This window comes from Sorangium sp. So ce426, assembly GCF_051475585.1.
In the GTDB taxonomy this organism is placed as follows: domain Bacteria; phylum Myxococcota_A; class Polyangia; order Polyangiales; family Polyangiaceae; genus Sorangium; species Sorangium cellulosum_B.
The window spans coordinates 1,499,458-1,614,800 of the sequence record NZ_CP150341.1 but is presented as its reverse complement, the minus strand read 5'-3'; the positions used below and the strand labels follow the sequence as shown (position 1 = coordinate 1,614,800).

General features: G+C 72.1%; 87 protein-coding genes and 1 pseudogene (2 of these 88 only partly in view). 32 read left to right on the top strand and 56 right to left on the bottom strand.

What is annotated here, in order from left to right:
• Together WMF44_RS05980 and WMF44_RS05975 are read left to right on the top strand one after the other, a co-directional pair.
• On the top strand, window positions 1-763 hold the 3' portion of the coding sequence (locus WMF44_RS05980; protein ID WP_437298153.1) for a hypothetical protein. It extends 119 nt beyond the left edge of the window; the window shows 763 of its 882 coding nt (coding positions 120-882); its start codon lies off the left edge, out of view; the stop codon is at window positions 761-763.
• A 142-nt stretch (window positions 764-905) separates the two neighbouring features.
• Window positions 906-1,169, top strand: coding sequence for a NifU family protein (locus tag WMF44_RS05975; protein WP_012233706.1), 264 nt, complete (start codon window positions 906-908; stop codon window positions 1,167-1,169).
• 166 nt (window positions 1,170-1,335) lie between these two features.
• Here the strand turns inward: WMF44_RS05975 and WMF44_RS05970 are convergent, their stop codons facing one another.
• On the bottom strand, window positions 1,336-2,175 hold the full coding sequence (locus WMF44_RS05970; protein ID WP_437298152.1) for a hypothetical protein: 840 nt from the start codon (window positions 2,173-2,175) through the stop codon (window positions 1,336-1,338).
• A gap of 319 nt (window positions 2,176-2,494) precedes the next feature.
• Between WMF44_RS05970 and WMF44_RS05965 the strand changes: the two genes are divergently transcribed.
• From WMF44_RS05965 to WMF44_RS05955, 3 genes are all read left to right on the top strand, one after another.
• Window positions 2,495-3,061, top strand: a complete 567-nt coding sequence (locus tag WMF44_RS05965) for a cobalamin ABC transporter substrate-binding protein (protein ID WP_437298151.1) — start codon at window positions 2,495-2,497, stop codon at window positions 3,059-3,061.
• Window positions 3,058-3,876: a type I methionyl aminopeptidase gene (map, locus tag WMF44_RS05960; RefSeq protein WP_437298150.1), complete on the top strand. Its 819-nt coding sequence runs from the start codon at window positions 3,058-3,060 to the stop codon at window positions 3,874-3,876. Before WMF44_RS05965 ends, map begins: the two co-directional genes overlap by 4 nt.
• A 305-nt stretch (window positions 3,877-4,181) precedes the next feature.
• Entirely contained in the window at window positions 4,182-5,714 is a 1,533-nt protein-coding gene (locus WMF44_RS05955) for an FAD-dependent thymidylate synthase (RefSeq protein ID WP_437298149.1), read from the top strand.
• A 160-nt stretch (window positions 5,715-5,874) separates the two neighbouring features.
• On the opposite strand, the gene recN is transcribed toward WMF44_RS05955, so the two are convergent.
• The 3 genes from recN to WMF44_RS05940 all read right to left on the bottom strand — a co-directional run bounded on the left by recN (window position 5,875) and on the right by WMF44_RS05940 (window position 11,080).
• On the bottom strand, window positions 5,875-7,572 hold the full coding sequence (gene recN, locus WMF44_RS05950) for a DNA repair protein RecN (protein WP_437298148.1): 1,698 nt from the start codon (window positions 7,570-7,572) through the stop codon (window positions 5,875-5,877).
• Window positions 7,573-7,606: 34 nt separating this feature from the next.
• Window positions 7,607-10,039, bottom strand: coding sequence for a hypothetical protein (locus tag WMF44_RS05945; protein WP_437298147.1), 2,433 nt, complete (start codon window positions 10,037-10,039; stop codon window positions 7,607-7,609).
• Between the two features lie 228 nt (window positions 10,040-10,267).
• Window positions 10,268-11,080 (bottom strand): hypothetical protein, encoded by an 813-nt coding sequence (locus WMF44_RS05940; protein ID WP_437298146.1) that lies wholly within the window; start codon window positions 11,078-11,080, stop codon window positions 10,268-10,270.
• A 223-nt stretch (window positions 11,081-11,303) separates the two neighbouring features.
• On the opposite strand from WMF44_RS05940, the gene WMF44_RS05935 reads away from it, so the two are divergent.
• Window positions 11,304-12,518, top strand: coding sequence for a DUF3829 domain-containing protein (locus WMF44_RS05935; RefSeq protein WP_437298145.1), 1,215 nt, complete (start codon window positions 11,304-11,306; stop codon window positions 12,516-12,518).
• Window positions 12,519-12,614: 96 nt separating this feature from the next.
• Here WMF44_RS05935 and WMF44_RS05930 read toward each other — a convergent pair whose 3' ends face one another.
• Both WMF44_RS05930 and WMF44_RS05925 read right to left on the bottom strand, forming a co-directional pair.
• A complete protein-coding gene (locus WMF44_RS05930) occupies window positions 12,615-14,273 on the bottom strand; it encodes a glycogen synthase (protein WP_437301533.1) in 1,659 nt (552 codons plus the stop codon).
• Window positions 14,274-14,307: 34 nt separating this feature from the next.
• Window positions 14,308-15,207, bottom strand: a complete 900-nt coding sequence (locus WMF44_RS05925; protein WP_437298144.1) for a shikimate kinase — start codon at window positions 15,205-15,207, stop codon at window positions 14,308-14,310.
• Window positions 15,208-15,296: 89 nt separating this feature from the next.
• On the opposite strand from WMF44_RS05925, the gene boxC reads away from it, so the two are divergent.
• On the top strand, window positions 15,297-17,102 hold the full coding sequence (gene boxC, locus WMF44_RS05920; RefSeq protein ID WP_437298143.1) for a 2,3-epoxybenzoyl-CoA dihydrolase: 1,806 nt from the start codon (window positions 15,297-15,299) through the stop codon (window positions 17,100-17,102).
• Entirely contained in the window at window positions 17,099-18,550 is a 1,452-nt protein-coding gene (gene boxB / locus WMF44_RS05915; protein WP_437298142.1) for a benzoyl-CoA 2,3-epoxidase subunit BoxB, read from the top strand. The genes boxC and boxB overlap by 4 nt, the downstream gene beginning before the upstream one ends.
• Here boxB and WMF44_RS05910 read toward each other — a convergent pair.
• The gene (locus tag WMF44_RS05910) at window positions 18,547-18,981 is read right to left on the bottom strand and encodes a hypothetical protein (RefSeq protein WP_437298141.1); all 435 of its coding nucleotides are present in this window, start codon (window positions 18,979-18,981) and stop codon (window positions 18,547-18,549) included. The two genes, boxB and WMF44_RS05910, sit on opposite strands and share 4 nt — an antisense overlap.
• Before the next feature lie 79 nt (window positions 18,982-19,060).
• On the opposite strand from WMF44_RS05910, the gene WMF44_RS05905 reads away from it, so the two are divergent.
• Both WMF44_RS05905 and WMF44_RS05900 read left to right on the top strand, forming a co-directional pair.
• Window positions 19,061-20,134 (top strand): AAA family ATPase, encoded by a 1,074-nt coding sequence (locus tag WMF44_RS05905; RefSeq protein WP_437298140.1) that lies wholly within the window; start codon window positions 19,061-19,063, stop codon window positions 20,132-20,134.
• A complete protein-coding gene (locus WMF44_RS05900; RefSeq protein WP_437298139.1) occupies window positions 20,134-20,766 on the top strand; it encodes a hypothetical protein in 633 nt (210 codons plus the stop codon). Before WMF44_RS05905 ends, WMF44_RS05900 begins: the two co-directional genes overlap by 1 nt.
• Before the next feature lie 42 nt (window positions 20,767-20,808).
• Here the strand turns inward: WMF44_RS05900 and WMF44_RS05895 are convergent, their stop codons facing one another.
• The 4 genes from WMF44_RS05895 to WMF44_RS05880 form a co-directional block, all read right to left on the bottom strand.
• Complete coding sequence (locus WMF44_RS05895) at window positions 20,809-21,705, bottom strand: hypothetical protein (RefSeq protein ID WP_437298138.1); 897 nt, start codon at window positions 21,703-21,705, stop codon at window positions 20,809-20,811.
• Between the two features lie 130 nt (window positions 21,706-21,835).
• Window positions 21,836-22,405, bottom strand: coding sequence for a Uma2 family endonuclease (locus WMF44_RS05890; RefSeq protein WP_437298137.1), 570 nt, complete (start codon window positions 22,403-22,405; stop codon window positions 21,836-21,838).
• Window positions 22,406-22,454: 49 nt separating this feature from the next.
• Window positions 22,455-25,124, bottom strand: a complete 2,670-nt coding sequence (locus WMF44_RS05885; RefSeq protein WP_437298136.1) for a HEAT repeat domain-containing protein — start codon at window positions 25,122-25,124, stop codon at window positions 22,455-22,457.
• 150 nt (window positions 25,125-25,274) lie between these two features.
• Window positions 25,275-26,375, bottom strand: coding sequence for a hypothetical protein (locus WMF44_RS05880; RefSeq protein WP_437298135.1), 1,101 nt, complete (start codon window positions 26,373-26,375; stop codon window positions 25,275-25,277).
• 307 nt (window positions 26,376-26,682) lie between these two features.
• Here WMF44_RS05880 and WMF44_RS05875 point away from each other — a divergent pair, with 307 nt between their 5' ends.
• Together WMF44_RS05875 and WMF44_RS05870 are read left to right on the top strand one after the other, a co-directional pair.
• Window positions 26,683-27,597: a hypothetical protein gene (locus tag WMF44_RS05875; protein ID WP_437298134.1), complete on the top strand. Its 915-nt coding sequence runs from the start codon at window positions 26,683-26,685 to the stop codon at window positions 27,595-27,597.
• A 139-nt stretch (window positions 27,598-27,736) separates the two neighbouring features.
• Complete coding sequence (locus WMF44_RS05870) at window positions 27,737-28,660, top strand: hypothetical protein (protein WP_437298133.1); 924 nt, start codon at window positions 27,737-27,739, stop codon at window positions 28,658-28,660.
• A gap of 50 nt (window positions 28,661-28,710) precedes the next feature.
• On the opposite strand, the gene WMF44_RS05865 is transcribed toward WMF44_RS05870, so the two are convergent.
• Window positions 28,711-29,673 (bottom strand): phosphoribosylaminoimidazolesuccinocarboxamide synthase, encoded by a 963-nt coding sequence (locus WMF44_RS05865; protein WP_437298132.1) that lies wholly within the window; start codon window positions 29,671-29,673, stop codon window positions 28,711-28,713.
• Between the two features lie 127 nt (window positions 29,674-29,800).
• Between WMF44_RS05865 and mdh the strand changes: the two genes are divergently transcribed.
• Entirely contained in the window at window positions 29,801-30,742 is a 942-nt protein-coding gene (gene mdh / locus WMF44_RS05860) for a malate dehydrogenase (RefSeq protein ID WP_012233684.1), read from the top strand.
• A 114-nt stretch (window positions 30,743-30,856) separates the two neighbouring features.
• Here the strand turns inward: mdh and WMF44_RS05855 are convergent, their stop codons facing one another.
• On the bottom strand, window positions 30,857-32,032 hold the full coding sequence (locus WMF44_RS05855; RefSeq protein WP_437298131.1) for a hypothetical protein: 1,176 nt from the start codon (window positions 32,030-32,032) through the stop codon (window positions 30,857-30,859).
• 294 nt (window positions 32,033-32,326) lie between these two features.
• Here WMF44_RS05855 and WMF44_RS05850 point away from each other — a divergent pair, with 294 nt between their 5' ends.
• A complete protein-coding gene (locus WMF44_RS05850) occupies window positions 32,327-32,800 on the top strand; it encodes an N-acetyltransferase family protein (RefSeq protein ID WP_437298130.1) in 474 nt (157 codons plus the stop codon).
• 52 nt (window positions 32,801-32,852) lie between these two features.
• Here WMF44_RS05850 and WMF44_RS05845 read toward each other — a convergent pair whose 3' ends face one another.
• From WMF44_RS05845 to WMF44_RS05830, 4 genes are all read right to left on the bottom strand, one after another.
• Window positions 32,853-33,323, bottom strand: coding sequence for an NUDIX domain-containing protein (locus WMF44_RS05845; RefSeq protein ID WP_437298129.1), 471 nt, complete (start codon window positions 33,321-33,323; stop codon window positions 32,853-32,855).
• Between the two features lie 59 nt (window positions 33,324-33,382).
• Window positions 33,383-34,345 (bottom strand): HTTM domain-containing protein, encoded by a 963-nt coding sequence (locus WMF44_RS05840; protein WP_437298128.1) that lies wholly within the window; start codon window positions 34,343-34,345, stop codon window positions 33,383-33,385.
• Entirely contained in the window at window positions 34,342-34,890 is a 549-nt protein-coding gene (locus WMF44_RS05835) for a hypothetical protein (protein ID WP_437298127.1), read from the bottom strand. Before WMF44_RS05835 ends, WMF44_RS05840 begins: the two co-directional genes overlap by 4 nt.
• Window positions 34,891-35,638: 748 nt before the next feature.
• On the bottom strand, window positions 35,639-36,205 hold the full coding sequence (locus tag WMF44_RS05830) for a Uma2 family endonuclease (protein ID WP_437298126.1): 567 nt from the start codon (window positions 36,203-36,205) through the stop codon (window positions 35,639-35,641).
• Window positions 36,206-36,307: 102 nt separating this feature from the next.
• Here WMF44_RS05830 and gpmI point away from each other — a divergent pair, with 102 nt between their 5' ends.
• Complete coding sequence (gene gpmI, locus WMF44_RS05825; protein WP_437298125.1) at window positions 36,308-37,939, top strand: 2,3-bisphosphoglycerate-independent phosphoglycerate mutase; 1,632 nt, start codon at window positions 36,308-36,310, stop codon at window positions 37,937-37,939.
• The gene (locus WMF44_RS05820) at window positions 37,940-39,421 is read left to right on the top strand and encodes a serine/threonine protein kinase (RefSeq protein ID WP_437298124.1); all 1,482 of its coding nucleotides are present in this window, start codon (window positions 37,940-37,942) and stop codon (window positions 39,419-39,421) included. It begins immediately after the preceding gene.
• Between the two features lie 18 nt (window positions 39,422-39,439).
• On the opposite strand, the gene WMF44_RS05815 is transcribed toward WMF44_RS05820, so the two are convergent.
• The 8 genes from WMF44_RS05815 to WMF44_RS05780 form a co-directional block, all read right to left on the bottom strand.
• On the bottom strand, window positions 39,440-39,964 hold the full coding sequence (locus WMF44_RS05815) for a YkgJ family cysteine cluster protein (protein ID WP_437298123.1): 525 nt from the start codon (window positions 39,962-39,964) through the stop codon (window positions 39,440-39,442).
• A complete protein-coding gene (locus WMF44_RS05810; RefSeq protein ID WP_437298122.1) occupies window positions 39,916-40,932 on the bottom strand; it encodes a peptidylprolyl isomerase in 1,017 nt (338 codons plus the stop codon). The genes WMF44_RS05815 and WMF44_RS05810 overlap by 49 nt, the downstream gene beginning before the upstream one ends.
• Window positions 40,933-41,005: 73 nt before the next feature.
• Entirely contained in the window at window positions 41,006-41,761 is a 756-nt protein-coding gene (locus tag WMF44_RS05805; protein ID WP_437298121.1) for a ribonuclease HI, read from the bottom strand.
• A gap of 169 nt (window positions 41,762-41,930) precedes the next feature.
• Entirely contained in the window at window positions 41,931-44,051 is a 2,121-nt protein-coding gene (locus WMF44_RS05800; protein ID WP_437298120.1) for a DUF4215 domain-containing protein, read from the bottom strand.
• A 179-nt stretch (window positions 44,052-44,230) separates the two neighbouring features.
• The gene (locus WMF44_RS05795; RefSeq protein ID WP_437298119.1) at window positions 44,231-45,391 is read right to left on the bottom strand and encodes a glycosyltransferase family 4 protein; all 1,161 of its coding nucleotides are present in this window, start codon (window positions 45,389-45,391) and stop codon (window positions 44,231-44,233) included.
• Between the two features lie 4 nt (window positions 45,392-45,395).
• Window positions 45,396-46,391 carry an NAD-dependent epimerase/dehydratase family protein gene (locus tag WMF44_RS05790; RefSeq protein ID WP_437301532.1) on the bottom strand — a complete coding sequence of 332 codons (996 nt, stop codon included), beginning with the start codon at window positions 46,389-46,391 and terminating at the stop codon, window positions 45,396-45,398.
• Window positions 46,392-46,524: 133 nt separating this feature from the next.
• Window positions 46,525-47,754, bottom strand: a complete 1,230-nt coding sequence (locus WMF44_RS05785) for a glycosyltransferase family 4 protein (RefSeq protein ID WP_437298118.1) — start codon at window positions 47,752-47,754, stop codon at window positions 46,525-46,527.
• A gap of 263 nt (window positions 47,755-48,017) precedes the next feature.
• A complete protein-coding gene (locus WMF44_RS05780; protein ID WP_157906465.1) occupies window positions 48,018-48,452 on the bottom strand; it encodes a hypothetical protein in 435 nt (144 codons plus the stop codon).
• Window positions 48,453-48,852: 400 nt separating this feature from the next.
• Between WMF44_RS05780 and WMF44_RS05775 the strand changes: the two genes are divergently transcribed.
• Complete coding sequence (locus WMF44_RS05775) at window positions 48,853-49,227, top strand: hypothetical protein (RefSeq protein WP_437298117.1); 375 nt, start codon at window positions 48,853-48,855, stop codon at window positions 49,225-49,227.
• A gap of 51 nt (window positions 49,228-49,278) precedes the next feature.
• Here the strand turns inward: WMF44_RS05775 and WMF44_RS05770 are convergent, their stop codons facing one another.
• The 8 genes from WMF44_RS05770 to WMF44_RS05735 form a co-directional block, all read right to left on the bottom strand.
• Window positions 49,279-49,917, bottom strand: a complete 639-nt coding sequence (locus WMF44_RS05770) for a lysophospholipid acyltransferase family protein (RefSeq protein WP_437298116.1) — start codon at window positions 49,915-49,917, stop codon at window positions 49,279-49,281.
• A gap of 196 nt (window positions 49,918-50,113) precedes the next feature.
• A complete protein-coding gene (locus WMF44_RS05765; RefSeq protein WP_437298115.1) occupies window positions 50,114-51,562 on the bottom strand; it encodes a GuaB1 family IMP dehydrogenase-related protein in 1,449 nt (482 codons plus the stop codon).
• Between the two features lie 126 nt (window positions 51,563-51,688).
• The gene (locus tag WMF44_RS05760; RefSeq protein WP_437298114.1) at window positions 51,689-53,005 is read right to left on the bottom strand and encodes a glycosyltransferase; all 1,317 of its coding nucleotides are present in this window, start codon (window positions 53,003-53,005) and stop codon (window positions 51,689-51,691) included.
• A 46-nt stretch (window positions 53,006-53,051) separates the two neighbouring features.
• Complete coding sequence (locus WMF44_RS05755; protein WP_437298113.1) at window positions 53,052-54,230, bottom strand: glycosyltransferase family 4 protein; 1,179 nt, start codon at window positions 54,228-54,230, stop codon at window positions 53,052-53,054.
• Window positions 54,227-56,851, bottom strand: a complete 2,625-nt coding sequence (locus WMF44_RS05750) for an MMPL family transporter (RefSeq protein ID WP_437298112.1) — start codon at window positions 56,849-56,851, stop codon at window positions 54,227-54,229. Before WMF44_RS05750 ends, WMF44_RS05755 begins: the two co-directional genes overlap by 4 nt.
• A gap of 90 nt (window positions 56,852-56,941) precedes the next feature.
• The gene (locus tag WMF44_RS05745; RefSeq protein WP_437298111.1) at window positions 56,942-58,531 is read right to left on the bottom strand and encodes a glycosyltransferase family 4 protein; all 1,590 of its coding nucleotides are present in this window, start codon (window positions 58,529-58,531) and stop codon (window positions 56,942-56,944) included.
• A 259-nt stretch (window positions 58,532-58,790) separates the two neighbouring features.
• Entirely contained in the window at window positions 58,791-59,786 is a 996-nt protein-coding gene (locus WMF44_RS05740; protein WP_437298110.1) for a glycosyltransferase family protein, read from the bottom strand.
• A 6-nt stretch (window positions 59,787-59,792) separates the two neighbouring features.
• Window positions 59,793-60,335 (bottom strand): cysteine hydrolase family protein, encoded by a 543-nt coding sequence (locus WMF44_RS05735; RefSeq protein WP_437298109.1) that lies wholly within the window; start codon window positions 60,333-60,335, stop codon window positions 59,793-59,795.
• 396 nt (window positions 60,336-60,731) lie between these two features.
• Here WMF44_RS05735 and WMF44_RS05730 point away from each other — a divergent pair, with 396 nt between their 5' ends.
• Window positions 60,732-62,240, top strand: coding sequence for a serine/threonine-protein kinase (locus WMF44_RS05730; protein WP_012233660.1), 1,509 nt, complete (start codon window positions 60,732-60,734; stop codon window positions 62,238-62,240).
• Window positions 62,241-62,268: 28 nt separating this feature from the next.
• Here WMF44_RS05730 and WMF44_RS05725 read toward each other — a convergent pair whose 3' ends face one another.
• The 3 genes from WMF44_RS05725 to WMF44_RS05715 form a co-directional block, all read right to left on the bottom strand.
• Window positions 62,269-63,585, bottom strand: coding sequence for a glycosyltransferase family 4 protein (locus WMF44_RS05725; protein WP_437298108.1), 1,317 nt, complete (start codon window positions 63,583-63,585; stop codon window positions 62,269-62,271).
• 280 nt (window positions 63,586-63,865) lie between these two features.
• On the bottom strand, window positions 63,866-65,890 hold the full coding sequence (locus WMF44_RS05720) for an SBBP repeat-containing protein (RefSeq protein ID WP_437298107.1): 2,025 nt from the start codon (window positions 65,888-65,890) through the stop codon (window positions 63,866-63,868).
• Between the two features lies 1 nt (window position 65,891).
• On the bottom strand, window positions 65,892-66,827 hold the full coding sequence (locus tag WMF44_RS05715) for a hypothetical protein (RefSeq protein WP_437298106.1): 936 nt from the start codon (window positions 66,825-66,827) through the stop codon (window positions 65,892-65,894).
• 280 nt (window positions 66,828-67,107) lie between these two features.
• On the opposite strand from WMF44_RS05715, the gene WMF44_RS05710 reads away from it, so the two are divergent.
• Together WMF44_RS05710 and WMF44_RS05705 are read left to right on the top strand one after the other, a co-directional pair.
• Entirely contained in the window at window positions 67,108-68,847 is a 1,740-nt protein-coding gene (locus WMF44_RS05710; protein WP_437298105.1) for a DUF1592 domain-containing protein, read from the top strand.
• A complete protein-coding gene (locus WMF44_RS05705) occupies window positions 68,847-70,226 on the top strand; it encodes a DUF1552 domain-containing protein (protein WP_437298104.1) in 1,380 nt (459 codons plus the stop codon). The genes WMF44_RS05710 and WMF44_RS05705 overlap by 1 nt, the downstream gene beginning before the upstream one ends.
• 144 nt (window positions 70,227-70,370) lie before the next feature.
• On the opposite strand, the gene WMF44_RS05700 is transcribed toward WMF44_RS05705, so the two are convergent.
• From WMF44_RS05700 to WMF44_RS05690, 3 genes are all read right to left on the bottom strand, one after another.
• Complete coding sequence (locus WMF44_RS05700) at window positions 70,371-71,018, bottom strand: hypothetical protein (protein ID WP_437298103.1); 648 nt, start codon at window positions 71,016-71,018, stop codon at window positions 70,371-70,373.
• 480 nt (window positions 71,019-71,498) lie between these two features.
• On the bottom strand, window positions 71,499-72,725 hold the full coding sequence (locus WMF44_RS05695; protein ID WP_437298102.1) for a PEGA domain-containing protein: 1,227 nt from the start codon (window positions 72,723-72,725) through the stop codon (window positions 71,499-71,501).
• Window positions 72,726-72,790: 65 nt separating this feature from the next.
• Window positions 72,791-74,245 (bottom strand): protein kinase domain-containing protein, encoded by a 1,455-nt coding sequence (locus WMF44_RS05690; RefSeq protein WP_437298101.1) that lies wholly within the window; start codon window positions 74,243-74,245, stop codon window positions 72,791-72,793.
• 176 nt (window positions 74,246-74,421) lie between these two features.
• On the opposite strand from WMF44_RS05690, the gene WMF44_RS05685 reads away from it, so the two are divergent.
• Window positions 74,422-75,018, top strand: a complete 597-nt coding sequence (locus WMF44_RS05685; protein ID WP_437298100.1) for a hypothetical protein — start codon at window positions 74,422-74,424, stop codon at window positions 75,016-75,018.
• 657 nt (window positions 75,019-75,675) lie between these two features.
• Here WMF44_RS05685 and WMF44_RS05680 read toward each other — a convergent pair.
• Window positions 75,676-76,209, bottom strand: a complete 534-nt coding sequence (locus tag WMF44_RS05680; protein WP_437298099.1) for a hypothetical protein — start codon at window positions 76,207-76,209, stop codon at window positions 75,676-75,678.
• Window positions 76,210-76,446: 237 nt separating this feature from the next.
• Between WMF44_RS05680 and WMF44_RS05675 the strand changes: the two genes are divergently transcribed.
• Window positions 76,447-78,243: a hypothetical protein gene (locus tag WMF44_RS05675; protein WP_437298098.1), complete on the top strand. Its 1,797-nt coding sequence runs from the start codon at window positions 76,447-76,449 to the stop codon at window positions 78,241-78,243.
• A gap of 11 nt (window positions 78,244-78,254) precedes the next feature.
• Window positions 78,255-79,826, top strand: a complete 1,572-nt coding sequence (locus WMF44_RS05670; RefSeq protein ID WP_437298097.1) for a hypothetical protein — start codon at window positions 78,255-78,257, stop codon at window positions 79,824-79,826.
• Window positions 79,827-79,880: 54 nt separating this feature from the next.
• Here the strand turns inward: WMF44_RS05670 and WMF44_RS05665 are convergent, their stop codons facing one another.
• Window positions 79,881-80,639, bottom strand: a complete 759-nt coding sequence (locus tag WMF44_RS05665) for a type IV pili methyl-accepting chemotaxis transducer N-terminal domain-containing protein (protein ID WP_437298096.1) — start codon at window positions 80,637-80,639, stop codon at window positions 79,881-79,883.
• Between the two features lie 243 nt (window positions 80,640-80,882).
• Between WMF44_RS05665 and WMF44_RS05660 the strand changes: the two genes are divergently transcribed.
• Window positions 80,883-82,682, top strand: a complete 1,800-nt coding sequence (locus WMF44_RS05660; protein ID WP_437298095.1) for a protein kinase domain-containing protein — start codon at window positions 80,883-80,885, stop codon at window positions 82,680-82,682.
• Between the two features lie 25 nt (window positions 82,683-82,707).
• On the opposite strand, the gene WMF44_RS05655 is transcribed toward WMF44_RS05660, so the two are convergent.
• Both WMF44_RS05655 and WMF44_RS05650 read right to left on the bottom strand, forming a co-directional pair.
• Window positions 82,708-83,502 carry an alpha/beta fold hydrolase gene (locus tag WMF44_RS05655; protein WP_437298094.1) on the bottom strand — a complete coding sequence of 265 codons (795 nt, stop codon included), beginning with the start codon at window positions 83,500-83,502 and terminating at the stop codon, window positions 82,708-82,710.
• 212 nt (window positions 83,503-83,714) lie between these two features.
• Window positions 83,715-85,112 carry a DUF2169 domain-containing protein gene (locus WMF44_RS05650; RefSeq protein WP_437298093.1) on the bottom strand — a complete coding sequence of 466 codons (1,398 nt, stop codon included), beginning with the start codon at window positions 85,110-85,112 and terminating at the stop codon, window positions 83,715-83,717.
• Window positions 85,113-85,168: 56 nt separating this feature from the next.
• Here WMF44_RS05650 and WMF44_RS05645 point away from each other — a divergent pair, with 56 nt between their 5' ends.
• Window positions 85,169-85,339 (top strand): hypothetical protein, encoded by a 171-nt coding sequence (locus WMF44_RS05645; protein ID WP_437298092.1) that lies wholly within the window; start codon window positions 85,169-85,171, stop codon window positions 85,337-85,339.
• 524 nt (window positions 85,340-85,863) lie between these two features.
• Here WMF44_RS05645 and WMF44_RS05640 read toward each other — a convergent pair.
• On the bottom strand, window positions 85,864-87,795 hold the full coding sequence (locus WMF44_RS05640) for a hypothetical protein (protein ID WP_437298091.1): 1,932 nt from the start codon (window positions 87,793-87,795) through the stop codon (window positions 85,864-85,866).
• 23 nt (window positions 87,796-87,818) lie between these two features.
• On the bottom strand, window positions 87,819-90,302 hold the full coding sequence (locus WMF44_RS05635; RefSeq protein WP_437298090.1) for a type VI secretion system Vgr family protein: 2,484 nt from the start codon (window positions 90,300-90,302) through the stop codon (window positions 87,819-87,821).
• Window positions 90,303-90,431: 129 nt separating this feature from the next.
• On the opposite strand from WMF44_RS05635, the gene WMF44_RS05630 reads away from it, so the two are divergent.
• Window positions 90,432-91,694 carry a PH domain-containing protein gene (locus tag WMF44_RS05630; RefSeq protein ID WP_437298089.1) on the top strand — a complete coding sequence of 421 codons (1,263 nt, stop codon included), beginning with the start codon at window positions 90,432-90,434 and terminating at the stop codon, window positions 91,692-91,694.
• An 87-nt stretch (window positions 91,695-91,781) separates the two neighbouring features.
• On the top strand, window positions 91,782-92,168 hold the full coding sequence (locus tag WMF44_RS05625; protein WP_437298088.1) for a DUF4280 domain-containing protein: 387 nt from the start codon (window positions 91,782-91,784) through the stop codon (window positions 92,166-92,168).
• 136 nt (window positions 92,169-92,304) lie between these two features.
• On the opposite strand, the gene WMF44_RS05620 is transcribed toward WMF44_RS05625, so the two are convergent.
• On the bottom strand, window positions 92,305-92,994 hold the full coding sequence (locus tag WMF44_RS05620) for a YqiA/YcfP family alpha/beta fold hydrolase (protein ID WP_437298087.1): 690 nt from the start codon (window positions 92,992-92,994) through the stop codon (window positions 92,305-92,307).
• Window positions 92,995-93,060: 66 nt separating this feature from the next.
• Between WMF44_RS05620 and WMF44_RS05615 the strand changes: the two genes are divergently transcribed.
• On the top strand, window positions 93,061-93,531 hold the full coding sequence (locus WMF44_RS05615; protein ID WP_437298086.1) for an N-acetyltransferase family protein: 471 nt from the start codon (window positions 93,061-93,063) through the stop codon (window positions 93,529-93,531).
• A gap of 331 nt (window positions 93,532-93,862) precedes the next feature.
• Window positions 93,863-95,149 carry an MFS transporter gene (locus tag WMF44_RS05610; RefSeq protein WP_437298085.1) on the top strand — a complete coding sequence of 429 codons (1,287 nt, stop codon included), beginning with the start codon at window positions 93,863-93,865 and terminating at the stop codon, window positions 95,147-95,149.
• Between the two features lie 26 nt (window positions 95,150-95,175).
• Here WMF44_RS05610 and WMF44_RS05605 read toward each other — a convergent pair whose 3' ends face one another.
• The 6 genes from WMF44_RS05605 to WMF44_RS05580 all read right to left on the bottom strand — a co-directional run bounded on the left by WMF44_RS05605 (window position 95,176) and on the right by WMF44_RS05580 (window position 103,291).
• Window positions 95,176-96,423: an ABC transporter permease gene (locus WMF44_RS05605; protein ID WP_437298084.1), complete on the bottom strand. Its 1,248-nt coding sequence runs from the start codon at window positions 96,421-96,423 to the stop codon at window positions 95,176-95,178.
• The gene (locus WMF44_RS05600; RefSeq protein ID WP_437298083.1) at window positions 96,420-97,646 is read right to left on the bottom strand and encodes an ABC transporter permease; all 1,227 of its coding nucleotides are present in this window, start codon (window positions 97,644-97,646) and stop codon (window positions 96,420-96,422) included. Before WMF44_RS05600 ends, WMF44_RS05605 begins: the two co-directional genes overlap by 4 nt.
• Window positions 97,643-98,764: an efflux RND transporter periplasmic adaptor subunit gene (locus WMF44_RS05595; protein WP_437298082.1), complete on the bottom strand. Its 1,122-nt coding sequence runs from the start codon at window positions 98,762-98,764 to the stop codon at window positions 97,643-97,645. The genes WMF44_RS05600 and WMF44_RS05595 overlap by 4 nt, the downstream gene beginning before the upstream one ends.
• On the bottom strand, window positions 98,761-99,576 hold the full coding sequence (locus WMF44_RS05590; RefSeq protein ID WP_437298081.1) for an ABC transporter ATP-binding protein: 816 nt from the start codon (window positions 99,574-99,576) through the stop codon (window positions 98,761-98,763). Before WMF44_RS05590 ends, WMF44_RS05595 begins: the two co-directional genes overlap by 4 nt.
• A gap of 237 nt (window positions 99,577-99,813) precedes the next feature.
• A complete protein-coding gene (locus tag WMF44_RS05585) occupies window positions 99,814-101,013 on the bottom strand; it encodes a glycoside hydrolase family 88/105 protein (protein WP_437298080.1) in 1,200 nt (399 codons plus the stop codon).
• Between the two features lie 25 nt (window positions 101,014-101,038).
• Window positions 101,039-103,291, bottom strand: coding sequence for a heparinase II/III domain-containing protein (locus WMF44_RS05580; protein ID WP_437298079.1), 2,253 nt, complete (start codon window positions 103,289-103,291; stop codon window positions 101,039-101,041).
• Window positions 103,292-103,825: 534 nt separating this feature from the next.
• Here WMF44_RS05580 and WMF44_RS05575 point away from each other — a divergent pair.
• Complete coding sequence (locus WMF44_RS05575; RefSeq protein WP_437298078.1) at window positions 103,826-104,143, top strand: hypothetical protein; 318 nt, start codon at window positions 103,826-103,828, stop codon at window positions 104,141-104,143.
• 34 nt (window positions 104,144-104,177) lie between these two features.
• On the opposite strand, the gene WMF44_RS05570 is transcribed toward WMF44_RS05575, so the two are convergent.
• From WMF44_RS05570 to WMF44_RS05555, 4 genes and pseudogenes are all read right to left on the bottom strand, one after another.
• Entirely contained in the window at window positions 104,178-106,853 is a 2,676-nt protein-coding gene (locus tag WMF44_RS05570) for a hypothetical protein (protein WP_437298077.1), read from the bottom strand.
• Between the two features lie 274 nt (window positions 106,854-107,127).
• The gene (locus WMF44_RS05565) at window positions 107,128-108,219 is read right to left on the bottom strand and encodes a glucuronyl esterase domain-containing protein (protein WP_437301531.1); all 1,092 of its coding nucleotides are present in this window, start codon (window positions 108,217-108,219) and stop codon (window positions 107,128-107,130) included.
• 345 nt (window positions 108,220-108,564) lie between these two features.
• Window positions 108,565-108,789 (bottom strand): annotated as a pseudogene (locus WMF44_RS05560) (cellulose binding domain-containing protein); the annotation flags it as partial.
• A 517-nt stretch (window positions 108,790-109,306) separates the two neighbouring features.
• Window positions 109,307-109,435 carry a hypothetical protein gene (locus WMF44_RS05555; RefSeq protein ID WP_437298076.1) on the bottom strand — a complete coding sequence of 43 codons (129 nt, stop codon included), beginning with the start codon at window positions 109,433-109,435 and terminating at the stop codon, window positions 109,307-109,309.
• A 330-nt stretch (window positions 109,436-109,765) separates the two neighbouring features.
• Between WMF44_RS05555 and WMF44_RS05550 the strand changes: the two genes are divergently transcribed.
• Both WMF44_RS05550 and WMF44_RS05545 read left to right on the top strand, forming a co-directional pair.
• On the top strand, window positions 109,766-112,219 hold the full coding sequence (locus tag WMF44_RS05550) for an alpha-glucuronidase family glycosyl hydrolase (protein WP_437298075.1): 2,454 nt from the start codon (window positions 109,766-109,768) through the stop codon (window positions 112,217-112,219).
• Window positions 112,220-112,663: 444 nt separating this feature from the next.
• Window positions 112,664-115,343: the 5' portion of a hypothetical protein gene (locus WMF44_RS05545; protein WP_437298074.1), read on the top strand. It continues 635 nt past the right edge of the window; 2,680 of the gene's 3,315 nt are visible here — the first part of the coding sequence; its start codon is at window positions 112,664-112,666; its stop codon lies off the right edge, out of view.

Here is a 115,343-nt window from a genome sequence, read left to right as displayed (position 1 = left end):
CGCGGAGCTCTGCGCCAAGCTCGCGCCGGTCGTCGCGGAGGACGTCGGCCAGGTGCGGACGGGCCTCCCCGCGGGCTCGCAGAAGCTCGCGGCGCTGGTGGACACCGACCCGGGCGCGAACCTACTCGGGCTCCAGAAGGCGATCGCCGGAGCGCGCGCCTCGGTCAAGGAGCTCGAGTTCGCGAAGAGCACCTTCTTCTCTTTCGCCGATCCGAGCGGCACGGTGCTGCGCAGCGAGGCCGATCCGGACATGCTCGCCAACAGGTCCGTCCTGGCCTCGTTCCCCGAGCTCAGGAAGGTGCTGGCCCCGGGCAGCGGCGTCGTCGAGGCGTTCGGGGAGATGCAGGAGATGCGCGGGGTCAGGAACGGCCCCGACCTCCAGTGGGTCGCCGTGCACCCGGTCACGGGGAGCGGCGGCGAGCTCCAGGGCCTCTTCGTCACGGGCTGGTCGTTCCGCGCCTACGCGTACCGGCTGCAGGAGGCGGCCAAGCGCGACATCGCCCAGCTCGCCAAGCGCGACGGGCTGAAGTCGACGCCGCTGCTCTACGTCTTCGCGTGGAAGGGCGCGAAGGCGTACGGCGGACCGGTGACGCCCGACGTCAACACCGAGGCGCTCGAGAAGCTGGACCTGCCGGCGAAGACGGCCTCGGGCCCCTGGAGCGGCACGGTGGAGATCGCCGGCCGCACTTTCGGCGCCGCGGCGCAGCGCGCTCCGGAGCTCGCCGCGGACGCCGGCGTCGCCGCGCTCGTCTCGACGCTCTGAGCGTGAGCGCGCCCTCCAGGGCGGTCCCCCTGGCGACGACCCGGGCGCTGTGACGGCCGGCGGCGGGCCTGGGGGAGATCTCCTTATCGAGCGCTACCGTGCTAGGCTGTGGCGACTGGCTCGCGCTGCCGAGCTCACCCCCATGCCGGCTTCCATCGATCAGCTTCTCAAGGTTTGCCGCGAGGTGATCGCGCCGCTCGTCCGAGCCGACGGCGGTGAGCTCTACATCGTGGCCGTCGAGCCCGATCACCTGACGCTCCACCTGGCCGGTGCGTGCTCGGGCTGCCCCGGGGCCATGCTCACCGCGCGCGCGGTGATCGAGCCAGCGGTGCTCGCCGTCGCGCCGTCCGCGCGGGTCATCGTGACCAACGGCATGCGCGTCCCCGACGGCGCCTCCCTTGCCTGAGGCAGGCACCCGCTGCGGAGACGGGCCCATCTCGACGTTTTCGGTGCTCAGCGTACAGGAGTACGCTTCCGCGCCGAAAACGCCGATCTGGACCCGTCTCCTGTGCGGGTGACCGCCTCAGGCGGGCTAGCGGAACCGGGGGTTGAGAGAGAGGGAAGAGCGGGGGCTACTTCTTCTTGCCGGACTTGTCGGCGGAGGGGGGCGGGCCGGGAGGGGGCTCTTCCTTGCGGACGGCGGAGGCTACGGCGGGGTCGATGGCGTTCGCGTCGACCGGCTTGTTGGGGCGGAGCGAATCGAGGCTGCCCAGCGTGACAAGGTCCTCGTAGGCGAACGCGATCTCGGAGTCGTTCCGCTCGATCGCACGGAAGCGCGTGGCCGCGTCCTTCCAGTCGACCTCGTTGACGTAGCGGCCCTTGTCCGGAGCAGGCGGCGTCACGCGGCCAGGCACCCCGAACACCGTCGCGAGCTTGACCACGGCGGACGCATAGTCCTTCCCGCGGGCAGCCTTCTCGCCCAGCGGGTGCTCGTCGATGATCTTCCAGAGCTTGTCCTGGATGAAGAAGAAGTACCGCTTCCCGCTCTCGCGGGTCAGCGTCATCATCGACTCCTTGTTGAGGTAGGTGTACTCGCCCTTGAGCGGCGTCGCGTCGATGCCCGTCGGCAACCCGCCGAAGTCGATGCGGCTGCGGCGGAACGCGCTCTTCTCCTCGGCGAGCTCCGCGTCGAGCGCCCTCATCTTCACGCCGGGCGAGACGGCCTTGTAACGCGGCACGTACACCTCATCGAGCATCTTGTCGATGACCGCCGCCACCTGCTTGGTGGTCATCCCCCAGGCGATGCCCGGAGGCGTCAGCGCGATCGTCTTCTTCGTCACCGGCGTATCGGCAGGAGCCGCGGCGGACGCCCCCCCCCGCTTCTGCTGGGCAGCCGCCACGGTCGCACTCGTGATCGCCGCAAGGCCCAGCCCCAGAGCCAGCGCCGCTCCCAGGAGCCTCTTCGCTTTCATGTTCCTCCTCCAAGCCGGCGCAGGCCCTGTCCCTGCGCTCTGTGCAATCGCAAAAGCCAGGAAACCCAGCCCGGCAAGCCGGAGAACGCTAGCACCTGCGGTAGGACAGGAGAATAGGTTCTCCGCACCGAGCGGGGTCGACCGCCGTTGGACGATCGCTCGGCCGGATCGATGGAGAGCGAGCGCGAGGCGGATCGCGACGAGGGCAAAACAGCCTCGACAGCGCATGTAGCCAGTGTGTGCCGGGTCCTGACAGGGACCGGCCGACGTGCTACGAGCTCTGGCCCCAAGGATGATCCCTGCCGCCGGTGCTGCACCTTTGCGCCTTGCGCTCGCCGCGCTGGCGACCGTTGGCCCCGCCGGCGGCTGCGTCGCCGATCACGAGCGCCCCGCGGCGTCCGTCGATTCACAGGCTGGCCTGCTCCCATGGGAGGGGCGCGCGCGCGAGGTCTTCGACGACAACATCGAGCCCGCCGCCGTGGGCTTCTCGCTGGACGGCCCCTCGCCCAGATCCGACCCGTTCCTCCGCGAGAGGGCGCAGACGGGAGACGTGGTCGCGCGGGTGCGCGTCAACACGGTGACCGTCGACTCGATCGGCGAACAGCGCACCTACCACCTCGGGATCCAGGTCGGCTACCCTCCGCTGGCCACACCCCGGGCGCCGGACCGGGCGTTCGAGCTCCACATCCGGCCGCAGAGCCGCGCGTTCGGCGTCGCGAAGGCGATCGACGCGCGGCTCCGCGGGCTCACCTTCGTCGCCTTCATCCGGCGCTTCGCCGGCGAGGCCGGCGAGCCGGAGATCCACTGGCACCTTTCACCTGATACAGCGGAGGTCGCCGCGGCCGTCAAAGAGGCCGTCGTCCTCGGGGAGCTGTCTGCGCCGTGAGCAACGTGAGCATCAAGACGGTCAAGGAAGTCGACGCCCTCCGCACGGCCTCACAGATGGCTGCGGAGACGCTCCTCGGCGTCGGCGAGATGATCCGCGCCGGCATCACCACCGAGGACATCAACACCTTCGTCCACGAGGACACGATCCGCCGCGGCGGCTACCCCGCGCCGCTCAACTACCACGGGTTCCCGAAGAGCGTCTGCACGTCGATCAACGAGGTGGTCTGCCACGGCATCCCGTGCGATCGCGTCCTCGTTCCGGGCGACATCATCAACGTGGACGTCACCACGATCTACAACGGCTTCTACGGCGACACGTCCGCGACCTTCTACATCGGCAAGCCCTCGGCCGAGGCGAAGCACGTGACCGAGGTGTCCCGGCGCAGCCTGCAGCTCGGCATCGCCCAGGTCCGGGACGGGGCGCGCCTCGGCGACATCGGCGCCGCCATCCAGGAGTTCGCCGAGGGCGAGGGCTGCTCGGTGGTGCGGGCCTTCGTCGGGCACGGCATCGGACGGCGCTTCCACGAGGCGCCGCAGGTCTCGCACGTGGGCAAGTACGGCAGCGGCGCCCGCCTCCGCGCCGGCATGTGCTTCACGATCGAGCCGATGATCAACCTCGGCACCTACGAGGTCGAGATCCAGGAAGACAAGTGGACCGCGCTGACGGCCGATCGCTCGCTGTCGGCGCAGTTCGAGCACACCATCGTCGTGACGAGGAACGGCTGCGAGGTGCTGACCCGCCGCAGCCGGCCGCTCGCGAACAGCGAGATCTTCCCCGATCCCTTCGTCGTCTCCGCGGCGCGAGCGCTCTGACGCAGAGCGCGCTCGACGACGCGCACGACGCCGAACACGCGCACGACGCCGAACACGCGCACGACGCCGAACACGCGCACGACGCCGAACACGCGCACGACGCCGAACACGCGCACGACGCCGAACACGCGCACGACGCCGAACACGCGCACGACGCCGAACACGCGCCGCGCCCGGACCGCGCGCGCCGGCCAGCCCCGGCCGCGAGGGCCGGCGCGGCGGTGCGCCGACGTGGCCCGGATCTGTCGATCGGAAACCGAGTTTTGTCGACCGTCCGGCCTGCGATTGGGAGTAGAAGCAGGGGCATGGCCTTGGACGAAGCGTCGCGTGCGCGAATCGCGCCGTATGTGTCGAGCCTGACGGCCGACGTCTTCTCGCTGTCGGGTCTGCCGGAAGAAGTCATCGCCGTCCTGTTCGCGTACTACTCGCGCAGCCGGGACGATCTGCGCACCAACCTGGCGCGCCTGCTCGGCGACGAGGAGCTCGACGTCGCCCCGGAGGCCGACGGCCGGCCGCGCCGGGGCCTCGCGTTCGCGTCGGACAAGGCGCGGAGCTTCCACGAGAAATGGGTCGTGGGCTACGGCCACGCGTCGGTCGCCGAGCACGCCGTGGTGCACCTCGCGATCGAGAACGTCAGCATCGTCGCGTCCAAGGTGATCGAGGACCTGCGGCTCGGCTCGTACACGGAGAAGAGCACGCGCTACGTGGTCTTCGATCAGCACTCGTTCGTCGACCTGCCGGAGCTCGACGCCGAGCACGCCGCGAAATACAAGGCCTCGAGCGAGCGGCTCTTCGCGACCTACCTCGACCTCGTCCCCAGGGTGACCGAGCGGCTCGGCGCGCGCTCGCCGAAGCCCGAGAAGATGTCGGACGCCGCCTACAAGGGGGCGCTGCGCGCGCAGGCGTGCGATCTCCTGCGCGGCCTCCTGCCGGCGGGGACGCGGACGAACATCGGCCTCACCGCGAACGCGAGGGCGCTCGAGGTCCTGCTCACGAAGATGCTGTCGCACCCGCTCGAGGAGGTGCGCAGGGTCGCCCGCGACATGCACACGGCGGCGCTGGCCGTGACCCCGACGCTCGTGAAGTACGCCGCGCCGAACGAGCTCCGGCAGACGCTGCAGGCCAGCGTCGCCGCGGCGATGAAGCGGGTCTACACGCCGCCGGACGAGGGAGTGAGCGCGACGATGGTGATAAACCAGCCTGTCCGGCTGGTGCGCTACGACAAGGACGCGCTGGAGCGCGTCGCGCTCGCGCTCGCGTATGACGGGAGCGATCCGGGCGTGCACGCCTACAACCTGGGCGACGCGCTCCACCGCGCGACGCTGCCGGAGCTCATCGGGATCGCGAAGGCCGCGTGCGAGAAGCGCGGCCCGTACGACGCGCCGCCGCGCGCGTTCGAGGCGTCGACGATGACCTTCGAGCTGATGCTCGACTACGGCGCGTACCGCGACCTGCAGCGCCACCGGATGCTGACGCCGGCGACGCAGCGGCTCACCTGTCGGCTCGGCTTCGAGACGCCGCAGGCCCTCTCGGATCTCGGCCACGCCGAGGCCTACCAGGACGCGATGCTCGCCGCGCGCGACGCGTGGAACGCGATGGAGGAGCGCTACCCCCTCGAGTCGCAGTACGCGGTGCCGCTCGGCTTCCGCGTGAGGACCCTCTGGACGCTGAACCTGCGCGAGCTCTTCCACGTCATCGAGCTCCGCTCGGCGAAGCAGGGGCACACGAGCTACCGGCGCATGGCCCAGGGGCTCTACCGCACCGCGATCACGGTGCACCCCTGGCTCAAGGACCTGATCCGCGTCGATCTGAACGACTACGCGCTCGCGCGGAGCTGATCCGCCCCACGCGCCCCGCCTCGGCTACGCCGTCGCAGAGCGGCGGTCACCCGCACAGGAGACGGGTCCAGATCGGCGTTTTCGGCGCGCAAGCGCACTCCCGTGCGCTGAGCACCGAAAACGTCGAGATGGGCCCGTATCCGAAGCGGGTGACCGCCGCTCAGAGGCGCGCGGCTTCGATGAGCTCCGTCGCGGCCCTGAGCGACGCGCCGGTGACCTTCGCCCCCGACAGCATCCGCGCCACCTCGGCGATGCGGTCCTTCTTGTCGACGCGCGTGACCGAGCTCTTGGCGATGCCGCCCGCGTTCTCCTTGGCGACGACGAAGTGAGCGCCGGCGAACGCCGCGATGGGCGCGAGGTGGGTGATGCAGAGCACCTGGTGGTGGCGCGCCACGTCGCCGATCGCGCGCCCGATCTTGTCGGCGACGGCGCCGCCGACGCCGCTGTCGACCTCGTCGAAGACGTAGAGCCCGGCGGGCCCGCACTCCGCGAGCACCCGCTTCAGGGCGAGCAGGGCGCGCGAGAGCTCGCCGCCCGAGGCGATGCGGCGCAGAGGGCGAGGCTCGATCCCCTTGTTGGGCGAGATGAGGAACTCGACGCGGTCGATCCCGTCCTGGCCGAGGCGGGCGCCGTCGACGACCAGCTCGGCGCGGTCGCCGCCGTGCGGCTCGATGTCCACGACGACCCGCGCCCCGCCCATGCCGAGATCGGCGAGCTCCGAGGAGATCGCGGCGCCGAGCTTCTCGCCGGCCTTCCGCCGCTTCGCCGAGAGCTTGCGGGCGCGCTCCGCGGCGACGGCGAGCAAGGCGTCGCGCCGCCGCTCGAGCTCCGCGACGTGGCTCTCGACCCCCGAGAGGCGCTCCAGCTCGGCCGCGAGGCGCGCCCGCGCGGCGAGCACGTCGTCGAGCGTGGGGCCGTGCTGCCGCAGCAGGCCCTCGAGGCGGTACATGCGATCCTCGATCTCGGAGAGGCGATCCGGGTCGGCCTCCGCGCGCTCGGCGTAACGGGCGATCTGGCGGGCCGCCTCGCTGAGCTCCGTCCAGCAGCCGTCGACCGCGCGGGCGACATCGTCGAGCGCGGGATCGATCTCCGCCGCCGCCCGGAGCTCCGAGGCGAGGCGCGCGAGCTCGTCGCACATCGCGTCGTCCCCTTGATCGAGGCGGGACGCGGCGCGCCGCGTGATGTCGTGCAGGCGGCCCGCGTGGCGGAGCCGGTTGCGCTCGGCCGCGAGATCGGCGAGCTCGCCGGGGCGCGGCGACAGCGCGTCGATGGCCTGGAGCTGGAAGGAGACGAACGCCTCGCGCTCGCCGCGGCCGCGCTCGAGCTCGCGGGCGGCCCTGAGCTCGGCGGTGAGCGCCTCGAGCGCGCTGACGTCCGCCGCGAGCTCGCTGCGCGCAGGCACGAGGCGGCCGAAGCGATCGAGGTAGCCGAGGTGCGTCGACGGATCGGTCAGCGCGACGCTCTCGTGCTGCGAGGCGACGTCGGCGAGCTCCGGGGCGAGCGCCTGGAGCTCGCCCGCGGTGCAGAGGCGGCCGTTCAGGTAGGCGCGCGAGCGGCCGGTCGCCTGGACCACGCGGCGGACCACGAGCTCGCCCTCGCTCGCGATGCCGGCGGCGTCGAGCATCGCCATGGCGCGATCGGAGCCGCGCACGTCGAAGAGCGCCTCGATCTCGGCCTCGTCCGCGCCGGGGCGGACCTGCTCGGCGCTCGCGCGGCCGCCGAGGACCAGCGAGAGCGCGCCCACGACGATGGACTTGCCCGCGCCCGTCTCGCCGGTGAGCACGTTGAACCCAGGCTCGAGCCGGAGCTCGAGGGCGTCCATCAGGATGAAGTTCTTGACCCGAAGCGCGACCAGCACAGCGGCGGGAGGATAGAAAGCTTTCGACCCGTCGTCAGCGGATCTTCACCTGCTTCATGACGGTGACCGGAATTCCTTCGAAAGGCGGCACCGCGACGTCGCGGAACGCAGCGGCGATGCACCCGGCGGTGGCGGTCCCGACCAGGTCGCCCCCCTCCACGCGCGCCGACATGGCCTTCCCCGTGGGCGCGAAGGTGACGGCCACGCGGGCCGTGCCGGTGAGGCCCTCGCCGGTGCACCCGGCGGCGGCCGCCGCCGCGGACGCGAGGACGCTGGACGCCGCGCTCTGATCGAAGCGCGCTGGCTCGTCCTTCGCCGGAAGGAGCGGCGCCGGCGGCGGCTGCTTGCCCGCCGGCTTGGCGCGCTCGGGCTCGCTCGGCGCCGCGGCCCGTGCAGGACGCTCGGGGACATCCGGCTTCTCGCTGGCCTGCGGCGCGGCGGTCGACACCGGCGCGGCGGTCGCCGCCGGCGCGGCGGTCGCCGCTGGTGCAGCGGTCGCCGCTGACGCGGCGGTCGCTGCTGGCGCGGCGCTCGCCGCCGGCGCGGCGGTCGGCTCGGGTGCCGCCCCTGCCTGCACGGGCTGCGGCGGTGCCGCTGGCTCGCCGGCAGGGCCGGCGGAGGCGGCCAGCGCCTGCTCCGCAGGGCCAGGAGCGGCGGCCGGCGGCTCCGCGACCGGCTCGTCATCCAGGGACGGCTCCCGGTCGGCGGTCTGGCCAGCGGGATCCGTCGCGGCAGACGACGGAGGCGGCGCCTCGGGCGGCGCCTCAACGAGCGCGCCGCTGCCCGCGGGCGCGCTCTGGGTCGCCGCGGCGCTGGACGAGCGGCCGTGAGCTTGCGCGAGGTAGAGCGCAGCGCCGAACACGATGAAGACGACGGTCACCCAGCCGGCGAGCGCCATGTTCTGCCGCGATGCCGGCGTCGAGAGGGCGCGCAGCTTCTCGGACACGAGGGAGCCGGCCGTGATCGAGGTGCGCACCGGCGTCTCTTCCCCGGAGGACGTGTGTCCCTCGACGGCCAGGAGCTCGGGCTCGACGGGCTGCGAGGGGAACGAGGAGTCCGAGCTCCGCCCGGCGGCGGCGTCATCGAACAGCCCGCTGTTGATGCTCAGGATCTCGTGATCGGCCCGGTCCTCGTTGCGGCGCGCCTCGCCCTCCTCGCCGGGCGGCGGCGCCATGCTGCGCAGGTCGATCAGGCCCGAGGTCTCCTTGCGCTCGGCGCGCCCGCGAGGCTCGGTCTGGCCGGGCCAGTCGCCCGCCGCGCGGGCGGCCGACCGCGGAGAGAGGTTCGTGAGCGCGAGCGGCTCGTGCGACGGCCGCTCGTCGCTCCCCTGATCCCGCGGCCCTCCCGCGGCGCCCGGCGCCTCGGACCTGGCGCGGCCTCGCCGCTGCTCCTCGGCGGCGCGCGGCGCGCCCGCGGCCGGCGACGGGACGAGCGAACCCAGCAAGGCGAGGTCCGCCGGAGAGGCGTCGGCGGGCTGCGCGGCGCTCGGGCCGGAACGGGCGCGCCGCGCGGACGGCATGGGCTGCGGGGCGAGCGCCGCCATCGCCTGCACGTCCTGGAGCCGGAGCTCGGGCGACGAGCGGTGCGACGACGGCCGGCCCTCGTCGATGGACAGCGGCGCCGACGGTATCTCGGAGAGCGGCGCCGGCGGCATCTCCGACGGCGGCGCGACGGGCCGCGAGGTGCCGCCGGCGCGCGGGACGGCAGCGGTCCGCGGCCGCGCCACCGGCGCCGTGGTGCGCTGCTCGCGCCGCGCCGGCGGTCGCGCCGGGACCGGCGTGCGCGGGGCCGCGCGGGGCACCGCGGCGGGTTCGGGCGCGGGCGCGGGCTGGCTCGCGCGCTCCTCCTCGAGGGCGTGCGAGCCGAACGAGAGCGACGGCGGCTCGACGCCCGGGGAGAGCATCTGCGCGAGGTCCTGGATCGAGACGGGATCCGAGTCGGCGGGAGGGAGCGCGGACGGGCTCCTGCCGGTCGGCGCCGCGCCGCCGCGGGGCGTGTCGTCCCAGGAGAGGCCGGCGAACGTGCGATGCCGCGCCGGGACCTCGCGCCGCCCCAGCCCGCCGTCCGGCGTCACGACGGCGTGCTCGAGCGAGGCCTCGGCCGCCGCGTCGAACGCATCCAGCGCCCTCGGGCTGGACTCGGGCGCGGCGTCCAGCTCCTGCTGCGCGATCCGCTCCGCGAGCGTGAGCCCTCGCCTGCGCACGGCCGCCGGCGCCGCGCGCCGCTCCGCCTCGCCCGCGGGCTCCACCAGCCGGCGCTGGATGCCAGCGCCCGGGAGCGTCGTCTCGGCGTCCAGCACGTCGCTCGACAGCCCGGCCCCCCTCTCCGAGCGGCGCCCGGAGGAAGGCTTCGCGCGCTCCGGCTCGCTCGGCGGCTCCCGCCGGTCGCGCCCGCTCGCGGAGCTCGGAACGCCCGAGGGGGAAGACCGTGGCTCACCCCTCTCGGACGCGGCCTGCTTGCTCTTCATGCGACACGTCTTGCAGACAAACGGCAAGGACGGACGCATCTCGCGTCCTACACCGATCTCCACGTAGGTCCTGCAGAGAGAGCAGGCGAGTTGCACCTTGAGAAGAGAATCGCGCAGCTCGCCAGCACGCGCAATCTTCTTCACAGGTGACCGGGGCGGTCGCCCTCGGGCTCGCCCGCTCCGCCCGGCTCCGCGCCGCGGGATCCCGCCGGATCCCGCTGGATTCGCCTAGGCGGAGGGCTCACCGGCGGGCGCCGGCAGGGGCGCGGGCGGGCGCACCCAGCGTTGCTCCAACCAGTCCAGCGACACCGGCGCGCTCCGCAGCGCCGCGTCGACGGCGCGCGCGACCGGATCGGGGGCGGGGGCCGACCCGGAAGCGCGGGTCGACAGGATCCAGTTCGACAGCTCGTAGTGGTGGAGGAGCGGCGCGAACCGGTGGGCGTCGAAGCCGGCGAGGATCTCCGCGGCGCGGCTCAGGCGATCGCAGCGCACGAGCGCCGTCGCGACGTCGAAGAGCAGGGCGCGGAGGTCCTCGAAGGCGCGCTCCGGGTTCCCGGCCACGCTCTCCAGGAGCGCCTCGAACCCGGCGTCGGAGAGGCCAGCCGCGTCGGCCGCCTCGGCCATCGCGGGCACCTGCGTGGCCAGGAAGTCGGAGCCGGGGGCGTGCCCAAGGAGGCGCCCGACGAGGTACAGATCGAACGCGCTGGCGATGGCCTCGGCGAGCAGGAGCGCCTCTGCGCTGGGCGGGGCGCCGGCGCCCGCCGCCGTGAGCGCGCGGTGGGCGAGGTGGTGCCACGCGACGTGCGCGACGACGTCGGCGGCGAGGTGGTCGCCGGCGATCAGGTCGCCTTGCTCGCTCTGGCTCCAGAACGTCAGGTTCAAGAAGACGACGCGATCCCAGCTCGCCTCGCCCTCGGGCACGCGAAAGCGGTACCCGTCGCGCCGGAGCGCCTGCTTCAGATCGTCGTAGAGCGCGACGTGCCGGAAGGAGCGCTCGTCGTCGATGGTCAGCTCGTCCAGGGTCAAGGTTCGCAGCTTCACGCGGCGGACATTAGACCCGGAACGTTTCGTCAGCCACAGCGGAGGCCGGGGAGGGACAGCCCCGGCGGAGGCCTGGAAGAACCGCGCGGCGTCGCGTGTTTTGGGCCGAGGGCGGGGTTTTCCCGACCAGGGCCGCAAGTTCTCGCCCCTGGCCGGGTGTTGCAAGCGCCGCCGGCTTAGGCATGATGCGCCCGTTCCTGCGCCAGCCGAGGAGGCACACCGAATGATTTCCGTCAGGTCTCTCTGTTCTATCGCGCTCGTGCTCGTCGCCAGCGGTGCCGCCGGCTGCAAGGAGGACCCGCCCCCTCCCCAGCCGGAGCCTGCAAGCTCCGCGGCGGCGAACACGAACAAGGGAAAGGCGAGCCTGCGGACGCCCGTGTCGCCGATGGCGAAGGTCGACCCGCAGTCGATGAAGGAGTACCGCGTCGACGTCTGCTACTTCGGGACGCTCTCGCTGAAGCAGGCCCGCGACGCGTACCTCGCGAGCCTCGGCAAGGATGAGCCCAGCGAGAAGAAGATCCCGAGCTTCGGCAACGACGATCAGGCGAAGGGCGCGCTCCCCGCGAAGTCGCCCGCGCCCGGCGCCGCCGCGCCGAAGACGACCGGCCTGCCCGGCGCCGTCGCCGCGCCGGGCGGCACCAGCGCCCCCGCCGCCAAGGGCGCGCCGACCCCGCCTGGCAAGCCGGACGAGCGCCGGCCGATCAACTTCAGCGCGCGCGCGCCGCACGAGCGCAACGCGCGCGCCTGCACCGTCGCCCTCAGCCTCAAGGAGCCGGCCATGGCGGACGTCGACGCCGCGCTCGCCGAGTACGCGCCGTTCGCGACCGAGCTGGCGAAGAACATCGCCGCGGCGGCCAACTACTACCAGCGCGAGGAGTACAAGAAGGACAGCTTCGCGAAGGGCAAGGAGCTCCACGCGAAGCTCCTCGCCGAGTTCCAGAAGCTCGACGCGCACTCCGAGAAGCTCGGCCTCGCGGTCTCCGCGTGGCACGCGTCGCACCTGCCCGACCTCGCGAAGGCGGAAGAGGGCCAGAAGGAGGCGATCACGGCCCTCGAGGACGCGCGCGCGCTCATGCTGATCCTCACCAGCAAGAACGTCGATCCGGCGGCGGAGAAGGCCGCGCTCCAGAAGCTGGAGACGTCCGCGGCCGCGCTCAAGACGTACGGCTCGACCCACCAGACCGACCCGTGGGCCAAGATCATGGAGCCCGCGCTCGCCGGCTTCATCCGTGACGTGAAGGCGGCCGAGCCCAAGCTGACGGACAAGGGGATCACCTCCCCTGCCCTGTTCCTGCCGGTCGTCACGAGCTTCGTGTCGGTGATCGAGGGCAAGCACCGCGCGCTCTCCCGCTCGCTCATGGCGAAGAGCCAGGCGGCGACGCGCGAGGCCGCCGGGACCGCGCGGCCCGCCGCGCCGGCCGCCCCCGAGAAGGAGTGACGCTCCCGGGCGCGCTCCCCGCAAGGGAGGCACGCGCTCCCCGCAAGGGAGGCACGCGCCGATCGCGCCGCGCCTCCGCCGGGGGCGCGGGCGCGATCAGAACGGGCGGCCGGTGCGGCGGGCGATCGCGAGGCGGTAGAGCGCCTCGTACTGCCGCGCGGCTTGCGCCCAGCCGAAGTTCTTCTTCATCGCCCGCAGCTGCATCGACCGGAAGTAGGCCGGGTCGGCGCGGTAGAGGTGCACCGCCCACGCGACGGTGTTCCCGAGCGCGCTCGACGACATCTCCTCGAACTTGAAGCCCGTGACGTTGTTCTCGACCGTGTCGTCGAGGCCGCCGACGGCGCGCACGACCGGCAGCGTCCCGTAGCGCTGGCTATACATCTGGTTCAGCCCGCAGGGCTCGTAGCGCGACGGCATCAGGAAGAGGTCGGCGCCCGCCTCGATGCGGTGGGCGAGCCCCTCGTTCATGCCGACGTAGACGCGGAAGCGGTCGCTCGCGCCGGAGATCCGCGAGAAGAGGTCCTCGGCCCAGCGCTCGCCGGAGCCCAGGACGATGAGCTGGACGTCGAGCGAGAGGATGTGGTCGAGCGCGCCCGCGAGGATGTCGATCCCCTTCTGGGTCGCCAGGCGGCTGATGAGCCCGAGGAGCGGGACGTCGGGGCGCTCCTCGAGCCCCATCTCTCGCTGGAGCGCCGCCTTGCAGAGGCGCTTGCCGCCGAGATCCTCGGCGGAGAACGGCGCCGCGATGTGGGGATCGGTCGCGGGGTTCCAGATGGAATCGTCGATGCCGTTGAGGATCCCGATCACGTCGGTGCCGCGATCCCGCAGCACGCCGTCGAGCCCCTCGCCGCCCTCCCACGTCTGGATCTCCTGCGCGTACCTGGGGGAGACCGTGGAGACGAGCGTGGCGTTGTAGATGCCGCCCTTGAGCAGGTTGATGCTGTCGTACGCCTCCAGGCAGAACCTGTGGAACTGATCCCACCCGAGCCCGGTCGTGTGGAGCTGCCCCTTGTTGAACCAGCCCTGGTAGCCGAGGTTGTGGATCGTCAGCACGGACGCGGCGCGGGCGAGCGGCGACCGGTGCTCGAGGACGTTGAGGTAGAGCGGGACGAGCGCCGACTGCCAGTCGTGGACGTGGACGATGTCCGGCCAGAACTCGAGCGCGTGGCAGAGCTGCAGCGCGCCGCGGGACAGGAGCGCGTAGCGGGCGAGGTTGTCCCCGAACTCGCCGTGCGCGTCGCCGTAGATGCCGTCGCGATCGTAGAGCACGTCGTGCTCGAGCAGGTACACGCGGGGCGCAGGCGCGCCGGGCGCCCCGGGATCGAGGCGCGTCTCCCAGACGGCGGTCCACGCCTCGCCGCCGCCGAGAGGCACGCCGAGCGAGAGCGGCAGCCGGTGCGGCACGAAGCGCTCCGCCGGGGGCTCGCCGCCTCCGCCTTGGGCCGCGCCTCCGCCTTGGGCCGCGCCGGCCGCCGGGGCCGCGTCGGCCGCAGAAGCGGCGAGCCCGTTGCCGGCGGCCGCCGCGGCGACGGCCGGCGCGGCGACGGCCTCGCTGCCCGCGGGCTGCTGCTCGGCGAGCGCGATCTGGCGGTCGAGGTAGCGCTTGGCGGCACGGTATGCGGGCATCACGACGCGCACGTCGTGACCGGCCGCGGCGAGCGCGATCGGCAGCGCGCCCGCCACGTCGGCTAGACCACCTGTCTTGCTGAAAGGGACGCACTCGGACACCACGAAGAGAATTTTGAGGCGCGGCATGGACATGGGTGAGGAGGGGGAGCGCGCCCCCGACTCAAGGCGAGCGCGTCGCGTTCCTTCTACCAGCTTCACGCGCGATCTTGACCACGCGATCGACAGAGCGCGCGAGACCGAGCGCCGACGTGTCCACCGCGAAGTCGGCCTGCTCATAGAGCGCGCGCCGCGCCTGGAAGAGCGCCCTGAGCTCCTTCATGGCGTCGGCCCGGTTGGCCATGGGCCGCGCGTCCCCCTGCTCGACCACGCGGCGCCAGTGGTCCTCGGGCGTCGCCCGCAGCCACACCGTCACCGCGCAGCGCCTCAGTCGCTCGAAGGTCGCCGGATCGGTCACCAGGCCGCCGCCCGTGGCCACGATCCCGTGGGCGCGCGCGCCTTCGAGCCGCGCGAGCTCCTCGCGCTCCAGCCGCCGGTAGTAGGCGTTTCCATGGATCTCGAACAGGGCGGCGAGGCTCATCCCCGCGCGCGCGGCCACGAGGGCGTCGAGCTCGAGGAAGGGCACGCCGAGGCGCGCCGCCGCGCGGCCGCCGATCGTTGTCTTGCCGGCCCCGCGCAGGCCGAGCAGCGCGACGAGGGGCTCGCCCGCCCCTTCCCCCGCCTCGCCGGCCGACCGGCCGCGCGGCGACGCCTCCTCGCCGAGCTCGCCCGCCGAGAGCAGCGCGGCGGCCGAGGTGCCCATCGCGCGGCCGATGTCCTCGAGCCGCACCACGGAGACGTTCGCCCGCCCGCTCTCGAGCAGCACAAGGAAGCGCTCGCTCACGCCGGCGAGCTCGGCGAGCTCGCGCAAGGTGAGCGCGAGCTCCGTCCGCCGCTGCCGGAGCCGACCGCCGAGGCGCGCGAGGATCGGCGGCGCGCCGTCCGCGACGCCCGCCGCGCTCGCCACGCCGGTCTCCGGCCCCTGGCCTGCGCGCGCCCTGCGCGATGTCTGACGGGACGCCATCTCGTCGATGCACTATATTTCATGATAGGCGGTCCAACAAGAACTATACTGCTTGACTGAACCCCGGCGCGGTGGTGGGCTCGTCGGGTATGGAAGCGACCACCTCTCCTCCTTCCGCGGCGCCGGCGCCGCAGATCAGGGCCCGGGAAGACGGCGCGTCCGGCGAGGACGCGCCCCTCCGCTTCGAGACGGAGCCAGGCCGTTACAGGCACTGGAAGCTCTCGTTCGAGGGGGCGATCGCGCGCGTGGCGATGGACGTCGACGAGGACGCGGCGGCGCGGCCCGGCTACCAGCTGAAGCTCAACAGCTACGACATCGCGGTCGACATCGAGCTCGCCGACATCGTGCAGCGGCTGCGCTTCGAGCACCCCGAGGTGAAGGCGGTCGTCGTGACGAGCGCGCAGCCGCGGATCTTCTGCGCCGGCGCGAACATCTACATGCTCGGGTCGTCGACGCACGCGTTCAAGGTCAACTTCTGCAAGTTCACGAACGAGACGCGCCTCGCGCTCGAGGAGGCGTGCTCCGAGAGCGGGCAGCGCTACCTCGCGGCGCTGAACGGCGTCGCCTCGGGCGGCGGCTACGAGCTCGCGCTGGCGTGCGAAGAGATCCTCCTCGCCGACGACGGGAGCAGCGCCGTCTCGTTCCCGGAGACGCCGCTGCTCGCCGTGCTCCCGGGGACCGGGGGGCTCACGCGGCTCGTGGACAAGCGCAAGGTGCGGAGGGATCTCGCGGACGTGTTCTCGACGCTGGCCGAGGGGGTGCGCGGCAAGCGCGCGGAGCAGTGGGGCCTCGTCGATCGATCGATCCCGAAGAGCCGCTTCGAGCAGGCGGTGGCCCAGCGCGCCGCCGAGCTCGCGGCGGCGACGCCGGACAGGGCGGGGCCCGGGGTGAGGCTCTCGCCGCTCGAGGCGCGGCGCGCCACGGCGGGCGACGTATCCACCTGCGACTACCGCCACGTGTCGATGAAGGTGGACCGCGCCGCGAGGACCGCGGAGATCTGCGTGCTCGGGCCGGACGGCGAAGGGCGCGAGACGCGCGAGACACCGACCGACGCCGCCGGGATGCGCCGGGCGGGCGCGGATCTGTGGGCGCTCCGCGCGTTCCGCGAGCTGGACGACGCGCTGCTCGACCTCCGCTTCAACCACCCGACGGTGGGCCTCGTGCTCCTGCGGACGTCCGGCTCTCCCGCCGCGGTGCGGGCCGCGGACGAGGCGCTGTGGGCGAGCCGCGACGACTGGTTCGTGAAGGAGGTGCTGCTCCACATGCGGCGCGTGCTCAAGCGGCTCGACCTGACGGCGCGCAGCGTGTTCGCGCTGATCGAGCCGGGCTCCTGCTTCGCGGGGAGCCTGTTCGAGCTCGCCCTCGCGGCGGACCGCTCCTACATGCTGGACGGCGGAGGGGACGAGGGGCAGGCAGGGGCGCCCGCGTCACCCGCGTCGCCCGCGTCGCCCGCGTCGCCCGCGTCGCCCGCGTCGATTGCGCTGAGCTCGCTGAACTTCGGTCCGCTCGTCATGTCGAACGGCCTGACGCGGCTCGCGTCGCGCTTCCTCGGCGCGCCGGAGCGCGTGGCCGCGCTGAAGGAGAAGACGGGCCTCCTGTCCGCCGAGGAGGCGCTGGAGGAGGGCCTCTGCACCTTCGCGCCGGACGCGATGGACTGGGACGACGAGGTGCGGCTCGCGATCGAGGAGCGGGTGAGCCTGTCGCCCGACGCGCTCACCGGGATGGAGGCGAGCCTGCGCTTCTGCGGGCCCGAGACGATGGAGACGAAGATCTTCTCGCGGCTGTCGGCCTGGCAGAACTGGATCTTCCAGCGCCCCAACGCGGTGGGCCAGCGGGGCGCGCTGACGGTGTACGGGCGGCCAGAGCGCCCCGAATTCGACTGGAGGCGGACATGAGCGCGGTCGTCAACTCGGAGAGGATCCCGAACAACGTCGACCTCGCGTCGGACAGGAAGCTGCAGCGCGCCCTCGAGGCGTGGCAGCCGAAGTTCCTGGACTGGTGGCGGGAGACGGGGCCCGAGGGCTTTCAGGCGGACGACATCTACCTGCGCACGGCGATCAGCGTCGATCACGAGGGGTGGGCGCATTTCGACTACGTGAAGATGCCGGAGTACCGCTGGGGCATCTTCCTCGCGGATCGGGTGGCGGACCGGACGATCGGCTTCGGCGACCACCTGGGCGAGCCGGCGTGGCAAGAGGTGCCGGGGGAGCTCCGGAACATGCTGCGGCGGCTGGTGGTGACGCAGGGAGACACGGAGCCCGCGAGCGTGGAGCAGCAGCGGCTGCTCGGCCAGAGCTGCCCGAGCGTCTACGACCTGCGGAACCTGTTCCAGGTGAACGTCGAGGAGGGGCGGCACCTCTGGGCGATGGTGTACCTCCTGCACAGCCACTTCGGCCGCGACGGCCGGGAGGAGGCGGAGGCGCTGCTGGAGCGGCGCAGCGGCGACCCGGACAAGCCGCGGATCCTGGGCGCCTTCAACGAGCCGTGCACGAACTGGCTCTCGTTCTTCATGTTCACCTACTTCACGGATCGCGACGGCAAGTACCAGCTGCTCGCGCTCGCGGAGAGCGGCTTCGATCCGCTGTCGCGCACGACGCGGTTCATGCTGACCGAGGAGGCGCACCACATGTTCGTCGGCGAGACGGGCCTGCTCCGCATCGTCGAGCGCACGTGCGAGCTGATGAAGCGCAACGCGAACGAGGACGCGCGCGCCGAGGGCGGCATCGATCTGCCGACGATGCAGAAGTACCTGAACCTCTGGTACTCGCTGTCGCTGGACCTCTTCGGCGGGGAGATCTCGTCGAACGCGGCGTCGTTCTTCGCCTCGAGCGTGAAGGGCCGCGCGAAGGAGGCGTCGTACGACGACCACCGGGCGCTCGACGGCGTGTACGTGATCGACGTACCGCACGTACCGCACGTGCCCGCCGCCGGGGGCGGCGCGGTGACCGGCTGGCGGCGCGAGGAGGTGCCGCTCAGGAACGCCATGAACGAGGTGCTGCGCGACGAGTACGTGGCCGACTCGCAGCGCGGGATCGACAAGATGAACCGGGTGATCGAGGCGTCCGGCGTGTCGTTCAAGCTGAGCCTGCCGAGCCGGCGCTTCCACCGGAGCTCGGGGATCCACGCGGGGCTGCACTTCGACGTCGACGGCAACCCGCTCTCGAAGGAGGCGTGGGAGCGCCGGCGCGACGCGTGGCTGCCGACGGCGAGCGACGAGGCCTACGTGCGGAGCCTGATGGAGAAGCCGGTGTTCGATCCGAAGCAGATGGCGAACTGGATCGCCGCGCCGGCGAAGGGGCTCAAGGGCAAGCCCGTCGACTTCGAGTACGTGCGGCGCGGCTAGGGCGCGCCCGCGTCGGGCGAGGGCGCGCCCGCGGGCGCCTTCTTCGGCGGGTCGCCGTGCTCGTCGGTGAGCTTCTTGACGAGCCCGTCGAGGAGCACCTGCTCGTGGTACTGCGGCATCGCCGGGAGCTGCACGGCGACGTGCACCCCGGCGCGGCCGTCCACGACCTCGATCGCCCCCTGCGTCACCCTGCCGCCGCTCTCCGGGCTCCGGTACTCGAAGAGCAGGTAGCCATTGGAGACGTCCTTCTCGACGATCTTGAAGCCGAGATCGACGCGCACGAGGCGCAGCGCCGTGCCGAAGGTCTGCTCGAAGGTGTAAGGCGACGCATAGGCGACGCTGGCGCTGGCGTGCCGCTCGCCGAGTCCGCTCGCCACGGGGACGGCCAGCGCGATGAGGGCGACGAGCGCGATCGACGGGAGGCGGCGCATGACCGCGGCGTAGAGGGGCTGGCGAGGACGGGCCAAGTTCCTTGCTGCCGAGCGAGCGGCTATGCTGGGGTCGATCTCGATGGACCGACCCTACGTCGAGCAGCTCCGCATCCAGGGCTACGGCTGCGTCCAGGACGCGACCCTGGAGCTGACGCCGCTGCATGCGCTCATCGGGCCCAACGACAGCGGCAAGAGCACGGTGCTGCGGGCGCTCCGCACGCTCTCCACCGTCCTCGAGCGGGCGCTCGGGGCGCCGTCGCTGGACACGCTCGGGCGCGCCGGCCCCGCGAGCAAGGCCCCGGACGGCGCCGTGTTCGAGGTGTCGGCGGCGAGCACGACGTGGCGCGTGGAGCTCGACGCCGGGGGGCGGGTCCGGTCCATGTCGTTCCCCAGGGATCTCGAGCCCCCTTCCCTGCTCGACGACGCAGACGGGGACGACGCGGTCGGCGCGCCCAGCCCGGAGCGCCCTGCGCTGGACATCGTCCAGGCGCTGCGCGGGGCCCAGACGCTCCGCCTCGATCCGGACGCGCTGAGGGCCCCGCACCCGCTCATCCCCGACGGGCACCCGCTCTGCTTCGCCGACGAGCGCGGCACGGGCCTGCCGGCCGTCTACGACGCCGTCATCAGCCGCGACCTGTCGGCGTACGTCGATCTGAACGAGGAGCTCACCCGCCTGTTCCCCAGCGTGAAGAGCCTCCACCTCGCCAACCCGAGCTCCACGACGAAGGCCATCGGCGTGAAGCTCGAGGGCGGCGCCGTCGTGCCGGCGTCGCTGATGAGCGAGGGCATGCTCTACTATCTCGCCTTCGCGGCGCTGCCGCACCTCGATCCGACGCCCCTGCTCCTCGTCGAGGAGCCCGAGCACGGGCTGCACCCCGCGCGCATCGCCGACGTGATGCGCGCGCTGCGCCTCGTCTCCGAGAAGACCCAGGTCCTCCTCGCGACGCACAGCCCGCTCGTGGTGAACGAGCTGCAGCCGGAGGAGGTCACGGTCGTCACCCGCGCGGGCGAGCGGGGGATGAGGGCCACGCGCATCCTGGACACGCCGGGCTTCGAGGATCGGGCGAGGGTGTACGCGCTGGGGGAGCTCTGGCTGAGCTACGCGAACGGCGGTGACGAGGCGCCGCTCCTCGGAGGAGGGCCGCGGCCGTGATGAAGGGGCCCGATCGGATCCGGGTCTTCCTCGTCGGCGAGGGCGAGAGCGAGCTCGGCAGCCGCGCCGGGGCGCCCGCCTACCAGTCGGACAAGCACCCCGGCGTGCTCTTCACGCTGCTCTCCCGCGTCCAGCCGAGCGGATGGGTCGTCGGCGGCGCCCGCGAGTGGAAGAGCATCCGGAAGTACCAGGCGCGCGGCGCGGCCCACGAGGACACGCACCACGTGCTGGGCGCGGCGCTCGACGCGCAGGAGGCGGGGTGCGAGATCCTCGCGTTCGCCCGCGACATCGACCGTGATCCGGCGCGCCGCGAGGCGATCGCGGAGGGCATCCGGCGCGTCTCGTCGGCCCTGTCCTCGCCGCCCGACGTGATCGGCGGCGTGGCAGCGCCGGCGCTCGGCGGCTGGATCCTCGCGCTGCTCGGCGAGAAGGCGACCGAGGAGCTGTCGCCCCTCAGGGCGCAGGCGATGCTCGCTGCGAAGGGCATGATGCCCGGCGACGGCGCCGCCATGGTGCGCGTGGCGGAGGACGCCGACCTCGACGCCGTCCCCCCGGACGCCACGTCGCTCGTCGAGTGGCTCGCGCGCGCGCGCGCGGTGCTGCCGCGGCGGGCGGGCCGCGGCGTGAGGTGAGCGCTGACGCCCTCACCATGGAACAGCCATCGTCGGAAGGGGCTATCCCAGAAGTCGAAGCGTGCGAGCTGCTTCGGCGGCGACCCTTGCGCGTTTGTCCTTCACGAACGTCTCGATGAGAGGTCGATCCTGTTCGCGGCCGAACTCTGACAGCACCGCGAGGGCGCCGATGAGCTGCGCGGTCTGGCCGGAGGAGCTCGTGAGCATCGAGAGCGCGCGGTCGCCGGTCTGTCCTGCCCATCGTCGGACGGGAGGACTCGCGTCTTCGAGGGCTCGAGCGAGGCGCGGGGTGAGCTCGTCCGGGAACAAGCGAGCGAGGTGGGTGAACGCGCTCAGGCGCAAGTATTGGTCTGCCGAACGGGTCGCGAGGTCGAGCTCGGCGACGGCCATGTCCGGGAAGCGGGACATGAAGCCTTCGACGTCTTGCAGAACACTGGAGCGCGCGCCCCGTGGCGTCTTGATGACCATGTCGACGAGCGGGAGGCACCAAACCAGGTGCTGGACGCTCGAATACGCCAGCAGCGAGGCCCAGGCGTCGCGCGCCTGTTCAGCGACCTGGGGAACAGGGTCGACGATCCGGCTCGCGACGCCAGCCAGCGAGATGGCTTCCACTCGGACGGCGAGCGCGGAGACAGCGCGCTGGCGCAGGTAGCCGTCGCGCTGCATGGCGAGACAAACCAGGAGCGGAGTCGACAGGCTGGAGATATCGAAGGGGAGCAGCGAAGAGAACTCGGTGAGATCGAGACCGACCCTGGCGTAGGCCTCACGGCTGCGCAGGATCCGGTCGAAGTAGCGAAAGGCGCGCGCCCCGTCCCGCTCGAGACGAGCTCGCAGGGTCGGGGCGTGCGTGGCGTCGTCCAGAAGCGCGTCCCGAACCAGCTTGTGAAGGTTGAGCATGCGTTTCGTCGGCCGATGAAGGGGAGTGGAGAGCGAGGGCATCGCTTTCGGCCTGCCGACGCCGCTTCTCGCGGCGACCAGTCCGGGCGACCTCCTCACGCCGCCCCCGCGGGGGGTGGGATCGATCCGCGGTGCTGTCGCAGCGGATCGGCAGCACGATGAGGTGAGCCGGTCAGCCGAAGAGCTCGGCGACCTTGCAGGTGAAGCCCGGCAGCACAGCGCCGCCGTCGAGTGTGTCCTCGCGCCCGAGAATGCGCACATGATCAGGCGGCGTGAGCACCATCACCCGCGCTGGATCGGGATCGATAACCCAGACCATCGCGGCGCCCGCAGCCATGTACTCGAGCGCCTTCTTGAGGAGCTCCGACGCGGACTGCCCGTCGCCCAGGATCTCCACGGCCAGATCCGGAGCGCCGTCGAGCCAGCCCTCCGCGCCCCTTCCCGTGGGGAGGCGCTCGACCCGCGCCATCGCGACGTCAGGCCCGCGCAGCCGGTCCGGATCGCGCGCGAGCTTGGTGCCGGGATCACCGCCGGCGACGCTCCAGCCCGGGTGCTCGCGGGCATAGAGCTTGAGAAGAACGCTGACGTTGACGACGAGCTCCCCGTGCCGCCAGGTGTTCCTCGTCATGGGCACCCATTCTCCATCGACGATCTCTCCAGCCTGCGCGTCCGGATCGAGGCGAGCGGCTTCGTCGAAGGTCATGTCCTTCGGGGTCGAGATGCGGCCAGCGATCACGCTCATGGAACCACTCTAGCGCGCGAACGGCGCGCGCGGAGGCCGGTCTGCCGCCTCAGCGGCGGCGGCACTGCGGCGCCACGGAGAGCGCGGCCCTCGCCGCCTCGCGCAGGCCGTGCGGCGTGTCCTTGTCGAGCAGCGGCTTGAGGCGCGCGGGCAGATCCGCCGGGTGCACCGACCCGAGCGCCGCGAGCGCCGCCGAGCCGAGCCGCTGATCGTGCTCGCCGATCGGCGCCTTCGCCCGGAGCGCGAGCCGCGTCCACAGGTCGACCGAGCTCGCGTCGCACATCGCCCCGAGCGCGAGGATCGCCCGCGCGCGCACCTCGAGGTCCTCCTCCTTGTCCTCCGCCCGGTCGCGCACGGCCTCGATGTGCGCGGTCGCGCGGTGCGCGCCGAGCCCGTCGAGCGCATGCCGGCGCACCTCGGGCGAGCTGTCGGCGAGCGCCCCGACGAGCGCCCGGTCGCCCGCCGGCGTCGCCGGCATCGCACCGATCGCGAGCGCAGCGCCGCCCCGGATGAACGTCCACGGGTCCGAGGTGAGCCGCGCCGCGAGCGCCTCGGCCGCGCCGGCGGGCAGCTTCGCGCCGGCAGCGGCCGCGCGCGCGAGCGCCACGATCGCCGCCTCGCGCACGCGCGCGTCCCGATCGGAGGCCGCCGCGAGCAGGTCCTGCGCGAGCGACGGCACGTCCGCCGCGACCTCGGCCGCGCGGAGGCGCACGTGCGCGTCGGCGTCCTTCCTGAGCGACGCCCGGAGGTACGCCTCCGCCGGCGCCTCGCCCGCGCGCGCGAGCGCCGCGGCCGGCGCTTGCAGCAGGTAACGCCGCTCGAAGGGCGCGCTGCCCGCCGACGCGAGCGCCTGGAACGCCGCCCCGCCGCCCTTCACCCGCCCGAGCGCCGGCCCGAGCGCGCGCAGCAGATCGAGCTGCGCGTCCTCCGGCCGGGCGCGGAGCCGCTCGATCTGCACCTCTTCCTCGACCACGGAAGCGGCCCGCTCGCTCCGCGCCGCCAGCGCGAGCGCGGCCCGTAGCTCCCTCCGCGCCGCGCCGCGCGCCCCGGCGAGGGCGTCGAGCAGCGCCGGGATCGCCTCGGCCGGCGCGACGAGCGCGAGCTCCCGGGCCGCCACCACCCTGGCCGCGGCCGCGCCCGACTTCACGATCTCCGCGAGCGCCGGCGCGGCCGCGCGCCCGCAACGGCGGACGCGATCGCGCGCGTGGTGGAGCTCCGGATCGAGCTCGGGCGGCGCGGCGCGAGCGGCGCGCCCCGGCGCGGCCGACGCCAACCCGGACGCGCGCCCCGCGGACGCCGCGCCGGGCGCGCGCTGCGCCGCCGATGCCGCGCCGGACGCCAGCCGCGCGGCGAGGAACGGGATCTGCACCGCGCAGGGCGCCGTGTCGATCACGCCCCGGGCGAGGTGCCTGCCCGCGGGGTCGAGCCTGTCGTAGCCGGCGATCGCCGCCTCGACCGCCTCCGGCCCGCCGCGCGCGAGCAGCGCCGCCGCCGCCCTGGATCGCTCGCCGCCGCCCGCGAGCGCGCCCACGAGCGCCGCCGGGCCCTGCCCGTCGAACGCCGTGCGCGCCGTGACCTCGGCGATCGTCACCCGCACCTCCGGCGCCGCGGGCGCGCCGCGACCCCCGGCCCCCGCCGGCGCGTACGCGTCGTCGAGCACGACGGCGATGCACGAGGCCTTGATCTCCTCGGGGAGCTTCACCTCGTAGCCGGCGGACTCCTTGAGCCACGCGTCCTCGGGCAGGCTCACCTGGAAGAGCCGGTCGGGCGTCGCCACGAAGAGCGTGCGCGGCGCGGCGCCGCCCTCGACGCCGTCGGGCGGTTTGATGCGCAGACCCAGGCCCGTGATCCCGACCTCGTCCGCCGACGAGAACGACACGAACTCGCCCCGGCCCGCGCCCGCCTTGCCCTCGGACCACGCGGTCTTCGGATCGCCGTCGGCGATCTCCGCGAAGCGCTTGCCGACCGCGCTCGACGCGGCGGTCGGGCGCAGCAGCCGGAACGCAGCCGCCGCCGCGTCGGCGTCACGGCGCTCGGCGACCACCTTGCCCGCGGCGCGCCGCTCCTCCGCCGAGAGGTTCTGGAAGCTGGCCCCCTTCAGGAGCGTCATGGTCCGGGGATCGACCTCGCTCGCGCCGACCAGCGCCGGCCGCCCGCAGAGGGTCACGTCGTCTCGCAGCTGCCCGACGAGCACACGGCTTCCGCTGCCGCCGAGCGGCTCCACGACCACGGCGTCGCTCCGCCCCTCGCCGTGCTCCCCTGTCGCGACGCCGGTCCAGCCGCTCCAGAGCACGAGCGGCTCCGTCCCCTTCCCCGCGAGCGGCGCCGCGAGCAGCATCACCCAGCTGCCGCTCGCGCCTTCCGGCGCGCCGGCGCCCGCCGGCTTTCCCGCGGCCGGCGCCTCGATCCTGGCGAGGCGCTTGCCGTCCGCCAGGGTGACCGGCACGACGCGCGCGCCGCCGAGCAGCGGCGCCACCTCGGACGGCACGGCGAGGACCTTGCCGCCGTCGGGCGCGCACGCCGCCGCAGCGGGACAGGCGCGGGCGGTGACCCCGCCCGGATCGATGCGGACAGCGAGCGCCTGCTGGCCCGCCGCGTGAGGGAGCACCACGGGCGCGGCCTGCGCGGCGGCGCTGCCACCGACGGCCGCGGAGGCTGCGATCACCCCGGCCGCGGCGCCGAGGCGAGGCCGCCGGAAACGAAACGGCGATCTGGACATGCGCGCCATCCTAGTCGCCCGGCGCGGCGAAACCGCTCGAGAGTTGATCGGGCGTTGACGCCTCGAGCACGGCGCCGCTCCCGCCCGGACCGGCGCTGCGGCGCGTCGTCCGGGCGAGCCCACCGCGCACGGCGGGCCCGCGCGCCCTCGCTACTTCGGCGTCTCCGTGGCGGGGATCCAGAAGCCGCCCTCGTCCGGCGGCGTCATCCCGAGCGCCTTCGGGAGCACGTTGGTCCAGCCCGCCACCGTCTCGAGCAGGTAGATCTCTGCGCCGGCCTCGATCTCGCCGATCGGCTTCTCCTTCTCGTCGCGCCGCGCGCGGACCGGGATCGCCCTCGTCGCCTTCACGATCGGCGGCGCCTTGTCGAGCGCCAGCTGCGCGCCGGCCACCGCGGTCGTCGGCGGGATGTACTGGTCCATCATCTCGCCCTTCTTCAGCGGCTCGAGATCCTTGAGGCGACCCCAGGCGTCGATCGTGAGGTCGCCCCGAGACATCAGGTGGACGAAGCCGGACTTCGCCTCGGTGCTCCAGAAGAGCTGGGCCGTCCCCTCGAGCATCCTCAGCGTGAAGATCACGTCGCCGTCGGGGCGATCGAAGAGCTCGATCGTCGACGTCTTCATCAGGTACCCGCGGGCGCTGCCGGGGATCTCCATCTTCGTGGGGACGCCGCGCTGCAGCGCGAAGGCGTCGCAGGGAGCCGAGGCCTTCGCTGTCTGCCTCTCGGACCCGGAGATCGAGAGCTCCGCGCGCAGCGAGTCGCCCGTGGCCGCGACGAGCTTCACCTTCTGCGCGCTCGAGATCCACACGTGCCCGGCGATGACCGGGATGTCGCGCGTCGTGAACACCGCGACGTCCGAGGGCGCGATGTAGCCGTCGATCCGCAGCGCAGGCGAGCTGTCGGACGTGCTCAGCCGCGCGCGGCCTGCCGCCGGATCCGCAGGGATCGCGCTCAGCGTCATCGGGACCAGCGCGCCGGTGAAGCTCGCGACCGTCCTGCCGCCGCTCGGCGCGTCATGCAGCCGGGCGCCCTTGGGCACCGGCGCCGTCCCCTTCAGCTTGCACGCCGGCCCCGACACCGCCTGGCCGACCGTCGCGGTCGCCTGCGCGGCCACCCCCGTCACCTGCGCGGCCGACACCACCACCTGGGCGGGCTCTGCCTTCGCCTCGGAGACGGCCGGCGTGCCCGGGAGCCCCGCGCAGAGCACCCCCCCAAGAGCCAGAAGACCGAGTCCCAGAACGTCGCTTCTCATCCACTTCCTCCGACACAGGACGGCAGCCCCGCTCGCGTGGCGAGCCCGAGCGCGGTCCCCACCTGTCGAGTCTCCCTGGAACCGCCGGCCTGCTCTGCGCGGCGGCCCACTCACTGCGGGGCCGCCCGGCACGCCGAGCCGCCCCTGCCGTTGGTCGGATCATCCTAGCGGATCATTCAGGCCTCGCCCGAGAAAGGTCCTCCGCCGCAGCGCCTCCACCGTTTCGGGTGTATGGAGCAGGGCGCCCGACGCGGCACGCGCCGGGTCGCCCGGCTGGACGGTACCTACCTCCCCGGGAAGCCACGCCATGCACGGATTCGATCTCGCCTTCGCCTCCCCCCGCAAGCTCCCCCGCGCCCGCGATCTGCGCGGCAACGTCGCCGTTCTCGACATCGCCTTCGCCTCGGAGGCGGGAGGCAAGAGCTTCGAGACGGTCACGCTCCCCCTCATCCAGGACCTCGGGCCGCGGCTCGCCGCCTGGGTCGATCACCACGACAGCGCCCACCACGCGCGCTTCGCCGGCGATCCGCGCTTCGTCCTGTCGACCAAGGCCGAACACGGCGCCTGCCCCGAGATGATCACGCCGGAGCTCGTCGCCCGCGCCGGGCGCGTCGACACCCTCGTCTGCCACGTCGACTTCGACGGCCTCGCCAGCGGCGCGAAGTGGATGCGCGGCGGCGTCGAGCCCTACCCCGGCTGCGACGACGACGCCCGCGCCATCGACACCCGCATCGGCGTCCCGGGCCCGGCCGCCACCCGCATGGACCGCGCGCTCCGCGCCCGCCCCCGCGATCAGGCCCTCTTCGGCCTCATCGTCCGGCACCTCGCGTCAGGCCTCTCCGACCCGTCGCTCTGGACGCCCATCGACCAGGCCGGCGCCGAGCTCGCCACCATGGAAGCCGAGACCCGCCGGCTCGCGCTCCGCTACGAGCGCGTCGAGCCGGGCCTCGTCCTCGTCGACGCCTCCCAGCGGGGCGGGGCCTACGACAAGACCCTTCTCCTCCTCATCGGGCAGGAGCGCGCGCCCATCTCCGTCGTCGTCGACAACGACAGCATCACCTTCGCCGCCCGCTTCGACAGCGGAGTGAACTTCCTCGAGACGTTCAAGATCTCCGGCGGGATGCCGACCCGCATCTCCCTCCAGCGCTCCCGGCTCCAGGAGGCGCTCGTGGCCCTCGGGGTCAAGGCGAGCGACGCGAGCCGGCTCGCCGCGACCCCCTGAGCCCCTCCTCACCGCGATCCCGCCGACATCGTTGACGCTGTGGGCCTCGACTGCTAGGGGGCATTGCAGATCTGCAATTTGCAATTCTGCAATGAACATCGGATCCGAGGCGTCACGTCTGCGCCGAGCGCGAGGGGGTATGGCAGCGACAAACTTGTCTTCGACGGCGAGCAGCGGTGTCGACGAGCTCCTGTTCCGGAACGACTCCGTCTCGCTCTGTCTCCTGGTCAATCGACGGCACCGGACGCTCCGCATCGTCGACTTCCGCGCGGGACCCACGCCGTCCAAGCGGAGCTTCGTGCTGTCGGCCGCCAAGCGCGAGGGGGTCGAGAAGATCTTCACGCTGGTCGAGCGCGACGAGGTGCCGACGTGGACCCGCCTCGGGTTCACGCGGGAGGGGTCGATCCCCGGCTTTTACAAGCGCAGCGACGCCTGGATCCTCGGGGCGGTCGTGTCCGAGATGACGTCGCGGCTGCGCGCGAGCGGCGACGGCGAGGAGGGCGGCGGGGGAGACGACGTCGCGGCCTCTCCGGCGGTCCTGCTCGCGGAGCGCACGATCGCCCGCGCGAGGCGGCTGCTCCGGGAGGCCGAGGGGCGGCCGCTGCCCGCGATCAAGATCGCGCCCGCGAGCGGCGTCGAGCTGCGGCGCGCGGTCGCGGCCGCGCAGCGGGCGGGGCGGGCGCTGACGGGCTTCGAGCCGTTCGGGCGCGACGCGGTGCGGACGGGCTACGTGCTGTCCGCGCGGGGCGGCTTCACGCTGCACGCCGCGTGGGAGATGCAGTCGTGCTTCGGCAACTCGTTCCTGGAGATCCTGTGCCCGCCGCGCCACGAGGCGGAGCGGCTCGCGACGACGGCCGCCATAGGCGCGCTCTGCGACCGCCTCGTCGAGGAGAAGGCCGTGAGCACCTTCACCTTCGCCCCCGCGGACGACCAGGAGCTGTGCGCCGCCCTCCTCGCGAACGGCTTCCGCCGCTCGGCCGTGCTGGCGCGGCACCTCGTCGTCGGCCGCGCCCGCAAGGACGCCATCCTCTGGGCGAAGAAGCTCGTCGCGCCCGAGGCCTGAGCCCGCCGGCCCGCGCCCCGCGACGATTCATGGGCGCGGCCGCGCCCGCCTCACACCCCCAGGTTGCGCGGGATGCGCACCGCCGGGTCCTCGAGGTCAGGGACGAACGCCGCCCCGGTGATCCGCTCGAACGCCTCGATGTAGCGGCGGGACGCCTCGATCCGGACCTCGTCCGGGATCGCGGGGATCGGCCCGTCGCCCTGGAAGCCGCGCGCGGCGAGCCAGCGGCGCACGTACTCCTTGTCGAACGACTCCGGGTCCTCGCCGGCCGCGAAGCGCTCGCCGTAGGACGAGGCGAACCAGAAGCGGGACGAGTCGGGGGTGTGGATCTCGTCGATGACGACGATGTTCCCGTCCCGGTCCTTGCCGAACTCGTACTTGGTGTCGACGAGGATGAGCCCCTGCTCCGCGCACGCGCGGGCGCCGTGCTCGAAGAGCGCGAGGGCCATCTCGGCGGCGGCGTCGAAGTCGCGCGCGTCGATCGTGCCGAGGGCGAGGATCTCCTCGCGCGAGGCGGAGAGATCGTGCCCGCCCTTCGGCGCCTTGGTGCTCGGCGTCAGGATGGGCCGCGGCAGGCGCTCGTTCTTGCGGAGGCCCTCGGGGAGCCGGTGGCCGCAGAAGACGCGCTCGCCACGCGCGTAGTGCGTCCAGATGCTGGTCGAGGTCACGCCCGTCACGTAGGCGCGCACCACCATCTCGACCGGCAGGGGCACACACTCGATCGCCTCGAGGACGTTCGGGTCGGGCTGGGAGATCATGTGGTTCGGGGCGACGCTCCGCGTGCGCTCGAACCAGAAGGCGGACAGCCGGTTCAGCACCTGGCCCTTCAGCGGCAGCGTGCCGAGCACGCGATCGAAGGCGCTGATGCGGTCGGTGACGACGAGCAGGCGGCGGCCGTCCGGCGTCGTGTAGCAGTCCCGCACCTTGCCCTCGTAGCGGGCGAAGGGGCCCGCGAGCGAGGTGCGCTCGAGCACCCTGCCGAGCGCGGTGCGCAGATCGTCCTCGGTGACCATGGGGCGCGGCTTACCCGGGCTCGCGGGCCGAGTCGACAGGTTTCGAAGGCGCCGGCCGAGTTCCCTCCCCCGCGCCGCCCTGGAGCCCCGTTGGTCTCCGGCCGGGGGGGTGGTATTAGGGCCGCCCATGGCAAACCGAAGAAAGATCGCCCTTATCGGCGCCGGCAACATCGGCGGGGAGCTCGCGGCCCTCATCGCGCGCAAGGAGCTCGGGGACGTCGTGCTGTTCGACATCCCCCAGAAGACGGACTTCGCGAAAGGCAAGGCGCTCGACCTCGAGCAGAACGGCGCCGTGCTGGGCTACGACGCCTCGATCAAGGGCACCTCGAGCTGGGCGGACTGCGCAGGGGCCGACGTCCTCATCGTGACGGCCGGCATCCCGCGCAAGCCGGGCCAGAGCCGTGACGACCTTGTCGCGACGAACCTGCCGATCATCCGCAGCGTGGCGGACGGCGCGAAGGAGCACTGCCCGAACGCGCTGGTGATCGTCATCTCGAACCCGATCGACGCGATGGTCTACGAGTTCAAGCGCCGCACCGGCTTCCCGCGCGAGCGCGTGCTCGGCATGGCGGGCGTGCTCGACAGCGCGCGCTTCCAGCTGTTCCTCGCGCGCGAGGCGAACGTGTCCGTGAAGGACGTGCGCGCGATGGTCCTCGGCGGCCACGGCGATGACATGGTGCCCATCCCGTCGGCGTGCACGATCAACGGCGTGCGCGCGACCGAGCTCATCAGCAAGGAGAAGCTCGACGCGCTCATCGCGAGGACCCGCAAGGGCGGCGGCGAGATCGTCCAGCTCATGGGGACGAGCGCCTACTACGCGCCCGCCTCGAGCGCCGTCGCGATGGCCGAGAGCTACCTGCTCGACCAGAAGCGGCTGCTCCCCGTCGCGGCCTACCTGGACGGCGAGTACGGCTACAAGGACATCTTCATGGGCGTGCCGGTCATCCTCGGCGGCAAGGGCATCGAGAAGATCGTCGAGCTGCCGCTGACCGCAGAAGAGAAGGAGATGCTCGCGAAGAGCGCGAAGAGCGTGCAGGGCATCACCGACGTGGTGAAGGCCTCGAGCTAGCGCCGGCCGCGCGGCGCGCCGCGCGTCACGAAGCGCGCGAAGAGCACGCGCGCCAGGAGCGGGAGGGAGAGGAGAGAGCGAGGGGCTCTCCCTCTCCCTCGGCGCTTCAGCGGCTCACATCACACCGCCGCAGAGGCCATCCAGCACGGCCGTCAGCTCGCGCCGTGGATCGCGGGCGAGCTCGCCGGGGCTCGCGCCGCCCGCCGGCATCTCGGCGGCCGCGTCGCCGTCCCCCGCAGCGATGTCGCTGATGCGCTGGCAGATCAGGTTCATCATCTGCCAGCCCTCGGTGAGCGCGCCCCGCAGCGGGCCGAGGTCCAGGCCGGGGAAGCCCTTCAGGAGGCTGTACCCGAGCTTGAAGTGCTCGGCGTCCACCTCGGCGTGCGTCGCGAAGTAGTCCGAGTCGGGGAAGATCTGCTGGGCCGCCGTGAGGAGGACGTCGGCGCAGCGCTCGATGACGAAGTGGACGAGGACCGTCCGCTCCTCGGTGGACGCCGAGCCCATCCGCTCGATGAACCAGGACGACGCCGCGGCGATGCCGCGATCCCAGGACGGCGAGCTCCGCGGGTCGTGCATCCTGGAGAGCCTCCGGTTGTGCCCGACCTCGTCGGCGAGGTGGCGCTCGGCGATCGCGATGGCCCCGGGGTGCGACTCGAAGACGACCCTGGCGCACAGGACCTTCTGGAACGCGTTCGACCAGATCTGGAGCGCGCCGAGCATCCGCCGCTTCACGTCGTCCCGGAGGGCGCGCTCGGACCGGATGAGCTGCATCAAGGGGCTGCCCGCGAACTCCCGCGCGTGGACCTCGTTCTCCTCGACGAGCAGATCCACGGGAGAAACGGCGCGATCCGGGGACGCCTCGTCCGCGCCGTCCTCCCGCCCGAGCGCCGCGCACAGACACGGCGTGTCCCAGCGAGGCTCGCTTTCGTCGAGCTCCTCGAGATGGATGGATATCGCGGAGAGTCCGCCCGGCGCGCCGCCCACGAGCCCCTGCAGCCCGCCGGGAGGGACCATCACGACGTCTCCCGCCTGGACGCGGCAGGGCGAGTCCCCGATGACCTCGCCCGAGCCTTCGGTGATGACGAGCATGCCTTTGCCGAGGAGCGCACGAGGCTTGAGCGGCTGGCGTTCGAGGAGGCGTACCCATCTCAGGGACAGATGGCAGACTTCGGGCAGGTACGCCGAGAGCTCCGAATGTTTCCGGAGTTCCTTGAACAGCCCCAGCAGGGTGCGCTCATCCGCCTTGAGAGACTCGATCGCGAGGATGTCGGCTGTGTTGACTACGCGCATCTACACGGTCCTCCGGGTCGACATGATGCGTCGACTCTGCACGGCTTGATCGCCTGTGTCTAGATCGCACTCGGGCATGAAGGCGAATCGTGCGGGCCTGAAAAGGAAGAACTCCCGCGGTTCTCTTCATTCACGCTTCCCGCTCCCTGCACCGCTGTTTCTCGGCATCTCTATTTTTCTGCTCGTCTGTTTCTATGCCTCTCTGCTCCCCTGCCCGGCTCCTGGCGTGATTCCGTGATTCCGTGATCCCGTGATTCCGTGCGGGACCGCCATGTGTCGTGGCAGGATGCGCGCATGAGCCAGCCGCAGCTCGTACCCGCCATCCGCCGCGCCGCCGAGGCAGACCTGCCGGCGATCGTCCATCTCTTCTCGATCCCGGACGAGGGCAACGCGAAGACGGACCACCCCGGCCCGCCGCTCGACCCGCGCTACCGCGAGGCGCTCGCCGCCATCGCCGAAGATCCGAACAACGCGCTGCTCGTCGCGGAGGTCGAGGGGCGCGTCGCCGGCGCGTTCCACCTGACCATCATCCAGTACGTGGCGAACCGCGGAGCACGGGTGGCGCAGATCGAGAACGTCATCGTGGACCCGAGCCTCCGGGGCCGCGGGATCGGCGAGGCGATGGTGCGATGGGCCATCGACGAGGCGCGGCGGCGGGGGTGTTTCCGGGTGCAGCTCACCTCGAACAAGGCGCGGCTGCGCGCGCACCGCTTCTACGAGCGGCTCGGCTTCGTGGCGAGCCACGAGGGGATGAAGCTGAAGCTGTAGACACGAGCAGCCGCGCGGCCAGCGGGATCGCCACGGCGCGGGGGGCGCCGCCTCAGCGGCCGCTCACGAGGAGCGGCCCCCCCTCGGCCCCGAGCAGCGACAGCGGGAAGACCTGCGCTCCGGCCAGCACGTCGCCGCAATAGCGCTCCACGTCGGGGCCGCGCAGCGGCAAGGCCGCGAGCTCCTCCAGCGTGACCCAGCGCGCCTCGAGCGAGTGCTCGTCCGGCTGGCTCTTCGGGGGCGTGGCGTCCCGAGGCCGCGCGAGGAAGATCACCCGGAAGCGCGCCTGCCAGGGGCCCGGGCTGTGCTCGATGCGCAGGATGCCCTCCAGCTCCACCGGGACGCCGCTCTCCTCCAGCGCCTCGCGCCGCGCCGCCTCCGCGAACGTCTCCCCGGGCTCGACGCGGCCCGCCGGCAGATACCAGCGCTGGTCGTGCTTGCGCTCGTGCACGAGGAGGAACCGGTTCCGGTGCCTCACCAGCACCACGGCGATGCACCAGGTCGGGATGGCCGTGCGGGACATGATCGGACCTGCGACAGCTTATCCGGGAGCGCCGTTCGCCAGAAGGGGGGACGTGAGGATCACCCCGGCGCCGCGCCAGCCGGAGCCGCCGGCCCGGGCGGCTCGCTCGGCACCGCGAACGCGGCGATGGTGAGCACCGCCATGAGGGCGCCGAACACGAGGAGCCCCATGAACAAGGCGATCCCGGCGTGCAGCGCCATGGTGGCGACGACCCATGGCAGCCGCGTGCGGCGCGGCCAGATGAGGAAGCCATAGCCGATCTCCACGAGCAGCACCGTCCACCCGGCGACCGCCGCGAGCCAGGGGGCGCCGGCGAGCCACGCGAGGTCGAACTGCCGGTATTCGGGCAACATGACCGAACGCCAGATCGCCTCGCCATCCCACCACGGCTCGCCCGCTGCCTTTCCCAGCCCGCTGACGAGGTAGGCGAACGAGAGGTGCAGCTGCACCACGCGCAACCCGAGCCGGGCTGCCGGCGTGGGCCCTCCGCGCGCGCGCCCGAGCCGGCGATCCATGGAGAACGCGGCCTCCGAGGGCATCCAGAGGAGATAGAAGAGAAAGATGCTGGCGAAGCTGTCCACGCCATAGACGGTGGAGCTCGCCGTCGTCACCAGCATCAGGTGGGTGAGCCACGCCAGGAAGGCCGCGGCCCTGGTGCACCAACCGACCAGGAGCGCGGCGAGGGCAACCACGTAGATCACGCCCGTGCCCAGGATGACCGGATCCTCCCCGATCCCGAGCGGGGCGAGGAGCTCCACCGCCCAGCCGATGCGCGGCAGATCGGTCCTCGCGAACACGTCGCGCAGAGGCCCCTGGAGGATCCCGGACCGGCCGTAGAGCTCGAAGAGCGCGGGCGCGACGAGCGCCGCTTGAAGCAAGAGCACGGCCGCGAGCCCGATGCGGAGGGCGGCGAGCGGCGCCGCCGAGGCCGGCGCCAGCGCGAAGCGCTCGATCGCGCGGAGGACGCGCGCGGGCTCGGCGCCTGCGGCCACCCCGCGGAGGCCGATCGATGGCTCCTTCACCGCGCACCCCCGCTCGCCTCTCGAGAGGTCCGGAGCTTCGAGCGGATCATGAACTTCGCCTCGTACTGCAGGTTCCAGCTGGACCGCTTCCCCTCCCGGTACTCCCGCATCGACGGCAGATCACACGTCTCCAGTCGGACGAGGACGCTCTCGGCCGCGGGGTGTCTCGCCAGCACCTTGCCCGCCCACGAGGCAGCGATCGAGCGCTGGATCGTCGGGTCTTCCACGCTCAAGAAAGGCGTGATGAGGTTCAGTATCCGGATCTCCGTCTCGCGGCTGGCGCCCGACTCGAGGGCGTCGGTGAGGGTCGCACCGCCGGCATCCGAGACGTGAAAGCTGGCCCTGGGCAGCGGGGTGATGCTGTCCGCGAAGAAGGCATAGCCGCTCTCGGCCCCGGAGAGCGCGCCGTAAACCGCGAGCGCCCGCGCAAGCCAGCCGTCTCCCGCGGGATGAATCTGGAGAGCCCCCATGACGACGAGGCCCAGATGGCCCACGACGGCGACAAGGGCTGCGGCGTGACTCCGGCGGTTCCGCTTTCCCTCCATGCAGTCCCCTCCGGGTGTGCCCGCCTGCGAGCGCCCGCGAACCTGACCGACGAGAGCGATACCGGGAGAGGGCCGCCCGTCCCGCTCTCCTGCCGCGGCGCCGGCGCCCTCAGCGATCCGCCCTGCCCTCCCTCGGGCGTCCGCCGGCCGAGGGGGCGAGGCCCCCCATCGGGCCGCCGCCGGTCATGTCACCGCCAGTGCCCGTACCAGAGACCATGCCAATGACCATGACCGTGCCAGTGACCATGACCGTGCCAGTGACCATGACCGTGCCAATGACCGTGCCAGTACCCATGCCAGGGCCTGTACCAATGACCATACCAGGACCCGTACCAGGGACCGTACCAGGGCCACTGGCGTGCAGGACGAGCGCCGGCCGCATCCGCGGCGACGGGAGCTCGTGTTTCCGCGATGAGGACGAGCTCCTCGACGGGCGTCGTGGGTGCGGCCGATGCGAGCTGCGCTGCCCCGAGGCATGCGGGCGGCGCGGCCAGCAGGCCGATGATGTTGATGCGCTTCATGTTCCCCCCGTGTGACGGCTGCACATGACGAGCGCCGAACATGGCCGACTGTCCTCGACACCCATGCAAGCCGCACGCCCCGGCTGCATCCGGCGGCGGACGGTCGTCGCTTCCCCGATCTTGGGGTGACAATCACGATAAAGCGGACCTCACGCACCTCGCCTGGCGCGCGGCTCGACGCCGACCGGCGACGGCAGATCCTGCGCTATTCCTGCGCTATTCCTGCGCTATTCCTGCCAAAGAACGCCGAGCTCGATCTCCACGGCGTCGAAGGGCGCCGCGCGCACGGTGACGTCACCCTCCCACGCGCCCACGCGCGCGAACCGCCCACCGTCGATGCGGTAGACCTCCAGGAGCCGGAGCCTCGGGTCGATCAGCCAGTAGTGCGCCACGAGCTCGCGCGCGTAGATCTCCATCTTCTCGCGGCGATCGAGCGCCTCGGTGGACGGCGAGATCACCTCGCACACCCAGTCGGGCGCGAGGAAGATCGCCGCGTTCCGCATCGGGATCTGCGGCATCCGATCGCGGCGCCACGCGGCGATGTCAGGGATCACGATGTCCGGATCGGTGCCGAGGTGCAGCTCGGGCTCGACCAGCAGCGCCCACCGGCCAGGCCCCTTGATGCCCCGGCGAAATGGCAGGTACAGCTCGCCCGCGAGCACCGACGTCACGTTGCGGGAGGACACGGAGGGCCGCGGCGTCGCGTGGAGGACGCCGTTCAGGACCTCCGCCACCTGATTCGGCGGCGTGTCAAGCACATCCTGGTACGTGGCGCGACGGGCGCAATCGGACATGGTCGGATGTTAGCATGCACGCCGCGTGCGGCGGCTCGCCCGGCGAAAATCCGTGAGCAGCCCCCCTCCGATCGCCGCGGGTTCGTTGTAGATTCCGCCGCCATGAGCGAAGCAGCCCCCTCCCCCACGCAACGCCCCCGTCCGCTCGTCCTCTGCATCCTCGATGGATTCGGCGAGCGCGAAGAAAAGGACCAGAACGCGATCGCCCTCGCGGCGATGCCGAACCTCGACGCGATCAAGCACGACTCGGAGAAGACGCTGATCGGGACGAGCGGCCCGGACGTCGGGCTCCCGGTGGGGCAGATGGGCAACAGCGAGGTCGGCCACCTGAACTTCGGCGCGGGGAGGATCGCGCTGATGGACATCTCGCGCATCGACGTCGCGATCGCCGAGAACAAGCTCGGCTCGAACGAGATCATCGACCGGACGTTCCGGATCGCGCAGGACCGCAAGTGCCGGGTGCACCTCTTCGGGCTCGTCTCCGACGGCGGCGTCCACTCGTCGCTCGACCACTTCCTCGCGCTGATCAAGCTCGCGAAGTTCCACGAGGTGCCCCTCGTCCTGCACGCGTTCCTCGACGGCCGCGACACGCCGCCGAAGAGCGCGTGGGGCTACGTCGAGAAGATCGAGGAGGCGCTCCAGGGCATCGGCGTCATCGGCACCATCTCGGGCCGGTACTACGCCATGGACCGCGACAAGCGCTGGGACCGCGTCATGAAGGCCTACACCGCGATCGTGCGCGGCGACGCGCCGCGGGCCGACACGGCGTTCGACGCGATCCAGCAGTCGTACGCGGCCGGCAAGACGGACGAGTTCGTCGAGCCCGTGCGCATCGGCGACTATAACGGCATCAAGGGCGACTTCGTGGCCGACTTCGCCTCGCAGGAGCCCCGCTGGGAGTGGCAGGGCGAGGAGGTCGGCCTCGCCGTCAACTTCAGGCCCGACCGGATGCGCGAGATCTCGGCGATGCTCACGCGGCGGAACCTGCCGGCCGAGGTGCTGGAGCTCCTCTCCGACCGGGGCAAGCCGGTCTTCGCCTTCCAGGAGAACTGTTACAGCGGCATGACCGAGTACGACGCGGCGCTGAAGCTGCCGGTCGCGTTCCCGAAGGACGAGGTGACCGAGTCGTTCCCCGAGGTGATCGCCCGCGCCGGGCTCACGCAGCTCCGCTGCGCGGAGACCGAGAAGTACGCGCACGTCACGTACTTCTTCAACGGCGGCCGCGAGGAGACGTTCCCGGGCGAGGACAGGAAGCTCGTGCCCTCGCCGCGCGACGTCGCCACCTACGACAAGAAGCCGGAGATGAGCGCGGCGGGCGTCGCGAACGAGGTCGTCGCCGCGATCAAGAGCGGCAAGTACGACTTCATCCTGGTGAACTTCGCGAACCCGGACATGGTCGGGCACACCGGCATCCTCGAGGCCGCCATCCATGCCAACGAGGCGGTCGACAAGGGGCTCGGCGCCATCGGGGACGCCGTGCGCGAGGCCGGCGGCGCGCTGATCATCACCGCGGACCACGGCAACTGCGAGCAGATGAAGGACGAGCACGGCAACCCGCACACCGCCCACACGCTCAACCCGGTGCCGCTCTACTACCTGAACAAGAACGACCCCGGCATCGTGCTCCGGTCCGGCGGCCGCATCTGCGACGTGGCGCCGACGATGCTCGAGATCCTCGGCCTCCCGCAGCCCGCGGCGATGACGGGGCGCACGCTCCGCGTCCGACAGCGGTAAGTGGGCGCCGACCAGAGGCAGCTCGGCCCGTACATCCTGCGCGAGGCCGTCTCGTCGCGGGCGCTGACCGTGACGTACCGGGCCGAGCACGCGGGGCTCGGCCGGGCGGCGCTGATCAAGACGCTCAAGCCCACGGTGTCGGCCGCGAGCGCGTTCGCGGCCGGCCTCGAGCGCGAGGCGAAGATCCTCGCGCGCATCCGGCACCCCAACATCATCGACATCCACGACTTCCAGCGCGACGAGGACCGGATATGGCTCGTGCTGGAGCCGCTCTCGGGGCCGACGCTCGCGGCCCTGTGCGCGCGCGCCGGCCGCCTCGACGAGGGCGCCGCGGCGGCCATCGCGCTGGAGATCGCGCGCGGCCTCGGGCACGCGCACGAGCGGGGCGTCGTGCACCGCGAGCTGCGCCCCGAGCGCGTCATCGTCACGCCCGCGGGCGGGGTGAAGATCCTGGAGTTCGCGGCGGCGTCCGACGGCCGGCAACCCTCGCTGCCAGAGCCGTTCGAGGGCAGCGACACGTTCGCGCGGCCCGACTACATGGCGCCGGAGCAGATCCTCGGGGCGGAGCCCGGGCCTCAGGCGGACGTGTTCACGCTCGGCGTGGTGCTGTACGAGATGCTCACCGGCGTGCGCCCGTTCGACGAGCCGAAGGCGGGGCCGGAGGATGCCAATCGTACGTCGGACCGCACGTCGAGCCACGCGCCGAACCGCGCGCCGGGCGCGCCCGGCGCGCCGCGCGAGCGCGACGAGGACCGGTGGGCCGAGGGCAGGGCCGTCGCGCACCGGATCCGCAACGCGCCGCCGCAGCCGCTGCGGGGGCTCGTGCCCGACGTGTCGCGCGGCCTGGAGCGCGTGGTGCTCCGGTGCCTCGAGAAAGAGCCGGAGCAGCGCTACGATAGCGGCCGCGCCGTCGCGGACGCCCTGGCCGAGGAGCTCGCGGAGCGCGGCCATCCGCAGCCGCGCGCGCTCATCGCGAGGGCCCTCGCGGCGGCCAAGCTCGGCGGCGACGAGCTGCCGCCCGCGCAGGCGCCCTCCGCGCGCCCCGCGGTCGAGCAGCGCAGCGCGCCGTCGCTCGCGCCCGACGTGGGGCGGCTCGTCGGCGTCTTCGCGCTGGTCGTCGCGGGCGGCGCGCTCATCGAGCTCAGCCTCCGCCAGCACGACGCCGCGGAGCCGCCCAGCGCCGAGGCCAGGCAGCCCGGCGCGCGCTCGGAGGAGCGCGGCTACCTGAAGGTCCTCGCCAGGCCGTGGGCGGAGGTCGTCATCGATGGGGAGCTCGTCGACGTGACGCCGATGGCGCGGGCGATCCCGCTCCAGGCCGGACGGCACTACGTCACGTTCCGGCACCCGAACGCGCCCGAGGAGAAGCGCACGATCACCGTCTCCGAGGGGCAGACGGTCACGCTCGACGTGAGCATGCGGCTCGATCGCAGCGCGCTCGACGCGGGCGCGCCGCCGGTTCCGGACAGGGACGCGTCGCCCTGAGGGCGACGCCAGCCGCGCCTACGCGGCGCCGCCCGCCGTCCCCGCGCCGCTTGCGCCCCCCGCGTCGCCCTCGCCGCTCGCGCCGCCCGCGCGGCGGCGGAGCGCCTCGAGGGCGAGGAGCGGCCGCTCCCGCTTCTCGTGAAGCTCGCCGAGGCACGCGCCGCTGCCGCGCTCGAGCGCGCGGCAGCAGTCGGGCCGCACCTCGTAGATCGAGCAGAGGAAGCGGCCGTGCTCCGCGTCCAGCGTGAGCGCGGCGCAGCGGCCGTCCTCGATGCGCATGTAGCAGCGGTTGCCGATGAAGTGGGTGAGCCCCCGCGCGCGATCGTCCATGCGATCGTGGTCGCAGCCGAAGACCCGGACGTACTCCGGCAGGGCCGAGAAGCAGCAGGTGCCGCACGCGGTGCACTCGGGGACGACCGCATCTCCCCCGCCGCTCGCGCTGCCCCCCCGCGCCGCGCTCGTCGCGCTCGTCGCGCCCCGCTCGCCCTTGCGCGTCAGAGCCGGACCTCCACGTGCGTCCCGCGCTTCAGGTCGTCGAGCCACTTCTGCTTGGCCTTCGTCATGATCTCCGCCTGCAGCCGCTGGAGGACCTCCGGGCGAGCCGCCTCGAGCGTCGTGAAGCGGGACGGCTGGCGGCTCAGGAGCTTCATGACCACGAACGCGTCGCCCGCGCGCATCGGCCCGGCCACGCCGCCCGGCTCGATCGCCATCAGCGCGGCCTCGAGCTCCGGGGCCATCACCTGGCGCTGGCCGGTCACCGCGGCCTGCGTCCCCTGCGGCGCGCGGACCCCGAGGTCGCCGCCCTCCTCGCGGGTCGCGGTGTCGTCCGAGAATTGCCGCGCGAGCGCCGCGAAATCCTCCCCGCCGCGCGCGCGCTCCGCGAGCGCCGCGGCGAGCGCGCGGCGCTCCTCGACCGCCTCGGCGCTCGAGCCGGGCAGGACGCGCAGGACGATCCACGCCGGGTGGTAGTCGCGCCGCCGGCGCTCCTCGCGCACCAGCCGATCGAAGGCGGACCGCACGTCCTGCTCGGTGATGCGCACCCGGCCCTTCACCCGGAGCTGCAGCATCTTGCCCTCGAGGATCTGCCGGCGGATCTCGTCGCGGTACTCCTGCTCGGTGAGCCCCGAGCTCGCCCGCGCCGCCCGGAACAGCTCCTCGACCGTCATCTGCTCCGCGGCCGCGATGTTCCGGAAGGCGTTCTCGATCTCCTCGGAGGTCACGCGGATATTGGCCTTCTCGGCGGCCTGGCCCTCGAGCTCCTCGTCCACCATCTTCTGGAGGAGATCGCGGAAGACCTGCGACTCGGCCGCCGCCTGCTGCGCGCCCGGCGGGACCCTGGCCTGGATCTGCAGCAGGAAGGGGCGAGCCCGCTGCCGCAGATCCGAGAGCAGGATGGCGCGATCGCCGACGACGGCGACGATCCGCTCGCTCACGACCGCGTGGGCGAGCGGCGAGGCGAAGGCGGCGGCGGCGACGAGCCCGGCGAGGGCGAGGCGGAGCGGAACACGCATCGCGCGCCTCTACCACTGGGCCCCAGGCGGTTCCACGCGTTTCCGGCCCCGCGCGGCCCGGGTTGCCCCGGACTCAGCCGCCGGAGCCGGGGTACACCGTCCGACGGGAGGCGCGCTCGCGGACGGCCTCGCGCGCGAGCGCGTCGGCGCGCTCGTTGAGCAGCACGCCCGCGTGCCCCGGCACATACACGAGGCGCGCGCGCGGCCGCGCGGCGAGCGCGCCGCGCAGCGAGGCGATGAGCTCGGTGTTCGCCTTCGCCTTCCACCCCTTCTGGAGCACGCCGATCGAGTACTGGCTGTCCGTGTGGATGACGATGGGCCGCCCCGGCTCGTCCACCTCCTCGAGCGAGCGGAGGATGGCCGTCAGCTCGGCGATGTTGTTGGTCGCGGTGCCGAGGAACTCGCTGCGCTCGATCCGCCGGCCGCCGTCGATGATCACCACGCCGAGCCCCGCGGGCCCCGGGTTCCCCGAGCACGCGCCGTCCGCGTAGACGATGACAGCCCCTTCCGGGACGGGCGCCGCGCCGGACTCCCCCCGCGCCGGCGCCTTGCGCTGCGAGCGCCCGGCCGGCGCCGGGGCGGCCGCGCCCCCCTCGGGCTGCTCGCCGGCGCGCGCCTTCACGACCGCCTCCGCAGGCCCACAGGTGTCGTCGGGCAACACCTTCGGGTCGATCACGGTCAGGTTGTCGGCGCGCGCCTTGTACCTGCGGCCGTCGTGCGGCTTGTAGCGGATCTCGACGCCGCCGCCCTCCTCCGCGACCAGGGCGCCGGCGGCGTCGGCGCGAGCATAGACGGTTTGACCTCGAAGCGATGCGCGGACCCAGGGCACGAGCGCACCCTGGCATGGATCGAAGGCCGCCGGTACGGGAGAGCACGCCAGGCGAGCCCGGCCGATCGCGCCGGCCGGGCGCGGCCGCGCCTGCCCTCGCCGCAGCCCTCGCGGCGCGCACGGCGGACAGCGTGGCTTTCGGCGCGCGCGCGGCCGCGCCGCGCTGCGCTCACGGGTCGATGCAGAGCGCGAGCGACCACGCGGTCAGCGTACCGGAGTCGGACCCGGCGTCGTCCCCGACCCGGAGCGTCCACGTGCCGTTCGCCGGCCCCGAGAGGAAGGCCACGAACGACGACTCCGGGCGGAAGCAGCCGCGGAACGGCGCCATCGCCCCCATGACCGAGGTCGCGCAGCCCATGTCGAAGACGGTCCTCCGGTAGTTGTCGCCGGAGCCGCCGTTGTCGCTCGACACATCGACCGTCGCGCCGGCCGGAGAGGTGAGCGAGATATCGAGATCTCCGTCGAACGTATGCACGATATCGAGCTCGAGCGTCACGCGCCGGATCGCGCCCCTCGAGACGACGGGGAGGACGCTGGCGGCGACCGCGCGATCCGTGACGTTCTTGGGGATGTCCGTGGACGACTGCACCCACAGCATCTGCCCGGGCGAGCACGCGCCGACGGCATCGTCGCAGCCGAGCGCGCAGTCCGGGTCGTCGCAGTCCGTCTCGCCGTCGAGGTCATCGTCCGCCGCGTCGCTGCAGTTGCGCTCCTTGGCGTACGTGCACACGCTCGGCGTGCCCCGGCAGGTGTACCGCGCTTCCACGACGCAGCCCGCGCTGCAGCCGTCGCCGCTCGACGTGTTGGCGTCGTCGCAGCCCTCGACGCCGTCCCGCACGAAGCCGTCGCTGCACCTCGCGTGGCGACAGGTGATAGGGCAGCCGTCGGCGCTGTCGGCGTCGCCGTCGTCGCACTCCTCGCCGGCCTGGATCGCGCCGTCGCCGCAGCCGTCGAGGAGGCACCCTGGGCTGCAGCCGTCGCCCGCGCTCCGGTTCCCGTCGTCACACGCCTCGACGCCGGCACGGACGAACCCGTCCCCGCACACAGCGCGCGCGCAGCGCGTCGGGCAGGCGTCGGTGTTGCTCGCGTTTCCGTCGTCGCACGCCTCGACGCCGGCGCGGACGAACCCGTCCCCGCACGAGGCGGCGACGCACGTGGTGAGGCACGCGTCCGTATTGCTCGTATTGCCGTCATCACACGCCTCGGCGGCGGCGTTGACCACGCCGTCGCCGCAGGCCGGCGCGGCGCAGGTGCCTGCCGCGCTGCACACGTGGCTCAGGCAATCGCGCCCGACGGCGCAGCGCATTCCGGCGGCGCACCCGACGCACGCGGGGCCGCCGCAGTCGATATCGGTCTCCGCCCCGTTCCGGGCGATGTCGGTGCACGACGGGAGGCACGTCGTCCCTGAGCAGCGGCCGCCCAGGCAGTCGCCGTCCGCGGCGCACGCCTTGCCGGTGGCGCAAGGCGAGCACGCCGGTCCGCCGCAGTCGACGTCGGTCTCCGCCCCGTTCGTCGCGCCATCGGTGCACGACGACGCGCGGCACCTGCCGTCCGCGCAGATCCCGCTCCGGCAGTCCGCGCCAGTGAGGCAGTCCTCGAGATCCGCGCACGGCACGCACTCCGAGCCGCCGCAGTCGACGCCGGTCTCGGCGCCGTTCACCGCGCCATCGCCGCAATCGGGCGCGACACAGCTGTTCTCGACGCAGATGTTGCTCAGGCAATCACCGGCGACGAGACACTCGACACAAGCGCCGTTCCCATCACAATAGCGCGCTCCAATGGCGTCGGGTCCCCCGCACTCCGTGGTCGCCGGCGCCGGGAGGTTCTTCGGCGCCCCGGCGACGCACACGTCGGCCGAGCACGGGTCTCCGTCAGAGAAGGTGTCTTGGTCGTCGTCGAGCTCGATCACGGCGCCACGCCCGTCGCAAACGCGCGCCTTGCAGTCGCCCAGCACCTGCTCGCCCACGGGCTTTCCCCGCGGCGCGTCGTCGAGGGCGCACCGGCCGCCTTCGCAGGTGCGCAGCCGACACGCGCCGTCGACCCCGGGGCAGTCCGCGGCCGTGAGGCAAGGCGCGCCGTCCCCTCCGCCCCCACCGTCCTCGCCGCCTCCGCCGTCCTCGCCGCCTCCGCCGTTCCCGCCGCTTCCACCGTTCCCGCCGTCGCCGGCCTCCGGCCCCGGCGCCTGCCGGGGACGATCGCAGTCGACCGCGGTCAAAGCAGCAGCGATGACGAGCGGCGACAGAACCTTCGTGAACGGAGCGCTTCTGAAGAGGTCCGCTCGCACTGACACCTCGATTCCTTCGCTTCTGGCGGGAACGGCGACGTCCCTTCAAGGCTCGATCCGAGCCTGACGGACGCGCAGGCGGTCGATCATCGGCGCACTAGACTGATATGGAATCGAGAGGACGCCAGCAGCCAAGCGGATCGGGAGAGCCCCTATCGCGACGCGCGGCGCCCGCGGCGCGCGGTCTACGGCCCCGCGCAGCCGTGATGTTCGCCCCGGGGCTCGGGACGCGAGGCGTCGGCCGCCGCGAGCTGCGCATACAGCGCGGCGTACTCTGCCATGATCGTCCGGCTCGCATAGCGGCGCACGGCGCGCCGGCGCGCGGCCTCGCCGAGCTGCGCCCGCAGGGAAGGGTCGTCGCGCAGGGAGCGGAGCGCGCCCCGCAGCGCGTCCTCGTCTCTCGGCGCCGCCAGGAGGGCCACCCGACCGCCCTCGCCCTGGATCACCTCCGGCACCCCGCCGACCGGCGTGACGACGCAGGGCAGGCCGCTGGCCATCGCCTCCAGAAACGCGTTGGGCAGCCCCTCGCCATGGCTCGGTAGGCAGAAGACGTCCGCGTCGCGGTAGACAGCGGGCATCGCGTCTTCGGGCACCTCGCCGAGCAGGCTCAGGCGGCCTCGCCGCTCGAGCTCCGCGAGCGCCTCGTCGAGACGGCGGGACGGGCCGGCGGCGCCGCCTGCGTCGCGAGGCCCCGCCAGCGCGAGGGTCAGGCCCTCGACCGCCAGCACGGCCCGCGCGAGCTCCAGGACCCCCTTCTGCGGCGTGACGAGCCCCGCGAAGAGCACCCGCAGCGGCTGGCCGGGCGAGCGCGGCGCGGCGGCGGGGTGGAAGACGTCGGTGTCGACCGGGTTGGCGATCCGGAGGACGCGGCCCCCTGGAACCAAGGCCTGCACGTAACACCGCAGCTCTTCCGAGAGCGTGATGACGGCCGCGGCGCGGCCCAGCGCGGCGCGCACGGCCTGCCGAGCCGGCCACGGCAGGGCCCGATGCCAGGCGATGATCTGCGGCGACAGGCGCAGGTGGAGCACGGCCGGCACCCCCGCGCGACGGCACAGCTCCACCGCGAGGCCGTCGCGCGCGGTCGCCCAGAACAGGGTGGTGCACAGATGAACGACATCCGGCCGGCGCCGCGCGAGCAGCCGGTGAAGCGCCGCCAGCGCTTCGCCCGCGCGGACAACGCGCGCGGGCCGAAGCCTGCTCGTCGGATCGGTCGAGGCGGCCCGGGGCGAGGTGTCGATGACGTCCGCCTCGATGCCCGCCGCTGCCGCCGCGTCGAGGTAGTTCCGCATCCACCGCGTGATTCCGCCGCCGGGCGGCGGGAGGGGGCCCCAGAGCGCGACGCGCATGTCCCTAGAAGCGCGCGTCGGCCTCGATCTGGGCCCAGCGCTCGCGGAACCACGCCACGGTGCGCGCGAGCCCCTCATGCAGGCCCGTCTGCGCCTCGAAGCCGAGGACGCGACGGGCCTTGTCGGTGGACGCGACCCGACGGCGCTGCGTATCCCACGCCCGGCGCCCGACGAACCGGACGCCGGCGCGGTTGCCCGTCAACTCGTTGATGGCTCTCGCGACGTCGAGGATGGCGATCTCCTCGCCCGACGCCAGGTTGAACACCTCGCCCGAGGCGGCCGCCGCGGCGCCCGCCCGGAGAAACCCGTCGACGATGTCGCCCACGTAGGTGAACGAGCGGGTCTCCTCTCCCGTCCCGGTGATCGGCAGCGGCTCGCCGCGCAGGGCCCAGTAGACGAAGTTGGGGATCACATTGCGGTATCGGCCAGGGACCTCGCCCGGACCATACGAGTTGAAGGGGCGGACCCGCACGGTGCTCAGCTCATCATGGCCGGCCGAATGACCGCAAAAATAATTGCAATAGAGCTCGCCGAGCAGCTTGGTGGCCTGGTAAGGCGTGTGGACATCGAGCGCGAGGTGCTCCTCGTGGACGGGGCGCGGCGGGTCGCTGCCGTAGGGCGCGCACCCGGACGAGGCGAAGACGACGCGCTGCGCCCCGCTGCGCCGCGCGTGCTGCAGCACCCGCAATGTGCCGAGGCCGTTGACCTCGAGATCGCGCTCCGGGTTGTCCACCGAGTTCTGGTTCGCGAACAGCGCGGCGAGGTGGAAGACATGCGATGGCCGCTCCCGGAACACCGCCGCGAGCAGGTCGTCATCAACGACGCTCCCCTCCACGAAGCGCACGTTGCGCCGCGCCGGGACGCCCCAGCGGGAGGAGGAGGAGAGGTCGTCCACCACGATCACGTCCGCGCCCGCGTCGGCCAGGGCCGCCGTGAGCGAGCCGCCGATCGCGCCCGCCCCACCGGTCACGATGATCCGCCGGTCCTTGTAATCCTGCATGGTGCCCACCGCTGTTCCTGTCGTTTCGCCCATGGAACGTTGCCCACCGCAATGCCCCGGTGCATTGCGTCCTTCGGTCCCCTGCGGCCCCGCGCCGGCGCGCCAGCTCACGAAAAAGGGCGCGCCGGCGTCCTCACGACGGTGCTTCACCCGCTGCGCGCGCGAAGATCTCCTCATAACGACGCACGAGCGGCTCGCGCGTGAACCAGCGAAGGAAATAGAGCCGGCCGGCCTCCCCCATCGCGCGCCGCGCCTCCGGCGTCATGCCGTGAAACCGCCGCACGGCGTCCGCGAGCGCCGCCGGGTCCTCGGGCTCGCAGGCGAGCCCCGCCCCGCTGCTCCGCACCAGATCCGCCGGATCCCCGCCCGCCGCGACGAGCACCGGCCTCGCCGCGGCCATGTAGGCCGGGATCTTCGAGGGGATCGTGATCTCGAAGCGCGGGTCGCGCCGGAGGTGCGAGAGCACCACATCGGCCAGCGCGAAGAAATGCGGCATGCGCTCGTGGGGCTGCTGGCCGATGAAGACGACGTTCGAGAGGGCCCGCGCCGCAGCCTCGCGCCGGAGCCTGGGCGCGTCGTTCCCGTCCCCGACCATCACGAACCGCACGTCGGTGAGGTCGCGCAGCCGCTCGGCCGCGTCGAGCACGCTGGAGAGAGCCTGGGCAGGGCCCATGTTGCCGGCGAAGAGGACGACGAACCGCCCTGACAACCCGTGCTCCGCCGCGAGCTGCGGGTCGGGCTCCACCGGCCTGTAGATCCGGTCGTCGGCCCAGTTCGGGATCAGGTGCACCTTGTCGGTGGAGACGCCTTTGCGCGAGAGCTCGCGCTCGAGCCCCGGGCTGATGACGGTGATCGCCGCGGCGCGTCGGAAGAGGGCGCGGTTCACGCGATCGACGCCAGCGAACACGAGCCTGTTGTCGAGCATGCCCGAGGCCGCCGCGGTCTCGGGCCACAGATCCTGGACCTCATAGACCCACGGTATCCGGCGGAGCGCGGCGAGCCAGGAGGCGGCGATGGCGTGGCTCGGTGGGGGGTTGTGGACCCAGGCGACGTCGGCCGGCCCGGAGAGGGCGGTCCCGAGCAGCGCGGTCGAGGCGGCGAAGCTCGCGTAGTTGAGCGTCCGCCGCACGCGCGATCGGCTGTGGTCAGGATAGGTCGGGAGGCGTATCACCCGGGTGCCGCTCGCGTGCTCCACGTCCCAGAGGCGCTGTCGGTACCCTGGATAGGTGCGGCCATGCGGGTAGTTCGGGAACGCGGTCACCACCGTCACCTGGTGCCCGCGCTCGGCCAGCGCCTCTGCGAGCAGATGGGGGCGCGCGATCGGCTCGGGGTGATACCACTGCGACAGGAGGAGAATCTTCACTCACCGCGCTGAGATGCACCGGCGCGCGCGGGCATTCACGCGATGGACGGTGGACGGCGCCGAAACGTCGGGACCGGGCCGACGGCCGGCGCCGACCTCGATGGGACGGGCGACCACCACGCCTCGACAGCATCACGAGGGGGCGGCGGGCGGCACGGCGATGTCGCTGGCGCCGCGGGTCGCGCCATACGGCCGCGACGCGCACGCCGGGAGCGACTCGAGCAACGCTGCGAAAGTGCACCCCGGCGGAGAGCGCGCTCTCGTCAGTACTCGACGTCCTGCTTGAAGATGAGCTCCGAGGACGGCGACTCGGGATTGGCCGTCTTCTCGAGGCTGATGACGAGCTCGAACCGGGTGAGCGGCACGCTCACGTCCTTGAGCTTGCCGGTGCGGGCATCGGGGTCGAAGTTGAGCGCGCCGATCCGCTGCCAGGGCGAGTCGCTGTCCGGGCGCGCCCAGACGACGTAGGCCGTGCTGCTCGAGTCGAGGCGATCGGGCGGCGGGAGATCCTTCGCGTTGATGTCGAGGCGGGTCATGGCCGCGTCGAAGTTGACGTCGGCGATGATCACGGCGTCCGCGCCCGGCGCCTTCCCGATGCCCTGCGGCGTGTAGCGCAGCGGGCCGCCGCAGCCCGCCATCAGCGCGCACGCAAACGCCACGACAGCGAGCCGCAGCACCCTGGAAACATGTCCTCTCATCTCGGTAGCTCCTCCTTCGTCCCTCTGCTGCGGGCGAAGACGCCTCGCGAGCCGCCAGCACCGGCCGGCGGCCGAAACAGCCGCGGCATCATAGCCGCTTTCGGCCACGCCGACGGCGCTCGACGCAGCAGGAGCCGGCCAGGCCCGCCGGACGTGCTCGACGCGCCGGAAACCCCGCCGCCTCGCGCGCCCGGCCGGCGAGGCGCCGTCCACGAGCGCAGTACAGGCCCCCGGCGTCGGGGAACGGCGCGGATCGGACGGATCGCGTGGCGGAGCGCCGCCCATCGACTAAAGTCTCGAAATCGAGATGGATTTGGCACACACACGGCTCGGAGCTCGGGGCGATCGCTGGTCGACCGGGCGGGGAGTCCTCGATGTCCGAACGCCGGCGTCCGACGTCGTGACGAGGCGCCTCGAGGGGTACGCGTCGCTCGATCTCATCGAGCCGGCGATCAGGCACCTGGAGACCCTCGTCGAGACGGGCGTGCACCCGGTCGTGTTCGACGATTTCGAGCTCGGCACCGGCTATGACAGCGACGTCCGGGCAAGGCTCACGGCGTGGCACCTGCGGAACCCCGGCAAGCTGAAGGAGGTCCATATCCTCGTTCGGCCGGGGCTCGTCGCCATGGGCGTCACCGTCGCCAACCTCGCCACGGGCGGCCGCTTCAACGTGTACACCGACCGCTCCGCGTTCGAATGGGCGCTCGCGGGCGTGCTGACGACGAGGATCACGGCGGGGCCCGCCTCGTCGGTTCGCGCGCCGTCCCTGCGCTGACGAGCGCCCCCGGCCGCGCGGGTAGGCGGCGCGCGCGCCCTCGACCCGAGCTCAGGGGTGCTGGACGGCCCCGTTCGCCGGAGCCCCCCTGGCGCCGAGCGTGATCTCGCTCATCCGCTCCGGGTGCTTTCCTTCGATGCCCTCGTAGAGACGGCGGATCGCCGCCATGTCGGCCTCGATGTCGCCCGTCGGGTGGAACACGTGGAGGATCCCGCCCCGCTTGCGGGGGAAGTCGAGGTATCCGAGGAGGATCGGGACGCCGGCGCCGAGCGCGACGTAGTAGAAGCCCGTCTTCCAGCGCTTCGTGCGCGAGCGCGTGCCCTCGGGCGCGATGATCAGGATGAGCTCGTCGCGCTCCTTCAACACGTCGACCACGGCCGCGACGAGGTTGTTCCTGTCGCGGCGGTCGACGGGCACGCCGCCGAGCCACTTGAAGAAGAAGCCGAACGGCGGCTCGAAGAGCGTGTGCTTGCCGAGCCAGGAGAACTCGAGGTCGAGCACGTAGCTGACCGCAAGCGTGAACGGGAAATCCCAGTTCGAGGTGTGGGGCGCCGCGATGATCACGGCCTTCGACGGGAGCTCCGTCATGCCCTCCACGCGCCAGCCGAACACGGACAACCAGGTGCGGCCGACGAACCGGCGAACGGCGCGGCGCGCGGCGGAAAAACGTGGAGCGGGTGCGTTCGGCATGGAGGACCTCGACGGTAAGCAGCCGGAGGTTCGTCGCTGCCCGGGTGGAAGTCACGTCACCTTTCCGTCATCCCGCGCCGCGGCTCGAGCGCATGGGAAGCATGGCGCGATGAGCGCGCCGCGTCGTCAACGCCGCGTCGTCAACGCCGCGTCGTCAACGCCGCGTCGTCAACGCCGCGTCGTCAAACTCGCTCGATCAACGCCGTTCGATTCCGTGCGGCTTGCCCTCGCCGTACCCCGCCAGCGTCTGCACCCCGATGACGGCCTTGTCGTGGAGCTCGTCGAGGTTCGCCGCGCCGGCGTAGGTGCACGCCGACTGCACGCCGGTGATCATCTCGATCAGGATGGCGCCGACGCTCTCGCGCCCCTCGTGGATGTAGATGCGCGACGTCGAGATGCCCTCGCGGAAGAAGGCCTTCTTGGCGCGCTCGAACGCGTCGAGATCCGCCGTGCGCTCGCTGACCGCGCGGGCGCTCGCCATGCCGTAGTTCTCCTTGTAGAGCAGCCCGTCGCGGTCCTCCATGACGTCCCCCGGGCTCTCGTAGGTGCCGGCGAGCGTCGTCCCGACCATGACGCGCGAGGCGCCGGCGGCGAGGTAGAGCGCCACGTCGCGCGGGTGACGGACGCCGCCGTCGGCCCAGACGCGCTTGCCGTGGCGGCGCGCCTCGCGGGCGCACGCGAGCACCGAGGAGAACGTCGGGCGGCCGGCGCCGGTCTGCATGCGCGTCGTGCACATCGCGCCGGGGCCGACGTTCACCTTCACGATGCCGGCGCCCGCCTCGATGAGGGCCCGCGTGCCCTCCGCCGTGCAGACGTTGCCGGCCACGAGCGGGACGGCGTCGCCGACGGCGCCCCGCACGGCGCGGATCGCCTCGATCATCCGGCGCTGGTGGCCGTGCGCGGTGTCGAGCACGATCGCGGACACGCCGATCTCGAGCAGGCGCGCGGCGCTCTGGGCCGCCTGCGCGGAGATCCCGATCGCCGCCGCGACCATGAGCTCGCCGCCGCCGTCGAGCGTCGGCTTGAGCAGCTCGAGCCGCACGGCGTCGTCGCGCGTCAGCACGCCGTGGAGCCGCCCGTCCCCGTCGAGCACGGGGACCGCCTTCACGCGGGCGTCCTCCATCAGCAGGAAGGCCGTCCGGTTCGGCGTGCCGGCCGGGATGGTGATGAGGCGCGACGACATGAGCGCGGACGCGGGCGTGTACTGATCCCGGTCGCGCAGGTCGGCGTGGGTGACGATGCCGATCGGCCGCCGCTCGTCGTCGACCACGACCACCATGTCGTGCGATCGCTTGCGGATGATGCCGTGCACGTCGCGGAGCGTCGCCCGCGGGGAGACCGAGAGGGGCGTGTCGTAGCGCGGGTCGGCGCGCTTGATGTGGTGGACGATGCGCTCGACCGTGTCGAGATCCATGTCCTGCGGGAGCACGCCGAGGCCGCCGAAGCGGGCCATCGTCTCCGCCATCCGCTTGCCGGTGACCGCGTTCATGTTCGCCGAGACGATCGGGTGCGAGCCGCCAGGGAAGTCCGCCGGGCGCAGGTCGCTCTCGAGGCGGGAGCCGCCGGCGAAGTACCCGGGGGTCAGGAACACGTCTTCGAGGGCGAGCTCCAGGCTCTCGTCATGCTCGGGGTGGAGAAAGCGCATGCACAGCTCCGAGGAAGGGGGATGGCGCCGCGAAGGCGGCGCGGCGCGCGCCAGTCTAGTGCCTGACGGCAGGGCGAGGGTCGGCGCTGGTTGCGCGACGGCCCCCTCCCCGCCAGGCTCCCGTGTTCAAGGAGGCTGGCGGGCGCGGCGGGCGGCCGCGTCGGCGATGACGCGGTCGAGGATCGCGGCGACGCTGGCCGCGGCCGCCTCGGACGACAGCGCCGCGGGCGGAGGCGCCGGGACCGGCAGCGCGCCCGTCTCCCGGAAGCGCGCGAGGTGGCGCGCGAGCGCGGCGGCGATGCCGTCCGCGTCGCCCGGCGCGACGCGCGCGTTGTCGCTCCGGTACGAGAGGAGCTCCTCGACCTCGCGGTTCGCGGTCACGCTGACGACGGGCATCCCCGACGCGGCGTAGTCGTAGGTCTTGGCCGAGACGCGCAGCACGACGTGGGGGCTGAGCATCGCGAGCAGCACGTGCGCCCGCCTGAGCTCGCCGAGCACGTCGCGCTGCGGGACCGGGGGGAGCGCCTCGATGTACGGCGCGAGCCCCATGCGCTCGAAGCAGGCGCGATCGTGGTCGGACATCCGGCCGATCTGCCGGAGGACGACGTCCTCGGGCGCGAGCCGCTCGCGGTCGATGAACCGCCGCAGCGCGGCGCCTATCTGGTCCGCCGAGGCCTCCTCGCGGATCGTGCCGAGGTGGAGCACGACGAAGCGGCGGGGCGGCTCCGGCACGGGCGGCGGCGCGTACAGCGCGAGATCGAAGTGGTTGCGCACGAACGAGGACTTCGACGAGAGCTCGGGGAAGCGCGCGCGGTAGGCCTCGAGCGAGGCCCGCGTGTTGAAGATCACGTGGTCGGCGCCCTCGAGCCAGCGGCGCTCCAGGCGCGGGACGATGGCGCGCCGGGCCCGCTCGGCCAGGCCGGACGGCGGCCCGCTCCCCGTCTCGTGCAGCGAGTACGGGTCGCGCATGTCGAGGACGAGCGGCACGCCGAGCGCCCGCTTCACGTGGAGGCCGACCGGGCAGGCCGAGTACGGGCCGGCGCTCACCACGACGGCCCGCGCGCCGGTGCGGCGGGCCACGGCCACCGCCGCGCGCGCCCCGCGCGGCGCGTGCGCGATCCAGCGGTCGGTGATCGCCTGGAACGGGCGGAGCCCGACGAGCGGCCCCGCGCGCCCCGCGGGGAGCGGCGCCCGCGCGCGGAGGGCGCGCAGCGCGGCGCCCGCGGCGAGGACGACCGGATCGAGGTACTCGTCGAAGATCTCGACCTCGGGCGGCAGCGCGGCGAGCAGCCCGTCGTCGCGCGGATCCTCGGGGAAGGTCCCCGACAGGACGGCGACGCGGAAGCCATGGCGCGGCAGGTGCCGGGCGAGCTTCACCCAGCGGAAGGCGCCGACGCTCGTCTGGGGCGCGAAGGCGGGGGAGATCAGCAGGAAGGGGCGCACGTTCGGTTCTCTCGCGTCCTCTCGCGGCAAGCTGGCGTCCACGACGTCAGCCCTCGCCGCGCACCCCGCGCTCGAGCAGGTCCGCGTAGAGCGCGAACAGCGCTTCGAAGTGCTCGTCGCTCGTGGGCAGCCGCTCCCCCGCGGCCCGCGCCGCGGCGACGCGCTCCTCCCGCGGGCGCGCGAGCACCCGCTCGATCGCGGCGGCCACCTCGCCCGGCGAGGCGCGCGGCGCGTACACCTCGGCGGCGCCGGGCTGCACGAAATCCAGCGCGGCGCCGGCGGCCGGGACGACGAGCGGCAGGCCCGAGCACAGCGCCTCGCCCAGCACGAAGCCGAACGTCTCGGCGGCGCCCCCGTGGACGAAGACGTCGGCGCTGGCGTGCAGCGCGGCGTAGGTGGCGCGGTCCTTGGCGAAGCCGAGGAAGGTCACCTGCGGAAGGGCGGCCGCGCGGCGCTCGAGCCGCGCCCGCTCGGGCCCGTCGCCCAGCACCGCGAGGGCGACCGGGCGCCGCGCCGCGAGCTCCCGCGCCGCGTCGATCACGAGCGCCACCCGCTTCTCGACGGCGAGCCGGCACGCGACGAGGAGCAGCGCGGCCGACGGCTCGTCCGCGAACCGGCCGAGCAGGCCGCGGCGCAGCGCCGCGTCCGCGCGGGAGGGGCCGAAGTCGCCGCGCTTCACGCCGAAGGTGACGCGGTGCACGCGCTCGCAGCCGTGGCTCTGGAGCTGCTCCGCGATGAACGTCCCGGGGGCGATCGTCGCGTCGAACCGCCGCGACAGCGCGCGCGGCCAGGCGAACAGCGCGCCCTCGAGCGCCCGGGCGACCGCGCGCGGGCGCACCCGGTCGAGCAGCGGCGCCGCGTAGGTGCTGATCTGATCCGAGTGGTACACGAACGTGCGGAGCGGGACCTCGCGGGCGCTCGCCGCGACGAGCGCGGCCGTGTACGGCGCGCTCGCCTGCACCACGTCCGGCGCCTCGCGGCGGATGATCGCCCGCGCCGCGCCGAGCCGGAGGAGCGCGTGGTAGGTCGGGTCGTACGGCATCGGCGGGCCGGCCACCCGCACGATGCGGCCCCGCTCGAGCGGGACGACCTCGTCGCGCGGCCCGGGCGCCACGACGACGATCTCGTGACCGCGCCGGCTCCCCTGGCGCACGAGCTCCTCCAGGTACGACCGCACGCCGCCCCCGCGGGACGAGAAGAACTCCGCGACGTCGAGGATCTTCACGAGTGGTTGCTCCCGCGCAGGAGGAGGCCGCCCTTCCACGAGCGCCGCATCCGCGCCGAGCGGTTCATGACGTGGAGCAGCGCCGGGAGGAACAGGAGCGCTGTCGCGACGCACGCCACCTCGCCGCTGACCGCGACCCAGCCGAACGAGTTCAGCGCCTGGTTGTCGGCGAAGACGAGCGACCCGTAGCCCAGCACGGTCGTGTAGCTGCAGAGGGCCACGGGGCCGGCCGAGCGCTTGAGCGCGAGCGACACGTCGCCGCCGAGCAGCCGCGCGCGATCGAAGACGTTGAAGGGGTACTCGCAGCCGATGCCGAACGTGATCGGGAGCGCGATGAAGTTCAGGAAGTTGATCTTGACGTCGAGCGCCGCCATGGCGGTGGCCGTCGCGAGCACGCCGAGCACGAGGGCCAGGAGGACCGCGAGCGCGCCCGCCATGCTGCCCGTCGCGACCACCACGACGATCGTGACCGCGAGGAACGAGGCCGCCGTCGCCAGCGGGCCGTCGCGCTCCATCGACCGGATCATCTCGGCGAAGACCGTCGGCCTGCTCGCCGTGACGACGTGGGTCCCGTCGGGGAGGACCACGTTGCCGGTCGTGTCGGCCATCCGCAGGAGGTTCCTGCCGTTCGAGAACGAGACGTTGTTCTTGTACTTCACGTAGAACACCGTCCCCACGACGCCGTTGTTCTCCTCGAACCTGCGGCGGATGAGGTCGGGCAGGTCCTTCGGGCCGATGACGCGCAGCGTCTCCGGCGGCTTCATGCTGAGGACGCGCTCCCGCTCCTCGGGGCGCAGGGCCTTCAGCACCCGCGGGGTCAGCCGGTCCCGGATGCGCTCCAGGACCTCGATCTTCCGCCGCTGCTCCTCGGCCGTGCCGGGGAGGGCGTCGGCGATCGTCGCGACGTCGGCCACGAGCTGGCCCTGCGGATCCTTCGCGTCGTTCGCCAGGATCTGCGCCTTGATGGCCGGCACCTGCTCGGGGGTGTCGGCGAGCATCATCGCGCCGGCGACGTTCATCTTCCCGCCGAAGACCTCGGACGCCTTGAGCGACCAGCTCCCCGCGCCCTTCTCCCGCGAGCTCTTCGAGCCGAGGCGCGCGAAGTTGTACTCCCAGGGATCGCGGATGTACGCGGGGAGCTTCCACGCCGCGAGCGCGACGATGACCGGCGCGATCGCGAGGAACGCGAGCGGCCACCGCGACGTCACGCGCGCGAGCGCCCGCGCGCCGGGCCCCGAGGTGCCCTCGTCCGAGACGCGCGGCGGCGGATCGCGCATCCAGGGCGGGAGCCTCGCCTGGATGCGCTCGATCGCGACGAGCGTCGCGGGCACGAGCGGCACGATGGACGCCCACACCATGATCATCCCGACGAAGCCGATCGTGCCGAACTGGCTGAACCCGCGGAAGTGCGTGATCGTGAGCGATCCGTAGGCGATCGCCGCCACGCTCGCCCCGACGAGCTCGGCGCGGAACGCGTTGATGACCGCCTCGCGCCGCGCCTCGTCCGCGGGCATGCCGCGCGCGCGGAAGTCGCGGTACCTCGACAGGAGCACGATCGGGTAGTTGACCCCGTTGCCGACGATGATCGCCCCGAGGAAGGCGCCGACCGTGTTGACGTAGCCGTAGGTCAGGGTCGCGAACGCGTACCCCGCGCTGGCGCCGAAGGCCGTGGGGAGCAGGATCACCAGCAGCGACCAGGGCGAGCGGTAGTAGATCATCACGCCGCCGACGATCAGCACGAGCGCGATGACGGTGGCCCACACCGCCTCGCTCACGAGCGACTTCTGCTCGGCGATGGCGTTCGGGATGTCGCCCGCGTACCCGACCTGCATGGCCGGGTGGAACGCCCCAGGATCGAGGCGCGAGACGAGCGCGGTCACCTGGTCGAGGAGCTCAGCCGCGCGGCGATCGCCCATCCCGGCGCTGCGCGAGACGATGCGGAGCGCGACCATGCGCCCGTCGGGCGTGGCGAAGTAGCCGCTCGGGAACTCGTCGATCTTCTTCAGGCGCCGCTGGAGCTCCTGCCAGGTCTCGTCGAGCGACAGCCCCTTCTGGGCCGGCGCCGGCGTCGTCGCCGCGCCCGCCGCGCCCGCGTCACCTCCGGGCGCCCCGGGAGCCTCCAGATCCTCGATAAGGCCGCTCCGCAGCGCGAGCTCCAGCTCGATCGCCTCGTCCGCCGCCTCGAGCTCGCGGACGCTCGCGTAGAGCCACTTGTTCGCGTCGAAGAAGCTGCGGACCTCCTTCGTGCCGGACTCCAGGTAGCGGATGAGCGCCGGCGGCCCGCACTCCGCCCGGCAGGCGTCGTCGGCGCACGCGGCGGCGCAGGCCGCGCGCTTCCGGAGCGGCTCGTTCAGCTGCTCCGCGAGCGCGTCGATGAACCGCTCGTTCGCGCCGCGATCCGGCGACTCGGCGATGACGATGAGCTGCGCTCCGCCGTCCACGCGCTGCGCCTGACGCTCGTAGGCCTGGAACGCCGGGCTGTCGCGCGGCAAGAGCTCGCGGAGCTCCGTGCGCAGCTCGAGCCGCGACGCGTACCCCCATAGCCCTGCCATGGAGAGGAGGCCGAGCGCGATGACGAGCCAGGGACGGCGCCCGCTGAAATCGACGAGCGCACCGATCATCCTGAGGAGCATTCGAAGGACACCTCGAAACCGGGAACACCTCGAAGCGGCCGCGTGCGGGCCGGCTTCGGGCCGGTCTTACCACGCGCGCTAGGCGCAGAACGACGGCTGGATACCCTTGGGCCGCGGCGCCGCCGCGGGGCGCAGGTGGCCGAACGCGAAGAGGCCGCCGGTGAAGCCCATCCAGGTGCGGAAGTGCCGGAAAGTCTCCAGCCACTGGAGCGCCTTCGGCCCCTCGACGAGCGGGCGCAGGTTGGATTGCCTCGCGTGCTCGCGCGCGTGCGCGAATGCGTTCGCGAGCATGCGCTGCACGACGAGGGGCGAGGACCGCTCGCGCGCCCGCTGCGCGGCCGCGCCTCCGAGCCGCGCCGCGGCGAGCGGGTCGCGCGTGAGCGCGAGCACGGCCTTGCCGAACGCGGCGTTCGCGCTCTCCTCGGCGATCGGCCCGCGGCCCGGGTCGATGAGCAGGCCGTTGTGGCCGCTCTGGATCTGCGAGCTCACGCCCATGCCGTCAGCGAACGCGACCGTCGGGGAGCCGCACCAGAGCGCCTCGCTGAGCACGTTCCCGAACGTCTCGCTCAGCGAGGCGTGCAGGAAGAGGTTCGCGTGCCGGTAGTAGTCCGAGATCTGGCTGTACGGCACCTCGCCCGTGAAGATGACCCGGCGCGCGACGCCCAGCTCGCGCGCGAGCGCCGCGTACGCCGCGCTGTCCGGCCCGTCGCCGACGAGCGTGAGCGTCGCCTGCGGCTCGTGCGGGGCGATGTGCTCGGCGAAGATGCGGATCAGCCGGTGCTGCGACTTCTCCCGGGTGTGCCGGCCCGCGCAGACGAGGCGGGGGCCGCGCGGGTCGAGCCCGCGCTCCTCGAGCAGCTGCACGTAGGGGTCGGGGCCGAGCGGGCGCTCGAACACGTCCTCGGGCACCATCCGCGGGATCACGTGGATGGGCACCGTCACGCCCCGTTCGCGCCAGTAATCGCGCAGGCCCTCGCTCAGCACGACGAGGCCGTCTCCCTGGTTGTACAGCTCCACGAAGAGCCGCTCCATCGGCGCGCGGAGCGTCTTGTGGAGCACCGTGTGGACCGCGCCGATCCGGGAGACCCGCTCCGGCAGGAGCACGTCGTACGCGGCCGCGAGGTGCGTCGTGTTCACGCAGAGCAGCGGGATGCCGCGCATCTTGCGCAGCCAGATGCCGAACTCGACGAGCAGGGTCGTGGTCTGCGCAAAGCAGATGTCAAAATCCCACCGCATCGGATCGAGCACCGAGGATCCCACGGGGATGGGCAGGTGCACCCCCGGGTAGGTGCGCAGCGGCAGGCTGGGCAAGGCGACGGTGCCGGGAGGGATCTCGTCGGCCGAGGCATCCGGATCCCGAGGTCCGATCAGTGTTGCCTGGTGACCACAGGTGTTGAGCGCGCGATACAGGGCCCGCGTCTGGAAGACCGCGCCATTCGCGTAAGGAATGCGCGTGAAATCGCTGAGGATGGCGACCTTGAGCGGCCGCCCGTTGGCGCCGGAGAGGGCAGCGAAGGGATTCTCTGGAATGGCCGCTTGCACCCTGACGGAGGAGAGCCCTCCCCGCGCGGGTCCCGTCGACGGCGTGTGACGCGCCGGCGCGATCGCCTCGTGCGGCGCGCGATCGCTCCGGTGGTCGCTGAGCGGCAGAATTGCATCCATCGTCATCTTCGTTGCTCCTGGAGAAGCGGCGCGAACCGTGGTCGATGACCGACCGAGGCGCGCAGCGTGACGGGCGGTAGGGCGTTCGTGTCGCGCCCGCGACAGCCATGTCGCGCTGCGGCCGCGAGCGCTGCCTGCTGCTCGACACAGCAGCCATTCCTCGTCGGCCGATCGGCCTGTCGGCGGTGGGCGTAATTAGCAAAGCTCATGCCGCTTGTGTCGACTTCGGCCACGGTGCGAGGTGCGAACGCCGCGATGCACCTCGTCACGAGGCGCCCGCGCACGCCTCCTCCAGCAGGGTGAGCACGGCGGAAGGCGCGCTCGGCAGCGCGCGCTCCAGGTCGATGCGAGCGAAGTCGGCGGCGCGGCAGCGATCGAAGAAGCGCGCCACGACGTCCGGCGAGAGCGCCGCGAGCGAGCTCGCGACGGCGACGCCGGCCCGCTCGGCGAGGAGCGCGTTGAGCGTCTGCTCGTTGTGGCGGTCGTCGTAGAGCGCGAGCACGGGCTTGCCGGCGAGCACGCACTCGGCGAGGACGTTGCTGCCGGCGGTGGTCACGACCGCCGACGCGCCCTCGAGGTGACCGAGGAACGCGCCCGGATCGAAGGGGCGCGCCTCGACGCCGGGCACGTCGAGGCCCGGGTCGCCGAACGCGACGACGCGCCGGCCGCCGCGCGCGACGAGCTCGAGCACGCGGCGCGCGTCGCACTCGCTGAAGTAGCAGACGACGGCCCCGGGCTCGCCGGCGCGCGCGGGGGCGAACCGGCGCTCGGGCCGCGCGACGAGGGTGCCCGGCGTCTCCGGCTCGATCGGCAGGAAGTGGACGGCGACCGCGCGGCGCGCCCGGCTGGAGGCCCAGGTCGTGCGCCGGCACGCGAGCACCCGCAGCCTCGGCAGCCCCTCGGGCAGGCGGCAGCGCGAGAAGACGAGATCGTGGCCGAGCGCGACGGCGGGGATCCCGAGCGCGCGCGCGGCGAGCAGCGACGGGACGTCGCCGTCGCTCACGATGGCGTCGGGCCGGAAGCCCCCCTGCTCGACGATCTCCTTCGCCAGGCGGCGCGGGAGCTCGATCACGCCCGCGAGCCCGCGGTGGATCGGCCGCACGAGGCGGTGCTCCGGGAGCGCGCCGAGCAGGTCCGCCGCCTGGCCGCCGCCGTAGATCCGGAGCTCGTGGCCGAGCTCGCGGAGGGCTCCCGCGATCGGGAGCGCGCGGCTCGCGTGCCCGCGCCCGCGCCCGTGGACGTAGTAGCCGATCTTCGCCACGGGCCGTCAGAGCTCGATCTGCTGGCTCGGGACGGCGCGGATCTCGCGCGGGCGCCCCGCCATCATGACGCCGAAGCCGTCCAGCAGCCGGTTGTGATGTGCGACGATCACCGCCGCCGCGAGCGCCGGGCTCTCCGATGTGCCGTGCGCGTCCGCGGCGAGCGTCACGTCGAAGCCGAGGGTCACCGCGCGCCGGCAGGTCGTGTCCACGCAGAACTCCGTCTTGCAGCCCGCGATGATCAGGTGCTCGACGCCGAGCTGCTCGAGGCGCTCGGCGAGATCGGTCTCGAAGAACGCGTCGCATGCGAGCTTGCGCACCCGCGCCTCGCCGCCCGCCGGCGCGACCGCTGGGTGGATGTCCCACGCGGCCGAGCCCACCTCACCCACCTCGTCGTCCTGCACGAAGATCACCGGCACGCCGCGGTCGCGGGCGCGCGAAAGGAGCGCTGCGATGCTCGAGAGCAGGCCGCTCGCCCCCTGCACGGGGGCCTCCCCGGCCAGCACGCCATTCTGGACATCGATGATCACCAGCGCACTTCTCGGCTTCATCTCATTTCCCTGCGGATCGACGCCGAGATCGCCGCCATTGCGGGGGTCTCGGAGGGAGCGCGGAGCGCGTCTACAACGGACGCCCCGCCGGCGGAACCCCCGGAGGCGCGCGCCTTCCGACGGTGCGCGCTCGCCGGGTCGCGCTCGCGCCGCGCGGCGACGCGTACCACGTGGGCGGCGCGTACGACGTGTGCGATGCAACCGTTGCGTGCGACACGTGCGATGCGTCATTGCTCGCTCCTCCAGGCGGGCGACGTGCGCTTTGACTCCGCGCCAGCGCAGGGCTCCAATGGCCTGCGATACGGCCCGCGCCGCACCATGACCGCCTCGAGCAGCTTCCATTCGACGGGATCCCAGGGACCTCGAGGCGCCAGCTCGGCGGACGAGCGCCGCGCGATGGCGCGGGGCCTCCCCACGGCGCTCGTGACCTGGCCCACGTTCGCGGCGCTCGACGTGTTCGTGGTGCTCGCCGTGTTTCCGAGCGCCTCGGTCACCCGGCTGCTGCTCTACCGGCTGCTCGGCGAGGTCATCCTGCTCTGGCTGTACCTCCTCGCCCGGCGCGAGCAGACCTCGGCCGAGCTCCTCGACGCGGCGCACGTCTTCGCGGTCTGGAGCACGGGGGGGCTCATCTCCGTGATGGCGCTGGAGTTCGGGGATCTGACCTGGAACTATATGCACGGGCTGTCGATCGTGATGCTCGTCGACGCGACGATCCTGCCCACGCACTTCTCGCGATCGCTCCGGATGACGATCCCGGTCGCGCTCAGCTTCCCCATCATCATGGGCGCGGGGGCGTCCCTCGACCCGGCGCTCGCGGCGCAGTGGACGTCGCCGCGGTCGCTCGTGATCTTCGCCTGCAACTACATCTTCGTGCTCGCCACCGCGATCCTCGTGTCGGCGGCGAGCCACGGCCTCTGGTCGGCGCGCCAGCAGGTCTACGAGGCCCGCAAGCTCGGTCGCTACCGGCTCGTGGCGCCGGTCGGCCGGGGCGGGCAGAACGAGGTGTGGCTCGCCTGGGACGAGTCGCTGCGCCGCGACGTGGCGCTGAAGCTGCTCCGCAGCGAGAGCAAGTCCGAGGGCGACGTGCGCAGCTTCGAGCGCGAGGCGCGCGCGACGAGCCGGCTCACGTCGCCGCACACCATCCGGATCTTCGATTTCGGGGCGAGCAGCGACGGCATCTTCTACATCGCGATGGAGCACCTGGCCGGCGCCGACCTGGCCACCCTGGTGCGCGATCACGGCCCGATGCCGCCCGCCCGGGTCGTCCACTTCGCGCGGCAGGCCTGCCTCTCGCTGGCGGAGGCGCACGACGCGGGCGTCATCCACCGCGACATCAAGCCCCACAACCTCTACATCACGCGCGTGGGGGACGAGCAGGACGTGCTCAAGGTGCTCGACTTCGGGATCGCGAAGCAGGTGAGCCTGGAGGGAGACGCGAGCATGACGGACGTCGGCGTGATCAAGGGAACGCCCACGTACATGTCCCCGGAGATGATCTCGGCCGGCGCCGTGGACGCCCGGAGCGACATCTACTCGCTCGGGGTCACGCTCTATTACCTGCTGACGGGCGTGGCCCCCTTCGACGGCCGGAGCTTCGGCAAGCTCGTCTACTCGCACCTGACGATGCCGCCGATCCCGCCGTCGCTGCGCGCGCCCTGGCCGCTGTCGTCGGAGCTGGAAGAGGTGGTGATGCGGTGCCTCGCCAAGCGGCCAGGCGACCGTTACCAGAGCGCGCGCGAGCTGCTCGCCGCGCTCGACGCATGCGAGCCGGCGCCGGCGTGGACGCCGGACGACGCAAGGAGCTTCTGGACGGCGCGCGCCGCGATGCCGCGCGCCGAGCCGCCGCCCCCGGATCCCGGCCCCACCGTTCGCCTGCGGCCGGAAAAGGCCGTGCCCGTGGCCTGAGGCGGGGTCAAGGCGATCGCGCGGCCCTTCAGGCCTGGCCGACCCTGAGCTGCGCGCCGTCGGGGAACCGCCGCGAGGGGGGCGGCGCCCGTCGCACCGACGCAGGGGGTTGCGCGTCCGCCTGGAGCGCGGGGCCCTTGTCGATCACGGGCACGCGCAGCGGCGCGGGCGCCGGCGAGCGCCGCTCGCTCCGCGCCAGGACGAGCGTGTCGTGGAGCGCGCGAGCGCTCTCGTCCCACCCCTTGCACCCGGTGAGCGCCGCGATCCGCTCGGGATCGTAGGGCGCGTGCGCCGCGCGCGCCATGGCGCCGGCCAGGGCGGGGAGATCGCCGGGCGAGACGAGCTCGCCGAGCTCGGGGCCCGTGATCACGTCGGGGATGCCCCCGACCCGCGTCGCGACAACCCGGCGGCCCGACGCGATCGACTCGATCACGACGTTGGGTGTGCCCTCGTGATGGCTCGGCAGGACCAGCGCATCGCAGGCGGCGACCCAGCGCGCCACCTCGTGGTGCGGCAGGCGACCGGTCATCAGGACGCGCCCGCCGAGCCGCTCCGCCGCCGACCTGCAGGCCTGCTCGTCCGCGCCGCTCCCGACCAGCGCGAGGTCGATGTCGGGGTGCGCGGCGGCGATGCGCTCGAACGCGGCGATCGCGTCGAGCGCGCCCTTGTCGCGGAGCAGGTGGCCGACGTAGAGCAGCAGCCGGCGCTCCGCAGGGCGGCCCAGGGTGGCGCGGGCCTCGCCCCGGTCGCGCGGGTAGAACACGCTGCGATCGACGCCGTTCATCACGACATCGATGCGGTCGCGACGGACGCCGAGCGCGTGGACCCCCTCGGCCAGCTGCTTGCTCACGGCGACCACGCGGGTCGCGCGCCGGAGACCCCACTCGAGCGAGGGCCTGATCGCCGGTTGCTGCGAGAGCACGTCGACGTCCGAGCCGTGCACCTTGACGACCGCCGGGACGCCGAGCAGCTCCGCGAGGCACACCGCGGCGAATCCGTCCGGATAGGCGAACGAGCCGACGATGACGTCCGGCGCCGGACGGTGGCGCGCCAGCTCGAAGAGCATGGACGCCGCATAGAGCGGGCCATTGAGATACGGCGCCACCTTGGGCACATAGAGGAATCGCGGGTGGCGCACCGGCAATCCCTCGATCACGTCCTCGCGAGGCGCGTCGCTCGACATGGACCATCGAGAGAACCTGGAAGCCCCAGGAAACCAGGGGATCGTGGCGAAGACGTCGATATCGCAATACCTCGAGAGCGCGGCGAACTGCCTCCGGTTGAACGGCGCCTGCCCCGGGTTCGTCGCGTTCGGGAAGATCTTGGTGATAAGCAGGATGCGCATGCCTCTGCTCCTTCGGACTCGCCCGCTCGGCTCGACGGAAATCCTCCGATCAGCGGAGCATCTCGCCGCGCGGTCGAGCGGCTTCGAGCAGAGAACATGCCACTCCGAGAAAGCTGGAAACGAGGCAAGGACTGGGAGCGACGTGCCCAGACGAGCGATGAAAGAACAGCCATGCCGCCCCAGCGAGGCAAATTGTCACGCGCCGAGGTGACTCCGACAGACGAGGTGGGCAAACAGCGCTCATCGCTGCCGAGCGCGGCATTTGCAACGAGAACGGTATTTATAAAGAGAGCTTTGCAACGAACGCGTCGCCCTGGCCTGCGCTCGAGAGCGCCCCTTGACCGAAGTTGATGGCGCCGTAGAAGCGGCCGGCGACCAGCACGCTCGCGCCCGAGCCCGCCGCCACGTCGAGGCCGACCTGCGTCTGGACGTCGCCGAACAGCTTGCTGAACACGTGATCGCCCGAGGCGCCGAGCTTGACCAGGTAGACATCGGTCTTGCCTCGGCTCGTCAGCGGCCCTCCGCCGAAGTCCGCCGAGCCGAACAGCGGCCCCGCGAGCAGGAGATTGCCGGCGGAGTCCACCGTGACGCTCGCGCGCGCCCCGGTCTCGAAATCGGTGAGCAGCTGGTCCTCGCCGTCGCCGAAGCGCCGGCTCATGAGGTGCGCGCCGGCGCCGGAGAGCCTGGCGACGAACAGATCCCGCCCGCCGGCGCTCGCCAGCGGCTCGCCGCCGAGATCGATGGTCGACGCGAACGTGCCCGTGAGCGCCACGTCGCCCGTCGCTGGGTGGACCGCGACGTCGTGGGCCTCGTCCGCCTCGGCGCCGCCGAACCGGGCGCTCCAGACGTGGTCGCCGGAAGGACGGAGCTTGGCGAGGAAGATGTCGGAGAGGCCGGCGCTCTCGAGCGGCGCGCCGCCCAGATCGATGGATCCCTCGAAATACCCCGCGACGAGCAGGTTGCCGTCGGCGTCGGCCGCGATCCCGTGGGCGTAGTCGTCGCCCTCGCCGCCGGCGCGCATGGCGAGGAGCGTCCGGCCGTCGTCCGAGGCGAGGCGCAGCACGAAGGCGTCGCGCATGCCCGCGCTCGTGAGCTCGCCGGCGCCGAAGTCCACGGCGCCGTTGTAGCCGCCCGCCACGAGGACGTTGCCCGCCGCGTCGACGGCGATGCGGTCGCAGCGATCCGCGCCGGATCCGCCGAAGAGCCGGCTCCAGATGTGCTCGCCGTCGCCGCCCAGCTTGACGACGAAGACGTCGTCGCTCCCGCGCGACGCGAGCTCGCCGCCGCCGAGGTCGACGCGGCCGAAGGCGCGGCCCGCCACGAGGACGCTGCCCGCCGCGTCGACCGCGAGCGCCATCGCGAACTGGTTGCCGTCGCCCGGGAACAGCTTGCTCCAGACGTGCGCGCCGAACCTGTCGAACTTCGCCACGAAGGCGTCCGTGCCGGTGGCCGTGAGCGGGCCGCCGCCGAGATCGACGGTCCCCTCCAGCTGGCCGGCCACGATCACGTTGCCCTCCGCGTCGAACGCGACGGCTCGCGCGTACTGGCCGTTCGCGTCGCCGAAGCCGCGGCTCCACACGTCCTCGCAGGCGGGCGTCGCGCCGTCGCAGTCCTCGTCGTCGGGCGTGTCGCACGCGTCGAACGCGGGCAGGACCTCCCCCACGCACGGGCCCCACGACGTGCCCTCCGCGTTGCAGGCCCGCGTGCCGGCCGCGCAGCGCCCGACGCCGTCCGTCCCCCCCGGGCCCGTGTAACACGCCTCCTGCGCGCCGGGCGTACACACGCAGCCTGGACAGCCGCAGTCGAGGCCGCTGCACGCGGCCGGCGTGAGCTCCGCGATCCAGGCGGCGACACACGCGATCTCCTCGGACGAGTACGGGGCCCCGCCGAGCGGCATGCGCGCGCCGCACGAGGGCGCGTCGGTGAGCCGCACGTAGAGCGCGCTCTCCTCCGGCCGATCGGGGTCGGCGAGCACGCCGGCGCAGTTCGTGGCCGGGCGGCGGGCGACGCGATCGCCGACGCCGAGCGTGACGAGGTCGAGGCCGGCCGCGGGCTCGCCCGGCCCGTGGCAGCCCCCGCCGCCGCACCGCTCGGCGAACACCGCGGGCACGTCGGCGCATGCGGCCTGCGGGCCGCCGCCGCCGTGCCGCCGGTCGAACCGCTCCTGATCGTCGATCGTCCCCGGACACCCCGCGAGCAGCGGCAAGGCCGGCGCGACGAGCGCCGCCGCCGTCACCGCCGTCGCCGCCGTGAAGCGCCCGCCGCGACGGGCAGACCCGGCGCGCGCCGCGCGCGCTGAGCGCACCTCACTCCCCATGATAAGCCACCCCCAGGTGAACGCTGAAGAGCTGGTCGAGCGCCCCGCCCGCGATGTACGTGTCCTCTGGCTCCGAGTCGAAATCGTAGAAGAACCGCGCGTACGACGCGCCGGCGCGCGCCTCGAGCCCCGGCGCGAACGGGGCGGCGACCGCGACGCGGAAATCGACGCCTCCGGCGCTCGGCGCGCGGAAATGAGAGGCGAGGGCTCCCATCGAGAGGGGCGCCTGCACCCCTCCCCCGGCCTCCAGCGCGACCGGGCCGACCGGCAATCGCCCGTCCACCCCCAGGCGCAAGGCGACGTAAGACACCGACGCGGCGTCGCGCGACGGGTCGCCCGTCGACTCGATATCGAAGTCGGTCCAGCGGAGTCCGCCGCCCGCGAACAGGACCGGCCCGTCCTGCCCGGCGAGGCGGTAACGGCCCCGGAGGCCGGCGTGGAGCCGGCTCCACGAGGTCGATACGCCCGCTCCGCCGGCGCCCTCCGAGTCGAGGCCGAGCGCGCGAGCGTACGAGAGCTCGACGCCGAGGTCGCGGAGCACAGGGACGGCGCTCCGCGCGAACGGGTACAGCTCGCCCCGGAGGGACGGCATGGGCACGCCCAGCACCTCGTAGGTGCGGAGGTTGTCGGAGAGCAGATCGCTATAGGACAGCGTACGACCCGCGATCTCGAGATCGACACCCGCGCTGAAGAGCGCTGTCCCCGCGGCGGGGGGGCGGGCGCCCTCGTCGCGCTCGGCGCGATCGGCGCTGGACGCCGCGCCGGGATCGGCGAGCGCCGAGCCTGGCGCGAGGAGCGCCAGGAGCATCGACAGCGCCGAGCGCGCCGCGCCGAGCAGCGCGGCCGCAGAAGAGCGGCGCGCGCGGCGCCGCGGCGCCCGAGGAGAGAGAGGAGAGACAGGACAGGCGAGCGTTCGCCTTTGCATTGGGCGCGAGCATAGTCGCTCCGTACACCGCAGGTCGAGCCGCCTTCGAAGGCCGGAGTCCGCGGCAACGCCGTAAGACACGCGCACACGGGATGATCACATCGGCCCCGTGCTCCCACTTGATTCGGCCGCTCCGAGCGCGGCTCCTATCCGGGAGCGACGGTTTGCCATACGCTCCTTGAAGATGGCGAGATGGCGCGCCACGCACACACGGCCGCGCCGCGCACGCTGCACGGAGGGGAACGCGCCGTGCCCTGCTCGCGCTCGCCGACGAGGCACCATGGCTGAACCAAGAGCTCTCCGCTGGCCCATCGGCCTGCTCCTCCTCGCCTCCTGCTCAGGGCAGTTCGGCGATCTCCCCGCGAACGACGACGACGACGACGGCGGCGAGGCGACCGCCCCGCTCTGCGCCTCCATCGAGCCAGGCGAGTCGCCGCTCCGCCGCATGACACGGGTGGAGTACGACAATACGATACTCGATCTCCTCGGCGACGACAGCCACCCTGCGAGGGGCTTCGTGCCCGAGGAGGAGTCGCTCGGCTTCAACAACCAGGCGGCGGCGCTCGTGGTGAGCCCGCTGCTCGCGGAGCAGTACATGACCGCCGCCGAGGGCATCGCGGCGCGCGCGGCGGGCAAGCTGCTCGGCGAGGCGCCCTCGTGCCGCGGGGCCGCGGCGGGCGCCGCGTGCCGCGGCGAGATCGCGGCGCTCATCGCGTCGCTCGGCAAGCGGGCGTTCCGCCGGCCCCTCGCCGAGGACGAGATCGCCGAGCTCGCGGCGCTCTTCGACCGCGGGCTCGGCCTCGGGGACACGCCCGACGACGCGTCGACCGGCCTCTCGCTCGTCGTCCAGGCGATGCTCCAGTCGCCGCACTTCCTCTACCGCGTCGAGCTCGGCATGCCGGATCCGGTGGAGGGCGACGTCGTGCCGCTCACCTCGTACGAGATCGCCTCGCGGCTCTCGTACCTGCTCTGGGGCACGATGCCCGACGACGCGCTCTTCGCGGCCGCCGAGCAGGGGGCGCTCGGCACCGCCGCGGAGATCGAGGCGCAGGCGCGGCGCATGCTGGACGATCCGCGGGCGCGCGAGGCGGTGAAGAACTTCCACCGCCAGTGGCTCGGGCTCTCGAAGATCGACGAGATCGCCGCGGGCGGGAGGGATCCGGAGCTCTACCCCGAGTACCGGGACGAGCTCCTGCCGCTGTTCCAGGCCGAGACCGAGGCGTTCCTGGATCACGCGATCTTCGAGGAGGACGCGAGCGTGAGCGCGCTGTTCACGGCGTCCTATTCGGTGATGAACCGGGAGCTCGCCGAGCTCTACGGCGTCGAGGGAGGCCCGAAGGGCGAGGCGTTCGAGCGGGTGGAGCTCGATCCGTCGCAGCGCGCCGGCTTCCTGACGCACGCCGGGCTGCTCTCGCTCTACGCGAAGCCGAACCGGTCCTCGCCGGTGCACCGCGGCCGGTTCGTGCGCCAGAGCCTGCTCTGCCAGATCCCGCCGCCGCCGCCGGACGTGGTCCCGGAGCCGCCGATGGTCGACCGGACGAAGACGACGCGCGAGCAGTTCTCGCAGCACGTGTCCGACCCGGGCTGCAGGAGCTGCCACGCGCTGCTCGACCCGATCGGGTTCGGCTTCGAGCACTACGACGCGCTCGGCCGCTGGCGGGACGCCGAGAACGGCATCCCGGTCGACGCCAGCGGCGAGCTCACGCAGACCGACATCGACGGGCCGTTCGACGGGGCGGTCGAGCTCGCGCACCGGCTCGCGGAGAGCGAGCAGGTGCGCGCGTGCGTCGTGAAGCAGTGGTTCCGCTTCGGCTACGGCCGCGCCGAGCAGCGCGAGGACGCCTGCAGCCTCTCGCAGGCGACGGAGGCGTTCGAGGCGTCCCGGTACAACATCAGGGCGCTGCTCGTGGCGCTCACCCAGACCGACGCGTTCCGCTACCGGCGCGAGATCGACGCGGGAGGCAACGTGGGAGACGACGCAGGGGGCGCCTCGGAGCGCGCCCCGGGAGGAGAGCCGTGATGAAGCCGTTCCGACTCAGCCGCCGCGCCGTGCTCAGGGGCCTCGGCGGCGCGGCGCTCGCGCTGCCGTTCCTCGAGGCGATGGGCTGCTCGAAGCGGCTCGCGCCGGCGTCGGAGCAGGCGGGGCGGGCCGCGTTCGGGCTCGAGTTCCCGAAGCGGTTCATCGTGCTCTACACGCCGAACGGCACCGTCCCGCCGGACTTCTGGCCGTCGTCCTCGACGTTCCGGGACGGCGAGGAGCTGTCGCCCATCCTCGCGCCGCTCAAGGACCACAACAGGGATCTGCTGGTCCTCGGCAACGTGAGCGCGCTGTCGGCGCTGACGGGGCCGGGCGACGCGCACCAGAAGGGCACGGGGCAGTGCCTGACGGCGCGCGCGATGCAGGAGGGCGACTTCCCCGGCGACGCCGGGCTGTCGTGCGGCTGGGCCGACGGCATCTCGCTCGACCAGGAGATCGCGAACCACATCGGCACGAAGACCAGGTTCCTCTCGCTCGAGCTCGGCGTGCTCGTCTACGGGGCGACCGTGGGCGCGCGCCTCGCGTACCGCGGGCCGGCGCAGCCGCTGCCGCCGGAGAACAGCCCGTACGCCGCGTTCGACCGGCTCTTCTCCGACCTGTCGGTCGCGCCCGCCGACGCGACGCGGAAGACCGAGCAGCGCAGGGCGGTGCTCGGCAAGGTGGCCTCGGACTACGACCGGCTGCGCAGGCGGCTGGGCGCCGCGGATCGGCTGAAGCTCGAAGGGCACCTCGCGTCGGTGGAGGACATCGCGTCGCGCCTCGATCGCGGCTCGGCGCCGGCCTCGCCGGCGTGCGCCGCGCCGGCGCTGACGCCGGATCTCGACGTCGACAAGGTCGCCAGCATGCCGGAGCTCTGCCGGCTCCAGCTCGATCTCATCGCGATGTCCCTCGCCTGCGATCTGACGCGGGTCGCGAGCCTGCACTTCACGAACTCCGCGACGACCAAGGTGCTGAGCTTCCTCGGGCCGGACATCACCGAGGGCCACCACCCGATGGCGCACAACGGCTACGCCGATCAGGTGAACCGCGGGCGGCTCACCAGGATCAGCCGCTTCTACGCCGAGCAGCTCGCGTACCTGATCGCCAGGCTGAAGAGCATGCCGGAGGGCGACGGCACGGTCTTCGACAACACGGTGATCTTCTGGACCAACGAGCACGCGGACGGCAATCACCTGCGCAAGAACATCCCGTATGTCCTCGCCGGGAGCGCAGGTGGCCATTTCAAGACGGGCCGATACGTCGTCCAGCAGAAGGAGGTCGCGCACAACGACCTGCTCCTGTCGCTGCTCCACGCGATGGGCATCGAGGCCGACACGTTCGGCGACCCGGACTTCTGCACAGGACCGCTCGTGGGGGTGTGACGAGCCGAGGGGCGCGGGGCGCCGCCCGATGCGGCGCGGGGCCCACGCCGTGGTGGGCGCCGCGCGGGGCGGCGCACCACCGCGGCGCGCGAGCGAGACGCCGGCGCACCCGCAACCGGAGCGCGGGCGCGCCCGGCCTGCCGCTCACTGCACGATGTAATGCCAGGTCGGCTCGGTCTCGACCTTGAGGTCCGTGCGCTGGGTGTCGGTGCAACCATCGGAGTAGGCGCAGAAGAGGGTTCGCGCGGCGACGCGGACCTTGTACCTTCCATCAACGTGCGGCGGCTGACCGACGTAAGTCGGGAAACAACCGGCGCCAAAGATCTCGTCGCCGCTGCTGCTCCACGTCCCATGGGCCTCGACGGTGCTGACGGTGGGCGACAAGGAGAAGTTGGTGCTCCATACGTAGTAGCCCGCTAGCACGTGAGTCCTCTCGCAATCAGCCTCATTGTCGATGCTACCCCAACCGCCCTTGGGCTGGGCCCAGATCTGAAGATCGCCGTTGTTGGCGGCAGCCGGTAGATTCCTGTATTCCACGACGTACTGATAAGGGCAAGTCGGGGGGTTGTACGTCCAGTCCGGGCTTGCTTGCAAGCTGAGGGTCGAGTTGATGGCCCCGTCCGCGGCATCCAAGGTGGACATGTTGAGCGTCCCGCAGCCCTCGTCGCCGATGCCCTGCCGAGCCTCGCCGATCCCGTCGCTGGCCAGCTCCGACTTGAGCGATTCACCTTCAACGCAGCCGACGGCAAGCACAGACAACACCGCCGCAGCGGTCAAGAACAAGGCTTTCATGTGTTCCTCGATGGTTTGGAAGAATTGCAGTCACGGCCTCTGCTCTCCGGGAGGCGGGCCGCGCGCCGCACATTGCAGAGACCGTGCCCGGTCCGCGACGTTAGGAGCGCGTCGCCCATGACCCGCGACTCCGGGGTTGTCGGGTGGGCTTTCCTCGACACGAACGCGAGAAATCCCGCGAAGGAGCGAGCTCTGCCGGGAGGAGACACCGGCATCGCTGCCTGCTACCGCGTTCCGCGGTTGTCACGATGGAGCCGTGACATGTCACGATGGATCCGTGACATGTCACGCTGGAGCCGTGACATGTACGCCGCTTGTCTCAGGAGGCCGAGAAAGGCGCGCCCATGGCAGCGCGCGAGCGCGCGACCCGACGGCGCACGACGGCCATGCCGACCCGGCGAATCCACAGCGGCTCACGAAGCTCAGCCGCTCCTGCGCCGAGCACGAGCTCCCGCCCCGCCACGGACCACGACAGGCCCCTTACCAGCGGCCTCCGAAGCCCGTAGGACGGGGCGCCCCCATGGATTGCTCGGCCGTCCCCACCTGCGCGGGATTGTGATCGTGCAAGAGGAGGATGCCGGCCGACAAGGCCGCCGCGACGACCGCCCCGGCGCCGACGATCCATATCCACGGCGGCGTCCCGCCGAGCTTCTCGGCCGGCACCAGGCCGACGCGGACGCTGCTCAGCGCCTCGTCCTGAATCAGGATCTGGGCCTGGTAGGGCACCTTCCCCGGCGCCGTCACCCTCACCACGTGGCGGCCGCCCGGCACGATGCCCTCCCACTGCCCTTCGCCCAGGAGCTCGCCGTCGAGCGCGAGGCGATCGCCCGGAGAGGCAACGATGGAGAGCCTGCCGCCGTTCATCGGCCGCGCCAGCCGGACGTCGAGCGCCAGCTGCGCGCCAGGGGACACGCTCTCCGCGCGGAGGTGCTCCTTGAACCCCGGCTTGAAGACACGGATTCGCCTCGTGCCGGCGTCGACGATCACCTTGCCCGGGAGCGGCGTCTTCCCGATCAGCTGGCCGTCGATCGTCACCTCCGCGTCCCGCTCGCTCGCGGTGATGTCCAGGTGACCGACGAGGGCGCTGGCCTTCCGCTCGACCTCGGCGATCGTCGCCCAGTCCTCCGGGAGCAGGACGCCGCGGTCCTCCTGCTTCAACCTCTCCACCAGCGCAAGGAGCTGGCTGTACCGGTGCATCTTGGACGTGCAGGCGATCATGTTCCAGAGGAGGCGCGCGTCCTTCGAGCTCTCGTAGGCGCTCTGGAACTTGAGGAAGGCGCTGGCGAAGTCGCCGTTGCGAAAGAGCGCCTTGCCGGACTCGTAATCGGCCCTGGCCTCACCGCTCAGCCGCTCGCGGGCAGGCGCAGGAGCAGCCTCGCCCGGCGCGGCAGCGGCCGGCGCAGGAGCAGCCTCGCCCGGCGCGGCAGCGGCCGGCGCAGGAGCCGCCGCCGGCGCGGCAGCGGCCGGCGCAGGCGCCGCCGCCGGCGCGGCAGCGGCCGGCGCAGGCGCCGCCGCCGGCGCGGCAGCGGCCGGCGCAGGAGCCGCCGCCGGCGCGGCAGCGGCCGGCGCAGGCGCCGCCGCCGGCGCGGCAGCGGCCGGCGCAGGCGCCGCAGCAGGGGGTCGCTGCGCGGCCGCGCCGCCGGCCGTGGTCAACACCACGATGGCGACCGCTGGCGCGAGCCGCGTCGCCGGGCGGCGCGAACGCACAGGCGCCTCGCCTGCCTCCAGAGGGAATGCGGGGTGCAACGGGTCGGAGGCCGGTGGTTTCTGTCTCATCTGAGCGGTGGTTCCAAGGGATTCGTCCCTCCGGGCGAAGGCGGCGCCTTCGGCGTCGCCGACGCGCTCGTGGCCGGGGGCGCGCGCCGGCCCTCGAGCGCCGCCCCGGAGGGCGCCGCGTCGGCGGCCGGCGCGACGACCGGGGAGGCCGACGGCTGCTGCGGCGGCAAGGCGTCACGGATCGCCGGCGGCGGCTCCGGCGCGATCGGCGGATCCGCGCCGCGCGCCGCGGTGTCCTGCCGCGCGCGCCGCGGCGCCGTGTCGTCCTGCGAGGCCGCCGCGGCCTGCAGCGCCGCCGCCTGCGGCGCTCTGCCTGGCAGCGCGACCGCGCCCCAGAGGGCGAGCGCCAGCACGGCGATCACGACCGCCCCGAGCGCCGCCCCGAGGATCCTGCGCGACCCGGGCCGGGCGGACGTCCGCGTGAGCCCCCGCGTCGTGGGCAGGAGGCTCGCCATCGCGCCGGACGGGGCGCTCGGAGGGCTGCTGGCCGGCACGAGCCGCGGCGGCGGCGCCGAACCGGTCGGCGGCAGCGTCGGCTGCGCCCCCGCCGCGAGGATCCTCGCGGCGCGCTCCGCGCGCTCCTGCCCGCCCGCCGTCGCGAAGGGCACCAGCGCGCGCGCCAGGTCGGCCACGGTCTGCGGCCGCCGGGCCGGATCCTTCTGGAGGCAATGGAGGATCACGGCCTCGAGCCCCGGTGGGATGTCGCTCCTGAGCGCGGTGGGCGGGATCGGCTCGGCGCTCGCGACCTGCAGCACGAGCTCGGCGAGCGCCGGGGCCTCGAACGGCGGCTGCCCTACCAGGAGGCGGTAGAGCAGCGCGCCGAGCGCCCACACGTCCGAGCGGGCGTCGACCGAGCGCGACGACCGCATCTGCTCCGGGGACATGTAGATGGGCGAGCCGAGCATCTCCCGCGTCTGCGTCAGCGACGCGCCGACGCCCTCGGTGCTGCCCGGCACCTCCTTCGAGATCCCGAAGTCGAGGACCTTGATGAGCGTCGCCCCTCCGGGCGTCGTCGTGAGGAAGAGGTTCGCCGGCTTGAGATCGCGGTGCACGATGCCCGCGGCGTGCGCCTCGGCCATCGCCAGGCAGGCCTGCAGGACGTAGTCGGCCGCGTCCACGACGCTGAGCGTGCCGCGGGCGCGGAGCACGTCGGAGAGATCTTCGCCCTCCAGGTACTCCATCACGATGTACGGGATGCCCGAGCCGAGCTCGCCGACGTCGAACACCCGCACGACGTGCTCGCCCTTGAGGCGGACCACCGCGCGCGCCTCGCGGAGAAACCGCTGCACGAGCGCCGGGCTCTCCGTGCTGAGGAGGAGCTTGATCGCGACACGCTGCGGGAGGAACAGGTGGCTCGCCGCGACAACGATGCCCATGCCGCCTCGGCCCACGACGCGATCGACCCGGTACTTGCCGGCGATGACGTCTCCTTCGACGACAGGTGGCTTCATGAGAGCTCCGTGCTTCACGCCCGGCCACGGGGCGTGCCGCCATCCGAGCCTGCTGTGGTCGACGGTAGCACAGGTGGCCCCCGGCCGGTCCATCGACGGAGGCTTGCCCTCGCCTGCGATCGCGGGCCGGAGCGCGATACGATGCGACGATGAAGCGCTCACCTCGATGCATCTCAATGGCGGTAGGCTCGCTCGCGCTGCTCGTCCAGAGCGCGTGCGGCGGCGCGGTGATCATGGACGGCGGAGGAGACGGGGCCGGCGGCGCGGGCAGCACGAGCGGCCAGGGCAGCACGAGCGGCCAGGGCAGCCCGGATGGCCCGGATGGCCCGGTATCGACGACGAGCTCGGTCGCGCCGTCGCCGACGACCTCGGGCGGCGGTGGGCGCCAGGTGAGCGCGATCGTCTTCGGCGACTCGACCGTGACCTTCCGCGTCGCCACCCTGGCGCTGTCGTGCCGCGACCCCGACGCGAACCCCACGTACGAGCCCTGCAGCGACTGGTGGGACCTGGAGCTGCGCATGCCCGAGTCGATGCTCGCCGTGGGCGAGGTGGACACGGCGAGCGGCGATCTCACGATCTACGGGACGTCCTCTCGCGCGGACTGCGGCAGCACGGGGGCCGTCAGCGGCGGCGGCAACACGGGCTTCGGCAGGCTCACCATCACGGCGATCGACGCAACATCGGTCAGCTTCGAGCTCTCCGACGTGGGTCCCGTGTTCGTCGACGCCGACCCGAACGGCCGCTACGTCGCGCCCCGGTGCGCCGCGCGGTAGCACCGCGCGGCGGAGGAAGAATTCACGGCGATTGGACGGGCTGCTCGGGCTGCCGGTGCCGCCGGAGGGGCGTGCGAGCAAGCTTGAACGCTCCGTCTCGGAAGGTCGCCTCCGCGGCCCGCGCTCGTGAAACGTCAGAACGGACGTCGCGACCTGGGGTCTGGCGTAATTTTACAGGAGCGCCCAGGTCCTGACCTGGACCTCGCGTCCCAAGCAGGATCCTGGAGAGATCGCGACCTGGGCGCTGGTCAAAAAACGATGGCTTGGACAGGTCGCGACCTCCGCGCCGCCTCCGAAACGACCCTTCCGCCAGGTCGCGACCTTCACGCCGCCTCCGGAACGACGCTTCCGCCAGATCGCGACCTCCGCGCCGCCTCCGGAACGACCCTTCCGCCAGATCGCGACCTCCGCGCCGCCTCCGAAACGACCCTTCCGCCGATTCGCGACCTGGGGGTCGGCTTCCCAGGCGGATGGCGGCGAAGCGCTTCGTCGATGTGAACCATCCTCGGCTCTCGGCACGCCATGAGCCATCCATCAGGAAAAGAGAGCCAAAACGATTCGAGGACGTGAGGGCGAATCGCCGCGCTCAGCGGTCGCGCTGGACCGGACCTGACATCGCATGCTCGATGTGAGCGGCGGCTCGATGAGCCGGGTCCTTCACTCCAGCACGACGCTCACGCTCTTCGTGCCCTCGTATCCGTCGCCGCGCACGGTCACCGTGAGCCCGAGCTTCTGACCTTCGAGGGTCTCGCGGTCCCACGCGAAAGGGTGGTAGAGCGCGCCGTCCGAGACCAGGAAAGAGCCGGTCTTGATGAACTGGACGTTGAACTGCGCGGCGGCGATCCCCTCGGGATCGCTGGCGAGCGGGCCCTCGAGCTCGTTCGCGAGGCGCACCACATGGCACGTCTCCTCCGCGTCGCCGGGCAGCGCCTCCACCTGGACCCAGGGCGTGATCATCATCGAGCCCTGGTTGCCGAGGATCAGTCGCACGCTGGCACCGTCGGCGTAGGGCACGAACGTCCCAGACGACGCGTCGCCGATGTCGACGGCGCGGGTCTCGGAGAAGTCCTCGCCGAACAGCGTGGGACAATCGCTGGCTTCCGCGGGGATCGACGGATCACCGTCGACAGGGCCACACCCGGAGAGGGACGCGAGAAAAGAGAAGGCAGACGGTAACAGGCAGGATCGCATTGCGCGCGCAGAGCTCCGAAAAAGCCGGGACGGGCCGGGCAGGAGAGACGCCGGCTCGCAGAGGCGCGAGGGCGAGGGCGAGCTGTAGCACGCCGGGTCCGGAGCCACCTCGGCGAGCAAAGCGCGTCCGAGTGGCACGCGCGCTGCCTTCGGCTCGCGGCGATGCTGAACTCATCACGGCGAAACGCCGGCGGCCCCGCAGGTGCTCTGACGTTGGTGTCGCGGTCACGACAATCTGTGTCGCCTCGATTCGCGGTCCTCCGCCACCCCCTCTTCCTTGGCGCCCTGGCGCTCCTGGTGGTCAACGACCACCTCCTGAAAGGCGCCGGGCTCTTGCCTGGCGCGCTCACCGGCAAGCTCAGCGATCTCGCCGGCCTCGTGGTCGCCCCCGTCCTCGCAGCGGCGCTCGCGGACGCGCGCACGTCGCGCGGGCGGGCGCTGGCGTTCGCGGCGGTGGCCGCGCCGTTCGCGGCGATCAAGCTCTCGGCCGCCGCCGCGCAGCTCCTCGTGGGGCTCGTGGGGCTGGCGGGGATCACGTGGCGTATCTGGCAAGATCCGACGGACCTGGCCGCGCTCGTGGTCCTCGTCCCGGCATGGCGCCTCTCGGCGCGCGCGGCTTCCAGCCGGGAGCGCTCGGCCCGGAGCGCCGAGCAAGGCTCGCGTACCGGCTGGGTGCTCGAGCGCGCGATCCTGGGGGCGTCCGCCGTCGCCTGCGTCGCGACCGGCACCCCCGCACCCGAGGGCTATTTCACCGACGCCTATCTCATCAATGCGACGCCCGGGATCGTGGACGTTCGCGTGCGCTGGGTGGACGCGTCGCTCGATTGCTCTGCCGTCACCTCCGGCGATCCGACACGCATGTTCGGGCCGAGCGCGTTCAACCTCGGGATCACGTACCGGCTGGACCCGCAGGACACGCTCCCGCTCAACCGGACCGAGGCCCACCTCGCCGCAGGCAACTTCGAGGAGACGGCGCCGACCCCGGAAGGGCGTTGCGAGGTGGTGCTGCTCGAGACCGATGGACTGCGGCCTGTGATGGCATGGTGGTCCGATCTGCAAACCGTCATGATTCCGCAGAAGGTGAACGACGACAGCGATTTCTGGAAGGACGCGGAGACGGTGGCGGGGCGCGTCGCGCTGAAGCCGGACACGATGGTGGCGCCCGGACAGGTGAAGACGGGCGCGCTGCTGACGAACGTCGGGCCCTCGTCGTGCGCCGGCGCGCCTCAATCGTCCTTCCAGTGGGCCGGCCCCTGGTCGAAGCAGGTGGTCGGCGAGATCGCGCACATCGATGCACTTTCGGACGGCTGCATCGAATTGACCATGAACTACCGGCGGCGCGGCCCCGACGATGGCTCGGGCAGCGCAGGCGGCGTGGGCACAGGCGGCGCGGGTGCCGGCGGAGCCGACGTCGGTGGCGCTGGCGGCGCGGGTGCCGGCGGAGCCGACGTCGGTGGCGCTGGCGGCGCGGGTGCCGGCGGAGCCGACGTCGGTGGCGCTGGCGGCGCGGGTGCCGGCGGCACCGGCGGCGAGGGCAGCGAGGGCGGCGCGGGTGCCGGCGGCGAAGGTGGAATGGGCACCGGCGGCGAGGGCGGCGGCGAGCCGGACCCGAGCTTCACCCCTCTGACTCACTACCTGTGCATTCCGATCGAAGACTTCCCGTTCTCGGCGGGCGAAACGGTGCAATGGTCCGACGAGGGCGACCACCTCGAGATCTCGGCCGTCGACTCGGCGAAGCGGATCGAGGTCTATCCCAACGTCGTCGAGCTCCAGCTCGGGGGCCTCGCTGTCTCGATCGAGGCGACGGGGTGCGAGGGCGACCGGCTGGGCTGCGGCGCCTACGTCACCGACGCGGCGGTGGCGGTGCAGAGCGGCGGCGAGAAGACCCTGCTGAGCCCTGGAGACGCCCTCGAAGGGCCCGACTTCCGCGTGCGGGTCGGCCGCGCCGAGCGCGTGCTCGCCGGGCGTGACGAGTGCGACGCGGGCTACCAGACGCCCAGCGCGTCCGCGGACCTGTTGATCGCTTACGAATGAGGAGAAGCCATATGTCGTCGAAGATGAAGCTGGTCTCACTCGGTCTCTGCGCCGCCGCCGCCGGTTGCTCCACCGACAACGTCGGCGAGGGCAGCGGCGTCCCCGCAGGCTCGGTCAACGTGGCCCAGGGCGGGGCGCAGGACATCTCCCAGTTCCGCGCGATCGTGAAGGCGGGGAAGGTGCCCACGCTCGACACGCTGGATCCGGTCGGGTTCTTCGCCGAGCACGCGATCGACCTGCCCGACGCCGACTGCGGCAAGGACGTCTGCGTTCACCCGTTCCTCGCTGTGGCGCCGCGCTTCAACGGGGGGAACTGGACGATGGCCTTCGTCGCGATGAACACCGCGGTCGACCCTTCGAGGCTGGACAGGCCGCCGGTTCACCTGGCGATCGCGGTCGAGAACAGCCGCTTCGCCGAGATCGATGAGGGCGCGCTGGACGCGGGGATGGGAGGGCTGCTCGAAAGCCTCCGTCCCGAGGACCGCGTCAGCGTCATCCGCTATGGCGAGCGGGTCGATCGCCGCGCTTTCCTCGCAGCGCCGGGGTCGGCGGAGCTCACGCGCCTCATCACCGACGAGCGCCTCGGCGACGGCGCCGGCGAGATCGTCGGCCTCTACGAGGGGATCGCCGCCGCCGAGATGGCGTTCGACGAGGGCGACGCGGCGGGCTTCGAGGGCGCGCACCGCGTGCTCCTGCTCACGAGCGGGCACGCGACGAGCGGTATCACCGACCCCGACCGCATCCTCGGTCTTGGCGAGGCGCTGGTGGAGAACGGCACGGCGTTCGGCGTGATCGGCGTGGGTGAGCGCTTCCTCGTGAAGATCCCGTCGGCGCTGGGCTCGATGGGCGCGGGCACGTACGCCTACGCGCTGAGCCCGGGCGATCTCGGCGGTTTGCTCTCGGAGGAGGGGAAGACAACGCTCTTCCCGCTGGCAACGGACTTCAGCCTGGAGGTGACCCCGTCCGCCGGCTACAAGGTGGGGCGCATCTACGGGACGAAGCGGGCGACCGCCAGCGCCGCGGGGGCGGCCCTGGAGATGCCGGCGCTGTTCATCGGCCAGCGCGACGGCGCGACCGACGTGGGCGGCAGCCGCCGCGGCGGCGGTGGTGGTCTGTTCGTGGAGCTCCTCGCCGATGCGTCCCTCGCCGACGGCATCGGGCCGGACAAGGCGGCCTTCCAGGTGACGGCAGGCTGGACCTCGGCGAAGGACGGAGCCGCGCAGGACGTCGACACAACGCTGCTCAACGCCCTGCCTCCCGGGCAGAACCCCGACTCGAGGTGGTGGAACATCTCCGACGGCGGCTCGGGCAAGCCGTACATGATGCTGAACATGTACCTGGCGCTGCGCGGCGCGCTCGACTTCTACCAGGCGGGCGACTGCCGGCGATCGCTCGGGGTCATCGAGATGATGAAGCCGCCGATCGGGGCGTGGCTCGGGAAGTACCCGGACACGGACATCCAGGACGACAACAACCTGATGTTGATGTTGCGACAGAACATCGAGGATGCCTGTCGTGCGTCGCAGTCGTCCACGGAGCCCACGCCCCCCCTCGACTTCGACGGCGGCTGCGGCTGGCTGTGACCGCCGCCTCCGCCCTCTGAACGCCGCTCGGCGGTCGCGGAGAGCCGGCGTGCATCACGGCTGTCCGATGCCTGCGATCGCCCGGAGCGCCTGAACCGTGTTGTCGAGGTGCCCCCTCGCCTGGACGAGGTGGCTGATCGTCCTCCGGATCTCGCGCACCGCCGGGCGGAAGACATAGAGCCCTTCGAGGAAGAGGACCCCCAGGGTCACACACAGCAAGATCAGCTCGACGAGCCGGAGCCGCTCGATCCGCGCCGTCGCCTCGTGAGCATACTGAGAGACGACGCGGTCCATCCCGCTCAGGAAGCCCGGCTCCGCGGCGAGGATCGCGGCGACGATCGGCTGGATGGCGGCCGCCTCCGCCGGCTTTTCCCCGCCGGCGCCGACCGCGGCGAGGAGATCCTTCCCGTCCCGGAGCATGCTCTGGTGCAGCGGCTCGATCGCCTGGAACATGCGTGTCACCTCCGGCGTGTTCTTCCCCGGCAATCCCATCCCGGGATCGCCGTGCTGGAGCGCGCGATGCGACCGCTCCCAGAGCGCCATCACCTGCGCCAGCTCGTCGACGCGGCCCTTGCGCTCGGCGGGGTCGGTGGTCACCTGGAACGTGAGCGCGGCCTTGCTGAGCCGCTGGCTGAGCATTCGCTGGCGGCCTGCCACGTTGACGACGTGCGCGTCGCTCGTCTGCTGGTTCAACGCGTGCTGCACGAGGAGCTGGGCCACGACCGACAGGAGCGCCACGGCGCCGAGCGCGCTGACGTACAGGCGCGTCAACCGGCGGGTCGGTGCCAGGAGCTCAGAGGAAACCTGCGCCATTGTTCTCTCTCCGTGGGCGAGTGTGGAGACATTACCCGACCATTGGAACGAACGTGTATCGCTCATGTTTCCGAAGAGTGCTTTGCGCGCGCCGCCCCGCGCTCCGCCGTTTCAGGCGGACGCGCTCAAAAAAAGCTGAGATCTCATGACCGCTCCATGGTAAGACTCGCCCGAGAGCGCTCCTCATGAGGCCCCTTTGCGCTGGCCTTGCCGTAGCGTCCACTGGAACCAGGAGAATGTCTCATGCAAGAGCGTACCGCGTTGACCGCGGGCGGCGCGCCGCCGAGCGCGGCCGGAAACGCACCTGAGCTCTTGCCGAAACAGTTCGGCAAATACACGCTCTTGTCGAAGCTCTCGGCGGGGGGCATGGCGGAGATCTTCCTCGCGCTGCATCGCTCGTCCTTCGGCTTCGAGAAGCTCGTGGTGATCAAGCGCATCCTGCCCTCGATGAACCAGGATCCGTCGCTCATCGACATGCTGCTCCACGAGGCGCGCATCGCGGCGACACTGTCGCATCCCAACATCGTCCAGACGTTCGACGCCGGGCAGGTGGACAGGACGTATTTCATCGCGATGGAGCACATCCACGGCGAGGACGTCGGCTCGATCGTGCGCGAGGCGGCGGAGCGCGACCCGGGAGGGATCCCGCTCGAGCACGCGCTCAGCATCATCCTCGGCGTCTGCGCGGGGCTCGCGTACGTCCATGACAAGCGCGGCCTCGACGGTGCGCCGCTCGGCATCGTCCACAGGGACATCTCGCCGCGCAACGTGGTCGTGAGCTACACGGGCGACGTGAAGATCGTCGACTTCGGCATCGCGCGGAGCGAGCTCGGCGACGTCGAAGAGCAGAAAGAAAACGTGCTGATGGGCAAGTTCGCCTACATGGCCCCGGAGCACGTGGCGGGGGATCGCATCGACCATCGCGCGGACATCTTCGCCGCCGGCGTGGTCCTGTTCGAGATGACGACGGGCAGACGGCTGTTCAAGGGAGGGACCCAGATGCGGACGCTCCTCCAGATCCACGGCTCGGAGTACCCCCTCCCGAGCGCGATCAAGCCCGGCTACCCGAAGGGGCTGGAGAAGATCGTGCTGCGCGCGCTCGAGAAGCGGCGGGAGGATCGCTACCAGTCAGCCCGCGAGATGCACGCCGCGCTCGAGGAGCTCATCCGCGACGAGCGCATCCCCGCCTCGCCCATGGGCCTCACGGCATGGATGGAGTCGCTCTTCCGGGACAAGCTCGCTCGCCACAAGGAGGCGCTCCTCGGCGTCAGGCAGCTCATCGACGTGATCGCGGCGCAGCAGCAGCGCTGGTCGCTGGAGATGAGCGGCGGCGCGACCGTCTCCCAGAGCGGCGTCCCGACGAGCACGAGCCCGACGAGCTTGAGCAGCCCGCCGCCGCTCTCGGGCAAGGGCGGTGTTGCGGCGTTCATCCCGGCCGCCAGCGCGCTCGCGCTCGTGCCTGGGTTCCTCTACATGCAGGGGCAGCTCTCGGAGCGGCACGCCGAGTTCATGACGATGGTCCACGACGCCCAGGCGAGCCGTCAGGAGCCGCCCGCGCCGCTCGAGGCGAAGGGCTCGCTGGAGATCACGAGCAAGCCCGAGGGCTGCACGTTATGGGTGAACGGCGAGCGTCACCCCGTCGCCACGCCGGCCAAGGTCCACGAGCTCCCGCTCGGGCGCGAGCTCCACATCAAGCTCACGAGAGACGGATACAAGCCGTACCGCACGGCCGTGAAGCTGAGCGACGAGGCACGCTTCAAGGAGATCGTGGCCGAGCTGGACAGGCTCACGGCGACGGTGGTGCTCTGGGTCGATCCGCCGGCCAGCATCTTCGTCGACGGGAAGCTCTGGAAGGGCGATCGCACCAGGATCGAGGGGCTCACGGTGGGCGAGGGGCATCGCTTCGTGCTGTCCGCCCCCGGGCATGCCTCCAGGACGCTGATGGTCAATGTGGAGCCGGGAGAGACGAAGACGCTGAGCGTCCGGCTTCCGAAGCTCGGCGCGCAAGCGCCGGTGGAGGAGCGCGCCGAGGGCGCGCAGTGACGCTGCGCGCCGCGCGTCTCCCTCGTCATGCCCTGACGGCCACCTGCTCGCCCGGATCATCGCGCAGGAACGCCAGCGCCGCGCGGGCGAACGGCTCCTTCCACTCGCCGAAGATGGGGCCGTGTCCGCCGTTCGGCAGGATCCACAGGCAGGAGCGCGGGATGGCGCGGTACAGCTCCAGGGCGAGCTCGGCCGGGTAGAGGGGATCGCGGTCGCCGCTCACGATCATCGTGCGCGCCGTGATGGTCGACAGGTGGGGGGGCGTGAAGCTCATGTCGTCGTGGCTGGCCGCGAAGCGGCGCGGCTGATTCCACAGCGCACGGATCTGCGCGTCGCCGAGCGCGTGGCGGCTCCTCATGTCCCGCCATTCCTCCTCGGAGCGGCCCTCGTCGGAGACGAGGCGCATGATCGCCCTGGCCTGCTCGGGGAAGTACGGCGTCGCGGAAACGAGGACCATCGACGCGACGCGGTCCGGCTGCTGCGTGGCCAGGTGCAGGAGGCACTTGGCGCCGAAGCTGAGGCCGATGGCCCGGAACGCCTTCACGCCCAGGTGGTCGAGGAGGGCGAACACGTCGGAGGCGCACTGGCGGATCGTCAGCGAGCCAGCCGGGTTGGTCGAGCGGCCGTGGCCGCGCAGATCGGGGGTGATGACCGTGTGTCCACCCCCGAGCTCCGCGAGGTCGAACACGTGAGCCCAGTCCCCGCCCGCTCCGGTGAAGCCGTGGAGCAGCACGAGCGGCGGCCCTTCGCCGCGGAGCTCGTAGTACATCTCGATGTCGTTGACGGGCGCGGTGCGCCCGGTGGCCGTCGCTGTCGCCATTCGCTCCTCCGATCGCTCGACCGCGGCCGATCCGCGGCCGGTCGCGCACGATCTGTAAGCGGCGCGCTTCGCTCTTGATAGCTGTGCTCTTCTCGCGTAGAATGCCAGCCGGTTGGTGAGGCGGCAGCGACATCGATGACAGCCGCATGGCCGTGCTGGGCGCGGAGCTCGGCGTGTCGGGCATATCCACCGACGTCGGCGCCTTCCAACGGTCAGTCACGACCCTTCTTGTCGTCCGCGGGAATGAAGGGGAGGCCGCCGCTCGGGTCTGGGGCCGTGACGAATACGTCCATTGGCGCGGTCCGCGTGCCGGGGGCGGGAGGCGGGGGCTCGGGCGAGTAAGGGAATACGACGTACTTCGGCCACACCGGCGGAGGGGCGTACGGAGCGAGCAGGGCCGCGCCGAACACGACGTCGGTCGGCTCCGGAGACGGTGAAGGCACGTGGCCCCGGAACGTGACCGAGACGAGCCACCGATCCAGATCCACCCGGACCGTGTCGGCGACCATAGGGACTGGGCTCGACCGTCCGTTGCGGAAGAAGACGTGCCCGCTGGCGAGCACGCCCGGCAGCACGGCGTCGATCACCCGGTGGCGCGTGTGAAACCCTTCCAGGTAAATCCGCTCCTTGCCCTGGAAGAAACCCTGGATGCGCTGATCCGGCGGAGCGGCCGAGTACACGTCCCACGAGAAGTTGGGCGGCAGGTTGATGGGCGAGCGGCTCCACGCCTGCTTCTCGTGCGGCTTCAGCCGGTCCGCGCGGACCGGCCAATACGGCGAGAGGCTGCCGAGGCCCACGGCGAGGCCTTCGGCCTTGGGATGCAGGATCCTCGAAGGGATCTTCGCCCCAGCCCGGACGCCTGCCGGATTGAGCACCTCGTCGTACGCGGCCAGCTCGTACCGGAGGGGGACGGAGACGAGATCGGCCCCTCCGGCGTCGACATCGCCGCGCAGGTCGAGCAGCTTGTCGAGAACGACGCCCCGCCCCTCGGCCTCCTGCACCAGCAGGCGGACGCGGGTCACCCGCCCTCTCTGCACCACGGCGCTGCCTCGGACCAACGCCTCGCCCCGCGGGAGATAGGGGATCAGGTCGGAATGGTCCTCGAGGCTGTGGAGCGTGCTCTGCTGGTAGAACCTGTCCTTCTCGAGGATCGGCTCGGGGGCGGTGAGGCTCATCCAGCCTGTCTGGAGTACGAATGAGATCTTGGCGATGCCGGTGACGTACGAGGCGCCGCCCATGGACCACACGACGGCCGCGGCCCGGAGCGGCCGAGTCCGCGGATCGGCGCCGCCGTGGAGGACGAAGCACGGGACGTCGCCCGCCTCGATGCGCGGCGTGGGAGCGGCCGCCCAGGGCGAGCCGGGGTTCGGGTCTGCCTGCATCGTGACGGGCTCGACCGCGGGCGGTGGGGTCGGCGTGAGCAAGTACTGGGGCACGAAGACCTTGGGCTCGGGCGGCCGGGGATCGACGTACGGCTGCGCCGCCTGGACGCGGACCTCGAGAAAAGGCTGGAGGTCCCACGACACGCACGCGCGGGTGGCCGCGCGCGCGTCGTCGTCGTCGAACGCGCCGGGCGTGGCGACCACGATGGATCCGACGGGGGCGGGCACGACGACGGTGGGGGGACGCGAACGAAGGCGGCGGCCCCAGCCGCTCGGGCGAGAAGGTGGCCCACCCGACGCGCGGCGCCGTCGCCTCGGAGACGGCCCGCGGCTTCTGGTACGTCGTCTCGACGAACGCGTGGGTCGGCGAGACGACGGCGAGCACCTCCTCGAAGCGCCTCAGCAGCGCGTCGGGGCCGGTCGTGCTCCCCACGCCGAAGCGCACCTCACCGTAGAAGGCCACGTCGCGCGGCGGGCCCGCGCCCTGGTCGGCCGCGTCGCCCTCGGCGCGGAAGCAGAGATAGACGTCGGCGAACTCGGCGTCTTCACGCCGGTTGAACGCGCCGAACCGATGCGTGGGCGCGCCCGCCGGCCGCTCGCCGAGCCAGTCGACGGCCGACGCCCGGAGCAGCGCGACGAGCGTCTCGTCCCGATCGATGGCGACGACGCGGAACGCGGCGTCGTACGCAGCGAACATCTGATACGGCATGCCCCACCCACGGGCCACCTCGAGCAGGCGCGAGACCTCGGCCGCCACAGCCTCGACCGGGGTGGGCGCGCCCAGGCGGAAGAAGACGATCCGGTGGTGGGCGTCGGGGGGGAGGAAATCCACGATACCGACCTTACCACCGGCTCCCCGGCCATCAAAAGCGCTCGCGCCCGGCGCTCCGCGTGCGTCCGTGGCCTCCGTCCGGTCGCGCGCTCGCGCGGCGACGACCCGGGCGCTGGCGCCTGCCCGTCGCGATCGGGCAGCGGCGCCCTACGCGTGGCGTGCCCGATCCACCTCGGCCGTGGTGATGTCGCTCGTGGGGGCGCTGTAGCTGCCAATCCAGGGAGTGGCCGTCCACGTCGTGCCGACCTGACACGCGTAGTAGCGGAGGTTCCAGTAGAGGACCGAGGGCTGGGTGATGTCCATGAGGGTGCGCGAGGCGTCGGCGAAGTCCCACGACGAGAAGCCCGTGCGCCCGTTCGCGCCCCAGGCGACCATGGAGGCCCCGACGGACTCGCGCCAGCTCACGATGCCTTGAGCGTACGCGGCCCCGGGGTAGAAGAAGATCTCGAAGCGGTCAGCCTCCAGGGCCCCGGTGTCGTCTTCTCCGGGGGTCGACGACGGATAGGCCTTCTCGACGAGGGTGACCGTGTTCGGGCCGTTGCAGATGAGGTCGAGGTCGTGGTTCGTGGGGATCATGGGCACGGCGACCTCGGAGTAAGGCGCGACGCCGGAGCCCCACCCCTTCGTCCAGCGAGGGCCGCCCGGCGACCAGCGCCAGTGCATGTGCAAGCAGTCGTGCGAGCAGAACGGGGCCATCGCGAGCTGGTCGAGCCGCATGCTGGAGGGCGAGATCGCGTCGTACTGGCGCGAGCCCGGCGGCCACGCTATCGCGGCCCTGTACGTCACGAACGCGGCGTCGAGCCGGAGCCGGGGGGCAATGTGGATGTTGTCGAACTCGCCCTGTCGCGGGCGCTTCTCGATGCTGGTGAACGTCTCGGGCGAGGACGCGAGATCACGGTGCCCGCAGCTCGCCTCGGTGCGGGTCGACGACCTGTCGCGGCGGACCACGTGGAGCGGCGTGCCGCCCAGGCGGACGTCGGGATCGACTTCGTAGTAGGCGAACACGCCCGACCAGAAGGGTTTGAAGGCGTCGTTCACGCCCCACGGGTCCTCGTTCGAGTCGGCCACGAGCAGGCTCTTGATGTCGGCGTAGGCGTTGCAGCTCGTGCCGGGGACGGTGCCGTTGCCCGTATCGAGCGTGGTGGTGCGGGCAGGGCGGGTGAACTTCGCCGCCGTCTCGATGCGCTTGAGGCGCACGTTGGAGCGCACCATGACGTGCGGGTAGATCCGGCCCATCCCCACGATGCCGCCGGGCTCGAAATCGGCGCGCTCGCGCAGGGTGGCGAGCGTGACGGCGATGATCACCCGGGGCGGGAACACCGACACGCCGCGCGTGCCGCCCGAGGTCGTCATCGTGGGGGCGACCTCACTGGGCATGAAGTCGCCGCTACACATCCGGTCGAGCCAGCGGTCGTTCTCCGGATCGGACGCGGACGCGCCGCTCGACAGGTAGTCGCTCAAGGCCTGCTCGCTCGGGTCCGTCGGAGAAGGGACGTAGGGGCGCACGTTGCCGCCGCCGATCTCGTACGCGAAGGCGATGACGATGCCGTGATCGAGGTACGCCGCGAGCGGGTGGAACAGGAGCGCGTTCTCGCCCACCCAGCCGCCCGTGACGTGGAACTTGCTGTGGACGTAGTCGAGGGTGAGCGGGAGATCGAGGGTGGCGCCGGCCTCCGTGACGATGCGGACCTCGGGCGAGACCGAGGTGCCGTTCAGGCGACCGAGGTCGATCGAGGTCAAGACGGAGTGCGTCTTGTATCCGGTGTCGCGGACGCGCGCCGTGACGGAGGTGAAGCTGCTCGGCGTCGCCCCGGTGTGCTGAAAGGACCACAGGCGCTGGCTCGCGGTGGTGCTGTCCCACCAGGCGGCGAGGTTCTCGGCGGCGCCGGACGGCGGGCTGGGCGCCGAGGGGGCCGGCGGGCGCAGATCGGCGCTCTTTCCGAGCGGCCTGACATAGGGGAAGAGCTGCGCGGGGGAGAGGACCGCGGACTCGCTCAGGCGAGCGGCCCTGCGGGCGGCGGCGACGCCGATCCCCAGCGGCATGGTCAGTCGGAGGAGGGAAAAAACGCTGTGCGCCATGGCGACTCTCCCGTTCGGCGACCTCAGTCGGAGCCGGCGTGTCCGACGCGCTCGTCGCCCATCCGGATCTCGAGGATGTGGAACTCGTCCCCGTCGAAGCCGTCGAACGACAGCGTCCCGCTCGCGTCGATGCTCTTCTCGACGACCTCCCCCGAGGGCAGGCTGACCACGGCGGTGAGCGGCCCGTCGTAGCCCTGGGGGCGCCTGATCTGAAACCTGGCGGGCATCGTCTGCGCGTCGTCTTTCCTGGGGGCGGTGCGCTTCTGTCCCTTGGCACCCCCGAGCTTCACGGCGACGCCGTGCAGCTCGGCGTGCGTCGCCGTGAGGACGAGCGAGGCCTGCTGGGTCTCCAGCTTGATCTCCTGGCTCCCCACGTCGAGCTTGTCGGTCAGCTTGATCTGCGTGGCCTCGCGCGTCAGCTCGAGCGCCTCGGTCGCGACCAGCTTGATCGCCTTCGTCTGGAGGGTGATCCCCGCCGGCGTCAGCGAGAGGACGGAGTCGCCGGATCGGATCTCGACGCCCTTCGGCGAGTGGAGCCGGACCTGCGCGGCGCCGACGATGCGCGACTCGCCGCTCGCGACGATCGTCGCGTTCGAGGGGCGCTTGACGCCGGCCTGGATGCGGACCTCTCCGCCAGCCTCCGACAGGAGCGCTCCGGCGGCCGCGACCTTGTCGTTGCCGCCGACCTCGACCGCGCGGTCGGCCGCGACGCGGCCGTTCGCGCCGCCCAGGATCGTCAGGTGATCGTCGCCGGACACCAGGGCCGCGCGGTCGCGCGTGACCCGCAGCGAGTCCATGCCGTCCACCTCGATCGTGCGGTCGACGGCCACGCTCGTCGCCTGCGAGCCGCCGATGCGCTCGGTCTGGTCGCCGAGGACGACGACCTCGTGGTTCTTCTGCGCGCGGAGGTGGACGAGCTCCTGGCCGCTCCGGTCGTCGAACGAGAGCTCGTTGTACCCGGCGCCGCTGTCGCCGGGCGTGCTCTGGGTGCGGATGCCGCTCTTCGTGACCTGATCCGGGACGGCGAAGGGCAGAGGGTTGGCGAGGTTGGGCAGGCAGGCCACGACGACCGGGCGATCCGGATCGCCGCCGAGGAACGAGACCAGCACCTCGGTGCCGACGCGCGGGATGAACTGGAAGCCGTACTGCGCCCCCGACCACGGCTGCGCGACGCGAATCCAGCACGAGCTGGTGCCGTCGTTCGGCTGGTCGCGGTCCCAGTGAAACTGGATCTTCACCCGGCCGTACGCGTCGGTCTCTATGTCGGCCCCCTCGGGGCCCACGACCACCGCGCTCTCGACGACCTGCGCCATGCGCCGCGGCGGCACGGGCCGGCAGCCGAGCACGCCGCACGGGGCTGCGACCACCTCGGCCTCGTAGCGGCGCCCGTGGTCGCCGAGGTTGCCGTGGTGGACGACGTGCAGCGCGACGAGCGGCGAGGTGCTCGCGACGTCCTGCGCTTCGACGACGAGCAGGCTTCCAGGCCCGAGGCCGCGCGCGCTCGTCTTGAGCCAGCACGTGTCGGACCGGACGCGGAGCTGGGCGAGCTTGCGCTCGAGGATGTCGCTGTCGACGCGCAGCCCGTGCTCGTGGCCGTGCGGCTCGTACCACTCGAGCGGGACGGCGCCCGCGCGCGGGGCGTCGTCGTGCCGGGCCTGGCTCGCGACGCCGCCGCGGTGCACGGGGATCGCGTTGGGCACGACCGACACGACTTGACCCGCGTTCGACGAAGCCCGCATGAAATCATACCGACGCAGCTCCACGGCCGTCGGATCGAGGCGCTCCAGCCGGCGGAACGCGGTGACATCCGCGACGTCGGGGGTGGTGAGGGCGGCGAGCCCGGGGCGGAAGGCCAACGCCTCGACGTCGGCCGGGTATCCCGTGGGGGAGTCGGCGACGACCAGGATCTCGCGCGGGCCGCCGATGCTCGGCGGCACGTCGGGGAGGAGCGGCGGGTGCTCGAACCAGAACGCGAGGCCCTCCTCGGCGAAGATGCGGGAGAGGAAGTCGTAGTCGGTCTCGCAGTACTGGGTGGCGTAGGGGCGAGGCTCGTGCGGCGCCGAGAGCCGCATCTGGAACGGCACGCCGTGCTCCGCCAGCACCTGGGCGGCGATGGCGTCGACGGTCATGTCCTGGAAGACGCGGGAGCTCGTCCTCTTGGTGAGGATGTAGAGGAGCGGGACGATGCGGACGCGGACCCGCTCGGTCTCGGTGTCGGAGGCGACGCGCGCGATCTCGCTGACGATCCCGTGGACGGAGCGGCCGAGATGGACGGTTGGAATCGTGAGCCGCGCGGGATCCCCGATCCGGAAGAGCGCGGCGGTAGCCGGCGCGACGACGGCGACGACGTCGAACGCGTACAGCTCGCTCATGCTCTCCTCGCCGCGGAAGGCGGCGACCTCGATGAGGGTCGGGGGCACGGCGCCGACGGTGAGCTGGAACTCGCGGAGGAAGGCCGAGGCGCCCTCCGTCCCGGCGATGCGATCGAGCAGCGGTTCGGCGAGCATAGAACGAGGGAGCGACCTCCCGGGCGAAGGACACGCCCGGGACAGCGCCGTGTCAAGCCCCGCGCCTGCGCCCTGGACACCTCCGGTCGGCTGGGCCGGGCGGCGGCGTGATACGATGTGCGTCGCACCGTGACGAGCCCGCGCCTCTGCATCGAGAGCCCGAGCCTCCGCATCGTGAGCCGCCGCCGGGCATGGGCGCTGCGAATCGCGGTCGTCGGCGGCTGGGGCGTCTCCATGGCGCTGCTCACCGCGTACGCGCCGGACCTCACCGGCATCTACGGCACCGCGCTGACGTTCCTGTGCCTGGCATTGCTCGTCGGCTCGCTGCGCGGCGGCCCCACCGCAGGCGCGGCCCGGCGCGGCCAGCCCGGCGCGGTCACCGCGGACGGCGGCGCGCTGTACGTGCAGATCGGCGGGCGCACGCGGACGATCGCGCGCGGCGACATCGTCGCAGGATGGACGGAGGAGGGCCGCGGCCACGGGCGCGTCATGCTGCAGATCCGGACGGGGGAGGTGGTCGCCGCCGACGTGACGGGCGCCGCCGACGGCCACGCGCTGCTCGAGGCGCTCGGCGTCGCGCCGGAGCAGCGCGCAGTCGCGGTGCAGCTCGGCTCGCCGCACCCCCCGGCGCGTCGCTTCGTCCTCGCGCTCGTGGGCCTCGTGTCGCTCGCAGTCGCAGCGCCGTCGGCGGTGCTCTCTGCCGCTCTGGCCACGGTGGTGCTGGGCGGTAACGACTACTGGCTCGGCTCGCTCGCGCTGATGGGCGCCCTGTCGGTGATCAGCAGCGTCGGCGCGTGGTGCTGCCTGCGGCCGCTCGTCGGCACGACCCTCCGGATCGGCACGGATGGCCTCTCCATCCGCCGGCTCCTCCGGCGGCGCTTCGTCCCGCGCGCGGGGATCGCGCGCGTGGGCGTGCGCGGGGCCGCGCTGGTCGTCGAGCGCCGGAGCGGCGGCCCGGTCGTGGTGATGACGTCGGGCGCCGAGGAGGCCGCGGCGCTGGCGAGGCGCGTCGCGGATGCGCTCGCCGGGCGCGCGGCGGCGGCGCCCGCCGAGACGCTCACGGCGCTCGATCGGGCGGGCCGGCCGCTCGCGGAGTGGAAACACGCGATCATCGCGCTGCTGCAGGAGAGCACAGGCTACCGGCGCGCCGGGATCGCCGCCGACGACCTGTTCAGCGTCGTGGAGGACGGCGCGGCCAGGCCGGAGCGCCGCGTGGCCGCCGCGGCGGCGCTCGCGTCCTCGGGCGGGCCCGCGGCGCAGGCCCGCGTGCGCGCGGCCGTCGAAGCGTGCGTGAGCACGAAGCTGCGCATCGCGATGCTGCGGGCCGCCGACGGGGAGATCGACGAGGGCGCGCTCGCGGCGGCCGAAGAGGAAGCGATGCGACGGGCGTGAGGAGCGCCGGGTGAGCCGCTTGCGGCCGAGGCCCCCGCCCTCCTACCATCGGTGCCCCGGTTCGCATCGGCTGGCGCGAAGGACCTTATGCCGAAGCTGGTCATACACGGCGCGAAGCTCAAGTGCAGCGAGGGGCTCTCCCCCTCCAGCCTCACCGTGCTCCCGATCATCGGCGCTGACGTCGACGAGCAGCCCACGGCCACCGTCATGGATCACGCGCCGATCGTCAACATCGCTCCTTTCGGCATGTGCAAGACGCAGACGAATCCGCAGGTCGCCGCCGCCACAGCCGCTGCGCAAGGTGTACTCACGCCTATGCCTTGCGTTCCGGTGATCACCGCCCCCTGGTCGCCGGGCTCCTCGGTCGTCACCATCTCGGACCAAAAGGCGCTCACTGACGACTCGAAATGCAAGTGTGCCTGGTCGGGGAGCATCGAGATCACCGATCCGGGCACGGGCGTGGAGATCGATTAGCATCAAACGCTCCCGCGATCGGCTTTACATTCGGAGGGCGCTTCCGAATCCAGATCATGTACGCGTACGCGTACGTGCACGGGCGGAACCGGAGGTTGCCGGTGAACGCTGCGATCCGAGCTGCGGAGCGCGTCCCTCAGCAGCCGCCGACGAAATGGCGCAGGAACTCGTCCGTTTCGCGGACGATGCGCGGGATCGAGGCCACGAGCTCGTGGCCGTCGTCCACCTCGATGAGACGGACATGCCGCTTCCCCGCGGCGAATGTCCGCGAGAGCTCGACGTCCACCACCTCGTCGCTCCGGCCGTGGACGATCAGCGTGGGTACACGCACGTCCGGCCAGCCCCCCGAGCGCTCATCCACCTCGGCGGCGTCGGCGGCGAAGCCGAAGTCCACCCGGGCTCGCTTCTTCTCCGCGTAGTCGTCGACCTCGATCCACCCCTGCTCCTCCCACGCCCGGAAGCCCTCCTCGCCCAGCCGCAGCCGCCATCGCTCCATGATCCGGAACGCGGGCGCGAGCAGCACCAGCGCGCACACGCGCGCGTCCTCCTCGGCGACGCGGCACGCGGTGAGGCCGCCGAGGCTCGATCCCATCACCACGGCCCGCTCGCGCTCTCCGCCGATCGCCTGCTTCACGGCGTCGATCATCGCGCGGAGGCGCAGGCGCTCGAACGAGGGGACCCGCAGGTCGAGCCGCTCGACGGCGACCCCGCGCTGCTCGAAGTGCGCGGCGATCCGGACGCCCTTGGTCGAGCTCGGGCCCGAGGCGAAGCCGTGCAGGTACAGCCAGCGCGGGCCGGCGGCGGAGGGCGGCGTCGTCAGGGTCATTCAGGCGGGGAGCCTACTCCCTCCACCGCGGCGCGACGATGGGGTATGACGTGCCGGAGAGACGCCATGATCCGCCCCGCAACCGCCGCCGATATCCCCACCATCGCCCGCCTCATCCGGATGCTCGCCGAGTACGAGCGGCTCGCGCACGAGGTCACGTTCGACGAGAGCGAGCTCGAAGCGCACCTCTTCGGGCCGAGGCCGGCGGCCGAGGTCGTCCTGGCCGAAGCGGAGGGGATCCCGGTGGGATTCGCGCTCTTCTTCCAGAGCTTCTCCACCTTCCTCGGCAAGCCCGGGATCTACCTCGAGGACCTCTTCGTGCTCCCGGAGCACCGCGGAGGAGGCCACGGCAAGGCCCTGCTCGTGCACCTCGCGAAGCTCGCTGTGGAGCGCGGCTGCGGGCGCCTCGAGTGGTCCGTGCTCGACTGGAACGAGCCGGCGCTCGGCTTTTACCGGAAGCTCGGCGCCAAGCCCATGGACGAGTGGACCGTCCACCGCCTCACCGGCGAGGCGCTCGCCCGGCTCGCGCAGGGCTGACGCGCTCGCCACGGGCGTTGCTCGTGGCGGCGCAACCGAGCACCACCGGCTGCTGCTGGAGCAGCAGCGGCCGCGCCCCCTCGGCGCGCTCGCGGCCCGATCGCGCCCGAGGCACGCCGTCCAGGCGACCACCGCGAGCGCGGGGGATCCTGGTACGGATGTTGCGAATCATGGTCGATGGCCGATGGCGGATTGCGAATCGCCCATCCCACACGCCGCGTGTGCTGAGAACGGCGGCGCGACTCCTGGACTCGGTCGCGACACGCCCGACTGCTCATCGTGGTCGAGCGAGAGTCCACAACGCCCCACCAGGACCGCCGCAGGCGCCGAGATGTCTTCCAACAACCTCACCGGGCTCGGCGTGCTGCGCCACCGGAGCTTCGCGTTCTACCTCGCGGCCAGGCTGCTCTCCGCGGTCGCGGTGCAGATCCAGAGCGTCGCGATCGGCTGGCAGGTCTACGCGCTGACCGGCGATGTCTTCGATCTGGGCCTCATCGGCCTCGCCCAGTTCGCGCCGTTCTTCGCGCTGATCCTCTTCGCCGGCCAGGCGGCGGATCGGTTCGACCGGCGCCGCATCATCACGGTCGGCCTCGCCGTGGAGCTGCTCTGCTCCCTCCTGCTGCTCGCGTTCACGGTGTCGGGCCTGACGGTCGTGTGGCCCGTGTTCGCGGTGCTCGTGCTGTTCGGCAGCGCGCGCGCCTTCATGATGCCGGCGCAGCAGGCGATCCTGATGAACCTGGTGCCGCAGGACAGCTTCAGCAAGGCGGTCGCGCTCAGCTCATCGAGCTTCCATGTCGCGGTCATCGTCGGACCGACGCTCGGCGGGCTCCTTTACCTCGCCGGGTCGAAGGTCGTGTATTCGATCGTCGGGGCGCTGCTCCTCGTCTCTCTCGTGCTCATGAGCCTCGTGCGCGCGACCCAGCAGGAGAGGCGCGCCGGGCCGACCTCGTGGAGCGCGGTGCTGGAGGGGCTGCGCTTCGTCTGGTCGAAGCCGGCGGTGCTCGGCGCGATCTCGCTCGACCTGTTCGCGGTGCTGTTCGGCGGCGCGGTCGCGCTCCTGCCCGCGTACGCGCGCGACGTGCTCCACGCCGGCCCGACCGGCCTCGGCCTGCTCCGCACGGCGCCGGCCGCGGGCGCCGCGATCACCGCCGGCGTCCTCGCCTTCCGGCCGATCACGCGCCAGGTGGGCCGCTGGATGTTCGGCGGCGTCGCGGTGTTCGGGCTCGCCACCATCGCCCTCGGGCAGACCCGGAGCTTCACCGTCGCGCTCATCGCCCTGTTCCTCGTCGGCGCAGGCGACATGGTGAGCGTCTATATCCGCCACATCCTCGTGCAGTTCGAGACGCCCGACTCCATCCGAGGGCGGGTGAGCGCCGTCAACGCGGTGTTCATCGGCGCCTCCAACGAGCTCGGCGAGTTCGAGTCCGGCCTCACCGCCAGCTGGTTCGGCCTGCTCCCCGCCATCCTCCTCGGCGGCGGCGCCACCCTCGTGGTCGCCGCGCTGTGGGCCCTCGGCTTCCCCGTGCTCAGCCGCATGGACCGCTTCCCCCACGCGAAGCGCGATGCCGAGGAGAGCGCGGACGGCGGCGGAACGGCCGAGGCCGCCGCGACGACGTGAGGACGTGAGCGTCCTCGGGAGCCGCGCTACTCCGAGCGGAGGGCCTCGATCGGGTCGAGCCGCGAGGCGCGCCAGGCCGGGTAGAAGCCGAAGACAACGCCGATCGTGACCGAGAGGCCGAGGCCGAGGAAGAGCGACCACGGCTCGACCTGGAACGCCCAGCGGCCGACCATGTGCGCGAGCAGCGCGCTGGCGAGCCAGGAGAGGGCGAGCCCCGAGAGCACGCCGAGCACCCCGCCGAGCAGCGAGACGGCCGCCGCCTCGCACAGGAACTGCAGCAGGATCGCGCGCGGCGAGGCCCCGACCGCGCGGCGGATGCCGATCTCCCGCGTCCGCTCGGTCACGGTCACCAGCATGATGTTCATGATGTTGATGCCGCCCACGATCAGCGCGACGACGCCGGTGCTGAGCAGCAGCATCTTGATGATGTCGAGGACGAGCTTCTCCTGGCCGTGGCTGTCCTCGTCCTCGATCCTGAAGTTCTTGACCCCGTGATGGCGGCGCTGGAGCGTCGCGTCGATGACGCCGCGGAGCGCGGCGAGCGGGGTCCGGACGGTGACGAGCGGATCCTGCCGGACGTACAGGCGGTCGGTCCTGTGCGACGGCGCGTAGAGCGCGTCGTAGGTGGTCTCCGGGACGAGGACCTTGCGGTTCCAGATGTTCGTGTCGTCCGTCGAGCCGAGGATCGGCCGGTCCTGGAGCACGCCGACGACCGTCCACACGTGGCCGTCGGCCGTCATGTGGAGGGGCTCGGCCTGCTCGGCCCGCGCCGGAGGGCCGCCGAAGAGCTCGGCCCAGACCTCGTGGCCGACCACGCACACGCGCCGCCGCGCCGCGAGATCCGCCTCGACGAGGAAGCGGCCCGCCGCGAGCTCCAGGTCGTAGAGGGCCGGCGCCGCCGGCACGGCGCTGACGAGGGAGATCCGCTTCTTCTTGCCGCCGGCGCGGGCCTCGGTCGGGCGCACCGACTCGCTCAGGGCCGAGGCGCCGCCGAGGGCGCGCGAGGCGGCGAGCGCGCGGGCGTCGTCCCGCGAGAGGTCGCGCCGGGTGCGGCGCCGGTCCTTGACGCTCACCTCCGCGGGGTGGACCTGGATGAGGTCGGCCTCCACGGCCTGCTGGCTCGCCCGGAGGAGCGCCTCCTCGCCGCCCGCGAGCAGCGAGGCGAGCAGCACGATCGAGCCGGTGCCGATGATGATGCCGAGCAGCGTGAGCGCGGCGCGGGTCCGGTCGGCGACCACGGCGCGCGTCGAGTGGAGGAGATCGTCGAGCCTCATCGCCGCATCGCCGCCACGGGGTCGAGCCGGCCAGCGCGCTTGGCCGGCAGCCACCCGAAGATCACGCCCACGCCGGAGGAGACGAGCAGCGCGGCGACGACGGCCGGCGTGGAGACCGCGCCGATCCAGCTCGGCGTGAAGCGGCGGATGACCATCGAGGCGAGCTCGGCCGCTGCGGCGCCGCCGGCGACCCCGAGCAGGCCGCCGAAGCCCGAGAGCAGCGCCGCCTCGGCCAGGAACTGCGCGCTGATGTCGCGCGGCGACGCCCCGAGCGCCTTGCGGATGCCGATCTCGCGCACGCGCTCGGACACGCTGACGAGCATCATGTTCATCACGCCCACGCCGCCGATGAGCAGCGCGACGCCCGCGATGAGGCCGACGATCGCCTTCATCGTGGTGAACAGGGCCTCGAATTTCTGCATGATGCTGCTGAAATCGAGGAGGGTGAAGTCGTCGACGCCGTGGTGGCGGTCGACGAGGAGCGCGTTGATGATGCGCTTCACCGGGTCGTTGTTGCGGACGTCGTCGGTCTTGATGACGAGCAGCGCCGAGGTGCTCACCGCCTTCTCGACGTCCGCCGCCGTGTCGAGCGGGGCGACGAGCAGGTCGACCCAGCTGAAGCCGAAGTTGACGCCCACCCGATCGGCGTCGGCCAGCACGCCGATGACCCGGCAGCGCAGGGCCCCGACCGTCACCCACCGGCCGATCGGGTCGCCGCGCCAGAGCCGCGCCGCGAGCTTCGGGCCGGCGACGCAGACCCGGGCCCGGCGGCGGTCCTCCTCGTCCGAGAACGTCCGGCCGCGCGCGACGGGCATCCGGAAGGCGTCGAGGAAGCCGCTGTCGGCCGCGATGAAGTCGGTGCGATCCTCCTTGCCCTCGTCGGAGATGACGTCGCGCGAGCCGAGCATGGCGTACATGGTGTGCTCGGCGACGTGGGGGACGCCGCGCGCGAGCCGATCGCGATCCCGGCGGGTGAAGCCGGTGACGTACATCGTCTTCTTCCGCTCGGCGCGCTCCGGCGCCTTCGGGACGACGAGGATGAGCCGCGCCCCGCCGAGCTGCTCGATGCCGCGGCCCAGCGTGAGCAGGCCGCCCTCCGCGAGCGAGGTCATGAGCACGATGGCGAAGGCGCCCAGGGTGATGCTGAGGACGGTCAGGAGCGACCGCAGCTTGTGCGCCGAGAGGGCCTTCGCGGCGATCGCGAGGTAGGCGGACCACCTCACATCTTCGTCTCGTTCGCGGCCGCCGAGGGCGGGTTGATGAGCACGCGGGCCCCCTCCGGGACGCCGTTCACGATCTCGACGTCGCGGTCGTTGCGCGCGCCGAGCGCGACCTCGACCTTCTCGGTCGTCTGCTTGCCGTCGGGGCCGTCGACGACGCGCGTGACGAGCTGCTTGCCGCCCTCGTCGGCGACGGCCTCGATGGGCAGCGAGACAACGCCCGGCCTGCTGTCGAGCCGGATGCGCACGTCCGCGGTCATGCCGGGCTTGATGAGGCCGTCGATCTGGGTGAGCTCGGCCTCGACCGGGAAGACGTCGACCTCGCGTCCCTCGAGCTTCACCGAGGCGGGCGCGATCTTGGTGACCCTGGCCGCGTACGTCTTGCCGGGCAGGGCGTCGAGCGTCAGGGTCGCCGTCTGGCCGAGCGCGACCTTGGCCACGTCGATCTGGTTGAGGTCCACCTTCACCACGAGCGTCGAGAGATCGGCCACGGTGAGCAGCGCCTTGCCGTTGAAGGTCGACTGCACGCCCGGCGTGACGACCTCGCCGGGCTCGATGTTGCGCTGGATGACGGTGCCGTCGAGGGGCGAGGAGATCTTCGTGTACCGGAGCTGGTCCCTGGCGGCGCTGAGCGCGACCTCGGCGAGCCGGATGGCGACGGTCTTCTCGGTGAGGTCGTGCTTGGCCGTGTCGAGCTCCTGCGCGGGGACGACGCTGGCCTCGACGCCGGCGGTCCGCTGCGCGACCACGCGCTTGGCGAAGCCCGCGGCGGCCCTGGCCCGGGCGAGCTCGGCCTCGGCGCGGGCGACCTCGCGCTCGTAGTCGGTCGGGTCGAGCACGAGCAGCAGCTGGTCCTTCTGGACCCGGGCGCCCTCGTCCGCGAGCACCTCGGCGACCTGGCCCGCGACCTTGGACTTGAGCTCGACCTGCTCGCGGGCCTCGATGCGCCCGGTCTCGAGGATCTCGACGGCGAGGTCGCCGCGCTTCGCGGTCACGACGAGCGCGGGGTCGATGGGCGCGGGGCCGGAGCCGGCCTTCGCGAGGACGGCGGCGCCGCCCCCGGCGAGCGCCAGCGCCCCGACGAGCCACGGCCAGAGCCGCCGCCGACGCCGGGCGCTCACGAGAGGCCTCCACGAGGCGACGACGACGGTCCAGGAACCGACGACGACGGTCCAGGAACCGATGACGACGGTCCAGGAACCGGCGACGACGGTCCAGGAACCGGCGGCGGGACGTCCACGCGCCGGCCGCGCGGGCCGGTGTCCTCGACGATGGCGCCGTCCCTGAAGGTGACGACGCGGGTGGCGTAGTCGGCGATCGAGCGGTCGTGGGTCACGACGACGACCGTCATCCCCTGCGCGTGCAGCGCGCAGAAGAGCTCCATGACCTGCCCGGTGGTGGCGGAGTCGAGCGCGCCGGTCGGCTCGTCCGCGAGGAGGAGCGGCGGCTCGTTGACGATCGCGCGGGCGATCGCCACGCGCTGCTGCTGGCCGCCGGAAAGCTGGTTCGGCAGGTGGTGCGCCCGGTCCTCGAGGCCGACGCGCGCGAGCGCCCGCGCGGCCCGCGCCCGCCGGTCGGCCGGCCGGACGCCGGCGTAGACCATGGGCAGCTCGACGTTCGCGAGGGCGGTGTCGCGCGGAAGGAGGTTGAACGACTGGAAGACGAACCCGATCTTGCGGTTGCGGAGCTGCGCCAGCTCGACCTCGTCGAGCTCCTCGACCGGCTCGTCGTCGAGGAGGTAACGGCCGCCAGTGGGGCGGTCGAGCGTGCCGATGACGTTCAGGGTCGTCGATTTGCCCGACCCCGAGGCGCCCATGATGGCGACCATCTCGCCCCGCGAGAGCTCCAGGGAGACGCCGCGGAGCGCCTGCACCTCCACCTCGCCCATCCAGTAGACCTTGGTGATCGCGTCGAGCTTCACGAGTGCAGCCATGAGGGTCCTCGGCGGTGGCCTGCGCGCCGTCCGCCGGACGGCCGCGACCCGCGCGAGCCCGGTTCGCCGGACCCGCGCGTGACGCACCAGGGTGCGCCGCTCTCGTCGTTCAGGCCATCGCGCTGCGAAGGCCGGCGGACGCGCTGAGGCGTAGGCGAAGCGCAGCAGCAAGGCAACTGCGGCGCAGGAGCGCGGCGGTCGCGCGCCGAGGCCACGGCAAGCGTGGCGCTGGCGGCGCTACAGCCCGGACGTTTCGACGAGCGCCAGGATCGCGGCCCCGGCGCCGTACGAGAGGTCGTCGCGGAGCTCGACCGCCGCGTAATCCTCGAGCTTTCCCACCGTCGTGGGCCCGGAGATTCCGGTCACCACCGGCCGCCCGGAGCCGTCGTCCTCGATGCGCGAGCGCACGCCTGCCATGGCGCGGTCGATCGCGGGGCGCACCGAGGCGTCGAGGAAGCCGTGGCGCAACCCGCGCGCGAGCCCGACGGCGAAGAGGGCCGTCGCGCTCGTCTCCAGGTAGATCTCGCCCGGGCGGTTCATGATGGTCCACCACAGTCCGCTGTCCTGGTCCTGCGCGCCCACGACCGCCGCGACCTGCCGCTCGAGCGCCCTGGCCACGGCGTCGTCGCGCTCGCCGCGCGCCGCGCGCACGCGGAGGTACTCGTAGCCGGCCGCCGTGACCCAGCCGTTGCCGCGCGCCCAGTACACGTCCGGATCCTGCGGCGCCGCCCAGTCGTACGCGTGCCGGAAGAGCCCGGGCTCGTCCTGGAGGAGCGAAGCGAAGATCTGGAATTGATTCGAGAATTCGTCGAGCGGACGCGCCTCGCCCGAGCGCTCGCCGGCGCGGACGAGCACGTTGCCGAACATGAACAGCGAGTCGACCCAGAGGGTGGGCTCGAACAGCGGCGACACGCCGAGGTGGTTGATGCCGCCCTGCTCCGTCCGGCGGGCCTCCTCGTAGAGGTAGCGGAGCACGTCGTCGGCGACCTTCGCATAGGGGGCCGCGCACGTTTCCTCGTGGAGCGCGAGCGCGGCCATGGCCGGCGGGCAGCGGTCGCTGGTCGTGATCTCGTAGCCGTACTCGAGGTGGCGGTCGGTGTAGCGCTGGTAGTAGTCCCGGTAGGGGGAGTGCTGCGTGACGCGGTACAGCTCGACCAGCGAGAGCATGACCGTGCCCTCGCCCCAGTCCCACGGCAGCGACTCCGCCGGGTGCTCGGCGATCCAGCGGTCGGCGATGGCGCGCGCCAGCGTGATGCTCTCGGAGTCGGGTGCGCGCTCGCGCGCGAACGCGTCCTCCGCTGACGGTGAGATCGGAGCGCACCCCGCCCCGGAGCTGCCCGGCTGCCCGGCGCCCGGTTCCCCCGCGCACCCGCCGGCCGCCGCAGCGCACGCGGCGGCAGCGAAGAGCAACGCGCGGAGGCGCGACGTGCGCGGCATGGGAGGGCGCGCTCTCGGGGGCATCTCACTCCTCCACGGCGAGGCCGGTCGCGTCGGGCGCGGTGACGCGGGGGCTCCCGTCGACGAGCACCCTGGTCCCCCTCGCCATCAGCGCGAACGGCCGCTCGCCCTCGATCCGCACCACGACGAGCTCCGCGTCGGTCTCGAGGACCTGCCCGCCAGGCAGCGCCAGCGCCTCCGGGGCTCCCTTGCTCCGCAGCACCGCGACGTCGGTCCCTCCTTCGCTCTCGATCCGCCACGCGACGACGCCAGGCTCCGCCGCGATCGGCGCCGCCTGGAGCGGCGCGTCGGGGCCCGCGTCCACGCCGACCTTGTAGGGCAGGAGCACCGCCAGGAACCCCGGCGCCTCGGCCTGCACGGCTGCGTCGATGACGGCGTGGTCGGCGGCCTTGCGGTCCTCCTCGAACTCGTGGACGTGGGGCGCGGTGAGCGGAGTGTACGGCGGCTCCCCGACGGCGAGCCCCGGCGACGTCGACTGCACACGCGCCTCGACGCCCGCCCGCGCCCGCTCCCATCGGCCGCCGTCGGGGAGGAGCTCGAAGGTGCCTCCGGACGTGAGCCCCGCGTAGCCGTGCAGCCGCCACGCGTGCGCGCGGGCCGCCGGGTGCGACGTCGAGAGGCGGTCGCCGACCACGAAGTAGCGGCCGTCGATGAAGGCCACGGATCGCTCGACGTGCGTGTCCTGGTAGTCCTGGTGCGCCTCCGCGTAATCGACGGCGTCGCCGTCATGGGTGTTCCGGAGGAACGCGTCCGCGTCGCCGAAATCGTTGAAGAGCCCCTTGTCGGGCGCGGATCGGCCGTCGATGAGGATCACGTTGTGCGACGGCGACTGGCTGGTCTTGGCGTTGTCGAGCGAATCGGGCTTGTAGTAGCCGGCGTCGATCAACAGGTACTCTCCGTAGGCCGCGAGGGAGAACGACGTGCCGTCCACGTGGTCGTGGATCGCCTTGCGCGCCGAGCCGTGCTCCGCGAGGAGCAGGAGCCAGCGCGCGTCGTCGCCCCAGTCCGAGCGGAACACCGCGTGGCCGGTGTCGGGGAAGAAGCGCGTGAGGAAGCGCGGCGCCTCGGGGGCCACCGCGTCGTCGACGTAGAGCAGGTGATGGGCGATGAGGTCGGCGCCGAACTCCATGGCCTGCGGGTCGCGGTTCTGCTCCCAGTCCCACAGGTACTCCCCGCTCCCGCCGAAGGAGGTGAGCAGCGGGCTCCCGTTGAACGGGGTGAAGACCCCGTCGTCGACCGGGGGCCGGCTGCCCCAGGGGAGTCGCAGCGAGAGCGACCAGTCGACCGCCTTCGTGAAGAGCCCGCCGCGCAGCGGGACCTCGAGCGCGCCCTGCTCGCCGTCGACGCAGCCGTGTCCGGCCCACGGGTCCTCGTCGGAGCGGGTACGGCAGTCGCGGGTGAAGGCCACCTCGCCCTCGAGCGCGTTGTCGAGGGCGATGAAGAACGCCGCCGTGGGGCCCCAGGCGAAGCCGGAGTAATACGGGCCCTCGGACGCCCCGCCGTCGGGCTGCACGTACTGCCCGTCCGGGCCCCAGAGGTAATCGAGCTCCGAGATCGACCAGCTCCACCAGGTCGCGGCCGCCGGGTGCTCGGGGAACGCGAGCGCCACATAACCGAGCGCGTCGGCGGTCCTGATCGGGTGGTTGTTCTGCGCGGGGCGCAGCAGGAGATCTCGATAGAAATCGTGCTCGAGGTACTTGGCGAAGAACTGACCGGTGATGTCGGTGATCTTGCTCTCGGCCTGGGCGGACTCCTCGTCGGGGAACCACGGCGTGGCGCTCAGGAGGTCCCACGTGTTCGTGTACCCCATGAGGATCTTCGCCATCCGGATGTTCATGTCGAGGACCGTGTTCGTGTCCCAGTCGGTCTCCAGGCGGCGCAGGAACTCGCGCGCCTTGTCGGCCGCCGCCCGGTCCTCGAAGGCCCAGGCGAGGAGGGCATTCGCCTGCGCGGTCGAGGCGTTGTTGCCGTTCGTCTTGTGGTCCCATGAAGCGGGGTCGGGCTCCTCCGCGTAAGGGCGGTCGGCGCGGCGCTTCAGGGTGGCGAGGATCGACGCGTAGGGCTCGCGATCGACGCGCGAGCGCAGGAGGTCGCGGTGCTCCGGGCGCGCGAGGAGCCGCGGATGGACGCCGGTGTCCCGCGGCTCGCTCGGCCCGGGGGCGTCCGTGCCGCATCCCGCGGTAGCGAGCGCGGCGCACGCGAGCGCCGGAGCGAGGGTGTGAAGAGAGAGAGGAAAACCGCGAGACCGTGATTTCATGGAAGGATGGGGCGAGGGCTCAGAGGGACGAGCTGGTGCGTGAGGCCCAGCGTATCAGCTCGCCCCGGCCTGGAGCCGCTCGAGTTCTCGCTACCGTGGGGCCGATCACCACATGTCCACGATGGGCAGTCTCGGCAGCCGCCGACACGCCGGAAGATCCGACCAGAGCGGAGATAACAACGCGGGTGACGCGCGGTCGCGAGGGGAATGCGGGAGAGGAGGAGTCTTCTGTGAGCCCGCCGGGATCAGCCCGGCAGGCGCCCCGGGGAGCATGGCCTGCGAGCTGAGCCGTGCCTGTTGCGGTGGCCTGGCGCGGGCTGCGTCGAGCGCGCTCGCGGCCTTCCCCGCGTGAGGGGGCGCGGTCGCGCAGGGTGGTGCGATCCTGCGCGGGCGTCTGCCTGCTGTGGCAGGACGCGACGGGCGGGGTGGAGCGACCGCGCCGCTCGCGCGGCCCCCCTCGACACAGGGGCTCCCCGCCGCGCGGTCTCCCGCTTGCATTGCTCGGCCTCGGTGGGGGGAGTCGAGGAGGTTGATATGGCGACCGAGCAGAAGCAGGGAATGGGCGCGCAGGGGCAGCAGGGCGCTGGCCTACAGGAGGGCCGCACCGAGAGCAGCGTGATCCCCGACAAGGACTACAACCTGGTCAGCGTGCTCTACCATACGCTCAAGGGCGCGCAGACCCACTCACAGTACATCCAGGACGCGAAGCAGCAGGGTGATCAAGAGCTCGCCTCCTTCTTCAGCGAGGTCCGGCAGGAGGAGCTGCAGCGCGCGGAGCGCGCGAAGCAGCTCCTCGGACAGCGGCTGAGCGGAGGGCGCCCGGGCCAGGGAGGGGCCCGCGGGAGCGCCTAGGGCTCACGGCGCTCCGGGCCGCGCTGACGAGCGATCAATCGGCGATGTACTGGTTCCGGCCGACGAAATCGAGGTACGGATACAACGCCGAGCGCAGGTTATCCACCTGAACACTCGAGTTGATGCCGCCGATCTCCCAGCCGTTCCACTTGGACGGGTTCCGGGTCGTCGCGTTCAGGAGCAGCGGCACCTCCAGCAATGACTCCACGACGCCGGTCGTGGACATCTTGTCGAAATCGACGAGGACCGGAGCGGTGTTGTCCGTCAGGTTCTTCACCCAGACACGCGCGGCGCCGAAGTCACCGCCCGCGACGCCGTCGATGTCGCGGCTCGGGTCGATCTGCACCTGGATATCGTACCACTTGCCCGAGGCCGGCGCGAAGTTGGTCGCCTTGTACAGCTCACCGCTGTCCCGCGACCCCCGGAGGCGCAGCTCCCCCTGCTCGAACTGCACAAGGAACCCGACGTAGTTGTTCGGGGTGAGGCCGTTGCTCGCGCTGGCGACCGTGTTGACAGGAGCGAAGTGAACCCCTGTGGTGCCGTACAGCTGGCCGGAATAGACCGTCAGGTCGCTCGCGTCGTGGTCGGTCAGCTCGGTCTCCCACCAGGCGCTGGCCGCGCTCGATCCCGTCGGACGAACCGCGAGCGCGGAGGGATTACCGGTGCCGTACGGCGCAGAAGCCGTGAGCTGCCCCGGCCCGCCGGAGGCCGGACCCTTCCACACGAGCTGCGGAACGACCTGGCTGTCCATGGCGACGCCAGACTGATAATGATCGAAATTGTCATTCAGCTGCGGCACGTAGTACCCCATCGAGAGGTCATCCACGGCGTTGCTGTCGCCGTAGGCCGCCACGATGAACCCGTTGAAATTGGAGGGGTTCTTGTTCACGCCCATGAGCAGCGGGACGACCAGCACCCGCTCGGTCACGCCGGTCGTGTTGATATTGTCGAAGACGACGCGCGTGAAGTCCTTCTGCCCGTCCGTCACATTGCGGACGTACAGCGAGCCGAGGCCGGTGCCCACGGTGGGGTTGACGACCAGCTTCACCTCCAGCCATTTGCCCATCGTGGCGGGGATGTTGACGGCTTGATAGATATCTCCGCCGTCATAGCCGGAACGAAGGCGGAGCGCCCCCCAGGCCATGGAGACGGTCGGCCCCTGGTAGGCAGGGACGGCGTAGCCCGTCGGGCTCCCGCCGGCCACGTTGATCGGCTCGAACGCGACGCCCGAGATGGCGTTGTAGAGGAGACCCGAGTAGACGACCTTGTCCGTGCTGCTGAAGCTCGGACCGTCGAACGCGGACCAGGCCACCTTGCCGTTGTAGCCTCCCGTGGAGACGATGCTCTGCTCGGAGTCATTCCCGCTCCCCGGCGGCGAGCCGATCGCGAACTTGTCCGGGTTCGCCCCCGTCCAGCTGTTCGCGCCCTGGTTGTTCATCGCGTTGCCAAAGACGTGCTGCTCGTAATCCTCGCGATCCATGGTGCAGGCCTCATACTGAAGGCGCACGTGGTCGTGGTAAGCGACGTCCGGCGACTGGGAGGGCAGCGCCGCCACAGAAGACCAGTCGGCGTGCTGCGTCGTGGTGTTCATGTTGCTCACCAGCACATCGACGCGGCCCCCTCTCTGAACGCCGGACCACTCGATGCCGGCGTTCTTGTTGGTCGCCAGGTTGAGGGTGCGCAGCTCGCCGTCCCGCGCGAACACGCCGTCCAGCGCCTGCCACGCGTCAGCCATGTCGGCAGTGAACGCGAGCGTCGCGGTGACGACGTTGCCATACGTCTGGTAGTAGTAGGTGGTGGCCCCCGTCTGGTTGACGTTGACCTCCCACGTCCTGAACCCATTCGCCCCGCGGAGCCGGTAGTGCTGGACCTGCGCGACGTTGTCCGTCGGCAGGAGGACCTGCGACTGAGGCACACCATAGTTGGGCTTGTTGACGAAGTCCGCGATGTAGGGGATCAACAAATCACCAGCAGGAAGGTGGCGCGCCGCCACGCTCACCGTCTCGAGCCCCTGCCAGAAGATCGCGGAGATCTGGGTGGGCGCCGTTCCGCCGACATAAGGCACGCCGTTGATCGAGGAGGCGATATGCAGCGCCGCTTGGCTCGAGCTGTACGCCACCGGCATCGCGACATTGATGCCTGACGTATAGTAGATATCCTCTCGATCGATCTTGAACTGCTCACCGACATTCCAGGGCCACGCGCCGGACGTATCGACGCTCATCCCAGGGTAGTAGCCGTAGTTGCCCACGTACGCCCCTGAGATATTCGGGTCCGGGTCGGTCCGAACGCGGTCGACGTTGTCGAGGAGCAGATCGTATTGCGTCTGGGTGTCCCCCTCGACATCCATCAACAGGTAATCGAGCGCGTAGCCGTTGCTGCTGATCCAGTCGAGCGCCGGGTCCAGCGTCGCCAGGCCCCACCCCCTGGTCTCGAGCCCCGTGGGGACCCCGGCCAGGGTGTTGCTGATGATCACGTCGTCGTAGTCGCCCCGCTCTGCCCACCCCACCGCGACGATGTCTCCCCCGTTCTGGACAATCTCGGGGTTGGTCGGCTCGATCGCCTGCCAGCTCGTGAAGTACCCATCGGCTTGCGCCATCGCGGTCGAGCCGCTCTCGAGCACGCCGAGCAGCGCGCCTCCCATCACGAGCGCCCAATGCAGCGCTGTTCTGTTCTTACCGTTCGTTCGCATCTGAGACACCTTCTTCATGGCGTTCTGGTAACGGCCCCGAGACGCATCTCGGCCATGGGCAGGCGCGGTCGGGCGCAGGGGGACGGCGCAGGCTGCGCCGCCCGCGGCGGGCTCTCCGATTGGATCACAAGGACGGAAGGGATTGGGCCAAAATCGTCCGTCCTGCGTGTCCGCGCATCCAGCGCGCCGCAAGAAAATTGAAGTGCGTGTACAGACGCTGGTCGCGAGCCGCTCCGATCAGGGGCTCACCGGTCGGGGCGCCCCTTGTGAGGCGCCCCTTCGCACCGAGCGGTTACTGGAGGGTCGGCGCCGTCCACTTCATCCACCTGTTCAGATCGGCCGTCGCCCCGTCGCCCTTGAGCAGGTTGGTGTCCGCGGTGCCGCCGCCGACAAGGAACTTCTTTACGTACGCATCGAGGGCCGCCCTCTGCGAGGACGGGAACGCGCAGTGGGCATGGGCGGCGGTCTGCCAGTAGCCCATCTTGTCCGGCACCCCGAGCCCCTTCCAGATCTGCTGGGCGATGGACCCCGCCGTGAAGGTGCTGTTGATGCCGAGCCAGTCGATCCTGTTGTCGATGACGAGCAGCGCGCGCGGCGCGACGAGCCCCATGACCATGTGATGATCGAACGGGAGCGACGTCACCCGGTTGCCGAAGGTCGAGCCGAAGTTCGCGCGGAACCACGGCTGCTCGCTGGCCGCGCTGGACAGGGTCTGCACGTTCTCCCCGGCGTTGGCGCCCGCCTGCGAGACGCGCCAGCTCGCCGAGCCGCCGGCGCCCGACTCCTGGGGGATCGTCAGCACGATGCGCTCGTCGAACGCACCTGCCGTGAGGGCGCCCTTGCCGTTGCGCGAGCAACCCGTCACGGCGATGCGCTTCGGATCGATGTTGGCGCCCGGGGTCTTCTCCAGCGCGTCGATGATCCGGCTCACGCCCCAGGCCCACGCGATCATCGAGCTGGCCGAGTGGTTGCTGCCGTACAGGTTGTAGAACGTGCCCGTCCCGCGCGAGCCGCCGCCGTTCTGGGCGCCCATCGCGTTGTTGTCGAAGGTCGCCATCGCGACGCCGTTCTGCGTGAACACGCTGGTGTCGAGGTTGTTGCCACCGATGCCGATGACGAGCGGGATCGGACCAGCAGGCGCGCCGGAAGGCCGGCTGATGTTGATGGAGAAGGAGGCGCTCTTCCCTGCGTCGTTGACGTTGACCGTCAGCCTGTTCGCCGAGAACTGCCCCGTGACATTGTCCTTGGACACCACGGGCTTCGATCCGGACTCATACGTCTCGACCTGCGACTTGATCTCCGCGCGCCGGCACGCCCACTCCGACTTCTTCGTGATACGTGAGCCGCTCAAGCTCAGGAACGGATCGTGATGCGTGTCGAACACCGGGAGAGACGAGGCGGCGGGCAACGTCGGCCTGGGGCAGCTCGCGCCGCTGTCCTCGACCGCGCCCGTGCTCCCGCCCGACCCGCCGGAGCCGCCGGACCCGCCGGAGCCGCCCGCACCGGAGCCCCCTGCACCGCCGGAGCCGCCTGCCCCGCCCGAGCCGCCCGCACCCGAGCTGCTGCTCGATGACGAGCTGCTGGTCGACGACGAGCTGCTGCTCGACGACGAGCTCGCGCTGCTGCTCGACGAGGAGGACGCGCCCGTGCCGACGACCGTGCCTCCGCTGCCGGTGACCGACGCGACGGCGGGCCGCCCGCTGCCGTTTGCGCAGAACCCCCACTCCACCCAACCTTTCTCCTTGATCGCTGCGTTGTGGGTCACGTTCGTGGCGGTGAACTGCCCGTTCGAGGACACGGGGGTCACGTTCCACGCATTGGCCAGCGTCGAGCCGTTGAGCCGGACGACCACGTTCCAGCCGGTGGTGGCCGGGGAGCGGGACTTGTTCGTCACCCTCACGTTCGCGCAGTAGCCGTTCCCCCAGTCCGACTGAATCGCGATATCCGCCGACATCGAGCCGTCTGCGCTGTCCAGGGCGCCGTCCAGAGAGTCGAGGTCCTCTTCCTCGATGGGCTCCACGGCGCACGCAAGCAGACCGAACGCGAACGAAGCGGAAACGCAGCCAAGCAAGCGAGTGATACGCATAAGATTCTCCATGATAAGAACGGCCGAGTCGCGGGCTTCTGCTCAAGGTGGAACCGTGCACCAGCGAGACGCCCGGGAACCCTCGTTCAATTGTAGAGCTCAATATTCCCGGCCAGCGTGCGCCTGATCATGAACGCCTCGCAAACCTTGCCGACCCCATGCCTGCAACCACGGTGTTCGTCGGACAGCAACTCACATGCGGATACCCCGCGATGGGGCGGGGCACCATGAGAAAGCAAGAGCAACTCGGAAACGCAGCAGCGAGGAGCGAGCGCTCCTGGCAGCAATCTCCCCCCGAGTCGGTCCTCCGGATCGTGCCGCCGTCGCTCAGGCTGCCTGGGCGCGCGCCATCGTCGCCATCGTCGCCATCGTCGCCATCGTCGAGTCACGCCGTTCCGAGCCAGATGCCGCCGTCGATCCACGCCAGCACCTGGCGCAGCTCCGCGCGCTCCGCGGGCGTCTCGTACGGCGGGATCAGCGCGGCGCACTTCCCAGTGGAAGGCGCCTCGATCACGGTTATTGGCAGTTTCAGTCCGCGTTTCTGACGTTTTTTGCTCAGACCCCGCCAGAAATACAGGAACGCTGAACACTTCGCACACAACCGTACGAGAAGCGACCTCTGACGAGGTGGGCAAGGCATGACGGAGCCGCGGTGCGTTGCGGTCTTGCACGGGGCGTTTAGCCCTTGACGGGCGTCGAGATTCACCCTCGAGATCCGCGAGTCGGTTTGTTCACTCTCTTTCCCGAGCCACCCTCCATGGAAAGGCTGATTCAGATGGCGCCTCCTTCGGAAAACAAGATGTCACGCTGCGCGGGTCGACCGCCCACCAGGCGGCCTCATTCGATGAAGATCCTGAGGGTGCCGCTCCTCGTCGTCGGGCTCTTGAGCGCGGCGCTCGCGGGCGCCTGCTCCTCGAGCGGCACCGATGAGCCGAACGAGGTGACCGGCAGCGGCGGCTCCAGCGCGGCGGGGAGCCCCAGCGGGGCCACCGGCACAGGCGGCGGGAGCAGCGGCGCGAGCAGCGGCGCGAACAGCGGTACGGGCAGCGGCGCCTCGGTCGGCCAGGGCGGCGGGGACACGGGAGCATCGACCGGGAGCACGGGCGGGATGTCGGGGTCCGACGAGGTGTACACCGTGCCGGACGAGCTGCCGGAGGAGACGGGCGCAGACCTCTGGCTCAGGTACCCGAAGGTGCCGATCCCGGGGCGCCTCGCGGAGTACCAGGCGGCCTTCAAGCGCGTGGTCAAATCGGGGACCGGCGCGAGCCTCGACATCGCCGAGGCCGAGCTCGTCAAAGGGCTGAGCGGGTTGACGGGCGGAACGGTCGGGACCGGCGCGGCCGTCGACGGGCCGGGCGCCGTGGTGATCGGGACGGCCGCCGCGGACGTCATCAAGGGCCTGCCGCTCGCAGCGCGCCTCGGCGCCCTCGGCCCCGAGGGCTACCTCGTCGAGGCCGCCGACGTCGGAGGCCAGCCGGTGATCGCCGTGGCCGGCAACACGGAGGTGGGTGTGCTCTATGGCACCTTCGCGCTCCTCCGGCACGTCCAGAGCCACAGCGCCCTCGACAAGCTGTCGCTCACCGGCTCTCCGAAGATCGGCCATCGCATCCTGAACCACTGGGACAACCTCGATCGCAGCGTGGAGCGCGGCTACGCGGGCCGCTCCATCTGGGACTGGAGCGCGCTGCCCGGCACGCTCTCCCCCCGTTACAAGGACTACGCGAGGGCCAACGCCTCCATCGGCATCAACGGGACGGTGCTGACCAACGTGAACGCCAACGCGCAGGTCCTGACGCCGTCGTACCTTACGAAGGTCAAGGCGCTCGCCGACGTCTTCCGCCCTTACGGCATCAAGGTCTACCTCACGGCGCGATTCAGCGCGCCGGTCGAGATCGGCAACCTGAGCACGGCGGATCCGACCAACGCCAGCGTCAAGCAATGGTGGACGAACAAGGTCAACGAGATCTACAAGCAGATCCCCGACTTCGGTGGTTTCCTCGTGAAGGCGAACTCCGAGGGGCAGCCAGGGCCGCAGGACTACGGGCGGACCCACGCCGACGGCGCCAACATGCTCGCCGACGCCCTCGCGCCGCATGAAGGCATCGTGATATGGCGCGCCTTCGTCTACTCCGACACGAGCCCCCCGGACCGCATCAAGCAGGCCTACGAGGAGTTCAAGCCTCTGGACGGCAAATTCAAGAGCAACGTCCTCGTGCAGGCCAAGAACGGCCCGCTCGATTTCCAGCCCCGGGAGCCGTTCCATCCGCTGCTCGGGGCCATGCCGAAGACGCCCCTCGCCCTCGAGCTCCAGATCACGAAGGAGTACCTCGGCGAGGACACGCACCTCGCCTACCTCGGCCCGCTCTTCGAGGAGGTCCTCAAGGCGGACACCTACGCGGGCGGCGAGGGCTCGACCGTGGCGCGGGTCATCGACGGCACCCTCCACAAGTATGCGACCACCGCGATCTCGGGCGTCGCCAACGTGGGTGACGACACGAACTGGACGGGATCGCAGATGAACCAGGCGAACTGGTACGTGTACGGGCGCCTGGCGTGGAACCCGGACCTCTCCTCGGAGGCCATCGCGGAGGAGTGGGTCCGGCAGACCTTCTCGAACGACCCCGTCGTCGTCGAGCCGGTCGTCCAGATCATGATGCAGTCACGCGAGGCGCTCGTCGACTACATGACGCCCCTCGGCCTCGTCCACATCATGGGCAACGACCATCACTACGGGCCTGGGCCGTGGCTGAACAGCCTGGGCCGCGTCGAGTGGAACCCGGTCTACTATCACAAGGCGGACGCGAACAGCATCGGCTTCAACCGCACCTCGTCGGGCAGCAACGCTGTTGCCCAGTACGCCGCGCAGGTGGGACAGACGTTCGGGAGCCGGGACACGGTGCCGGACGATCTCGTGCTCTTCTTCCACCGCGTCGGCTGGAACGACAAGCTGAAGTCCGGCAGGACGGTCTGGGAGGAGCTCGTCCATCGTTACAGCCAGGGCGTCGATGAGGTGGGGGTCATGCGAGAGACATGGAAGTCCGTCGAGGGCCGTATCGATGCCAAGCGCTTCGGTGACGTGAGCGACTTCCTGCAGATCCAGCACTACGAGGCGCGCTGGTGGCGCGACGCGTGCCTCGCCTACTTCGGCTCGGTGTCGAAGCTCCAGGTCCCGAGCGGCTACGCCCCCCTGTCGAACACGCTGAGCTTCTACCAGGGGCTCCGCTGCCCGTCCGACGCGAAGAAGCCCCGCTGCTCGCAGGTCTATACGGGGAATCCGTCCCCGGCCATCCTCCAGTGAGAGCAGTGAGAGCGCAGTGAGAGCGGCGGGCCGGCTCGGTCTGGCCCGCGGCCCGCTGGCGATCTTCACGCTTCACGCCCCTGCCCCTGCCAAGCGCACGGCACCCTCTGGATCTCGCTGACTCCGCGATCTGAAGCGGGGCGCAGGTTCGTGTGATACGGGCTCAGCCGCCAGGCAGGCGAGCGAGGCGTACAACGGTGCGCCGCAGCGAGCCGAACGACGCGGCTGAGCCCGTAGCGCACGGACCTGCGCCCCGCTGTAGCCCGGTCGTAATACCGGAGTCATCGCATGACCTCGTCGGGTATCGCGGTCGACGTGAACGCACACACGCTGTTACCGTCTCGCTGGCTCATCCATCAGAGAGCGGCGTGGTGCGCGTCGGCTGCCAAGGCCGTCAGGAGGTGCGTCGTGACGCTGGCATCGAGTCGAGCTTTGTTGTTGTTGATGGCAGGGTGCGCCCCGGCGTGCAGCGCGCCCGGACCCCACGCGGCGGGGAATGGTCCTGCCGAGCGCCCCGCGGAGCGCGCGCTCCGGCCGGGCGGCGCCGCGCCGGTCGAGCTCGGGCGGATCGTGAGCAGGGCGCGGGCGAGCTTTCGATCCACGCGACAAGGGCTCTCCGCCGAAGGCGCCGCCCATCGGATCGACGTCGAGGGCGGCGCGGCGCGGATCCGCGCGAAGCCCTCGGCGAGGGCGGCGCGCAGGGGGCGAGCGAGGCAGCTCCAGGCGCTCGCCGAGGCGCGCACCGCCGCCGAGCTGACGGCGCGCCGCCGCGCGCTCCGCGGGCTTCTCGTCGAGGGCGCGCCCGGCGAGCTCCAGCCGGGCGGCGCGCTCACGCTCACGACGCGATCGATCGCCCGCGCCGGCCACGAGTGCGTGAACGGCGAGGGCCGCGTGCGCATCGCCGCGGACGGCGGCGCGGAGCGCGCGTTCGAGACCTGCAGCGAGCTGTGGAAGAACCACGAGATGAACGCCGAGCAGGCGTTCCGGTTCCGCGAGCGGCCCGGGGGGCGCGGCGATCTCGTCGTGCGCGTGAGCGCCCGGCTCGGCGCCGCGGACGCCGCGCCCTCGGTCGCGAGCGACGCCCGCGGCCTCGTCCTCGGCGCCGCGCCGGGGCAGCGGTTCGTGTACGGCCACGGCACGTGGATCGACGCGTCGGGCCGCCGCGTGCCGGTGCCCGCCCGCTGGGCGGACGGCCACATCGAGCTGCGCGTGCCCGCCTCGGTCGTCGAGGAGAGCGGCTATCCGGCGCTGCTCGATCCGGAGGTGGGCCCGGAGATCGGGACGGAGCCGCCCGTGCCCGTCCAGCAAGACGCCGGGTTCGATCCGGAGGTCGCGACCGACGGGACGAGCTACGTCGTCGTCTTCGAGGATCTGTCGCGCATCCGCGCGGTCCGCGTCGGCGCGCGCGGGGACGTGCTCGATCTCGACTGGCTGGATCTGGGCGAGGCGTCCGCCGGACAGTACCTGCCCAGCGTGGCGTACGGCGGAGGCCGCTACCTCGTCGCCTGGAGCCAGTACGGCGGCGACGGCCGGATCACCATCCGCGGCCGCGTGATGGGACCCGACGGCACGCTCGAAGGGCCGGCGAGCTTCGCGATCTCGACGTCGGACGAGGGCGTGTATCCCTCGGTCGAGTGGAACGGGGAGCGCTTCGTGACCGCCTGGCTCAGCCTCGCCGACGATGGGGCCGACGACGTCCGCGCGACGCTCGTCGACCCGAGCGGCAGCGCCGTCCCCGGCGCCGAGCGCGCCCTCTCCACGAGCGGCCGCGCGTCGCGGCCGGCGGTCGGCGCCGGGGCGGACGTCTCCATCGTGGCCTGGGACGAGGACGTCTCCGGCGGCGGCGCGCGGGCCATCCGTGCGGCGCGGGTGGCCAGCGATGGGACGGTGCTCGACGCCTTTGGCGTCCAGATCTCGGAGGACCCGGGCAACGCGCGGCTGGTCACGCTCGCGTCCGGCGGGGCGAGCTTCCTGGCCACGTGGGTACGGGACGATCCCACGAGCACGATCCGGGGCGCGGTGCTGCGCGCGGACGGCACGATCGCGGCAAGGGACTTTCCGATCTCGCGGCCGAGCCCGGGCGCCGGGGCCCCCGCCGCGGCGTTCGACGGCAGCAGCTATCTCGTGGCCTGGGCCGACGAGCGGGACGGTCGCGCGATGTACGGGGCCCGCGTCTCGGCCGAGGGTGTCGTGCAGGGGACCGACGACGTGAGGCTCGCGGGCGGGTCACCTCGCTCCGTCCTGGATTCGGATCGGAGCGCGCTCGCGTGGAACGGCTCGCGCTTCCTGCTCGCGTTCCACGGCCAGGGCATCGAGGGCAGCCTGATCGGCCCGGATCTCGCGCTGGCCGCGGGACGGCTCGGGCTCAGCCCCCTGCCGAACAGGCAGGGCGCCCCGCGCGTGGCCTGGACCGGCGAGAGCTACCTCGTCGCCTGGACCGACGAGCCGGACCCGGAAGGGGAGCGGACGACCGCGCGCGCGGTGCGCGTGAGCGCGGCCGGCGAGGTCGTCGATCCGGTCGGGATCGAGCTAGCGAGCAGCGCCTTCGCGATCGATCTGGCCTCGAACGGCGGCGGCGCGTCGGTGCTCACCTGGAGCGCGCCCGGCGCCGGCGGGGATCACCTGCGGCGGGTGTCGGGCGACGGCGCGCTCGGGGAGAGCGTCGCCGTCTCGTCGCTCCACCTGTCGGCGACGCCGTCGGTCGCGGGCAACGGCGACGGATACCTGGTGACCTTCGTGGAGAGGACCGTGGAGGAGCCCTTCGTGTACACCGCGTCGGGTCGCCTGCTCGGCGCTTCGGGGAGCGCTGGCCCGGTGTTCTCCATCGTGCCCTCGGTCGGGGCGGAGTCGCACGCGACGCCGCTCCACGCCGGGCGAGACTACCTGGTGGCCTACGTGAAGGCGGGCCTGCATCTCGTCCCCGTGAGCCGCACGGGAGACGTCGGGGAGGGTTTCCTGCTGTCGAGCGCATCGGCCGCCATCGCGGGGGCGACGGACGGCACGGACACGCTCGTTGTCTGGACGGAGTCCGGAGGTAGCTGGCCAGAGGGCGGTGGTGGGGCGGTGCACGGTCGAATCTACGGCACGGGCGGCTGGCGGGGCGAAGCATTCCTGATCTCGCCGA

What these genes read in the sequence shown, in the direction of transcription:
- WMF44_RS05870 (WP_437298133.1), top strand. Translation starts at nt 27,737, where the DNA reads ATGGCAGCGACAAACTTGTCTTCGACGGCGAGCAGCGGTGTCGACGAG.
- WMF44_RS05895 (WP_437298138.1), bottom strand. Translation starts at nt 21,705, where the DNA reads ATGCCCTCGCTCTCCACTCCCCTTCATCGGCCGACGAAACGCATGCTC.
- WMF44_RS05625 (WP_437298088.1), top strand. Translation starts at nt 91,782, where the DNA reads ATGCCGAAGCTGGTCATACACGGCGCGAAGCTCAAGTGCAGCGAGGGG.
- WMF44_RS05955 (WP_437298149.1), top strand. Translation starts at nt 4,182, where the DNA reads ATGGCCTTGGACGAAGCGTCGCGTGCGCGAATCGCGCCGTATGTGTCG.
- gpmI (WP_437298125.1), top strand. Translation starts at nt 36,308, where the DNA reads ATGAGCGAAGCAGCCCCCTCCCCCACGCAACGCCCCCGTCCGCTCGTC.
- WMF44_RS05875 (WP_437298134.1), top strand. Translation starts at nt 26,683, where the DNA reads ATGCACGGATTCGATCTCGCCTTCGCCTCCCCCCGCAAGCTCCCCCGC.
- WMF44_RS05665 (WP_437298096.1), bottom strand. Translation starts at nt 80,639, where the DNA reads ATGGCGCAGGTTTCCTCTGAGCTCCTGGCACCGACCCGCCGGTTGACG.
- WMF44_RS05615 (WP_437298086.1), top strand. Translation starts at nt 93,061, where the DNA reads ATGATCCGCCCCGCAACCGCCGCCGATATCCCCACCATCGCCCGCCTC.
- WMF44_RS05885 (WP_437298136.1), bottom strand. Translation starts at nt 25,124, where the DNA reads ATGTCCAGATCGCCGTTTCGTTTCCGGCGGCCTCGCCTCGGCGCCGCG.
- WMF44_RS05715 (WP_437298106.1), bottom strand. Translation starts at nt 66,827, where the DNA reads ATGCAAAGGCGAACGCTCGCCTGTCCTGTCTCTCCTCTCTCTCCTCGG.
- WMF44_RS05610 (WP_437298085.1), top strand. Translation starts at nt 93,863, where the DNA reads ATGTCTTCCAACAACCTCACCGGGCTCGGCGTGCTGCGCCACCGGAGC.
- WMF44_RS05710 (WP_437298105.1), top strand. Translation starts at nt 67,108, where the DNA reads ATGGCTGAACCAAGAGCTCTCCGCTGGCCCATCGGCCTGCTCCTCCTC.
- boxB (WP_437298142.1), top strand. Translation starts at nt 17,099, where the DNA reads ATGAGCGCGGTCGTCAACTCGGAGAGGATCCCGAACAACGTCGACCTC.
- WMF44_RS05790 (WP_437301532.1), bottom strand. Translation starts at nt 46,391, where the DNA reads ATGCAGGATTACAAGGACCGGCGGATCATCGTGACCGGTGGGGCGGGC.
- WMF44_RS05655 (WP_437298094.1), bottom strand. Translation starts at nt 83,502, where the DNA reads ATGGCGACAGCGACGGCCACCGGGCGCACCGCGCCCGTCAACGACATC.
- WMF44_RS05795 (WP_437298119.1), bottom strand. Translation starts at nt 45,391, where the DNA reads ATGCGCGTCGCGCTCTGGGGCCCCCTCCCGCCGCCCGGCGGCGGAATC.
- WMF44_RS05925 (WP_437298144.1), bottom strand. Translation starts at nt 15,207, where the DNA reads ATGGCGTCCCGTCAGACATCGCGCAGGGCGCGCGCAGGCCAGGGGCCG.
- WMF44_RS05835 (WP_437298127.1), bottom strand. Translation starts at nt 34,890, where the DNA reads ATGGAGGGAAAGCGGAACCGCCGGAGTCACGCCGCAGCCCTTGTCGCC.
- WMF44_RS05845 (WP_437298129.1), bottom strand. Translation starts at nt 33,323, where the DNA reads ATGTCCCGCACGGCCATCCCGACCTGGTGCATCGCCGTGGTGCTGGTG.
- WMF44_RS05890 (WP_437298137.1), bottom strand. Translation starts at nt 22,405, where the DNA reads ATGAGCGTGATCGCTGGCCGCATCTCGACCCCGAAGGACATGACCTTC.
- WMF44_RS05620 (WP_437298087.1), bottom strand. Translation starts at nt 92,994, where the DNA reads ATGACCCTGACGACGCCGCCCTCCGCCGCCGGCCCGCGCTGGCTGTAC.
- WMF44_RS05765 (WP_437298115.1), bottom strand. Translation starts at nt 51,562, where the DNA reads ATGCGCTTTCTCCACCCCGAGCATGACGAGAGCCTGGAGCTCGCCCTC.
- boxC (WP_437298143.1), top strand. Translation starts at nt 15,297, where the DNA reads ATGGAAGCGACCACCTCTCCTCCTTCCGCGGCGCCGGCGCCGCAGATC.
- WMF44_RS05900 (WP_437298139.1), top strand. Translation starts at nt 20,134, where the DNA reads ATGAAGGGGCCCGATCGGATCCGGGTCTTCCTCGTCGGCGAGGGCGAG.
- WMF44_RS05905 (WP_437298140.1), top strand. Translation starts at nt 19,061, where the DNA reads ATGGACCGACCCTACGTCGAGCAGCTCCGCATCCAGGGCTACGGCTGC.
- WMF44_RS05575 (WP_437298078.1), top strand. Translation starts at nt 103,826, where the DNA reads ATGGCGACCGAGCAGAAGCAGGGAATGGGCGCGCAGGGGCAGCAGGGC.
- WMF44_RS05910 (WP_437298141.1), bottom strand. Translation starts at nt 18,981, where the DNA reads ATGCGCCGCCTCCCGTCGATCGCGCTCGTCGCCCTCATCGCGCTGGCC.
- WMF44_RS05635 (WP_437298090.1), bottom strand. Translation starts at nt 90,302, where the DNA reads ATGCTCGCCGAACCGCTGCTCGATCGCATCGCCGGGACGGAGGGCGCC.
- WMF44_RS05685 (WP_437298100.1), top strand. Translation starts at nt 74,422, where the DNA reads ATGGCGGTAGGCTCGCTCGCGCTGCTCGTCCAGAGCGCGTGCGGCGGC.
- WMF44_RS05865 (WP_437298132.1), bottom strand. Translation starts at nt 29,673, where the DNA reads ATGGTCACCGAGGACGATCTGCGCACCGCGCTCGGCAGGGTGCTCGAG.
- WMF44_RS05585 (WP_437298080.1), bottom strand. Translation starts at nt 101,013, where the DNA reads ATGCCGCGCACGTCGCGCCTCCGCGCGTTGCTCTTCGCTGCCGCCGCG.
- WMF44_RS05750 (WP_437298112.1), bottom strand. Translation starts at nt 56,851, where the DNA reads ATGATCGGTGCGCTCGTCGATTTCAGCGGGCGCCGTCCCTGGCTCGTC.
- WMF44_RS05745 (WP_437298111.1), bottom strand. Translation starts at nt 58,531, where the DNA reads ATGACGATGGATGCAATTCTGCCGCTCAGCGACCACCGGAGCGATCGC.
- WMF44_RS05770 (WP_437298116.1), bottom strand. Translation starts at nt 49,917, where the DNA reads ATGCCGAACGCACCCGCTCCACGTTTTTCCGCCGCGCGCCGCGCCGTT.
- WMF44_RS05570 (WP_437298077.1), bottom strand. Translation starts at nt 106,853, where the DNA reads ATGAAGAAGGTGTCTCAGATGCGAACGAACGGTAAGAACAGAACAGCG.
- WMF44_RS05780 (WP_157906465.1), bottom strand. Translation starts at nt 48,452, where the DNA reads ATGAGAGGACATGTTTCCAGGGTGCTGCGGCTCGCTGTCGTGGCGTTT.
- WMF44_RS05550 (WP_437298075.1), top strand. Translation starts at nt 109,766, where the DNA reads ATGAAGATCCTGAGGGTGCCGCTCCTCGTCGTCGGGCTCTTGAGCGCG.
- WMF44_RS05930 (WP_437301533.1), bottom strand. Translation starts at nt 14,273, where the DNA reads ATGCCGCGCCTCAAAATTCTCTTCGTGGTGTCCGAGTGCGTCCCTTTC.
- WMF44_RS05640 (WP_437298091.1), bottom strand. Translation starts at nt 87,795, where the DNA reads ATGGCGCACAGCGTTTTTTCCCTCCTCCGACTGACCATGCCGCTGGGG.
- WMF44_RS05850 (WP_437298130.1), top strand. Translation starts at nt 32,327, where the DNA reads ATGAGCCAGCCGCAGCTCGTACCCGCCATCCGCCGCGCCGCCGAGGCA.
- WMF44_RS05945 (WP_437298147.1), bottom strand. Translation starts at nt 10,039, where the DNA reads ATGAAGAGCAAGCAGGCCGCGTCCGAGAGGGGTGAGCCACGGTCTTCC.
- WMF44_RS05660 (WP_437298095.1), top strand. Translation starts at nt 80,883, where the DNA reads ATGCAAGAGCGTACCGCGTTGACCGCGGGCGGCGCGCCGCCGAGCGCG.
- WMF44_RS05855 (WP_437298131.1), bottom strand. Translation starts at nt 32,032, where the DNA reads ATGCGCGTAGTCAACACAGCCGACATCCTCGCGATCGAGTCTCTCAAG.
- WMF44_RS05700 (WP_437298103.1), bottom strand. Translation starts at nt 71,018, where the DNA reads ATGAAAGCCTTGTTCTTGACCGCTGCGGCGGTGTTGTCTGTGCTTGCC.
- WMF44_RS05970 (WP_437298152.1), bottom strand. Translation starts at nt 2,175, where the DNA reads ATGAAAGCGAAGAGGCTCCTGGGAGCGGCGCTGGCTCTGGGGCTGGGC.
- WMF44_RS05935 (WP_437298145.1), top strand. Translation starts at nt 11,304, where the DNA reads ATGATTTCCGTCAGGTCTCTCTGTTCTATCGCGCTCGTGCTCGTCGCC.
- WMF44_RS05605 (WP_437298084.1), bottom strand. Translation starts at nt 96,423, where the DNA reads ATGAGGCTCGACGATCTCCTCCACTCGACGCGCGCCGTGGTCGCCGAC.
- WMF44_RS05680 (WP_437298099.1), bottom strand. Translation starts at nt 76,209, where the DNA reads ATGCGATCCTGCCTGTTACCGTCTGCCTTCTCTTTTCTCGCGTCCCTC.
- WMF44_RS05580 (WP_437298079.1), bottom strand. Translation starts at nt 103,291, where the DNA reads ATGAAATCACGGTCTCGCGGTTTTCCTCTCTCTCTTCACACCCTCGCT.
- WMF44_RS05730 (WP_012233660.1), top strand. Translation starts at nt 60,732, where the DNA reads ATGGCGCGGGGCCTCCCCACGGCGCTCGTGACCTGGCCCACGTTCGCG.
- WMF44_RS05725 (WP_437298108.1), bottom strand. Translation starts at nt 63,585, where the DNA reads ATGCGCATCCTGCTTATCACCAAGATCTTCCCGAACGCGACGAACCCG.
- WMF44_RS05810 (WP_437298122.1), bottom strand. Translation starts at nt 40,932, where the DNA reads ATGCGTGTTCCGCTCCGCCTCGCCCTCGCCGGGCTCGTCGCCGCCGCC.
- mdh (WP_012233684.1), top strand. Translation starts at nt 29,801, where the DNA reads ATGGCAAACCGAAGAAAGATCGCCCTTATCGGCGCCGGCAACATCGGC.
- WMF44_RS05590 (WP_437298081.1), bottom strand. Translation starts at nt 99,576, where the DNA reads ATGGCTGCACTCGTGAAGCTCGACGCGATCACCAAGGTCTACTGGATG.
- WMF44_RS05735 (WP_437298109.1), bottom strand. Translation starts at nt 60,335, where the DNA reads ATGAAGCCGAGAAGTGCGCTGGTGATCATCGATGTCCAGAATGGCGTG.
- WMF44_RS05705 (WP_437298104.1), top strand. Translation starts at nt 68,847, where the DNA reads ATGAAGCCGTTCCGACTCAGCCGCCGCGCCGTGCTCAGGGGCCTCGGC.
- WMF44_RS05880 (WP_437298135.1), bottom strand. Translation starts at nt 26,375, where the DNA reads ATGAGAAGCGACGTTCTGGGACTCGGTCTTCTGGCTCTTGGGGGGGTG.
- WMF44_RS05830 (WP_437298126.1), bottom strand. Translation starts at nt 36,205, where the DNA reads ATGTCCGATTGCGCCCGTCGCGCCACGTACCAGGATGTGCTTGACACG.
- WMF44_RS05975 (WP_012233706.1), top strand. Translation starts at nt 906, where the DNA reads ATGCCGGCTTCCATCGATCAGCTTCTCAAGGTTTGCCGCGAGGTGATC.
- WMF44_RS05690 (WP_437298101.1), bottom strand. Translation starts at nt 74,245, where the DNA reads ATGAAGCCACCTGTCGTCGAAGGAGACGTCATCGCCGGCAAGTACCGG.
- WMF44_RS05670 (WP_437298097.1), top strand. Translation starts at nt 78,255, where the DNA reads ATGTCGTCGAAGATGAAGCTGGTCTCACTCGGTCTCTGCGCCGCCGCC.